The sequence below is a fragment of the Streptomyces sp. NPDC050287 genome (assembly GCF_044459385.1).
In the GTDB taxonomy this organism is placed as follows: Bacteria; Actinomycetota; Actinomycetes; order Streptomycetales; family Streptomycetaceae; genus Streptomyces.
Genome location: NZ_JBITIY010000006.1, coordinates 305761 through 421103, shown reverse-complemented (window position 1 = coordinate 421103; position 115343 = coordinate 305761). Strand labels below are relative to the sequence as shown.

Here is a 115343-nt window from a genome sequence, read left to right as displayed (position 1 = left end):
CCCCGCCGGCGGTGCACGACCCGAGGACCGCGGCGATCTGCGGGATCCCCGCCCCCGACATCCGGGCCTGGTTGTAGAAGATCCGCCCGAAGTGCTCACGGTCCGGGAAGACCTCGTCCTGCAGGGGCAGGAAGGCGCCGCCGGAGTCGACGAGGTAGACGCAGGGCAGGCGGTTCTCCAGGGCCACCTCCTGCGCGCGCAGATGCTTCTTCACCGTCATCGGGTAGTACGTCCCGCCCTTGACGGTGGCGTCATTGGCGACGATCACGCACTCGCGTCCGCTGACCCGGCCGATCCCGGCGATGACCCCGGCGGCCGGGGCCTGCCCCTCGTACATCCCGTCGGCGGCGAGAGGGGCCAGCTCCAGGAAGGGCGAGCCGGGATCGAGGAGCGTGTCGACCCGGTCGCGCGGCAGCAGCTTCCCGCGCGCGGTGTGCCGGGCCCGGGCCTTCTCGCCCCCGCCGAGCCGGGCCGCGGCGAGCTTGCCGCGCAGCTCCCCGACGAGTGCGAGATGCGCCTTCTCGTTGGCGCGCCAGGCTTCCGACGCGGGATCCGCCGCGCTCGTCAGCACTGCTGCCTCCTGCATCCTCAGGTCCCCTCGGCTTGTTAATGAGCGTTAACCATCTCCTTCAGGTTAACGACCGCTAACCGCTCTGTCTAGAATTGCTTCCATGGCCACCAGAACCGACGCTCCCACCCGCCGCGAGCAGATCCTCAAGGAGGCCGCGCGGCTCTTCGCCGAACGCGGCTTCCACGGCGTCGGTGTGGACGAGATAGGGGCCGCCGTCGGGATCAGCGGCCCCGGTCTCTACCGCCACTTCACGGGCAAGGACGCGATGCTCGCCGAACTGCTGGTGGGTATCAGCGGCCAGCTGCTGACAGGCGCCAAGCGGCGCGTCCAGGAAGCCGACGGGGTGCCCGGCGACGCGGTCCTCGACTCCCTCATCGAGGGCCACATCGACTTCGCCCTCGACGACCGCCCGCTGATCACACTGCACGATCGTGAGCTGGACCGCCTCCGGGACACGGACCGCAAGCTGGTACGACAGCTGCAGAGGCAGTACGTCGAGCTGTGGGTCGGGGTCGTGCGCGAGGTGTACCCGGGGCTCTCCGAGCCGACGGCGCGCTCCGCCGTCCACTCGGTGTTCGGGCTGCTGAACTCCACCCCACACCTGGGGAGGGCGGGGTCCTTGCCGGGGCGGGTGGCCACGGCGGAGCTGCTGCACCGGATGGCGCGGGGCGCGTTCGCGGCGGCGGAGTGACAGGCCCTGCGGCACAAGCCCAGAGGCACAAGCCTCGCGCGCGCATCGAGCGGCCGTACGTGATGAGCGTTACCTGGACGCGCCTCCCTACTCGCCGGTACCTTGAGTGAGCAAGCGCTTAGCCGTTGTGACCTCAACCATCAGTTGAGGAACCCCGACGGCGAGCGACCACATTCGCGAGAGCGGCGCCGGCTTAGGCGCAAGGAGGTGCGGCGGTGCGCCGTACGGTGTTCAACGAGGATCACGAGGCGTTCCGGGAGACCCTCCGGGACTTCATCGAGGCCGAGGTCGTCCCCGTCTACGACGAGTGGTTCGCCGCGGGCCAGGCACCGCGCGACTTCTACTACAAGCTCGCCGAACTCGGCGTCTTCGGGATCCGCGTCGACGAGGAGTACGGCGGCGCCGGCATCGACTCGTACAAGTTCGAAGCCGTGATGTACGAGGAGACCGCGCGCGCGGGTGTCCAGTTCGGCGGCTCCGGGGTGCACGTGCTGCTCGGCCTGCCGTACATCAAGATGCTCGCCACCGACGAGCAGAAGAAGCGCTTCCTGCCGAAGTTCGTCTCCGGTGAGGAGATGTGGGCCCTCGCGATGACCGAGCCGGGCACCGGCTCCGACCTCGCGGGCATGAAGACCACCGCCAAGCTCTCCGAGGACGGCACGCACTACGTCCTCAACGGCTCCAAGACCTTCATCACCGGCGGCGTCCACGCCGACCGCGTGATCGTCTGCGCCCGCACCTCGGCGCCCACCGCCGAGGACCGCCGCCACGGCATCTCCCTGTTCGCCGTGGACACCAAGTCCGAGGGCTACTCCATAGGCCGCAAGCTCGACAAGCTCGGCTTGAAGACCTCCGACACCGCCGAGCTGGCGTTCGTCGACGTCAAGGTCCCCGCCGAGGACCTCCTCGGCGAGGAGAACAAGGGCTTCTACTACCTCGGCCACAACCTGGCCTCCGAGCGCTGGGGCATCGCCTTCGGCGCCTACGCCCAGGCCAAGGCCGCCGTCCGGTTCGCCAAGGAGTACGTGCAGGACCGCACGGTCTTCGGCAAGCCCGTCGCCTCCTTCCAGAACACCAAGTTCGAACTGGCCGCCTGCCAGGCAGAGGTGGACGCCGCCGAGGCCGTCGCGGACCGCGCCCTCGAGGCCCTGGACGCCGGCGAGCTGACCCCCGCCGAGGCCGCCAGCGCCAAGCTGTTCTGCACCGAGGTCGCCCACCGCGTGATCGACCGCTGCCTCCAGCTGCACGGCGGCTACGGCTTCATGAACGAGTACCCGATCGCCCGCCTGTACGCGGACAACCGCGTCAACCGCATCTACGGCGGCACCAGCGAGATCATGAAGACGATCATCGCGAAGGACATGGGCCTGTAAGGCCCCGGAAATTACCGGCCCGTAGAAATAGCCGTATGAGTCAGGCACTGGACGATCTCCTCGATCTGCTCGACCTCGAGCAGATCGAGGAGAACATCTTCCGCGGCCGGTCCCGGTCCTCCGTCGTCCCTCGGGTCTTCGGCGGACAGGTCGCGGCCCAGGCGCTCGTCGCCGCCGGGCGGACGGTCCCCGAGGACCGCCTCGCCCATTCCCTCCACGCGTACTTCCTGCGCCCCGGTGACCCCGGCGCGCCCATCGTCTACACGGTCGACCGGATGAACGACGGCCGCTCCTTCACCGCGCGCCGGGTCCTCGCGGTCCAGCACGGACAGCCGATCTTCGCGCTGTCCGCCTCCTTCCAGCAGTACGAGGAGGGCTTCGACCACCAGGCCCCCATGCCGCCCGCCCCGGACCCCGTCACGCTGCCCACCTCCGAGGAGCGGCTGCGCGGCTACGACCACCTCGACCCCGAGATCGTCGAGAAGTTCCTGGACGCGCGCCGGGCGATCGACCTGCGCTACGCCGAGGAGCCGCCGTACGGACAGTTCGGCGAGCCCCGCGAACCGCACTCGCAGGTGTGGTTCCGCACCAACGGCAAACTCAGCGGCGCGGTCGACGTACCCCTGCTGCACGTCGTCCTCGCCACCTACGTCTCCGACATGACACTGCTGGACTCGGTCCTGCTCGCGCACGGACGCGGGGGATGGGCGGTGGGCGACCTCGTGGGAGCCTCGCTCGACCACGCCATGTGGTTCCACCGCCCCTTCCGCGCCGACGAATGGCTCCTCTACGACCAGGAGTCGCCGTCCGCCCACGGCGGCCGCGGCCTGGGCCAGGCCCGGATCTACACCCAGGACGGCCGGCTCGCCATCTCGGTCATCCAGGAGGGCGTGGTCCGCGCCCCCAGACGCTGAGGCGCTCACCGGACTCTGAGGCGCTTCCCGAACGCTGAGCGGTCAGACCAGCCCCGCCTCCGCCAGCAGATACGCCGTCATCGGGTCGTAGTGGCGCGGGCTGACCACATGGTCGTCGAGGGGGACCGTCACCTGCACGGTGCCCTCCGCCTCGGCGAGGAAGAGCGCCGGGTCGTTGCAGTCGGCGTAGCCGACGGAGTCGACGCCGTGCTGCCCGGCGTATCCCGCCCAGCCGTGGTCGGCGACGACCAGGTCGGGCAGCGGGCGGCCCTCGTTCTCCAGGGCGGTCAGGATGGCCTTCATCGGCTCGCCGGAGTGCGTGTGCCACAGCGTCGCGCCGTGCTCCAGCACCGCCACGTCCGCGAACTGCATGACGTACCCCTCGTCCGTCTGCAGCCCGTCCGGGATCACGACGATCTCGCAGCCGGCGGCCCGCAGCGCGGCGGCCGTGGCGCGGTGCACGTCGAGCAGACCGCCCGGGTGGCCGGTGGCGAACAGGACCCGCTGCCGGCCGTCGGCCGCCTTGCGCAGCCGGCCCGCCAACCGGTCCAGCGCGGCCACCGTCAGACCGGGGTCGATGGTGTCCTGGCCGTACCGGTACTCGGGGTCGTCGTTCACTCCGACCCGCTCCGCCATCACCGCGAGCACGTCCTGCTCGTCGGTCCACCGGTCGCCGAGCTCCAGGCCGAGCCAGAAGTTGCGGACACCGTTCGCCAGCTGGCGGTAGTGGGAGAGGTTGTTCTCACGAGGGGTCGCGACATCGCCCGCGATACGGGTCTTCACAAGGTGGTCGACGAGCTCGGCGCGGCTGGGTGTCCCGGGTATCGGCATGCCTCCCATTGTGAGGCAGATCGCGGAGGGATCACTCGGCATCCCGCACGCTGGGACGCGCGTCACGCGATCACAGGTGCCGCAGCGCGAACCACAGTTCCATCCGTACGTCCGGGTCGTCCAGGTCCGCCCCCAGCAGGGCCGCGCACCGGGCGATCCGCTGCCGCACGGTGTTGCGGTGCACGGCCAGCGCCACCGCCGTACGGTCCCAACTGCCGTGCAGCGACAGCCAGGTCCGCAGCGTCTCGGTGAGCGCCGGGGTGGCCGCGACCGGCGCGAGCAGCGTACGGGCGTACGCCTCGGCCTCCTGGCCGGGGACCAGGTCGGCGAGGGCCGGGCGGGCGGCGTGCCGGACCAGCGGGACACGGGTGGCCAGGGCGCGGGCCAGGGCGCGGGCCGCCTGGGTGTCGGCGGGCGCCCACTCGTGCGGGCCGGCGACCGCGCTGACACCGAGCGTCCAGCCGGACTGCGGGGCCGGTTCGTGCTCGGCCGGCACCAGGACCCGTACGACGTCCCGGTCCAGGTCGACCAGCGGGGAGCCCAGCGCCGCCCCGAGCGCGGCAGCGGCCACCCCGTCGGGAGGCTCCGGCGCCTCGGTCCGGGCGTGCACGACGACCCACCGCTCCCCGCCCAGCAGGGGTGCCACCTCGTCGGGACCGGCCCCCAGCAGCAGCCGTACGAGCGCTGAGGACCGGGCCGCTCCCGTCCTGCTCTGGTGCTCGCCGGTGAGCAGGGAGAGCAGCACGGCGGCGACGGACGCGATGGTGTGGTGGGCGGGGTCGCGCCGGGGCGCCGCGACGCCGAGCACGAAACCCTGGCCGGTGCCGAGGGCGTAGGCGGCGAGATGGGTACCGGCGGGGGTGGTGTCGGTGGCGGTCGCGGAGGAGCGGCTGGTGACGATCCGTGCGAGCCTGACCAGCGCGTCCCCCGTCTCGCCCGCCCGTTCCCGTCCTGTCGGCGTGTCCCGCGCCTCGCCCGCCTGTCGCCGTCCCGCCGGCGCGTCCCGCGCTCCGCCCGCCTGTTGCCGTCGCGTCAGCGTGTCCCGTTCCTCGCCCGCCGGGTTCCGCCCCGCCGGCCCCTCCCGCACCTGGCCCCCCGGCTCCCGCCCCGCCGCCGCGATCTCCGCCCCCTCCGGGCCGTACAGCACCGCCCGGCCGCCCACCCGCTGGGCGAGCTGTCGCAGGACCGAGGGGACCGGGTCGGGGCGGGAGGCCGCGGCGGCGAGACTCTGCTGGGCCTCCGTGACGCGGCGCAGTTCGGTGTGCCGGGCCTGGGCCATCAACTGCCAGACCGCGCGGGCCACGCCCGAGAACGTGGTCCGCGGCGGGACCTCGACCAGCGGCAGCTCGTACGCCTCGCAGGCCGCGACCAGCGCCCGCGGCACCGTGTCGTGGACCGGCGCCACCCCGAACCCGAGAGCCGCTCCGCCCGCCGCGACGATCCGGGAGACGTAGTCGTCGAAGTAGGTGCCCGACCCCGCCGCCTCCGGAATGTGCACGCCCGCCGTCAGCAGCAGCTCACCGCCGAGCAGATACGGATACGGGTCCGCCATCTCCGATGTGTGGGCCCAGTGGACGACGATGTCCGGATCGTGGGGCCCCGCGATCTGCCGCAGGGCCAGGTCCTCGCGGGCCAGGAGAGCAGCGAGAGGCACGGGCGGGGTCGGCGGAACGGCGGGATCCGACACGGTGGACGTTCCTTCCATCCTGCTCGGCTCGAATGGATGAAACGTACACTTCGCAGTCGCTTTCCGGCCACCTAGTGTCGGTGCTCGTCACCCGCCGGCGACATCGAGTGAAGGAGGGCCCTGTGGCCGTCGACTACGCAGTCATCGTCGTCTATCTGGCCGGCATGCTGGCCATGGGCTGGTGGGGGATGCGCCGCGCCAGGTCGAAGAGCGAGTTCCTGGTGGCCGGGCGCCGCCTGGGACCCGTCATGTACTCCGGCACCATGGCCGCGATCGTCCTCGGGGGCGCGTCCACCATCGGCGGCGTGGGCCTCGGCTACCAGTACGGCCTGTCCGGCGCCTGGATGGTGTTCACCATCGGCCTCGGCCTGCTCGCCCTCTCCGTCTTCTTCTCCGCACGCATCGCCCGCCTGAAGGTCTACACCGTCTCCGAGATGCTGGACCTGCGGTACGGCGGCCGGGCGGGCGTCATCTCCGGCGTGGTCATGTGGGCGTACACCCTGATGCTCGCGGTCACGTCGACCATCGCGTACGCCACCATCTTCGACGTCCTCTTCGACATGAACCGGACCGCCGCGATCGTCCTCGGCGGCTCGATCGTCGTCGCGTACTCGACCCTCGGCGGGATGTGGTCGATCACGCTGACGGACATGGTGCAGTTCGTGGTGAAGACCATCGGCGTCCTGCTCCTGCTCCTCCCGATCGCCGTCGTCAAGGCGGGCGGCTTCGGCGAGATGAGGGCGAAGCTGCCCACCGAGTACTTCGACCCGCTCGGCATCGGCGGCGAGACGATCTTCACCTACGTGCTCATCTACACCTTCGGCATGCTCATCGGCCAGGACATCTGGCAGCGGGTGTTCACCGCCCGCGGCGACCGGACCGCCAGGTGGGGCGGCACGGTCGCGGGCACCTACTGCCTCGTCTACGCCCTCGCCGGCGCCGTCATCGGCACGGCGGCCAAGGTCCTCTACCCGAAGCTGCCCAACGCGGACGACGCCTTCGCGACCATCGTGAAGGACGAACTCCCGGTCGGCGTACGGGGGTTGGTGCTGGCCGCCGCCCTGGCCGCCGTGATGTCCACCTCCTCCGGCGCGCTCATCGCCTGCGCGACCGTCGCCAACAACGACATCTGGTCGCGGCTGCGGGGCGCCACGGACACCGCGGCCGACGACCACGACGAGGTGAGGGGCAACCGCGCCTTCATCCTCGTCATGGGCGTGGTCGTGATCTGTACCGCCATCGCGCTGAACAACGTCGTCGAGGCGCTGACCGTCGCCTACAACCTGCTCGTCGGCGGCCTCCTCGTGCCGATCCTCGGCGGACTGCTGTGGAAGCGCGGCACCGTGCAGGGCGCCCTCGCCTCCGTCGTCGTCGGCGGTCTCGCCGTCATCGGCCTGATGGCGGGCTACGGCATCCTCGCCAACGAGCCCGTCTACTACGGCCTCCTGTCCTCCCTCGCCGCGTACCTCGTCGTCTCCCTGGCGACCAGGCCCACCGACGCGGCCGTCCTCACGGCCTGGCGCGAGCGGCTGGCCGGCCGCGGTGCTCCCGAACGTGTGTCCGAACCGGTTCCGGCGCCCCACTAGAGTCGTCAGAAGAAGCAGTTCATACGCGACGAAACGCAGGAAAGAAGGCATGACCCCATGAGCAGCAACGAGCCGCCCCGCGGCCCCGTCGACTCGTCGCGCATCCCGCGGTACGCCGGTCCCGCGACCTTCGCCCGGCTGCCGCGCCTCGACGAGGTCGGCCGGGCCGATGTCGCCGTGGTGGGGGTGCCGTTCGACTCGGGCGTCTCCTACCGGCCGGGCGCCCGCTTCGGCGGCAACGCCATCCGCGAGGCGTCCCGGCTGCTGCGCCCGTACAACCCGGCGCAGGAGGCGTCCCCCTTCGCCCTCGCCCAGGTGGCCGACGGCGGCGACATAGCCGTGAACCCGTTCGACATCCACGAGGCGGTCGAGACCATCGAGGCCGCGGCGGACGAGCTGCTCGGCACCGGTGCCCGCCTGATGACCCTGGGCGGCGACCACACGATCGCGCTGCCGCTGCTGCGGTCGGTCGCGAAGAAGCACGGCCCGGTGGCCTTGCTGCACTTCGACGCCCACCTCGACACCTGGGACACGTACTTCGGCGCGGAGTACACGCACGGCACGCCGTTCCGCCGGGCGGTGGAGGAGGGCATCCTCGACACCTCCGCCCTGTCCCACGTCGGCACCCGTGGCCCCCTGTACGGCAAGCAGGACCTGGACGACGACGCCAAGCTGGGCTTCGGCATCGTCACCTCGGCGGATGTGATGAGGCGCGGCGTCGACGAGGTCGCCGACCAGCTGCGGCAGCGCATCGGCGACCGTCCCCTCTACATCTCCATAGACATCGACTGCCTGGACCCGGCGCACGCCCCCGGCACCGGCACGCCCGAGGCGGGCGGCATGACCTCCCGTGAGCTGCTGGAGATCCTGCGCGGTCTGGCATCGTGCACCCTGGTGTCGGCGGACGTCGTCGAGGTGGCCCCCGCGTACGACCACGCGGAGATCACTTCGGTGGCGGCGTCCCACACGGCGTACGAACTGACCACGATCATGTCCCGTCAGATTGCGGAGGCCCGCGCGAAGTGACCCACGACCACGACCTGGTGCTCCGTCCGACGCCGTCCCAGACGAAGGCCGCGCTGAACCCTCCCCCCGGCCGCACCGGCGGAGACCTGGTCGTGGAGACGCTGGCCGGCCTCGGCGCGACCACCGTCTTCGGCCTGCCCGGCCAGCACGCGCTGGGGATGTTCGACGCCCTGCGCCGCTCGGACCTCAGGTTCATCGGCCTGCGGGTGGAGAACAACGCGGGCTTCGCGGCGGACGCGTACGGCCGGATCACCGGCGAGGCGGCCCCGCTGCTGCTGTCGACGGGCCCGGGCGCGCTGACGTCGTTGGCGGCCCTGCAGGAAGCGGCGGCCGCGTCCGCGCCCGTCCTGGCGATCAGCAGCCAGATCCCCACCTCCGGCCTGGGCGGCGGCCGGCACGGCTATCTGCACGAACTCCCGGACCAGGCGGCCTCGTTCCGGGGCGTGGTGAAGTCCGTCCACACCGTCCGCACCCAGTCCCAGATCCCGTCCGCGATCGCGGAGGCGTGGAAGTCGGCGCTGACGGTTCCGCACGGCCCGGTATGGGTGGAGATCCCGCAGGACGTCCTGCTGGCTCCGACACCCGTCCCGGTGGTGACCGGGGGCGACGCCTTCCCCGAGGAGCTGCCGCCGCGCCCCGAACTGACGGCGCTGGCGGCCGACCTGCTGTCCCACGCCTCCCGCCCGGCGATCATCGCGGGCGGGGGAGTGGTACGGGCCGACGCGTCGGGCAAGCTCCGCCGGCTCGCCGAGAAGCTGAACGCCCCTGTGGTCACCACTCCCGGCGGCAAGGGCGCGTTCCCCTGGACGCACCCGTTGTCGTTGCGGTCCTGGCTGGAGGACCGCCACACGACGGACTTCCTTCAGGACGCGGACGTACTCCTCGTCGTCGGCTCGGGCCTCGGCGAACTCTCCTCCAACTACCACACCTTCAAGCCGCGAGGCCGGGTCATCCAGATCGAGGCGGACCTCGGCAAACTGGAGTCCAACCACCCGGCCCTCGGCATCCACGCGGACGCGCGCCTGGCTTTGCAGGCGCTGCTGGAGACGGTGTCGGAGCGCTCGGACCCTTCCGCGCCGGAGCGGGTACGGGACCTCCTCGGGCAGGTGCGCGAGCGCATCGCCGCTCAGGAACTGACCCTGGAGCAGCAGCTGCTCGCCGATGTGCGGGAAGCGCTGCCGGACGACGCACCGAGCTTCTGGGACATGACCATCCTCAGCTATTGGGCATGGTCCGCGTTCGACGCCAGGCAGCCCAACACCATGCATTCGGCCCAGGGCGCCGGAGGTCTCGGCTACGGATTTCCGGCCGCCATCGGCGCGGCGGTCGCGGACCCCACCAAGCCGGTCCTGGCGGTGTCCGGAGACGGCGGTGCGATGTACTCGATCGCCGAACTGGCGACGGTGAAGCAGTACGACCTGTCGGTCACCTGGCTGATCGTGGACGACGGCGGCTACGGCATCCTGCGCGAGTACATGACGGACACCTTCGGCCAGGCCACGGCCACCGAACTCACCCGACCGGACTTCGTGGCCCTGGCCGAGTCGTTCGGCGTACCGGCGACGCGTACGACTCCGCGGACGTTCCGCGACGACTTGGCTAAGTCGCTCACCGAACCGGGCCCGTCCGTGATCGTGCTGCCCGCGACCTTGCGGATGTTCGCTCCGACGCACCTCGAATGAGACTGACGGCAGCGGCGCGCTCGCGTGTGGGGTGAGCGGTACGCACCGCAGGGCCCTCCGGAAACTGCCCGAGGACCCTGCTCCGCGCCGTGGTGCCGTTTCCTACCAGATCGCCTCGACCCACTCCGGATGGTCGATGAACGGGTTGCGGTTGTGCTGGTAGGTGTCGTAGATGACCTGGTTGCGCTTCTCCTCGAAGGCGCTCGGCGGGTCGGCCTCGTTCCATGCCTTGAGAACGGAGAGCTTGCCGATGTACGGGTTGCTGCCGTTGCCGACCTTCTCGTTGGGCTCCAGGTCCGCGAAGCCGTCGTCACCCTCGTAGCGCACGGCCATGTAGAGGATCATGCGGGCCACATCGCCCTTGTCCGCGGCGCGCGGCTGGAAGGAGTCGGAGTCGACGAGGCTGCCGCCGCCGTTCGTGACCGTGCTGCCGCCGTTGTCGAAGTCCAGGTTTCCGCGGATGGAGTTGACCTGGACGTCCGCCGGACGCAGGTGGTGCAGGTCGGTGCCGGGACCGGTCACCTCGCCGAAGTCGCCGTGGGACTTGGCCCACACGTGTTCACGGTTCCAGTCGCCGACGTCACCGCCGTTGAGGGACTTGCTGCGGGAGACCCCGCTGTACAGCAGGATCACGTTGTTGCTGTTGTTCGGGTCCTGGTCGGTGACCTTGAGGGCGTTCCAGACCGCGGAGTACGAGATCTTCGTCTGGCTGCTGATGATGGTGTGCAGGGAGGACTTGAGGCTGGTGCCCGTCTTGCCGACCGCGTTCTTGTAGTACGTCGTGTCGTACGCGGTCGTCGTCGCCGCGGCCGGGGTCGCGGTCAGGGTGGACGCGGTGAGGCCGGCCAGGACGGCGGCGGTGGCCAGCGCCACCGGCTTCCAGCGGCGTATTCGTGGTGTCGCCAGCATGTGGGGGTCCCATCTACGCGGGTTGATTGAAGGCGGCAACGGGACTGTGACATGGACATGCGGCCGTGTAAATGAATGCGGCATGTCGATCGGATGACGGAACCCGGCAAGTCGGGCAATGCGGTGCCGGTGCGTGAAGAGTCCAAGAAGATGCTCCCGATTCGTACAACCTTTCCCCTGGACGTGTGAGTCAAGTGGTGCATGACTTCTGTGACTTCACGCAGTACGAGGACTTCACGCCGTACGAGACTCCTTGCGGCCGGCCTGGCCGTCGGCGCGCTCATACCCGTCGTGGCCGCCGCCGCGCCCGCCGCCGCCGCCACCCCGACCGTCAGCTGTACGTCCGCCAGGGCGGGCCTCGCCGACAAGCTGAAGAGGGACATCACCGCCGCCCTCGCGAACCGCAGGGGCACCATCGCGGTCGGCGTCTACGACCGCCCGACGAAGACCACCTGCACCCTGCGCGCCTCCACCGCCTTCGACTCGGCCAGCGTCGTCAAGGTCACCGTCCTCGCCACGCTGCTGTGGGACGCGAAGAAGCACAACCGGTACCTGACCGACACCGAGGCCTCCCTCGCCAAGGCCATGATCACCAAGTCGGACAACACCGCGACCAGCAAGCTGTGGAAGCAGCTGGGCATGACCAAGATCAAGGGCTTCCTCACCGCGGCCGGCATGACCCAGACCAAGCCCGGCGCGAACGGCTACTGGGGCCTGACCCAGATCACCGTCACCGACGAGCAGAAGCTCCTCAAGCTGATCACCGCCAAGAACACCGTCCTGAGCGACAACTCCCGCGCGTACATCCTCAAGCTGATGAGCCAGGTCATCTCCTCGCAGCGCTGGGGAACGCCGTACGGAGTGCCGTCCGGGGTCACCGTGGCCCTCAAGAACGGCTGGCTGGAACGGGCCACCAACGGCTGGCGCGTGCACAGCATCGGCGCGTTCAAGGGCAACGGCCACGACTACATGATCACGGTGCTCACGCAGGGTAACAGCACCATGAGCTACGGCATCACGACCATCCAGGGCGTCGCCAAGGCCGTCCACCGGGACCTGGCCGCGAGCTGACCCGTCATGAGGTGGCCTCCCGTGCGTCACCGGGCCGCCCTACGGTGGCCTCCATGCGCTTGCGAACCGTACTCGCCACGACCACCGCGGCCCTGGCGGCGGCCGCCTGTCTGACCGCCGCCGGTCCCGCGAACGCCCAGGAGAACCACGCCTGTTCGCCGTCCGTCTCCATCGACCGCTTCTCCGACGCGCTCGACAAGACGACGTTCGACGGCACCTTCGTCGGCAACCTCTCCGCCCTCGCGCCGGACCCGGACGGCTCGCTCGCCGCCCTGTCCGACCGCTCCTCCCTCTTCGGCCTGGACGCGAGGACCCTTCAGCCGCGCCGAGTGGTCCCCCTCGCCGACGAGAACGGCGCCGCACTCGACTCCGAGGGTCTGGCGATCGACCGTGACGGCACCCGGCTGGTCACGTCCGAGACCGAGCCCTCGATCCGCCGCTACTCCCGCGACGGCAGGATCCTCGACCGGCTCCCCGTCCAGCCCTCCCTCCAGGTCGCCCCGGCCGGCCGTGCCGTCTCCAACGGCACCTTCGAGGGTCTGACCCTGCTCCCCGGCGGCCGTACCCTCCTCGCGTCCATGGAGTACGCCCTGACCGGCGACAGCTCGACCCTCGTGCGCTTCCAGACCTGGCAGCGGACAAAGGGCGGGCGCTTCACGCTCGGCGCCCAGTACGCCTACCCCGTCGACGCCGGCCTCGGCGTCCCCGAGGTCCAGGCCACCCCCGACGGCCGCCTCCTCGTCCTGGAACGCGGCTTCGCCTCCGGCGTCGGCAACACGGTCCGCCTCTACCTCGCCGACCCCCACCACGCCACGGACACCAGCGGCGTCGAGAACCTCACGGGACAGACGGGCGTCCGCCCGATCAAGAAGACCCTGCTCGCCGACATCGCCGACTGCCCGTCCCTCGGCGCCACGGCCAAGCAGCCCCAGCCGAACCCGCTGCTGGACAACATCGAGGGCATGGTGATCACGGGACACACCGAGGGGCGCCTGAAAGTTGTCCTGGTGAGCGACGACAACCAGAACGCGGTACAGACGACGCGGTTCTACTACCTGCGCGTACGTGTCTGACGTGCCCGCGAGCGGACGGTCGCGCCCTCGCCCGCGAGTTGTTGCGGAGGGATGAAATCCGCTTCATCCGGTGTTGGTGTCTTCCGGAAGATCAGGTCTGAAGGAGGACACCGCGTGGCAGCGCACCAGGGGGACGAACAGGGCTGGGCTCGCAGGCTGGCCGGTTACGCGTGGCGCCACCCCCAGGATGTCGTCCTGGCCCTCGGGTCGAGCCTGGCCGGGATGGCCGTGCTGGCCGTCGTCCCCCTGATCACCAAGGTGATCATCGACGACGTGATCGGCGACCACAGCCGGGACATGGCTCCCTGGGCCGGCGCGCTGATCGGCGCGGCCGTCATCGTCTATCTGCTCACCTACGTCCGCCGCTACTACGGCGGACGTCTCGCCCTGGACGTCCAGCACGACCTGCGCACGGAGATGTTCGGGACGATCACCCGCCTCGACGGCCGCCGGCAGGACGAGCTGTCCACCGGCCAGGTCGTCGGCCGGGCCACCAGCGACCTCCAGCTGATCCAGGGCCTGCTCTTCATGCTCCCGATGACCATCGGGAACTTCGCTCTCTTCCTGATCTCCCTCGTGGTCATGGCGTGGCTGTCCGTGCCGCTCACCCTGGTCGCCCTGGCCGTCGCGCCCGCCCTGTGGTGGATCGCGAAGCGCTCCCGCACCAGGCTGCACCCCGCCACCTGGTACGCCCAGGCCCAGGCCGCCGCCGTCGCGGGCGTGGTCGACGGCGCCGTCAGCGGCGTACGCGTGGTGAAGGGCTTCGGGCAGGAGGACCAGGAGACGGGCAAGCTGCGCGAGGTGGGCCGCCGTCTGTTCGCCGGCCGGCTCCGCACCATCCGCTTCAACTCCCGGTACACCCCCGCTCTGCAGGCCGTCCCCGCTCTCGGCCAGGTCGCGATGCTCGCGCTCGGCGGCTGGCTCGCGGTGCGCGGGCACATCACGCTCGGCACGTTCGTCGCCTTTTCCACCTACCTCGCCCAGCTCGTCGGCCCGGTGCGGATGCTCGCGATGGTCCTCACGGTCGGCCAGCAGGCCCGCGCGGGCACCGAGCGCGTGCTGGAGCTGATCGACACCGAGCCGTCGATCCAGGAGGGGACGAAACAGCTTCCCGCCGACGCCCCGGCCACCGTCGAGTTCGACGACGTCTCCTTCGGCTACGACGGCACCGCCGGCCCCGTCCTCGACGGGCTCAGCTTCGAGATCCACCCCGGCGAGACCCTCGCGGTCGTCGGCTCCTCAGGCTCCGGCAAGTCCACCGTCTCCCTCCTGCTCCCGCGCTTCTACGACGTCACCCACGGTGCCGTCCTCATCGGCGGGCACGACGTCCGCGAGCTCACCCTCGACTCGCTGCGGGCCGCGATCGGGCTGGTCCCCGAGGACTCCTTCCTCTTCTCCGACACGGTCCGCAACAACATCGCGTACGGCCGCCCGGACGCGACCCAGGAGGAGATCGAGGCCGCTGCCCGCGCCGCCCAGGCCGACCGTTTCATCAGGGAACTCCCCGAGGGATACGACACCACGGTCGGCGAGCACGGCCTCACCCTCTCCGGCGGCCAGCGGCAGCGCGTCGCGCTCGCCCGCGCGATCCTCACCGACCCGCGCCTGCTGGTCCTGGACGACGCCACCTCCGCCGTGGACGCCCGTGTCGAGCACGAGATCCACGAGGCTCTTCAGCAGGTCATGCGGGGCCGCACCACGCTCCTCATCGCCCACCGCCGCTCCACCCTCAACCTCGCCGACCGCATCGCCGTCCTCGACGCCGGCCGGCTCGCCGACATCGGCACCCACGACGAACTCCAGCAGCGTTCCCCCCTCTACCGCCGCCTGCTCACCGACCCGGACGAACTCGGCGGCGTCTCCCCGGGCCACGCCCTGCCCGCCGCCCCCGCCGAGGACACGTCCGTACGTGACGAACTGGACGCCGAGTTCGACGCCGAGAGCGGCATCACGCCCCGGCTCTGGGCGGGGGAGCGCGAGCGGCGGGACATCGCGATGGACGGCACTCCGGCCACCCCCGAACTCCTAGCCCAGGTCGAGGCGCTGCCCCCGGCGACGGACACCCCGGGCGTCGACGAGGCAAGGGCGGTCGCCGCCGAGGAGTCGTACGGCCTGCGCAGGCTGCTGCGGGGCTTCGGCCTGCCGCTGCTCGTGAGCCTCGCCCTGGTCGCCGTGGACGCCGGGATGGGTCTGCTGCTCCCGGTGATGATCCGGCACGGCATCGACGACGGTGTCAACGAGATGGCGCTCGGCGCGATCTGGTCCGCCTCCCTGCTCGCCCTGGTCGCCGTCGGCGTGCAGTGGGCGGCGCAGGTCGGCGAGATCCGGATGACCGGCCGTACCGGCGAACGGGTCCTGTACGCCCTGCGCCTGAAGATCTTCGCCCAGCTCCAGCGGCTCGGACTGGACTACTACGAGCGGGAGTTGACCGGCCGGATCATGACCCGGATGACGACGGACGTCGACGCGCTGTCGACGTTCCTCCAGACGGGCCTGGTCACGGCCTTCGTCTCGGTCGTCACCTTCTTCGGCATCATGGGCGCCCTGCTGGTGATCGACCTACAGCTCGCGCTCGTCGTGTTCGCGACCCTGCCGCCGCTGATCGTCGCCACGTTCTTCTTCCGCCGGGCCAGCGTGAAGGCGTACGAACTGGCCCGGGAGCGGGTGTCGGTGGTCAACGCCGACCTCCAGGAGTCGGTGTCGGGTCTCAGGATCGTGCAGGCCTTCCGGCGTGAGCGGGACGGCGGGGCACGGTTCGCCGAACGCAGCGACAGCTACCGGCAGGCGCGTATCCGGGGTCAGTGGCTGATCTCCATCTACTTCCCCTTCGTACAGCTGCTGTCGTCGGTGGCCGCGGCCGGTGTACTGATCGCGGGCGCGGGCCGGATCGACGCGGCCACCCTCACGACGGGCGCCCTGGTCGCGTACCTGCTCTACATCGACCTGTTCTTCGCCCCCGTCCAGCAGCTCTCCCAGGTCTTCGACGGCTACCAGCAGGCGACCGTCTCGCTGGGCCGCATCCAGGAGCTGCTCCAGGAACCGACGTCCACGAAGGCCGCCGACGAGCCGCTCGACGTGCTGTCCCTGCGGGGCGAGATCGCCTTCGAGGACGTCCACTTCGCCTACGGCTCCACCGACGAACCCGAGGAGGCCCTCGGCGGCGTCGACCTGCGCATCCCCGCCGGGCAGACGGTCGCCTTCGTCGGCGAGACCGGCGCCGGCAAGTCGACCCTGGTCAAGCTGGTGGCCCGGTTCTACGACCCGACCGGCGGCCGCGTCACGGTCGACGGCACGGACCTCAGGGCACTGGACCTCACCTCGTACCGCCACCGGCTCGGGGTCGTCCCGCAGGAGCCGTACCTCTTCCAGGGCACCGTCCGCGACGCCATCGCCTACGGCCGCCCCGACGCCACCGACGCCGAGGTGGAGGCGGCTGCCCGCGCGGTCGGCGCCCACGAGATGATCGCCACCCTGGAGGGCGGCTACCTCCACGAGGTCGCCGAACGCGGCCGCAACCTCTCGGCCGGCCAGCGCCAGCTGATCGCACTGGCCCGCGCGGAGCTGGTCGACCCGGACATCCTCCTCCTCGACGAGGCCACGGCCGCCCTGGACCTGGCCACCGAGGCCCAGGTCAACCAGGCCACCGACCGCATCGCGGGCCGCCGCACGACCCTCGTGGTGGCCCACCGCCTGACCACGGCGGCCCGCGCGGACCGGGTGGTCGTCATGGACCGGGGCCGGGTCGCGGAGGACGGCACGCACGAGGAACTGCTGGTCCGGGGTGGGCGGTACGCGGAGTTGTGGCGGACGTTCGTGGGGGAGGACGCGCCTGCTCCGGCCTGACCGTGTGGTCGTTGCCCGGTGTTGACGGTGTGGTGGCTGGCGCCGGTACCAGGCGCCGGGCGGAGTCCGGCCGGTCGTTCCGAAGCCCGGGAGGCCCTCCGGGGCCGAGCGGTGCGAGGGCGACATCGGGAGGTTCGGCCCGGGGCCGGGTCGCGGAGGACGGTACGCACGAGGAACTGCTGGTCCGGGGTGGGCGGTACGCGGAGTTGTGGCGGACGTTCGTGGGGGCCGCCGAACCCGAGGAGCCGGTCGGCGCGTCGCAGTGACGGTCGCGCAACCATCGGACATGTGTCGTGCGTCCGTACACCTGTACGTCCATGAGTCACGCTTACGGGAGGGACGACTGTGGACTGTGGTGCGCTATGGCGGCGCCTCGCGCTCGCTCTGGCCCTGGTGACCGCGTCCGGCCTGCTCGCGCTGCTGATGCCGGCGTCCGCGCAGGCCGCCGACGCCTCGTCCTGCGCCGGACGCAAGGTCAGAACGCTCTCCTTCACCACCGGTTCCGTGCAGATCTACAAGCGGAGCGGCTTCGTCTGTGCGGTCACTCTCGCCAAGACCCCCGGTCCGAAGCGGCACATGATGGTCAGCGTGCAGGCGCGCGGCCTCCGTCCGGTCGTCGACGACGGCCGCTACTCGCGCCGCGCCGGACCGGTCACCGTGCACGCCGGCCACCGCTGCGTGCGAGTGAAGGGGCAGGTGAGCGGCGGCTCGGTCGCTACCGGCTGGATCCTCTGCTGAACACCGGTACCCTTGCGGGGTTTTCCCCATGAAAGCCCATCTCCCCTGGTGCGCAAGGGACTTGCTCCGCTAGCTTCCGCCGGACATCTGTAAAACACAGGGGAGGGTGCATGCGCAAGGCGCTCAGATGGCTGCTGGCGCTCACGGTGCTCATAGGAACACTGAGCACGGCGGGAGCGGCCACCGCCGCCGAACCGGAGGCCACCGGCACCACCGGCACCACCGGCAGCACCAGTACGACCACGGACATCAAGGACCGGCTCCTCGCCATCCCGGGGATGAGCCTGATCGAGGAGAAGCCGTACACCGGTTACCGCTTCTTCGTCCTCAACTACACCCAGCCGGTGGACCACCGGCATCCGTCCAAGGGCACGTTCCAGCAGCGGATCACCGTGCTGCACAAGGACGTCTCCCGCCCCACCGTCTTCTACACCGGCGGCTACAACGTCTCCACGAACCCCGGACGCCGCGAGCCGACGCAGATCGTGGACGGCAACCAGGTCTCCATGGAGTACCGCTTCTTCACGCCGTCCCGGCCCGCCCCGGCCGACTGGAGCAAACTGGACATCTGGCAGGCTGCCAGTGACCAGCACCGCGTCTTCAAGGCCCTGAAGTCCGTCTACACCAAGAAGTGGATCTCCACGGGCGGCTCCAAGGGCGGCATGACCGCCACCTACTACGAGCGCTTCTACCCGCGTGACATGGACGGCGTCGTCGCCTATGTCGCCCCCAACGACGTCGTGAACGACGAGGACTCGGCCTACGACCGCTTCTTCGCCGCCGTCGGCACCAAGGAGTGCCGCGACCGCCTGAACGCGGTCCAGCGCGAGGCCTTGGTGCGCCGGGAGCCACTGGAGAGGAAGTACGCGGCGTACGCGGCCGAGAACGGCTACACCTTCGACACCATCGGCAGCCTCGACCGGGCCTACGAGGCCGTCGTCCTCGACTACGTCTGGGGCTTCTGGCAGTACAGCCTGCTGTCCGACTGCGACTCGGTCCCGGCGGACGCGCAGACCGCGACCGACGACGACATCTGGACCTCCGTCGACACGATCTCCGGGGTCTCCGCCTACACCGACCAGGGCCTGGAGACGTACACGCCGTACTACTACCAGGCCGGCACCCAGCTGGGCGCGCCCACGATCCACTTCCCGTACATCGAGAAGAAGTACATCCGCTACGGCTACCAGCCGCCCCGGAACTTCGTCCCGCGCTCCATCCCCATGAGGTTCCAGCCGTTCGCGATGCGTGACGTGGACACCTGGGTGCAGCACAACGCCCGCCGGATGCTCTTCGTGTACGGGCAGAACGACCCGTGGGGCGCGGAGCCGTTCCGTCTCGGCACGGGCGCGAAGGACTCGTACGTCTTCACCGCCCCCGGCCTCAACCACGGGGCGAACGTGGCCGGTCTGATACCCGCTCAGAAGGCCCTGGCCACCGCCCGGATCCTGGAGTGGGCCGGTGTGGCGTCCGCGTCCGTCCAGGCGGACCCGTCGGCGGCCAGGCCGCTCGCGCGGTTCGACGCCAGGCTCGACCGGCGTGACGTGGAGCGCGAGCCCGGCCTGCGGCCGTAACTCCGCTGCTGTGCCCGGCCGTCGGCCCCGCTGCGGGTCACACCGGCCGGGCGCAGCCCACCGGCCGTTCGCCGCCGAGCTGGACGTACAGGGCCGTGGACAGCGGGCACTGGGCCCGTCCGGAGACGGCCTTCTCCACCTTGTACTGCGGTTGCTTCTCACCCGTGCCGTCGCAGGCGGTCTCGCGGACCTGCCCGTCGCCCAGGCTGTAGACGCAGTCGCCGACGATGGTACGGGGCCCGCCCCCGCCGCCCGGGTCGCCGGGATGCGGGGGTTCCAGGTTGCGCATGCAGGCGTAGCCCTGCGGTACGGCCCCGTCGCCGTCCTCGTCGGAGACCGGGCGCTGCTCGCTGATGTGCAGCACGAAGTCGGTGGTCGCCGGGCAGGACGGACCGTCGGTCACCGTGCCGTCGTGCCGCGCCACCACCCGGGCCGCCGCCCGTTCGCCGGCACAGGGGACCTCGGTGAAGCCGGCCGTCCCGAAGGAACTGCACTCGTCGACCGCGAGGAACACCGCCCCGTACCCGGAGGCCCGGTCCGGTGCCACCGACGACGCCCCGCCCCCCAGCCGGCCGTCCTCCCCGCCACCTCGCGCACCAGACTGCTGACATCCCGTCAGCAGGGCGATGGACGCCGTCAATACCGCGCACACCGCCCTCACGGACCCTCGCTCGCGCATCGTCATCCCCCGGCACCCCCGTCCAGCGTGACCGCCACGACGGGCCCACGCCAGGCGTGTGGGGCGCTTTGCGCCTTTTGGCGGTGGTGCGCCGGTTGCGTGGCGTATGGGGACTACGCAGGGGGACCGGGCCCGAGGACTACGCCGGGTACGTCAGCCCGAACCCGACCGGATACAGCACCCGCGCCGGATCGTCCGCCCGCTGCACCGGCACCGGCAGCTTCCCTCGCGGCCGGACCCGCCCCGCGATCACCCGCGCCGCCGCCCGCAGTTCGACGTCGGTCCAGGAGTAGGCCGCCAGGAACGCCGATGCGGTGGGCAGCTGGGCCACGTCGTACGGGTTGCGGACCGCCACCGCCACCACCGGCTTCCCGGTCGCCACCAGCTGCTCGACCAGTGTCTTCTGGGCGCTGCTCGCGGTGACGTTGTACGTCGCGACGACCACCGCGTCCACGTCCCCGGCCGCGGCGACCGCCCTGGCGACGGTGGCGGCGGAGGGTGCCGTGCCGGTCGGCAGCGCGCCGGTGGTGAAGCCGAGTTCGGTGAGCGCGCCCGCGAGCACCCCGGTGGGCGGCCCGGTGGTCCCGGACGGCGAGGCGGGATCCGCGCCGACGACGAGCACCCTGGGCGTACGGCGGCGAGAGAGTGGCAGCACCTTCCCCTCGTTGACCAGCAGCGTCGTCGTCCGCTCGGCGACCCGGTCGGCCGCCGCCAGATGCGCCCCGGTCCCGACCCTGCGTGTGACCCCGGCCTGGCTGACGTACGGCTCCTCGAACAGCCGCAGCCTCGCCTTCAGCCGCAGGATGCGCAGGATCGATTCGTCGAGCCGTGCCTCGGTGAGCTCTCCGTCCCGTACGGCCTTCAGGACCGCGTTCCACGCCACGTCCAGGGAGGGCGGGTTGAGGAGCTGGTCCACGCCGGCCTTGAGCGCGAGCGCGGGCACGCGGTCGTCGCCGTACTTGGTGCGCACGCCCTCCATGCCGAGCGAGTCGGTCACCACGACGCCGTCGTAGCCGAGTTCGCCGCGCAGGATGCCGGTGAGGATCGGGTGCGAGAGGGTGGCCGGGTCGCCGGAGGCGTCCAGGGCCGGGAACTGGAGGTGCGCGGTCATGATCGAGTCGATGCCGGCGCGGATGGCGGCCCGGAACGGGACGGCGTCCAGCTTCTCCCACAGCTCCCGGCTGTGGGTGATGACCGGGAAGCCGTAGTGGCTGTCGACGGCCGTGTCGCCGTGCCCCGGGAAGTGCTTGGCCGTCGCGGCGACCCGCGCACCCTGGTACCCCGCGACCTCGGCGGCCACCAGGCCCGCCACCGCGTCCGGTTCGGCGCCGAAGGAGCGCACACCGATGACCGGGTTGGCCGGGTTGACGTTCACGTCGGCGACGGGGGAGTAGTTCTGCCGGATGCCGAGCGCCGCCAGCTCCTGGCCCGCGATGCGGCCGAGCGTGCGGGCGTCCGTGCGCGAGCCGCCCGCACCGATCGCCATCGCGCCCGGGAAGAGGGTCGCGGGCTCGCCGACCCGGCACACGATCCCGTGCTCCTGGTCGGTCGAGATGAGCACCGGCAGCCCGCGCGGCTGTTCCAGGGACGCCTTCTGGATCCCGTTGCACAGGCCGGCGATCTGGTGCGGATCCCGGGTGTTGTGGGCCCAGGTGAAGTAGATGATCCCGCCGACCCGGTACTTCGCGACCAGCTCGGCGGCCGTACGGACGCCGATCTCCTTGAGGTTGGCGTCGACGTCGGCCTGGTCGGGGGCGGTGGCCGAATGGCCGTACACCCGCATCACGAACAGCTGGCCGACCTTCTCCTCCAGCGACATGCGGGAGATGAGGGCGCGGAGCTTCTTGTCGTCGGTGGTGGCGGCGTGGGCGGGGCCGCCGGTCGCCAGGGTTGTGGTGACGCCCGCAGTGGCGGCTGCGCCGGCGGTGAGAAAGGTGCGTCTGGAGGGCACGTGCGCTCCTTCCGGAGTCCATTGAAGGAAACTTCCGAGGAGTCAGCAATATCCGGGAAGTTTCTGCCAGTCAAGGGAACGCACAGGGGAGCGCACGGAGCGCGGAGGGGCCGTCATCGGCGCAGTTGGAGGGGGGCGCGCCGATGACGGCATGCTGCCGGCCGCGGCACGGCGGAGAGGGTGGGTCAGCGTTCGCAGCCAGCAGCGAGGCCGACACCGCACCACGGTGACTCTCCGACAGCTTGCGGGTTGGACGCGCGGGAGGGGGGCGGGGTTCCCGACCAGAGCCCCCTTCCCGGAAGTCGGGACGCCCGGGGCCAGTGGGTTCCAGGGGGCGTGCCGGGCGCGGCCCCGCGGGCTGCCGAGCCTCCCGAGTCTGCCGACGTACAGCGTACGGTCGGCTCATGGGCCAGCTTCTGCCGCTCCTCATCATTCTCGCCGCGCTCGCCGTCGTCCTTGGCCTGTTCGTGTGGCTGGCCCGGCACATCCGCCGCCGGGGAACGGGCGGCGGGGCGCTACGCGGGGCGATGGCGGCCTACGACGAGGCGTTCCACGGCACGGCGGCGGACTCGTACTACGAGATCCAGGTCCAGCAGGACCGCAAGGCACCGCTGCCGGACGACCGGTGGCGGTGGCGGGGCTCACGTGGGCGGCGTCCGCGGGCGCTCAGGGCCGCGGACGCCATGAGGTACCGGGGGGAGCGTTCAGCTCAGTTGCACGCGGTCGCCCAGTCCCGCCGCGCTGAAGGCGTCCACCAACTCGCCCCGGCCCTCGGTGAAGTGGGCCCAGCTGTCGAAGTGGGCCGGGACGACCCGGCGGGCGCCGAGGATCCGGGCGGCTTCGGCGGCCTGAGCGCTGTCCAGGGTGAGCAGCGCGCCGTCGAGGGCGGCGGTGCGGGCGGCACCGGCGAAGAGGACGGCGGTGTCCACCGGGCCGAAGCGCTCGGCGATCCGCCCGACCAGATCAAGTGAGGCGTTGTCACCGCTGACGTAGACCGTGGGCAGGGCGTCCCCGGTCAGGACGAAACCGACGACCTCCCCGACGACCGGCTCGCAGCCCTCGGGGCCGTGCCGGGCCGGTACCCCCGTCACGGTCACGGCGCCGGCGTCGGGGCGGTCCAGGTCCACGGAGTCCCAGGGGGCGAGGCCCCGGGCGGTGCCGCCCAGGCGGTCCGCGCCGCCGGGGGTGGTGAGGGTCAGAGGTACGTCGGCGAGCAGGGCCCGTCCGGAGCGGTCCAGATTGTCCGGGTGCTGGTCGTGGGAGAGCAGGACCGCGTCGATGCGGCCGAGGTCGGCGGGGGCGGCGGAGGCGGGGGCCGTCTTGGTGAGGGCGCGGCCGTTGCCCAGGGGGTAGTCGCCGGGGTCGTCGAACGTCGGGTCGGTGAGGAAGCGCAGGCCGCCGTACTCGATGAGAGCGGTCGGGCCGCCGAAGACACGGACGGTGACTTGCTCGCTGGTCGTGCCCACACCGGTCATGACAACAAACACCTCACGGTTGAGAGATTCGGTATCCGTGAGGTTAGGTGTTTGTCACGGACAAAGGCAAGCGGTACCGTGAGAATCGTGGAACAGATCGCGACCGCCGAGCCTGAGTCCGAGTCCGAGCCCGAGTCGGTGCCGGCTCCGGCGCCGGGTGCGGAGCAGTACCCCGCCCTCGACTTCGCCAACAGCGTCATCGCCCTGCCCGGCGGCAGGGTCCTCGACCTCCTCGACAGGCCGCAGGCCGCGACGCGGTGGCTGGCCGAGCGCGGCCTCGCCCCGGCGGACGCCGGGCTGCAGGAGGTGTGCGCGGGCCGCATGAGGTCCCTGCGCGAGGAGGTCAGGACACTGCTCGCCGCCCAGGTCGCGGGGCAGCCCGCTCCCTCCGGGGCACTGGCCGCCGTCAACACGGCGCTCACCCGGGTCCCCACGGCCGCTTTGCTGCACTGGGACCCGGCCCGCGGTCTGCACCGGGTCGCCCCGCACCCCACCGACCAGATCGTCGACCACGCCCTCGCGGCCCTCGCCTCGGGCGCCGCCGACCTGCTCACCGGCCCCGACGCCGAACGCCTGGCCGCCTGCGGCTCCGCCCCGTGCAACCGCTATCTGCTCCGCGCGGGGCGCCGCCACTGGTGTTCCGTCCGCTGCGGTGACCGCGCCCGCGCGGCCCGCGCCTACGCCCGACGCACCGGCGCCACGGCCGACTGAGACACACCTCGGCGCCCGGCAGGCTCGGCCGGGCGGGGAAGCCCCCGGCCCCGGCTGCCTCGGCCGGGCGGGAAAGCCCCCGGCCCCGGCTGCCTCGGCCGGGCGGGGAACAACAATCCGCCCCCGGCGACTCGGCCGACCAGGAAAGCCTCTCGCCCCCGCACCCCGGCCGACCGAGGAGGATCTCGCCCCCGGCAGTCTCAGGCGGACTCGTTGAGCAGCCGGGCCAGGTGGTCCCGCCCGGCCCCCAGCAGGTCGGGCAGCGGTGCCGCCGCCTCGTACCACCGCTTCTCGTACTCCCAGCACAGCCAGCCGTCCCAGCCGTGCCGGGAGAGCACCTCCACGCACTCGGCGAGCGGCAGCACCCCGGTGCCGAGGGCCAGCGGGGTCTTGTCCTCGGCGGAGGCGATGTCCTTGACCTGGACGTAACCGAGATACGGGGACAGCGCCGCGTACGTCTCCGAGGGCTGCTCGCCGCCCAGCCAGGTGTGCATGACGTCCCACAGCGAGCCGACCTGACGGTGGCCGACCAGGCCCAGCACACGGATCGCGTCGGCGCCGGTGCGGTGCGAGTCGTGGGTCTCCAGCAGGATCCGTACGCCGACGTCGGCGGCGTACTCGGCGGCCGTACCCAGCCGCCGCGCGGCGGCCGCGTCGGCCTCCTCCCGGCTCTGTTCGGTGCCGCCGCCGGGGAAGACCCGCACGTAGGGCGCGCCGAGGTCGCGGGCGAGGTCGAGGAGCCGGCGGATCTCCTCGACCACCGGCTCGTCCTCCCCCGGCGCGGCCACCCGCGCGTACCCGGCGAGGCCCAGCACCTCCACCCCGGCCGCCTTGAATTCGGCTGCGGCCTCGGTCCGTCGGTCGAGGTCGAGGCCGGGATGCACCGGCTCCTCCGGATGGGCGCGCAGTTCGACGCCGTGATAGCCGTACGTGGTCGCGAGACGCAGCACGTCGGGAAGGGGGAGGCCGGGAACGCCGAGGGTGGAGAACGCCAGTTTCATGATTCCTACTGTTCCTCGCGAGTCGGCTGGGGTCCAGACGGGGGGTGGTACGTGTCGGTCCCGTCCGTCCGGTTCCCGTCCCTCCTTCACCCGTGCCCTGAAGATCGGCCGGTCACTCGTCCCCGCCCTGCGTGCGGTGCAGATCCAGCCGCCAGTCCTGTCCCGTCAGGTCCTTCCCGAACGACCGGTGAGGTTTCTCGGCGACGAGGACGAAGCCGTGACGCTGGTAGATGCGGCGGGCGGCGCCGAGGATGTCGTTGGTCCACAGGACGACCTCGCGGTATCCGGCCTCGCGGGCGAAGTCGATCACCGCCGTGACGAGCCGGTCGCCGATGCCCAGGCCCCGCGCGTCCGGTTCGACGACGAGGAGCCGCAGCCGGGCGGTGGCCGGCGCCTCGTCCCGTACGCACATGATGCATCCCACCGGCCGGCCGTCCAGCTCGGCGATCCACACCCGCTCCAGGTGCGGATCGTGGTCCACCGCGAAGTCGGCGACGATCTTCGCCACCAGCCCTTCGTAGTCGGCGTTGAAGCCGTACTCGGCCGCGTACAGCGCCGCGTTGCGCTGCACGATCCAGCCGAGGTCGCCGGGACCGGGCTCGCGCAGGACGACGTCCTCGCGGCGCGGCGGGCGGCCGTCGGAGAGGATCTCGCGCACGGTCCGCAGCGCCTCGGACAGCCGGGGCCGCTCGGTGGACGGGACGGTGGCGAGCAGGGCGCTCACGGACTCGTTCGCCCGCTCGGCGAGCAGCGCGGCGGTCTCCCGGCCGCGGTCGGTGAGCGTGACGTGCCGCCGGCGGGTGTCACGGTGCGACGCGGTGCGCTCGATCAGTCCGTCCTGCTCGAACTTGTTCAGGATGCGGCTCAAGTAGCCCGCGTCCAGGGAGAGTTCGGCGCGAAGGTCGGCCGCGTCGGTCCGCGGGGAGTGCGCGAGCTCGTACAGGACGCGGGACTCGGTGAGGGTGTACGGGGCGTACAGGTGGCGGCTGTAGTCGAGGGCGCCGATGGCGTTCGTGTAGAAGCGGTTGAAGGCGCGGATGTCGTGGACGGTCATGACCGTCGACCCCCAAGTGGTCCCGGCGGGTGAACCCCGATGGTTGACTCAGTCAGAGATATCGCTGGGTCGAGCGTAGGACGACCGGGCACCGCACGTCCATGCCCGTGCGGCGGTCACGAGGGAAGGCGGGCTGCTCGGCCTTGATCTGTATCAACGCGGCAGCCTCCGTGAAAGCACCGGCCCCGTCAGCGCACCAGCCCCCCGTCACACCACCGGCCCCCTCAATCCCGCGGCCCCCCAGAAGACCCCCGCACCATCAGCTCCCCCCGAACCGTCGCGATCCCTCCGGGCGGCGGCTCCTCCCGCCCCATGGCGATCCGGCCCGCCCGCGCCCCCGCCTCCGCGAGCGGCAGCCTCACGGTCGTCAGCGAAGGCATCGCGTCGACGCTGAACGGGAGGTCGTCGAAGCCGGCCACCGAGACGTCCTCCGGAATCCGCAGCCCCGAGTCGCGCAGCGCCGCGCACGCCCCCAGCGCGACGGAGTCGTTCGCGGCGACCACAGCCGTGAGCGACGGATCCCGCCGCAGCAGCTCCAGCGTGGCCTCGTACCCCGACTGCCGGTCGTAGCGCCCCCACACCGTCCACCGGGGGTCCTCCTTGATCCCGTGGGCGTCCAGCGCCGCCCGGTGGCCCTCCAGCCGGTGCCGGGTCGTCGTACGTTCCTCGGGTCCCGCGATGTATCCGAGCCGCCGGTGTCCCAGCCCGATCAGGTGCTCGGTCAGTTCGCGTCCGCCCCCGCGGTTGTCGAAGGTCAGGGCGATCGCCCCGGTGTCCGGCGCCGGCGGGCGTCCGCACAGCACCACCCGGGTCCCCGCTTCCCCCAGCTTCCGCAGCTTCGCCGACATCGCCGCCGTGTGCGCCGCGTTCTCGATGGCCCCGCCGGTCAGCACCACGGCCGCCGCCCGCTGCCGCTGCAACAGGGTCACGTAGGTCAGCTCCCGCTCCGGCGAGCCCCCGGTGTTGCACACGACCGCCAGCCGTTCGCCCCCCGCTCGCCCGCCCGGTCCGCCGATCTCGGACTGGATGGCGCTGGCCATGATCCCGAAGAAGGGGTCGGCGATGTCGTTGACCAGGATGCCGACCAGGTCGGAGGTGGCCGCGGCCAGTGCGCTGGCGGGTCCGTTGAGTACGTAGTCCAGCTCGTCCACGGCGCGCAGCACCCGGTCGCGGGTGGACGCCGCCACGGGGTAGTTGCCGTTCAGCACGCGCGACACCGTCGCGGGGGAGACCTGGGCGCGGGCCGCCACGTCCGCCAGGGTCACCGTCATCTCGTCGTCCTCCGGTCGAGCATTTCGTCGTACGTCGTCGTACGCCCACGTAGACAGACCACGCGCAGCCTCGGTTCCGAGCGTGTCGAGCAGACCATACGGCCCCCACTCCCCGTTGTTCGCCCCCTCGAACAACTCAACCCCGTCACGGTCTTGTCCAGACCGCTGCTCAGAGGCTAGCTTCTCATCAGATAGAAAGCGCTTGCTGTATGGGCTCTGTTCCGCACCGTTCTGCTCTTCCGCACCGCTCGGCAGCAGAGGCGTACGCGCCAGCGCACCACCGTGTAGGAAAACGCGCACGACCGCTGCGTACGAACCGCGCACGACCGCTGCGCACGAACGCCGCGTACGACGCCTGCGAAGGGAATGACGTGACACGCAAGACGGTGCGTATCGCCATGAACGGCGTGACCGGACGCATGGGTTACCGCCAGCACCTGGTCCGCTCCATCCTGGCCCTCCGTGAACAGGGCGGCCTCGACCTCGGCGACGGCACCGTGCTGTGGCCGGAGCCGATCCTGGTCGGCCGCCGCGAGCACGCGCTCCGGGCGCTCGCCGAGCAGCACGGCCTGGAGCACATCTCGACCGACGTCGACGAGGTCCTCGCCGACCCGGCCGTCGACATCTACTTCGACGCCCAGGTCACCTCCGCCCGCGAGGAGGCGATCAAGAAGGCGATCGCCGCCGGCAAGCACATCTACACCGAGAAGCCGACGGCCACCTCTCTCGAGGGCGCCCTGGAGCTCGCCCGCCTCGCGCAGGACAAGGGCATCAAGCACGGAGTCGTCCAGGACAAGCTCTTCCTCCCCGGACTCCTCAAGCTCAAGCGGCTCATCGACGGCGGCTTCTTCGGCCGGATCCTCTCCGTGCGCGGCGAGTTCGGCTACTGGGTCTTCGAGGGCGACTGGCAGACCGCGCAGCGCCCGTCGTGGAATTACCGCAGCGAGGACGGCGGCGGCATCGTTGTCGACATGTTCCCGCACTGGGAGTACGTCCTGCACGAGCTGTTCGGCCGGGTGAAGTCCGTCCAGGCCATCGCCACCACCCACATCCCCGACCGCTGGGACGAGAACGGCAAGCCCTACGACGCCACCGCCGACGACGCCGCCTACGGCATCTTCGAGCTGGACGGCGGCGCCATCGCCCAGATCAACTCCAGCTGGGCGGTGAGGGTCAACCGCGACGAGCTCGTCGAGTTCCAGGTGGACGGCACCGAGGGATCCGCCGTCGCCGGCCTGCGCAACTGCCGGGTCCAGCACCGCAGCGCCACCCCGAAGCCCGTCTGGAACCCGGACATCCCCGCCACCGAGGTCTTCCGCGACCAGTGGCAGGAGGTCCCGGACAACGCGGAGTTCGACAACGGCTTCAAGGCCCAGTGGGAGCTGTTCCTCAAGCACGTCTACGCCGACGCCCCCTACCACTGGGACCTGCTCGCCGGCGCGCGCGGTGTCCAGCTCGCCGAGCTGGGCCTCAGGTCGTCGGCGGAGGGCCGCCGTCTCGACGTACCGGAGGTGGCGCTGTGACCATCCAGCTTCCCGACCACACCGGCCGGCTGCGGACCTACGAGCCCCGCACCGACCCCCTCGCCGTCACCACCGGCGCCCCCTTCACCTCCCGTACGGTCTTCTCGGCCGCGCACGTGGTCGCCGACCCGTACGCCGACGTGACCCCCGACTCGCCCGCCGCCGTCGACTGGGACGCCACCCTCGCCTTCCGCCGCCACCTGTGGTCGCACGGGCTCGGTGTCGCCGAGGCGATGGACACCGCCCAGCGCGGCATGGGCCTGGACTGGGCGGGCGCGGCCGAGCTGATCCGCCGGTCCGCCGCCGAGGCCAAGTCGGTCGGCGGTCTCATCGCCTGCGGCGTCGGCACCGACCAGATCGCCTCGGGGACCCTGGCAGAGGTCCGCGCGGCATACGAGGAGCAGCTCGCGGTCGTCGAGGAGGCGGGCGCCCAGGCGATCCTCATGGCCTCACGCGCCCTCGCGGCGGCGGCCACCGGCCCCGAGGACTACCTGGAGATCTACGGCCACCTCCTGCGCCAGTCCGCCGAACCCGTGATCCTGCACTGGCTCGGCCCCATGTTCGACCCGGCGCTGGAGGGCTACTGGGGCTCGTCCGACCTGGACGCGGCCACCGACACCTTCCTGGAGGTGATCGCCGCCCACCCCGACAAGGTGGACGGCATCAAGGTCTCCCTGCTGGACGCCGAGCGCGAGGTCGACCTGCGCCGCCGCCTCCCGCAGGGCGTCCGCTGCTACACCGGGGACGACTTCAACTACCCCCAGCTGATCGCGGGCGACGAGCAGGGCTTCAGCCACGCCCTGCTCGGCATCTTCGACCCGCTGGGCCCGCTGGCGGCTCAGGCGGTCCGCGTCCTCGACGCGGGCGACGTGGCCGGGTTCCGCGAGCTCCTCGACCCCACCGTCGAGCTGTCCCGCCACCTCTTCCAGCCGCCGACCCGCTTCTACAAGACGGGCGTGGTGTTCCTGGCCTGGCTGGCCGGCCACCAGAGCCACTTCACCATGGTCGGCGGCCTCCAGTCGGCCCGCTCCCTGCCGCACCTGGCCCGCGCCTACGAACTCGCCGACGGCCTCGGCCTGTTCCCGGACCCCAAGCTGGCCGAGGAGCGGATGAAGACCCTGCTGTCCGTGTACGGAGTGGACCGGTGACCGACCTCGCGCGCTTCAGCATCAACCAGATGACCGTCAAGCAGCTGTCGATGCCGGAACTGGTCGACGCCTGCCTGGAGTTGGGCGTACCGGGCGTGGGCCTGTGGCGCGAGCCCGTCCAGACGTACGGCGTGGAGGCGACGGCCAAGCTGGTCCGCGACGCGGGCCTCACGGTCACCACCCTCTGCCGCGGCGGCTTCTTCACGGCGATCGACCCGGACGAACGGGCCCGCGCCCTGGACGACAACCGCCGGGCGGTCGACGAGGCGGCCACCCTCGGCACCGACGTCCTCGTGCTGGTCTCCGGCGGCCTGCCCGCCGGCTCGAAGGACCTGCACGGCGCCCGGGAGCGGATCGCCGACGCCCTCGCCGAACTGGGCCCGTACGCCGAGGACCACGGGGTGAAGCTGGCCATCGAGCCGCTCCACCCCATGTACGCCTCCGACCGCTGCGTGGTCTCCACCCTCACCCAGGCGCTGGACCTCGCGGAACGCTTCCCCGCCCACCAGGTCGGCGTCACGGTGGACACGTACCACATCTGGTGGGACGACCGGGCCCCCGACCAGATCGCCCGCGCGGGCGCGGGCGGCCGCATCCACACCTTCCAGCTCGCCGACTGGACCACCCCGCTGCCCGAGGGCGTCCTCAACGGCCGCGGCCAGATCGGCGACGGAGCGATCGACATGCGGGAGTGGCTGGGATACGTGACGGCGGCCGGGTACACCGGCCCCATCGAGGTCGAGCTTTTCAACGACGGCTTGTGGGCGCGGGACGGCAGGGAAGTGCTCGCCGAGACCGCGGAACGCTTCGTGACGCACACGGCGTAGCTCGGTGCGGCGGCCGAAGAACGGGGCGACCTGTTCTCCGGCCGCCGGCGCAGCGTCCGGACGACCGGCCGCAACGAGCCGTCGAGAACGCGTCGCGGAGAGCAGGGGAGACCGTCTGGCACGGTTGGACCCGTACCCGGCGAAAAAATCTGAAGATGCCGTACAACCCTTTGACCGCCTTCCGGGTCGTACATGGCATCAGGACATCTCGGAGGGGGATCCGGGGGGATCGCGGGGGTTCTGATGGGGAGGGAAGCCCGAGGGGGCCCGGTCGACGGACCGGACCCCCTCGAAGTTTTCCACGGCTGTTCGCTTCGCTAGGTCAGGACCAGCCAGCGGCGGCCGTCGATGAGTTCTCGGGCGGCGTCGAGGTGGCCGGCGTGGCAGGCGGTCTCGGTGATGACGTGCAGCAGGACGTCGCGCAGGGTGTGCAGATGCGGTTCGCCGAACAGGTCATGGGGCCACCAGGCCAGAACGGCGTCAGCGGGGGTGGTGGCGATGACGGCGTCGGCGAGTTCCGCCTCCTGCCGGTATCCGTCCAGCACGTCGGCGGCCGGCACGTCCGGTGCCACGTTCCACGCTTCGTCGCCGCTCGTCAGCCCATGGATGATCTCCTCGTCCCCGGCGACGACCGCACGGAACCAGAAACGCTCGACATCCAGTGCGAGGTGCTGGACCATCCCCAGGCAGTGCCACCCGGATGGCAGCACGGGCCGTCGCAGAGCCTGCGCGTCGAGCCCGTCGAGGATGCCCAGAACATGGCGCCGTTGCCCGTCCAGGACTCTGAGAAGCGCCCTTACTTCACTGTCCGACGCCGCTTCGCTCATCTTTTCGGTCACGGGCACCCAGGGTTCCTCAATTCCCGCGGCCATGGGGGGAGTTCTCTGACATCTGGACACCGCAGTCAACAGGAGGCCGACGCAACCGTGGATGCGAGCGGACCTCGACGATCCCCACGCTCAGAAGAAGACACCACATCTCAGCAGCACATTCGCGTACGGCCGTGCCTCCCCCGTGCGGACGATCAGCCGCGCGCCCACCGAGAGCTCCTTGAGCTTCTCGTGCGGGACGAGGGCCAGCTCGGGGAAGTGACCGTCCAGCAGGGTCGAGGCCGCCGGATTGGCGTCGCGGACCTCCGTCGCCGCCGTCGCGCCCTCCACCACCAGCTCGGCCAGCAGCCCGTCCAGGACCTCCGCGAAGGACGGCACCCCGGCCCGGAAGGCCAGGTCCACGACCCGCGGCCCGTCCGGTATCGGCATCCCGGCGTCGCACACCAGCACCCCGTCCCCGTGCCCCAGCTCGGCCAGCGCCCCGGACAGGTGACGGTTCAGGATTCCGGCCTTCTTCACAGAGCTTCGACCTCCTGAGCGGTCGGAAAGGAGTCCTGCGCGCCCTGCCTGGTCACAGCCACCGCCCCCACCCGGGACGCGTACGCCGCCGCCTCCGCCAAGGACGAGCCCGCTCCCAGCCGCCAGGCCAGCGCCGCCGTGAACGCGTCACCCGCGCCCGTCGTGTCCACGGCGGCCACCTTCACGGACGGCACCCGGGCCACTCCCGCCGCGGACGCGACCAGCGAGCCCTCCGCGCCCAGCGTGACGACCACCGACCGCGGCCCCTTCGCCAGGAGCAGCCGCGCCCAGTCCTCGGGGGCGTCGCTGACACGCGCCTCGCCGAGGATCACCTTCGCCTCGTGCTCGTTGACGATGAGCGGGTCACAGGCCGCCAGCACCTCCGCCGGCAACGGCCGCGGCGGTGACGGGTTCAGCACGAACCGGCTGCCCGGCGGCAGATTCCGTACGACCTCCACGACCGTCTCCAGCGGGATCTCCAGCTGCGCCGACACCACCCGGGAGGCATGCAGGAGGCACCCGGCCGCGCGCACGTCGTCCGGCGTGAGCCGCCCGTTCGCGCCCGGCGAGACCACGATGCTGTTGTCCCCGCTCGGGTCCACCGTGATCAGCGCGACCCCGGTCGGCGCCCCGCCGACCAGGACGCCCACCGTGTCGACACCTGCCGTCCGCTGCGCGTCGAGCAGCAGCCGGCCGTGGGCGTCGTCGCCGACCCGGGCCAGCAGGGCCGTACGCGCCCCGAGGCGGGCCGCCGCGACCGCCTGGTTGGCGCCCTTGCCGCCCGGATGGACGGCCAGGTCGGAACCGAGCACCGTCTCACCGGCCCCGGGCCGCCGCTCGACACCGATCACCAGGTCGGCGTTGGCCGACCCTACGACCAGGAGGTCGTAGTCGTACATGAAGTTGCTCCCTGGTAGGTGAGTTGAGGCGGGCGGCTCCCGCGAGGAGCCGCCCGCCCGTCGGTCTCAGCCGCTGAAACCGGCCACGTTCTCCTTCGTGACCACCTTCACCGGCACCTTCACCGTCTGTTCGACCTTCTTGCCCTGGACCGCCCTGAGCGCGTTGTCCACGGCGATCTTGCCCAGCTGGCTCGGCTGCTGCGCGACGGACGCGTACAGCGTGCCCGCCTTCACCGCCGCAAGGCCGTCAGGCGTGCCGTCGAAGCCGACCACGGATACCGACTTGCCGGCCTTGGAGCCCAGTGCCTTGATCGCGCCGAGGGCCATCTCGTCGTTGGCGGCGACGACACCCTGGACGTCCGGGTGGGCCTGCAGCAGGTTCGACATCACGTCGAGGCCCTTGGTGCGGTCGAAGTCGGCCGGCTGCTGGGCCAGGACCTTGATGCCGGGGTAGGCCTTGAGACCCTTGGCGAAGCCCTCGGCGCGTTCCCGGGCGGCGGAGGTGCCCGCCTGGCCCTGCAGGATCACGATCCTGCCCTGCCCGCCCAGCTTCTCGGCGATGGTCTTCGCGGCGAGTTCACCGCCGGCCACGTTGTCGGAGGCGACGAGCGCGTCCACCGTGGCCTTGTTGACACCCCGGTCCACGGCGATGACGGGGATCTTCGCCTTGTCGGCGGCCTTCACCGAGTTGCTCGCCGCATCCGAGTCGACCGGGTTGACGATGATCGCGCCCAGGCTCGAACTGGTGAAGTTCTGCAGCTGGTTGGCCTGCTGGGAGGCGTCGTTCTGGGCGTCGGTCACGGTCAGGTCGACGCCCAGCTTCTTCGCCTCGGCCTGGGCGCCCGCCCGGATCTGCACGAAGAACGGGTTGTTGAGGGTGGACAGCGACAGACCCATCTTCGGGGTCGAGGCCGAGGAGGAACCGCTGTGCAGGAACGAGGTCGCGCCGACGATCGCCACGGTGACCACGGCCGCGAGCCCGTACGTCGCCGCCTGCCTGCCCCGGTCGCCTCCCGTACCGGACGCCACCGGGGCCGCCCCCGCCTTGCGGCGCACGGTGTCCAGCAGCACCGCGAGCGCGATCACCACACCGATGACGACCTGCTGCCAGAAGGCGGAGACGTTCAGCAGGTTCAGCCCGTTGCGCAGCACTGCCAGGATCAGCGCGCCGATCAGGGTGCCGGACGCCTTGCCGGTACCGCCCGCCAGGGAGGCACCGCCGATGACGACCGCGGCGATCGCGTCCAGTTCGTAGCCGTCGGCGGCCTGCGGCTGCGCGGAGGACAGCCGGGCGGCGAGCACGACACCCGCGGCGGCGGCGAACACACCGGAGAAGGCGTAGATGGCGAGCTTCTGCCTCTTCACCCGCAGCCCGGACAGGCGGGCCGCTTCCTCGTTGCCGCCGATCGCGTACATGGAACGGCCGATGTACGTCCGGCCGAGCACGAAGGCGGCGATGAGCCCCATCACCACCATCACGAGCACCGGCACCGGCAGCCAGCCGCCGAGCGTGTCCCCGAGGTGCGAGACCGAGTCGGGGAAGGCGATCGGGGAGCCCTCGGAGATCACCAGCGACAGCCCGCGGGCCACCGACAGCATGGCCAGCGTCGCGATGAACGGGGGCAGTTTGCCGTACGCGACGAGGAAGCCGTTGACCAGACCGGCGGCGATGCCGGTGGCGACGGCGAGTACGACCGCTATCACGACCGGCACCCCGTGTGACGTGGCGCTCCAGGCCAGCACGGTGGCCGACAGGGCCGCCACCGAGCCGACCGACAGGTCGATGCCGGCCGAGACGATCACGAAGGTGACGCCGAAGGCGAGGATGGCGGTCACGGCCGCCTGCACGCCGACGTTCAGCAGGTTGTCGGTGGTCAGGAAGTCCCCGGACAGCGCCGACATGGCGACGACGAGGACGATCAGCGCGGTCAGCGCGCCGTTGTCGAGGAGCAGACGGCGGACCGCCGCGGCGCCACCGGCGCCCGCCCCGCTCTTGAGCGTGTCAGCGGCCACGGCCGGCCTCCAGTTCAGTAGTAGCAGTGGTGCTTACGGCGAGCGCCATCACGGCATCCTGCGTGGCCTCCTCGGCGGAGAGTTCGCCCGCGATCCGGCCCTGGGCCATCACCAGCACCCGGTCGCTCATGCCGAGCACCTCGGGCAGATCGCTGGAGATCATCAGGACCGCGGCTCCGGCGGCCGTCAGTTCGTTGATCAGCTGGTAGATCTCGACCTTGGCGCCGACGTCGATGCCGCGCGTCGGCTCGTCGAGGATGAGGACCTTGGTGTCGGCCAGCAGCCACTTGCCGATGACGACCTTCTGCTGGTTGCCGCCGGACAACGTCCGTACGTGCTGGCCCAGTCCGGCCATCCGCACGCCGAGCTGCGCGGCGATCCGCTCGGCGGCCGCGTGCTGCCCCTTGAGGTCGACGAGCCCGGCCCGGGTCGTGGCCCGCAGGGTCACCAGGCCGAGGTTGTCCTCCACGGACGCGTCCAGCACCAGCCCCTGGCCCTTGCGGTCCTCGGGGACCAGACCGATACCGGCCGCCATCGCCGCGTTGACGTCGTGCCCGCGCAGCGCGGAGCCCGCCACCTTCACGGCCCCCTTGTCGTACCGATCGGCCCCGAACACGGCCCGTACGACCTCCGTACGCCCGGCCCCGACCAGCCCCGCGATGCCGACGACCTCACCGGCGTGCACCTCGAAGCCGACGTCGTGGAACACACCGTCGCGCGTGAGCCCTTCGACGGAGAGCAACGCGGCGCCCCTCTCGGCCCGTTCCCGCGGATACTGCTGCTCGATGGACCGCCCCACCATGAGGCGTACGAGCTCGTCCTCGGGCGTGGTCGCGGGCACCTGGCCGACGCTCCTGCCGTCCCGGACGACCGTCACGCGGTCGCCCAGCGCGGCGATCTCCTCCAGGTGGTGCGTGATGAAGACGATCCCCACGCCGTCCTCGCGCAGCGTCCGCACGATCGCGAAGAGCTTCTCGACCTCTTCGGAGGTGAGCACGGCGGTCGGCTCGTCCATGATCAGCACGCGCGCGTCCAGGCTGAGCGCCTTGGCGATCTCGACCATCTGAAGGCGCGCGATACCGAGTTCACGCACCCGCGCGCGGGGCGACACGTTCACCCCGACGCCCTCCAGCAGGACGGCGGCGTCGGCCTCCATCCTCTTCCGGTCGATCATCCCGAGGCGGCGCGGCTGCCGTCCCAGGAAGATGTTCTCGGCGACCGTCAGATCGGGAACGAGGTTGAACTCCTGGTAGATGGTGGCGATCCCGAGCCGTTCGGAGTCCTGCGCACCATGGATGCGCACCTCCTCGCCGCCGACCAGGATCCGCCCGCCATCGGGCGTGTAGGCACCGGAGAGCATCTTGATGAGGGTGCTCTTGCCCGCTCCGTTCTCACCGAGGAGTACGTGCACCTCGCCCCGGCGCAGGTCGAAGTCGACGCCGTCGAGCGCGACCACGCCGGGGAAGCTCTTCCGTATGCCCTCGATGCGCAGCAACTCGTCCGCGTTGCTCACGACTGGCTCCTTCTTACGGGGGACCGCACAGCGGGGGACTGCGCGGGGGACTGCGCGGGGGGTGGCTCTTCGGAAGCCGATGGCTCCGGGGATGCCGATGGGCCTGGGGAAGCCGATGGCTCCGGGGAAGTCGATGGCTCCGCGGATGCCGATGGGCCTGGGGAAGCCGACGGTTCCTGGGAAGCCGGTTCGCCGCACGAGCGGCGTACCACGAGACGGGCGGGGAGGGTGACCGACTTGGCGGGCCGTCCCTCGATGCGGTCGACCAGCGCGCGTACGGCCGCCCGCCCCAACTCGCCCGTGGGCTGGGCGATAGCGGTGATCGGCGGATCGGTGTGGACGAACCAGCGGATGTCGTCGAACGCGGCCAGCGCGATGTCGTCCGGGACGCGCAGCCCGCGCGCGCGGATCGCGTCCAGCGCGCCGAGGGCCATCAGGTTGTCCGCCGCGAAGACGACCTCGGGCGGCTCGGGCAGCGAGAGGAAGCCCTCCGTGACCCGGCGTCCGCTGTCGGCCTGGAAGTCGCCCTGGCCGATGTAGACGTCCGGAAGACCGAGACCGTGGGCCCGGAGCGCCTCCCTGAAGACCGCCACACGTTCCTGACCGGTCGTGGTCGCCGCCGGCCCGGCGATGATGGCGAGCCGCCGGTGACCGAGGCGGTGCAGATGGGCCACGAGATCCCGGACCGCCTCCCGCCCGTCCGCCCGCACGACCGGCACGTCCACGCCCGGGATCCACCGGTCCACGAAGACCATCGGCGTCCCCGCGCACGCGGCGTCCAGCATCAGCGGCGAGCCGCCGTCGGTGGGGGAGACCAGCAGTCCGTCGATCCGGCGGTCCAGCAGGTTCCGTACGTGATGGTCCTGGAGGTCGGGCCGCTCGTCGGCGTTGCCGATGATGACGCTGTAGCCGAGCGCGCGGGCCTCCTCCTCGACGGAGCGGGCCAGTTCGGTGAAGTAGGGGTTCAGCACGTCGCTGATGACCAGCCCGAGGGTGTGGGTCTGGTCGGTGCGCAGCGAGCGGGCCACGGCGTTCGGGCGGTAGCCCAGCGCCTCGACGGCGGCCAGCACGCGCGTGCGTGCGTCCTCGCTGACCGACGGATGACCGTTCAGGGCGCGCGACACCGTGGCGACGGAGACTCCCGCCTCGGCAGCGACGTCCTTGATGCTCGCCATCGCCGCTCCACCTCCTCGTGAACTCGTGGAATCGATTACATCGACCCGTAAAGAGGATTGGAATCGATTACACGGCGGTAAACAAGACCCTGAGACCGGATCGTGATGTCAGACGCCGGCGGTAGCGTCGGATCATGTCCAATCAGACGGGGAACTCCCCACAGGCGGGGGAACGGCGACTGGCAGAGCTCGAAGGCGTGCTGGAGCGCATCACGTACGCCAATGACGAGACCGGCTACACGGTCGCCCGCGTCGACACGGGAAGGGGCGGCGGCGACCTCCTCACGGTCGTCGGCGCGCTGCTCGGCGCCCAGGTCGGCGAATCCCTGCGCATGGAGGGCCGTTGGGGCTCACATCCGCAGTACGGCAAGCAGTTCACCGTTGAGAACTACACGACACTCCTTCCCGCCACCGTGCAGGGCATCCGCCGCTATCTCGGCTCCGGCCTGGTCAAGGGCATCGGCCCGGTCTTCGCCGACCGCATCACCCAGCACTTCGGCCTGGACACCCTGAAGATCATCGAGGAGGAGCCGGGGCGCCTCATCGAGGTTCCCGGGCTCGGCCCCAAGCGCACCAAGAAGATCGCCGACGCCTGGGAGGAACAGAAGGCGATCAAGGAGGTCATGCTCTTCCTCCAGACCGTCGAGGTGTCCACGTCGATCGCCGTGCGCATCTACAAGAAGTACGGCGACGCCTCCATCTCTGTCGTGAAGAACCAGCCCTACCGCCTGGCGTCCGACGTCTGGGGCATCGGCTTCCTCACCGCCGACAAGATCGCCCAGTCCGTCGGCATCCCGCACGACAGCCCGGAGCGCGTCAAGGCGGGCCTGCAGTACGCGCTGTCGCAGGCCACCGACCAGGGCAACTGCTATCTGCCCGAGGAGCGGTTGATCGCGGACGCGGTGAAGCTGCTGCAGGTCGACACCGGCCTGGTCATCGAGTGCCTCGCCGAACTCGCGGCGCCCCCCGAGGAGGGCGAGGACCCCGGTGTCGTACGGGAGAAGGTGCCGGGACCCGATGGCGGCGAGCCCGTCACCGCCGTCTACCTCGTCCCCTTCCACCGTGCCGAACTCTCCCTCTCCGCCCAGCTGTTGCGCCTCCTGCGCACCGACCAGGACCGCATGCCGGGCTTCTCGGACGTGGCCTGGGACAAGGCGCTGGGCTGGCTCGCCTCGCGCACCGGGACCGAGCTCGCCCCCGAACAGGAGGCCGCCGTCAAGCTGGCGCTGACCAAGAAGGTCGCCGTCCTCACCGGCGGCCCCGGCTGCGGCAAGTCCTTCACGGTCCGCTCGATCGTGGAGCTGGCCCGCGCCAAGAAGGCGAAGGTCGTGCTCGCCGCCCCCACCGGCCGGGCCGCCAAGCGCCTGTCAGAGCTCACCGGCGCCGACGCCTCCACCGTCCACCGCCTGCTGGAGCTCAAGCCCGGCGGCGACGCGGCCTACGACAAGGACCGCCCGCTGGACGCGGACCTGGTGGTGGTCGACGAGGCCTCCATGCTGGACCTGCTGCTCGCGAACAAGCTGGTCAAGGCCGTGCCCCCGGGCGCACACCTGCTCTTCGTCGGGGACGTCGACCAGCTCCCCAGCGTCGGCGCGGGCGAGGTGCTGCGCGATCTGCTCGCCGACGGCGGCCCGATCCCGGCCGTGCGCCTCACCCGCGTGTTCCGTCAGGCCCAGCAGTCCGGCGTGGTGACCAACGCGCACCGCATCAACTCCGGGCAGCATCCGGTCACCGACGGCATGAAGGACTTCTTCCTCTTCGTCGAGGACGACACGGAGGAGGTCGGCCGGCTCACCGTCGACGTGGCGGCGCGGCGGATTCCGGCCAAGTTCGGCCTCGACCCGCGCCGGGACGTGCAGGTGCTCGCGCCCATGCACCGGGGCCCCGCCGGCGCCGGCAACCTCAATGGCCTGCTCCAGCAGGCCATCACCCCGGGCCGCCCGGAGGTGCCGGAGAAGCGGTTCGGCGGCCGGGTCTTCCGGGTGGGCGACAAGGTCACCCAGATTCGCAACAATTACGAGAAGGGCACCAATGGTGTCTTCAACGGCACCGTGGGCGTGGTCACCTCGCTCGACCCGGTCGACCAGCGCCTCACCGTGCTGACGGACGAGGACGAGGAGGTTCCGTACGAATTCGACGAACTGGACGAGCTGGCGCACGCGTACGCGGTGACCATCCACCGTTCACAGGGAAGTGAATATCCGGCCGTGGTGATCCCGGTCACCACCAGCGCCTGGATGATGCTTCAGCGGAACCTGCTGTACACGGCGGTCACGCGGGCGAAGAAACTGGTCGTCCTCGTCGGTTCACGCAAGGCGATCGGCCAGGCGGTGCGCACGGTGTCGGCAGGACGGCGCTGCACGGCACTCGACTTCCGGCTCTCGGGTTCCGGGCCCTCGGGACACTGACCACGAACACCACGAACACCACGAAGGCCACGAACGCCAGGAACACCACGAACTCGGGACACTGACCGCGAACTCTGGACAGCGACCACAGAAAATGATCGATCAAATGAGTCAGGTGGGTCACAGAGCTCTTCCGGAAGCGGGTGGGGGAGGGGCAGGATGGGCAAGTTGGCGGCACTCAGTGCCGCCGATACGCCCAACGGCCGACCCCGAGTGCACTCTTCTGCGCCAAATGGGGGATGGTAGAGACAGTCAGGGCAACCTCGAAGAAGAGGCACAACGTCGGTGAGGGATGACGTGAGCGAGCACACCAACAACGCTGTAGTACTGCAGTACGGCGACGGCGAGTACACCTACCCGGTGATCGACAGCACCGTCGGCGACAAGGGCTTCGACATCGGCAAGCTCCGCGCCCAGACCGGTCTGGTGACTCTGGACAGCGGCTACGGGAACACCGCCGCCTACAAATCCGCCATCACCTACCTCGACGGTGAGGCGGGCATCCTCCGGTACCGCGGCTACCCGATCGAGCAGCTGGCCGAGCGCTCCACCTTCCTGGAGGTGGCCTACCTCCTGATCAACGGTGAGCTGCCGACCGTCGACGAGCTCTCCTCCTTCAAGAACGACATCACGCAGCACACCCTGCTGCATGAGGACGTCAAGAACTTCTACCGGGGCTTCCCGCGCGACGCCCACCCGATGGCCATGCTGTCGTCGGTCGTCTCGGCGCTGTCGACGTTCTACCAGGACAGCCACAACCCGTTCGACGAGAAGCAGCGCAACCTCTCCACGATCCGGCTGCTCGCCAAGCTTCCGACGATCGCGGCGTACGCGTACAAGAAGTCCATCGGCCACCCGTTCGTCTACCCGCGCAACGACCTCGGTTACGTCGAGAACTTCCTCCGCATGACCTTCTCGGTCCCGGCGCAGGAGTACGAGCCCGACCCCACCGTCGTCGCCGCGCTGGACAAGCTGCTCATCCTGCACGCGGACCACGAGCAGAACTGTTCGACCTCCACGGTCCGCCTGGTCGGCTCCTCGCAGGCGAACATGTTCGCCTCGATCTCGGCCGGCATCAACGCGCTGTGGGGGCCGCTGCACGGCGGTGCCAACCAGTCCGTGCTGGAGATGCTCGAGGGCATCCAGGCCTCCGGCGGCGACGTCGACTCCTTCATCCGCAAGGTGAAGAACAAGGAGGACGGCGTCCGGCTGATGGGCTTCGGCCACCGGGTCTACAAGAACTTCGACCCGCGCGCGAAGATCATCAAGGCGGCGGCGCACGACGTCCTCTCGGCCCTGGGCAAGTCCGACGAGCTGCTGGACATCGCGCTCAAGCTGGAGGAGCACGCGCTCTCCGACGACTACTTCGTCTCGCGCAGCCTCTACCCGAACGTCGACTTCTACACCGGCCTGATCTACCGCGCCATGGGCTTCCCGACCGAGATGTTCACGGTCCTGTTCGCTCTCGGCCGCCTGCCGGGCTGGATCGCCCAGTGGCACGAGATGATCAAGGAGCCGGGCTCCCGCATCGGCCGCCCGCGCCAGATCTACACGGGTGTCGTCGAGCGCGACTTCGTGCCCGTCGAGCAGCGGTGAACAGCTTCCAGGAGTGCTGAGCCGCTTCCAGGAGCGGTGAGCGGTTACGTCAGGGCCCCGTGCACGGCTTCGGCCGGGTGCGGGGCCTTCTCGCGTGCCGGCGGAAGCCGGAGGTCGCGTGCCGCTTGGCCGCTGAAATACGGAAGGCGCCCCAGCGCCGGTCCCCCCACGGGCCGACGACCAGGGCGCCTTCCCAGTCCCGGTGCGGATTCCCCCCACGGGATCCGGCCGGGCGTCTGTGGGAACCAGCGCCTGAATCGCTGTCTTGCGGTAAAGCCTTGCGGTAAAGCTTGGTACTGCCGTTGAGCAGAACGAGCAAAACTCCTCGTACTACTCCTGTGTGCGGTCTGCCGGGACAGCGCACCCTGGGAGGGCCGCTCAAAGCTTCCCGGTGTACGTGTCCCGGCAACGCACCTCTGAGGAAGTCCCCCAAGACATCCTCAGATGCCAGGAAACGCCCCCCAAGACGCAGCCTGACATCGTCAACTTAGACCTTCGAGCCCCTTCGGTGGTTACGTTCGCATCACTGTGATCCGCGTCTCTCGCATATGTCCGATAGATGCGCAAGAGCCCGGATACGGCGACCGGGGCCCAGGCGTAAGGATGATGCGCGAGCCTTGTGAAGAGCTTATGTGAGGCTGGCGCCGGACTCCAGAGGGGTCCGGGTATCGGAATGCCCATAATTGCCGCCCGCCGCGGGCGGGACGGGGCCGGAGCGGGCGGGACGGCTCGGGTCAGGCCTTGCCGGCGAGCTCGTAGCCGAAGGCTTCCAGGTTATACCCCAGGGGGTACTCGCCGAGGAGATCCTCGGCGGACCGGTGGCGAGGTCCGTGGGCCCGGATAGCGTGCCGCCGTAAGACGTGATCGGCGAAGGGGTGAGAGCGCTCATGCGGGCTGTGGTGTTCGAGCGGTACGGGGAGCCGGCCGAGGTCCGGGAGGTGGCGGACCCGGAGCCCGCGGAACACGGGGTCGTGGTGCGGGTGGAGGCCACGGGGCTGTGCCGCAGCGACTGGCACGGCTGGCAGGGCCACGACCCGGACATCACACTGCCGCACGTGCCGGGGCACGAGCTCGCCGGAGTCGTCGAGGCGGTCGGCGCCCGGGTGGCCAGGTGGCGTCCCGGTGACCGGGTGACCGCGCCCTTCGTGTGCGCCTGCGGCACCTGCCCGTCCTGCATGGCGGGCGACCAGCAGGTGTGCGAGCGGCAGACCCAGCCCGGCTTCACCCACTGGGGCTCCTTCGCCCAGTACGTGGCGCTGGACCACGCGGACGTGAACCTGGTCGCCGTCCCCGAGGACCTGTCCTTCGCGACGGCCGCCTCCCTCGGCTGCCGGTTCGCCACGGCGTTCCGCGCGGTGGTGGGGCAGGGCCGGGTCGCGGCGGGAGAGTGGGTCGCGGTGCACGGCTGCGGAGGTGTGGGCCTGTCGGCGGTGATGATCGCGGCGGCGTCAGGCGCGCGGGTGGTGGCCGTGGACGTCTCCCCGAAAGCCCTCGACCTGGCGCGGAAGTTCGGCGCGGCGGAGTGCGTGGACGCGTCCGGTACGCGGGACACGGCGGCGGCGGTCCTGGAGCTGACCGGCGGGGGCGCCCACCTCTCCCTCGACGCCCTCGGCTCGCCCGCCACCTGCGCCGCCTCCGTGAACGGCCTGCGCCGCCGGGGCCGCCACGTCCAGGTCGGCCTGCTGCCTTCCCCGACCGGCACGACCCCGGTCCCCATGGCCCGCGCGACCGCCCTGGAACTCGAACTCCTCGGCAGCCACGGCATGGCCGCCCACGCCTACCCCCAGCTGCTGGAACTGATCCGGGCGGGCGTCCTGCGACCCGACCTGCTGGTCACGTCCACGATCACCCTGGACGCCACCCCGGCCGCGCTGGCCGCGATGGGGACGGCGTCCGGGGCAGGGGTGACGGTCATCGCCCCGTGGAGCTGACCGCCTCGGGGGGTCCGCGACGGGCGGCACACTCGCGGTCGAGGAACGCCATATGACCGTGCCCCACGCGAAGGTGGGGCACAGGTGGGTTTCCGGGCCGGGCCGCCCCGCGCCTGTGGAGACGGCCCGCCTCGATCAGCCCTTCTCAGCTCTCTCCACGGCCCCGGTTGCCCGGACGGGAGGCCACCCACGCGCGGACGGTGTCCGCGTACCAGTAGGGCTTGCCGCCCTCGACATGGTCGGGCGGAGGCAGCAGACCGTGCTTGCGGTACGACCGCACGGTGTCCGGCTGCACCCGGATGTGCGCCGCGATCTCCTTGTACGACCAAAGCCTTCGGTCGGTCATGAGGTGCACCTCCCTGCGTGTGCCGCGGCGGCGGCCGGGGGCGGCCGTCGGGGGTACCGGGCACTGCGCTGGCGATCACAAAACCTGCGTGGGGTGAACGACGGCGAGTGAGGGCAGGGCAGCGCCTGTGCCCCGGGTGTGACGCAAGGCGCGCGTACCCGGGACATCTGTGACACGAAGGGGGCTTTTGTGACACGAGCGCCACAAAGGTGTACGCCGGTCCATGGGTGCGGCGCATCGACACGAGGGATCAGGCCCGACAGTCACGGCACCGCGCAAGACGGGCCGGACCCGCTGCGCCGGGCCCGGCCCGTCGGCTCCCCGCATCCCCCCGGGTGCGATCCCCCGTCAACCGGCCGACGGTCAGCCTGCATTCAGCGAGCCCGGCCGGTCTTGGAGAAAACCGCACTACCGTCCACCCGATGCCAGGACGAGACTCGTCGCCTCGCCGGTCATCCGGTCGCTCACCGGCCCCCCGGCCCCGGCCGGCCCCCGCCGCGCCACCGTGAACTCCCGTGGCGTGCACCCCGTCATCGCCTTGAACTCGCCGCTGAGATGCGCCTGGTCGTAGAACCCGCAGACCGCCGCCGTCTCCGCCTGCCCGTGTCCCGCCGCCAGCAGCCGCCGCGCCCGCTGCAACCGCAGCACCCGTGCCGCCGCCTTGGGGCCCAGCCCGATCTGCTCCCGGAAACGGTTCTCCAGGTGCCGTACGCTCCAGCCGACCTCGTCGGCGAGCCGTCGTACCGGCATCGCGCCGCCCGTGCGCGCGAGCTCCGACCAGGCCCGCACCACCTGGGCGGAACTCGGTGTCCCGGCCTCCCGCCAGCGGGCGAACACGTCGTCGAGCAGCCCGAAACGGTCCTCCCAGGTCGGTGACGCGGCCAGCGCCGCGGAGAGTTCACGGACACTGCGCCGACGGTCACCGGCCTGGCGCGAGGCCAGGGCGTGCGGCAGGTCGTCGGGGTCGACGGTGCGGTCGACGAGCTCGTACTGCGGTGTTCCGAACAAGGTGAACGCGGCCCACGGCGTGAGCAGCACCTCGATCCCCGAAACCCGCCCGCCGTGCTCGCCGACGGCCGGGGTGGTCGCCGGCCCGCTGTACACCGACACCAGGGTCGACGTTTGCCGACCCGTACGCGAGATCCGTACCGGCTGCTCGAACCCCAGCAGCAACGTCGCCGCCCCGATCGGCGCCTCCAGCCGCCGCCGCGGCCGGTCCATCGCGATCCGCACCCCGCGATAACTCAACACCCCGGGCCGCAGCCGGGGATGCGGCGCCGCGAGCACGTACTCCCAGGAGCCCCAAGGACCGTGCCCGGACCGAAAACTCGCGGCTCTCGTCATCGCCCCATGGTGCGACGACCTCAGGGCGCGGGGCACCCATAGGCGTCGCTACACGCCGCACGACCGAAGAAACGCCCGAGTCCGCTCCGCGATGGGCAACGGACGATCCGGCTCACAGGGGTACATGTCCTGCTCGACAATCGCGAACAGGTCGACATCCAGCTTCGCCGCGGCCTCCAGCACAGGGCCCAGGGCAGGCACCCCCGCGGGCGGCTCGCACATCACACCCCGCGCGACGGCCGGCCCGAACGGCACCTGGTTGGCCCGGACGTCCGCCAGGATCTCCGGGTCCACCTGCTTGAGGTGGAGGTACCCGATGCGCTCCCCGTACGTCTCGATCAGCTTGACGCTGTCGCCGCCGCAGTACGCGTAGTGCCCGGTGTCCAGGCACAGGGACACCTGGTCGGAGTCCGTGCCGTCGAGGAAGCGGACCACGTTCTCCTCGCTGTCGATGTGGGTGTCGGCGTGCGGGTGGACGACGATCTGCAGGCCGTACCGCTCCCGCACCTCCTTGCCCAGGCGTTCGGTCAGCGAGGTGAGATTGCGCCACTGTTCGGGCGTGAGGGTGTCCGATTCCAGCACCTGACCGGTCTTGTCGTCCCGCCAGAAGGACGGGATGACCACCAGGTGGGACGCGCCCATCGCCTGGGCCAGCACCGCGTTGTCCGCGACGTGCGCCCAGGTCTTCTCCCAGACGGCCTCGCCGTGGTGCAGGCCGGTGAACACGGTGCCGGCTGAGACCTTCAGGCCGCGGCGCGCGGTCTCCTCGGTGAGGACCGCCGGATCGGTCGGGAGGTACCCGTACGGGCCCAGCTCGATCCACTCGTAGCCGGAGGAGGCGACCTCGTCGAGGAAGCGCTGCCAGGGGACCTGCTGGGGGTCGTCCGGGAACCAGACGCCCCAGGAGTCGGGTGCCGAGCCGACGCGGATGCGGGAGACACCGGAAGATGGGGACTGAGGTGACAACGACGTCATGACGGTCAGCTTCCGGGTGCTCGGTAAGCGCTGTCAAGGTCTGGTCCGAATGTCTGGACAAAACATTGACAGGGCGGCGTGCACCGGGCTAGAAACCGGAGAGAGCCGACACGAGCCGACGCGGCGCGGGAGCCCACGCGGCCACCGGCCGAGGCGGCGCACGAGCCGTCCGGCGCATGAGCCGTCATGGCGCACGAAGGGAACTCGATGGCGTACGACCTGATCACCATGGGGCGGATCGGAGTGGATCTCTACCCGCTGCAGACGGGCGTCCCCCTGCCGCAGGTGGAGTCCTTCGGCAAGTTCCTGGGCGGTTCGGCCACGAACGTCGCCGTCGCCGCGGCCCGCCTGGGACGGCGGGCGGCGGTGATCACGCGTACCGGCGACGACCCGTTCGGCACCTACCTGCACGAGGAGCTACGCGGCTTCGGCGTCGACGACCGCTGGGTCACCCCGGTCCCGGGCCTGCCCACCCCTGTCACCTTCTGCGAGGTCTTCCCGCCGGACGACTTCCCGCTCTACTTCTACCGCCTGCCCAAGGCGCCCGACCTGGAGATCGACGCCCACGAGCTGGATCTGGACGCCATCCGCGAGGCCCGGATCTTCTGGGTCACCGGTACCGGTCTGAGCGAGGAGCCCAGCCGTACGGCGACCCTGGCGGCCCTCGCCCACCGCGCGAAGGCCGGCACGACCGTCTTCGACCTCGACTGGCGTCCGATGTTCTGGTCCGACCCGGACGCGGCCCGCCCCTTCTACGCCGAGGCGTTGAAGCACACCACGGTCGCCGTCGGCAACCTCGACGAGGTCGAAGTGGCGACCGGGGTGCGCGAGCCGCACGACGCCGCCCGCGCGCTGCTGGACGCCGGTGTCGAACTCGCCGTCGTCAAGCAGGGCCCCAAGGGCGTCCTCGCCGTCAACAGCGAGGGCGAGTCGGCCGAGGTGCCCCCGCTCCCGGTGAACGTCCTCAACGGGCTCGGCGCAGGTGACGCGTTCGGCGGTTCCCTCTGCCACGGCCTGCTCGAAGGCTGGGACCTGGAGAAGATCATGCGGCACGCCAACGCGGCCGGCGCCATCGTCGCCTCCCGCCTGGAGTGCTCGTCCGCGATGCCCACCCCGGACGAGATCGAGACCGCCATCGCCGCGGGAGCCGTCAAGTGAGCGTCGACATCGCGGACCTCGTCCGCACCCGCACCCTCCACCCGGAGGCCGTGGCCGAGGCCGCCGAGCGGCGCACCCGCAGGCCCTTGCTCAACGCGAGCGGCCGTCTGATGATCGTCGCCGCCGACCACCCGGCCCGCGGCGCCCTCGGCGTCGGCGACCGCAAGTTCGCCATGGCCAACCGCGTCGACCTGCTCGAACGCCTCTGCCTGGCGCTCAGCCGCCCCGGTGTGGACGGCGTCCTCGCCACCGCCGACATCCTTGACGACCTGCTGCTGCTCGGCGCCCTCGACGGCAAGGTCGTCCTGGGCTCGATGAACCGCGGCGGCCTCCAGGGCGCCAGCTTCGAACTCGACGACCGCTTCACCGGCCACCGCCCCGAGGACATCGAGCGCCTCGGCTTCGACGCCGGCAAGCTGCTGCTGCGTATCTGCTACGACGACCCGGGCTCCCTGACCACCCTGGAGTCCACGGCCCGCGCCATCGACGACATGGCCGCACGCCGGCTCCCCGTCTTCGTCGAACCGTTCATCAGCCGCCGCAACGGCGAGGGCAAGCTCGGCAACGACCTGTCGGCCGAGGCCGTCACCAAGTCGATCGCCATCGCCTCCGGCCTCGGCGGCACCTCGGCCTACACCTGGCTGAAGGTCCCGGTCACCGAGAACCCCGACGACATGGCCGAGGTCATGGCGACCTCCACGCTGCCCGCGGTGCTGCTGGGCGGCGAGGTCGGCGACGATCAGGACGGCGCGTACGAGAAGTGGCGCGGCGCCCTGCAACTGCCCACCGTGCGCGGCCTGGTCGTCGGCCGTTCACTGCTGTACCCGGCGGACGGCGACGTGGCCGCCGCCGTGGACACCGCCGTAGGACTGCTGTGAGGGCCGCATGACCAGCAACGAGCTGTACGTCGCCAAGGGGACGACCGCGGACGGGAACCACGTCCTCGACATCGACCCCAAGCGGGCCGGCTGGACCCACAGCAGCCTGCGCATCGTCGAGCTGGAACCGGGCGGCACGCACACCTTCGCCGCCGGGGACAGCGAGTGGATCGTCCTCCCGCTGCACGGTGGATGTACCGTGCGGACGGAGGGCGAAGAGTTCCAACTCTCGGGCCGGGAAAACGTGTTCGCGTCAGTCTCCGACTTCGCGTACGTGCCCCGTGACGCCCGGGCACAGATCGCCTCCGGCGCGGGTGGCCGCTTTGCTTTGGCAGGAGCGAAGTGCGAGCGACAACTCCCCGCCCGCTACGGCCCCGCGCCGGAGGTCCCCGTGGAGGAGCGCGGCAGCGGCACCCAGCTGCGCCACGTCCGCAACTTCGCCTCCGCCGACGCCTTCGACTGCGACAAGCTGATCGCGGTCGAGGTGATCACTCCCGGCGGCAACTGGTCCTCGTACCCGCCGCACAAGCACGACGAGCACCGGCCGGGCGAGGAGGCCGAGCTGGAGGAGATCTACTACTTCGAGATCGACGGCCCGAACGGTTTCGGCTATCAGCGCGTATCCCCTTCACGCGTGGGCGGAGCAGACGTCCTCGCGGAGGTCCGCTCCGGCGACGCCGTCCTCGTACCCGACGGATGGCACGGCCCGTCGATCGCCCAGCCCGGCCACGACATGTACTACCTGAACGTCATGGCGGGCCCGGGCGAGACGCGGGAGTGGCGGATCTGCTTCCACCCGGACCACACGGAGGGTTACCGATGACCTCGACGACGAGGCTGACGGTCGCACAGGCGCTGGTGCGCTTCCTGGCAGCCCAGTACACCGAGCGCGACGGCACACGCCGGCGGCTGATCGGCGCGACCTGGGGCATCTTCGGCCACGGGAACGTCGCCGGGCTCGGCCAGGCGCTCGTGGAGTACGCCGACGACATGCCGTTCCACCAGGGCCGCAACGAGCAGTCCATGGTGCACGCGGCCGTCGGGTACGCCCGCCACTCCAACCGCCTGTCCACGCACGCGGTGACCACCTCCATCGGCCCCGGCGCGACCAACCTCGTCACCGGCGCCGCCCTCGCGACCATCAACCACATCCCGGTCCTGCTCCTCCCCGGTGACATCTTCGCCACCCGGGTCGCCGACCCGGTCCTCCAGCAGCTGGAAGTCCCGTACGCGGGCGATGTGTCGGTCAACGACTGCCTGCGCCCGGTGTCGAGGTACTTCGACCGGATCACCCGCCCCGAGGCGCTGATCCCGGCCGCGCTCCAGGCGATGCGCGTGCTCACGGACCCCGTGGAGACGGGAGCGGTCACCCTCGCCCTCCCGCAGGACGTCCAGGCCGAGGCGTACGACTGGCCGGACGAGTTCTTCGCCGACCGCACCTGGGTGGTCCGCCGCCCGGGCGCCGACCCGACCGAACAGGCCGAGGCCGTACAGGCGATCATGTCCGCGGAGAAGCCGCTCCTCATCGCGGGCGGCGGTGTCCACCACAGCCGCGCCGAGGAGGCCCTCGCCGAGTTCGCGCGGGCCACCGGCATCCCGGTCGCCTCCACCCAGGCCGGCAAGGGCTCCCTGCGCCACGACCACCCCCAGGACGTCGGCGGCGTCGGCCACACCGGCACCGCCACCGCCAACGAACTCGCCCGCCAGGCCGACCTGGTGATCGGTGTCGGCACCCGCTACACCGACTTCACCACCGCCTCGAACACCCTGTTCACCGGCGACGGCGTCCGCTTCCTCAACCTCAACATCGCCCCGTTCGACGGCCACAAGCTCGCCGGAATGCCGCTCGTCGCGGACGCCCGCAGCGGCCTCCAGGAGCTGACCCAGGCCCTCCAGATGCACGGCCACCGGGTCACGGACACCTACGTCGGCGAGTACACCCTCGACAAGGAGCGCTGGGAGCAGCGCGTCGACGCCTGCTACGAGGCCGAGGAGATCGACGTACGCCCGACGCAGCCGCAGGTGCTCGGCGCCCTGGACGCCCTCGTCGACGAGTCCGACGTGATCATCAACGCGGCCGGCTCCCTCCCCGGCGACCTGCACAAACTGTGGCGGGCGCGGTCGAAGGACCAGTACCACCTGGAGTACGGCTACTCCTGCATGGGCTACGAGATCCCGGCCGCGATCGGTGTGAAGCTGGCCGCTCCCGAGCGCAACGTCTGGGCACTGGTCGGCGACGGCACGTACCTGATGATGCCGACGGAGATCGTCACGGCCGTGCAGGAGGGGATCGCGATCAAGATCCTCCTCGTGCAGAACCACGGCTACGCCTCCATCGGCGGCCTGTCCGAGTCGGTGGGCGGCGAGCGGTTCGGCACCGCCTACCGCTACCCGTCCGACGACGGCACCTACACGGGGGCGCCGCTCCCCGTGGACCTCGCCGCCAACGCGGCGAGCCTCGGTATGCGCGTGCTGCGCGCGAAGACCGTACGAGACCTCCGCACCGCCCTCGCCGAGGCGCGGGCCGCGGACACTCCCACATGTGTCTACGTGGAGACCCAAACGGCAGACACAGTGTCGGGCCCGCCTCCGGCGCAGGCCTGGTGGGATGTACCTGTGGCCGAGACCGCGACGCGACCGTCCGCGGTGAAGGCCCGTGAGCTGTACGAACGGCACGTCTCCAGCCGACGCCGCCATCTGTGAAGGAGTACTCGGTCATGACGAAGATCGTCAACCACTGGATCGGCGGCAAAACCGTCGAAGGCGCGTCGGGTACGTACGGGCCGGTCACCGACCCTGCCACCGGCGCGGTCCCCACGAAGGTCGCCTTCGCCACCGTCGACGAGGTCGACGCGGCGGTCGCCGCCGCCAAGGACGCGTACGCCACCTGGGGCCAGTCCTCGCTGGCCAAGCGCACGGAGATCCTCTTCCGCTTCCGCGCGCTGCTCGACGCCAACCGGGACGCCATCGCCGAGCTGATCACCGCCGAGCACGGCAAGGTGCACAGCGACGCGCTCGGCGAGGTCGCCCGCGGCCTGGAGATCGTCGACCTGGCCTGCGGCATCAACGTGCAGCTGAAGGGCGAGCTGTCCACGCAGGTCGCCAGCCGCGTGGACGTCTCGTCCATCCGCCAGCCGCTGGGCGTGGTCGCCGGCATCACGCCGTTCAACTTCCCGGCGATGGTCCCGATGTGGATGTTCCCGATGGCCATCGCGTGCGGCAACACGTTCGTGCTGAAGCCGTCCGAGAAGGACCCGTCGGCATCCCTCAAGATCGCCGAGCTGCTGGCCGAGGCCGGTCTGCCGGACGGTGTCTTCAACGTCGTCCACGGCGACAAGGTGGCCGTCGACCGCCTCCTGGAGCACCCGGACGTCAAGGCGGTCTCCTTCGTCGGCTCGACCCCGATCGCCCGCTACATCCACACCACGGCCTCCGCGAACCACAAGCGCGTCCAGGCCCTGGGCGGCGCCAAGAACCACATGCTGGTCCTCCCGGACGCCGACCTGGACGCGGCGGCGGACGCCGCGGTGAGCGCGGCCTACGGCTCGGCGGGCGAGCGCTGCATGGCGATCTCCGCCGTGGTCGCGGTCGGAGCGATCGGCGACGAGCTGGTCGACAAGATCCGCGAACGCGCCGAGAAGATCAAGATCGGCCCCGGCAACGACCCGACCTCCGAGATGGGCCCGCTCATCACGAAGGTCCACCGCGACAAGGTGGCCTCGTACGTCGAGGGCGCGGCGGCCGAGGGCGCTGAGGTGGTCCTCGACGGCACCGGCTACACGGTCGACGGCTTCGAGGACGGCCACTGGATCGGCATCTCGCTCCTCGACAAGGTGCCCACGTCGGCGAAGGCCTACCAGGACGAGATCTTCGGCCCGGTCCTGTGCGTGCTGCGCGTCGACACGTACGACGAGGGCGTGGCCCTGATCAACGAGTCCCCCTTCGGCAACGGCACCGCGATCTTCACCCGGGACGGCGGCGCGGCCCGCCGCTTCCAGATGGAGATCGAGGCCGGCATGGTCGGCGTGAACGTCCCGATCCCGGTCCCCGTCGGCTACCACAGCTTCGGCGGCTGGAAGGACTCGCTCTTCGGCGACCACCACATCTACGGCAACGACGGCACCCACTTCTACACCCGCGGCAAGGTCGTCACGACCCGCTGGCCCGACCCGGCGGACGCCCCGGCGGGCGTGGACCTCGGGTTCCCGCGCAACCACTGACACCGGCCGTCAGCACCCCCTGCCGCGTACCGCACTCGTGGTACGCCGCAGGGGGCTTGTACGTCCGGGGGAGGGGCGGCGGTTCAGCCCGGGGGCTGCATCGGTTGTCGGTGGCGCCCCGTACGGTTGACGCATGGATCTTCGACTGACCCGATGGCGAGAGCTGCTCCGGGGGCCGCGACGGTGGATCGCCGCCGCGGCCGCCGTGGTCGTGCTCGCCGGTGCCGGTACCTGGACGGCCGTCGCCTCCGACGACGCGCCACCGGTGCACCGCACCGACCGGGTCATGGACATGGGCGCCGGCGTGCGCATCGACACCTCGTACTTCACGTCGTCGGAAGCAGGCCGCCGCCCCGCAGTCCTCCTCGCGCACGGCTTCGGCGGCAGCAAGAACGACGTACGGCAGCAGGCCGAGAACCTCGCCCGGGACGGCTACGCGGTACTGACCTGGTCGTCGCGGAGTTTCGGCAAGTCCACCGGAAAGATCGGGCTGAACGACCCGAAGGGCGAGGTCGCCGACGCCCGCAAGCTGATCGACTGGCTCGCCCAGCAGCCGCAGGTCCAGCTCGACAAGCCCGGCGACCCGCGCGTGGGCATGGCGGGAGCCTCGTACGGCGGAGCGATCTCCCTGCTGACCGCCGGATACGACAAACGGGTCGACGCCATCGCCCCGGCGATCACCTACTGGAACCTCGCCGACGCCCTCTTCCCGAACGGCGTGTTCAAGAAGCTGTGGGCCGGCATCTTCGTCAACTCCGGCGGCGGCTGCGACAAGTTCGAGCCGCAGCTGTGCCGGATGTACGAGCGGGTCGCCGAGTCCGGCACCCCCGACGCCCAGGCCGTGAAGCTCCTCGACGAACGCTCGCCGTCCGCCGTCGGCAACCGCATCAAGGTGCCCACCCTCCTCCTGCAGGGCCAGACCGACTCCCTCTTCCCGCTCGGCCAGGCCGACGCCGCCGCGAAGGCGATCCGCGCCAACGGCGCCCCCGTCGACGTCGACTGGATCTCGGGCGGTCACGACGGCGGCAACATGGAGGCCGACCGCGTCCGGTCCCGGACCGCCTCCTGGTTCGACCGGTACCTCGAGGACGACAAGAGCGCCGACACCGGCCCCGCCTTCCGCGTCACCCGCACCCTCGGCACCGGCACCGGCGACGGCGAGACCCGGCTGAGCGGTGTGGACGCGAGCACCTACCCCGGTCTGCGGGGCGACCCGCGCCCGATCGCCCTCGCCGGACGCGAGCAGCGCTTCAAGAACCCGGCCGGCGCCAGCCCGCCCGCCGTCTCCGCCCTGCCCGGCATCGGCGGCGCCGGCGGCCTCGCACAGCTGTCCTCGCTCGGCGTCGGGATCTCCCTCGACTTCCCGGGCCAGTTCGCCGCGTTCGAGTCGGCCCCCTTGAAGAAGGACCTGCAGATCACCGGGTCCCCGACAGCGACCGTCCACGTCAAGTCGACCAGCGACGACGCCGTCCTGTTCGCCAAGGTGTACGACGTCGGCCCCGGCGGCGGACAGCAGCAGGTTCTGCCCTCCCAACTGGTCGAACCCCTCCGCGTCGAGAACGCCAAGGCCGGCAAGGACGTCACGATCACCCTCCCGGCCGTCGACCACGAGGTCTCCGACGGCCACCGGCTGCGCCTGGTCCTCGCCTCCACCGACCTCGGCTACGCCTCCCCGGCCACCCCGGCGACGTACACCGTCTCCCTCAAGGGCGACCTGAAGGTGCCGACCGCCCTCAGCCACAGCAACGCCACGGCACCCCTGCCCGCCTGGGTGTGGTGGCTCCCCCTGGCCGGCGCGGCGACCGCCCTGGCCCTGCTGCTGACGGCCCGTCGCCGCACGACGGCCCCCGCACCCGACCCCGCGCTGGCCGAAGTGCCGCTCCAGATCACGGACCTGAGCAAGCGCTACGCGAAGTCCGCCGACCGGTACGCGGTCCGGGACCTGACCTTCCGAGTGGAGAAGGGCCAGGTCCTCGGCCTCCTCGGCCCCAACGGCGCGGGCAAGACGACCACCCTGCGCATGCTGATGGGCCTGATCAAGCCGGACGCCGGCGAGATCCGCGTCTTCGGCCACGCCATCGCGCCCGGCGCCACGGTGCTGTCCCGGGTCGGCGCCTTCGTCGAGGGCGCGGGCTTCCTCCCGCACCTGTCCGGCCGCGAGAACCTGGAGCTGTACTGGCGGGCCACCGGCCGCCCGCCGGAGGACGCCCACCTGGACGACGCTCTGGAGATCGCCGGCCTCGGCAGCGCACTGGAGCGCGCGGTGCGCACGTACTCCCAGGGCATGCGCCAACGCCTCGCCATCGCCCAGGCCATGCTCGGCCTCCCGGACCTGCTCATCCTCGACGAGCCGACCAACGGCCTCGACCCGCCGCAGATCCGCGAGATGCGCGAAGTGATGATCCGCTACGCGGCGGCCGGCCGCACGGTGATCGTCTCCAGCCACCTGCTGTCCGAGGTCGAGCAGTCCTGCACCCACCTGGTGGTGATGGACCACGGCCGGCTCGTCCAGGCGGGCCCGGTCCAGGAGATCATCGGCTCCGGCGACATGCTGCTGGTGGGCACGGCAACACCGGTCGAGGAGCCCGTCGTCGAAAAGGTCGCCGCGCTGCCGGGCGTAGCCTCGGCGGTCCGCACCGACGAGGGCCTGCTGGTCCGGCTCGGCGGCGGCGGCAGCGCCCGGCGCCTGGTCACCGAACTCGTCCGGCTCGAAGTCCCCGTGGAGTCGGTGGGCCCCCACCGCCGCCTCGAGGACGCCTTCCTCACCCTGATCGGAGAGTCAGCATGAGCGGCAGCACGCTGATCGACCGCGCGGAGGTCGCCGACGGCTACCGCGCGGGCCGCACGCTGCCCATCCGGGTCGAGCTGGTCCGGCAGCTGAAGCGGCGCCGCACCCTCGTCATGGGCGGGATCCTGTTCGCCCTGCCGTTCGTGCTGCTCATCGCCTTCCAGGTGGGCGGCGACCCGGGCGGCGGCAACGCCGGAGTCACCCTGATGGACACGGCCACCGTGTCCGGGGCCAACTTCGCCGCGGTCAACCTGTTCGCCTCCGCGGGCTTCCTTCTCGTCGTCCCCGTCGCCCTGTTCTGCGGGGACACGGTCGCCTCGGAGGCCAGCTGGTCCTCCCTGCGCTATCTGCTGGCGGCGCCCGTGCCCCGGGCCCGGCTGCTGTGGTCCAAGCTCGTCGTCGGCCTCAGCCTCAGCCTCGCCGCGATGGTGCTGCTGCCGGTCGTCGCGCTCGCCGTCGGCACGGCGGCGTACGGCTGGGGCCCGCTGGAGCTCCCCACCGGCGGTTCGCTGTCCGCCGGCCTGGCCGCCCAGCGCCTCGCGATCACGGTGGCGTACATCTTCGTCTCCCAACTCGTCACCGCGGCCCTGGCGTTCTGGCTGTCCACCAAGACGGACGCGCCGCTCGGCGCGGTCGGCGGCGCGGTCGGCCTGACCATCGTCGGCAACGTCCTCGACCAGGTGACGGCCCTCGGCGACTGGCGGGACTTCCTGCCCGCACACTGGCAGTACGCCTGGCTCGACACCGTACGGCCCCGGCTGGAGTGGTCCGACATGATCCAGGGCACCTCCATCTCGATAACGTACGCCCTCGTGCTGTTCGCCCTGGCCTTCCGCGGTTTCGCCCGCAAGGACGTGGTGTCGTAGGTCACCGGAGCATCACCCCCCGGTCTCGACGGCCGTCGTCCGTGCCCTGTTCGAGATCCAGCCGCAACTCCCCGTAGCGCACGTTCCGGCCCCCCGGCCCGTCACAGTCACAGAAACGGCGTCAACTGGCCAAGGGGGCAAGGACGATGGACCGGTACCGGACACGACGGCTGCGCACCGCCCTGCTCGCCCTCACCGCGGCGGGCGGCTTGCTGCTCACGGGGTGCGGGACGAGCGACACGGGAGACCACAGCAGCACAGACCGCGCGAACGGGGCGACCGGCTTTCCGGCCCCCGCGTACACCCAGGGCAGCGGCGAACAGAACGACGAGTCCCGCGCCACGGCCCCCGACCACCTGTCCACCTTCGCCCTCGACGTCGACACCGCCTCCTACGGCTACGCCCGCCGCGCCCTCGCCGACGGACAGCGCCCGGACCCCTCGACGATCCGCCCCGAGGAGTTCGTCAACAGCTTCCGCCAGGACTACCGGCGTCCCGACGGCAACGGCTTCACGGTCACCGTCGACGGCGCCCGCACCGACGAGAAGGACTGGTCCCTGGTGCGCGTGGGCCTGGCCACCCGGAACGCGCGGGACCAGCACGGCGAACGCCCGCCGGCCGCTCTCACCTTCGTCATCGACATCTCCGGCTCCATGGGCGAACCCGGTCGCCTCGACCTCGCCCAGAAATCCCTCGACGTGATGACGGACCGGCTGCGCGACGACGACTCGGTCGCGCTGGTCACCTTCAGCGACCAGGCCGAGACCGTCCTGCCGATGACCCGTCTCGGCGGCCACCGGGGCGAGATCCACGACGCCGTCGACAGCCTGGAACCCACCTACTCCACCAACCTCGCAGCGGGCGTGGAGACCGGCTACGCCACCGCAGTCGACGGCCTGCGCAAGGGCGCCACCAACCGCGTCGTCCTGGTCTCCGACGCCCTCGCCAACGACGGCGACACCGACCCCGACTCCATCCTCGAACGCATCGACGGCGCCCGCCGCGAACACGGCATCACCCTCTTCGGCGTCGGCGTCGGCAGCGACTACGGCGACGCCCTGATGGAACGCCTCGCCGACAGGGGCGACGGCCACACGACGTACGTGTCCACCGCCGACGACGCCCGCAAGGTGTTCTGCGAGGAGCTCCCGAAGAACATCGACCTCACCGCCCGCGACGCCAAGGCCCAGGTCGCCTTCGACCCGGAGACGGTCACCGCGTTCCACCTCGTCGGCTACGACGACCGCCGCGTCGCCGACGACGACTTCCGCGACGACCGCGTCGACGGCGGCGAGGTCGGCCCCGGCCACACGGTCACCGCGCTGTACGCCGTGCGCACCAGGCCGGGCCACTCCGGCCACCTAGCCACGGCGACCGTCCGCTGGCTCGACCCCGACACCCGCACTCCGCACGAGAAGTCGGGTCAGATGGAGGCCGCCGGCCTTCAGGACGACCTGTGGACCTCGCCGTACGGGCTCCAGGTCGCCGCCGTGGCCGCGTACTTCGCCGATGACCTCCGCACGGGCGACGACCGCTGGAACGCCCTCCCCGCTGCCCCGTCGCTCGGCGAACTCGCCGACCACGCCCGCGATGCGGCAGCCGCGCGGGGAGACAAGGCGGTACGAGACCTCGCCGAGGCGATCGACCAGGCGAGTGAACTGACCGAGCCGACCGGCTGACCGCCACGCAGGAGCATCAGCCGGGCGGCGCACACGCGTTGCGGGGTCGGTACGCCCGTGATCGCATCTTCCTGGAATGGCGCTTAAAGGACATTTAGGCGCCGTGATCGAACCGGCCGGCCGCCCGTGGCGGTCGACCCATCGGCAGATGGAGGATCGATGTCGCATCGCGTTCACCGTTCGGCGGCCGTCGTGCTGCTGGCTTCCGCGCCGCTGGTCGCCGCCGCACCTGCGCAGGCCGCCCCGCAGCGCGCCTTCCCCTGCGCCGTCGGCGTCCAGCAGGTCAGCATCGGCGCGACCAGCACGGTCAGCGTCAGTGTCACCTGCGCTGTGGCGCGGACCGTAGAGGTGAGCCTTACGGCGAACGGTGTCCAGATCGTGGACCTGCGGGAAGCCGTTCAGGCCGGCGTCCAACAGAGCGTCAGCGTCACCGTGCCGAAGGTTCCGCAGGTCTGCGCCACGCTGCAGACCGGCGGCCAGAGCACCGTGGTCTGTACGCCCTGAGTGCGGTTCGGTAATTCTGATGTCTCTGAAACGTATATCGGGTAATTAGCACGGCTCGACCTAGTGTGTCGCAAATTGTGCGGTAAGAGAGGTGCGTGTTAGCGTCTGTGACGAGCCGGACACGGTCCGTAAGGAGGGTCGTGTGCGTGAAGAAATCGGAGACGTGATGAACAAGCTCAAGAAGGTCGCGGCCGTAGCGGCGATGGTCGGCGGCCTCGGTCTCATCGGCGGCGGGGTTGCCAGCGCCCACGGCGGCTACGACGGCCCGTTCGACAACTTGCAGCCCGTGGACTGCAAGCAGTCGTTCAAGGACGGCGACCTCGACGTCGAACCCGACGATGAAGTCGGCGGCGACATTAACACCAACCAGGGCAACTTCTGCACGGTGATCGGCACCATCGGCTGATTGCAGGACGCCGCTCATCGGTTTCTTGCCGGGCGCCTCCGACCGTTGTGAACGAGGACCTTCAAGGTCCTTATTCACAACGGTCGGAGGCGCTTTGGGTTTTGATGCCGTTCCCAAAAGGCGCATAACTCGATTACCATCACCCAATTGGGCGTGTCGGGAATGTGGACTTAAGGGCGGCGCGTGTTATCGTCTGTGATGAGTCGGGCACGGTCCGTAAGGAGGGTCGTGTGCGTGAAGAATCGGAGATGCAATGCACAAGCTCAAGAAGGCCGCGGCCGTAGCCGCGATGGTCGGCGGCCTCGGCCTCGTCGGCACCGGGGTGGCCAGTGCCAACGGCGGCCACGACTACGACGACCCGTTCGAGGTCGGCAACCTGCAGGTCGTGAAATGCCACCAGGACTTTGATGGCGGCGACCTCGACGTCGAACCCGACGATGACGTCGCCGGCGACATTAACACCAACCAGGGCAACTTCTGCACGGTGATCGGCTCCATCGACTGATTTCCGTACGTAGGACGGTCGGGTCTCGCGCCTCCCGTGCGAGACCCGTTCCTCAGCCCTTGCCGCGTCGGACGCCCTGATCAATCTGTCGGCTCGGGGCCGCAGGGAAGAGGGCCGACATTGCGCGGTACAGGGGATGTCGATGCGACAAGCTCGACGTCCCCTTTGCCGTGTTGACTGAGGCTGCGATGTTTCATGGCGGCCGCGAGCAATACATGGAGATACGCGTGCGCAGATTCAAGAGGGTCATGATGATGACCACCGCCATCGGCAGCATCGGCCTGACGGGTGCCGGAATCGCCCAGGCCGCGGAATGCGATGGTGAGCCGCCCCACGCCACCGTCGACAATGCGCAGTACCTCGACTGCGACCAGAATTTCAAGTCCGGCCTGATCACGATCAACGCGCCGGTCACCGTGCTGGGTGAAAGTGTCACCAACGTCGGCAACTTCTGCACGCTGGTCGGTCCGAACCGCTGATCGGGTGGCCGTCGCCGGGGCGTCGACGGCCACCTGTGTGGCTCGGTAGAACTTAACAGCAGCGGATCGACAGCGGCCATCTTCACGGTGGCCGCTGAATATTTTTAACCCTATGAATATCGTCCGACAGGTGAAATTCACATCAGTCCCATTTTGTGGGCTGTGCGGATGAACTTCGCCGGATCTTCATTCGTAAGGGTGTCGCCTGCTTGATGCAGGTTTTCCTCCTGGTGCAACATCGATTCCGTCCTTCTGCTGAAGAGGAATGTGAACGGAATCGCCTCGGAGGGAAATATGGGCGATATGATCGTCTTTCCGCGTTGTCCGGAGACAGGGAAAGCATCTTTTCGGACTGAATCCGAGGCGAGGGCCTGGCTGATCAAGCAGCCACTGTTGGAGAAAATTCCGGACCGGATCTACCGGTGCTCGGATTGCCGGTATTGGCACTTCACCGGATCCCATCACTGGACCAGCCAGACAATCAGGTGGCAACGAAACTACGGCAGGCGGCAATCCGTTTCCCGGCGCAACGGCAGGAAGAGGGGACGGAGCTGACGAAACCGGGGTCGGCTTTTCCCACTGCTTCGATCAGGAAGACGAATAGAGTGCGACAGAACCTGAGCAAGGGAATGGTCGTGGCTGCCGCCGCGACCAGCATCCTGTCCCTGTGCGGTATCCCGGCGTTCGCGGACGCATCCTCCGAGGGGACCCTGGAGGGATCGCTCGGTGCCCTGGCGGGCGCGCCCGACATCCAGTCCGACGGCAGCGCGCCTCGCGAGAGCGCCGACCACAGCTCCGTCAGCGGACGCGTCGACGCCAACGCCAACGCCGACGCTTACGGTGACGACAGCGACGAGGGCGGCGACGGCGGTCCCGGCAAGGACGTTGTCGGTAAGGGCGACGGCGGTCCCGGCAAGGACGTCGTCGGTAAGGGCGACGGCGGTCCCGGCAAGGACGTCGTCGGTAAGGGCGACGGCGTCGGTAGCGATAAGGACGTGGTCGGCAACGGCGACGGCGTCGGTAGTGGTAAGGACGTCGTCGGCAAGGGCGACGGCGATGGCGGCCACGCCGTCGACGAGGGCGGCTACGGCGACGACTGGGACACGCCGCCCACCGCTCCTCCCTCCGCGCCTCCCTCGCCCCCCGTCACCACACCGCCGACGAGGACGCCGCCTTCGCACACCCCGCCCTCGGAGAAGCCGCCGGCCGCGCCGCCGACCACGCCTTCGGCGCAGCCTCCCACCCTCCCCGAGACCGGCGCCGGAGCGGGGACCGTCGTGGGCACGGGCGCTGCCGCGCTGCTCATCGGGAGCGGCGTGACCCTGTACCGGCGAGGGCGGACCACTTCCCGTCGGTAGCGCTTCCTGCCGGGTGCCTGACGCGATGCGTCCGGCACCCGGCGTCTGTCGTCAGCCGCCTGCCCGCGACGGTGCCTCCGCGGGTTCCCGGACCGCCGGGACCGGGATCGTTCCGGTGGGCGGGGTGGTGCGCAGCCGGTGGTGCACCCCTCGTACGAGCGTTTTCGCCGTGAAGCCCGCGCCCTGGACGAAGCGCATGGCCGGACCGAACGCGGAAGCGGTCACCAGGCCCGCGAGGAACAGTCCCGGGTGCGACGACTCGAAGTCCCGCCCGACCGCCGGAGAGCCGTCGGCCGCCGTCGCCAGGCTCGCGCGCAGTTCGTCGGAGAGCAGGGTGAGCCGGTCAGGGGTCGCACGGAACCCGGTGGCCGCGATCACGTGTTCAGTCTCCAGGGAGAGCGGCTCCCCGTTCCGGCTTGACGTCTCCAGCCGTACGCCGCCCGGTACCGGACGGGCCGCGGCGACCTCGTGGCCGAGCAGTACCTGCACCGCCGGCTCGACCCGGTCGCGTACCCACCAGGCGCCGGCCGGGCCCAGCGCGGTGGCCGCGATGCGGGCTCGGGTGGGCTCGGGCAGGCGGCGGAAGAGGCCCGGGCGTTCGGCGTAGAACCAGTTGCGCCAGCCGCAGCCCAGGCCGCTGTGCGGGGCGCGGGCCGACTGCCACAAGGGGCGCTGCAAGGGGGGTGGCACATCGTTCCAGCACAGCCGGCCGGCCCGGGCCAGCACGCGTACGCGGGTGCCCTGTTCGGCGAGGAGTGCCGCGGTCTCCAGGGCCGCCTGGCCGCCGCCGATCACCGTGACGTCCCTGCCCCGGAAGCGGCCGAGGTCACTGTGGTGACTGCTGTGCGAGACGAGCGCGGGGTGCAGGCCGTGCAGGGGGGACGGCACCTCCACGAAGGGGATGACGCCGACCGCCAGTGCCACCGTCCGGGCGCGCAGCACCTCTCCGTCCTCCGTGACCGCCTCGAACCCGGGCGGGCGGGCCGTCACCCGGCTCACCATCCGCTCGTCCACCCGGGGCAGGGCATGCCGCGCGAACCACAGGCCGTACGCGGCGAACTCCTCCACCGGGATCGGCTGCGCGTGACGCGCGGTCAGTCCGCGGGCCGCGCAGTACGCGTCCAGCCCCCAACGCCCCTCGGGATCAGCGAGGTTGGATGCCCAGGGTTCCGATTTCAGGAACATGCCACGGGGCATGTGGTCCCGCCAGGACGCCATGGGCCGCCCGAGGACGCGCAGGTTCAGCCCGGCGGCCGCGGCATGGGACGCGATGGACAGGCCGTACGGGCCGGCGCCCACCACCAGCAGGTCGTACATCAGCTTCTACTCGCTCTCTCGTCGTCGGTCGGGTTCGGCGTGGCCGCCTGGCGGACCACGCGCGTCGGTGCCGGTGCCGTCGTGGCCGCACTCAGCCGCTCGCGCAGCCGGTGGGACACATGGCGGCACCACAGGGTCCACATCGCCCGGCCGGGAGCCGGGTCGTCCGAGGCGTACCAGGCCAGCTCACGGCCGCGGGGTGCCGACCGCAGCGCGGCGAGCGGCGCGTAGTTCTCCACCACGAACACCCGCCCCGGCCGCGGTGAGCTTTCCGGCACGGGACGGTGCGTCAGGTCGAGGTGCAGGGCGCGTACGACGTCCAGGCCGGCGGTGTCGGTGAAGAGCCGGAACTGGGCGCCGGGACGCGGGTTGAAGTCGAGCAGGTGGTAGCGGCCCGACGTGCCGCAGCGGCGGAAGTCGAGGTCGAAGATCCCGCGGTAGCCCAGCTCCCCGGTCAGCCGCTCGGCGAGCGCCCGCACCTGCGGGTTGGGCGTCCAGCAGCCGACCGCGGTCAGGCCCGCCCCGCGTGGCCAGGCCCGCTGTTTGCGGCCCGGGCCGCCCGCGCGCACGGCGCACGAGCGGTCCGCGTATCCGTGGAAGAACCAGTCGCGGTCGGGGCCCGGCGGCAGATGCGCCTGCAGCAGCAGCGGGCTGCCGGCCTCCTCGGTGCGCAGATACAGCTGCCGCGCCTGGCGCGCCGAGTTCACCAGTACCGTGCTGCGCAGCCCGCTGCCGTCCGGCACCAGCCAGGGCCTGCTCCACTTCGCCACCACCGGCAGTCCCAGGTGCCCGGCGGCGTCGGCGGCCTGTGCCGGACTGTCCGGGACCACCGTCACCGGGTGCGGGATGCCGGCGGACGCGCAGAGGGCGGCCAGTTCGGCCTTGTCGGCGACACGTTCGGGCAGTGCGCCGGGTCCGGCGGGCAGCAGATAGGAGGGCGCGAGTTCCTCACGCATGCGGCTCACGGCGATGGCGCTCACGTCGTCCATCGGGACCAGGACGGCGGGACGGGCGATCTTGGTGGCCACCCGGCGCAGTACCGCGGCGATCTCCCGGGGAGAAGCCCCGGGCGGCGGCGGGGGATGCATCTGGTGCGCGAAACGCGACCGGGCGACGGGACTTCCCGTCGAGTCGGCGACCACATGCACCTCCACTCCCGCTCTGCCCAGTGAGCGCACGGCTCCGAGCGTCCCGTGGTGAAAGGGATTCCGGTCGATCCGCAGCAGAACAGCGGGGACGCGGGTGTCGAGCAGTGACATGGACGGTCTTTCCTTGGGTCGGCTCACCCGTGCGGGCGAGCGAGTCACTCGAAGGCCGTAGGGCCGGTGGCGCCATGTCATTTCATGTGACTGACTTCGTGTGACAGGGCGTCAGCAAAAGGTGACAGGACGTCAGCGTGCGTGCGTAGAGCGACCAAGAGCGGAGAGAGGAGCAGGCATGGCCCCCCAGCAATGTCGTGCCCGGATCGGACGGCCGGCGGTCATCGCGGTGGCGGTCGCCGTCTTCGTCACGCTGGTGTCCGGCCCCGGGTTCGTGGCGGGGGCGGTGAGCTTCCCCGACCCTCCCGATCCGACGCCGGCCGCCCCTGTGCCGTCCGCCCCGGCGCCGACGGCTTCCGCGCCGACCCCGGTCACGCCCTTCGCGGAAACGGAATCGGCACAGCCGCAGGAAGCCACGCTCACTCCCGTCCCCACGGCCCCGTCCGACTCGGTAGCGCCGACCCCGTCCGACTCGGTACCGCCGACCCCGTCCGGCTCCGTGCCGTTGACGCCGTCCGCCCCCGGGCCGTCGACCGCGCCGCTCGCGAAGGACGGGCCCGCCTTCGGGGCCTTCCTCGGCTCCGGGGCACTCGGTGTGGCCCGCATGGAGGAGTTCAGCAACTGGCTGGGCGGGGCCGACCTGCGCGTCGGCCACACCTACCTGCCCGGTGACAGCTGGAGCAACATCGAAGGCGCTCCCGACGTTCTCGACCCGTGGGCGCGCTGGCGCAGGGACCGGGACGACCGGATGCTCGTCCTCAACGTGCCCATGCAGGAGCGCAACGAGTACCCCGTCTCCGACGCCCAGGTCCGGCTGTTGCTGCGGCAGGGCGCGGCCGGCCAGTTCGACCACCACTTCCGTGCCCTCGCCGAGCGGCTGGTGGCCCTGAAGGTGCCGGACACGATCCTGGTGCTCGGCTGGGAGATGAACGGCACGACGTACGCCCATCGCTGCGGGCCGGATCCGGAGGCCTGGAAGGAGTACTGGAACAGGATCGTCACCACGATGCGCTCGGTGCCGGGCCAGAAGTTCCGGTTCGACTTCACTCCGAACCGCGGCCGGGACGCCGTTCCGTGGACGACGTGTTATCCGGGAGACGACACGGTCGACATCATCGGCATGGACACCTACGACCAGCCGGAGGGCCTCTCGTTCGCCGAGCAGGTCACGGAGCCTTACGGGCTTCAGGCACACGTCGACTTCGCGAAATCCCACAACAAGCCCATCTCCTACGCCGAGTGGGGGCTCTTCCGCAACGGTGACAACGCCGTCTACACGCTGGGCATGCTCGCCTGGATCGCCATGCACAAGCCGCTGTACAACACGGTGACCGACTACTGCCCGCACGGTGTCTGGCAGTGCGCGGCCAACACCATGTCGTCCCGGATCTACCAGTTCATCCTGTTCGGCCGCACCGAGGAACCGGCCGTCCCGGAAGACCCGGTCTCGACCGAGGTCCCGGCCACCCCGGAAGACCCGGTCCCGACGGAAGTGCCGGTCACGCAGCCCACGTCGAACCCGTCCGCCGAGGCCGACCTGTCGCAGCTCCCCGCACGCTGTTCGTCGCTGCACCTCGGCGACTGGATCGAGCACTGGTTCGGGGGCAAGCTGTGCCTGCTCCTCGAATGGTGGTCGCGCATCCGATGACGGCCGTCGGCGGCGGCTCATGAGACGGGGCCGCGGTCACCGGTAGGGCGCAGCGGGAGGCGGCGCAGTACATCCTTGCCGCTCCCGCGTGCGACCGTGCCCCAGAGCACCGCCGACATCAGCGGGGCCGTGCGCCGGCGGGCCAGCAGCAGACGCTGGTTGACGACCGGTCGGGGCCGCCAGTGGTGCTTGTACGGCTCGTTGCCCCGCAGCAGGCTCAGCGCGCCCGGGCCGGCGGTACCGATGTGCTGGGCGCACGCGTCGAGGAGCATCACCGCCACGTCCGCCTTGCGTTCCCGCAGGCTCGGGTGGGCCCCGTACAGATAGCCGCCCATGATCCGCCGGGACAGCAGGGTCACGTCCACGGCCACCACGTCACCGCCGAGCCGGAACTCGGTGACCACCGCGTCTCCGGAGCGCACCATCGGCACCACGGAGCGCACCAGATGCTCACAGAAACGGGTGCGCAGATGCTCCGGCGTCACCTTCCGCCCCTGCCACTGCAGGCGGTGCAGCTCGACCAGCCGCCGCAGCGCCGCGCTCACCTCGTCCGGCCGTACGACATGCCGCTCCACACCGAGCGACTTCAGCTTGCGCAACTTGGCGCGCACCCGCTGGGCTCCGCGGGACGGCAGCCGGGACACCAGCGCGTCCATGGGCGCGGCCGGCAACTCCAGGCACAGCGAGTCCCGCACCCGTCGGCGTGGACCGCTCCAGCGGTCGTAGACGCGCTCGACCGCCCCGCCCGGGCGCACCTCGCGGAAGTCGATCAGCGCGGTGCGGGCGGCGGCCGAGAGCGCCTCGGTGAGCGCGGCTGCCGCCCGGTCCGCCCGCTCGTCGTCGATGAGCACATCCCCGTAGTCGGAGATCACCCCGCCCAGGGGTACCAGCGTCGGCACCGGGCCGCGCCGGAGCATCAGGGGCGCGGCGGCGACGAGTTCGCTGCCCTCGCGCACCAGCACCAGCCGCAGCCGGCCGGGCCTGCCGTAGGACAGCCACCACGAGTGCAGCCAGGCGTGGTTCTGGAACGGCGTCGCCGCGCCGCACCGCTCGTACAGCCGCCCCCATTGCGGGGCCAGCTCGGCGAAGACGCGCGCTTCGGTGACGATTTCCGTCGTGTACGCCGCTGTCACAGCTGTCCGTGCACGTCTGCGGCAGGGGCCTGAACGGGCACCGGGGAGGGCCGGAAGGCGTCGTGGACCCCGGGTGTGGTCCGCCTCGGCCGGACGAGCAGCAGCAGTCCGCCGAGCAGGCCGCCCGCACTGGCGCCGACCAGAGCGGTCACCTTCGGCGACGGGGACGACGGCTCGGTCGGCCGCACCGCCTGTGAGAACTGGAGGAGTTGGACATGGGTGCTGACCATGGTGGCGTTCGCGTGCACGGTCAGCGCGCGGGCGACGGCGTTGGCCATCCGGGCGGCGGCACCGGGGCGCCGCGAGGTGGCCGAGACGGAGATCATCGGGGCGTCCGGAGAGGTCGCCGTCCGCACGCTCCGCTGCAACGTCCGCACCGGCACGTCCGCCGACACCTGCGCGTCCCCGAGCACAGCGAGCTGCGTGGCGGCCCGGCCGTACGCCTGCGCGAAGCCGAGCGCGGAGGCCGGGTCGGACTGCTCGGTGGGTACCGCGACGACGTAGCTGGTGGCCGTGTACACCGGGGGCCTCCACTGGCTGTAGGCGACGCCGGCCAGGCAGCCGGCGGCCGTGCAGAACGTGAGCAGCGCCCAGGGCAGCAGCGCGGCCGCGAAGCGGGCCAGGCGCCCGGACCGCCGGGGGCGTGGGGTGGGGTGGTCGGTCATGAGGAACGGGCTCCCTGGAGTGAGGGGGACGACGAACTGGACACCGCCGCCGCGTACACGTCCATGAGCCGGGCGGCGCTGCGGGTGATGCTGTAGTGGTGGGCGGCTTCCGGGACCGCACGAGGCCGTGGACCGGCCGCGCGGACCTCGGCGACGGCGCGGGCGTACGCCTGCGGACCGCCGTGCACCCGCCGGGCCGCGGCGGCGGCCCGCGGGGGCAGGTCCTCGACCGCCGGGCAGGAGGCGTAGAGCACGGGCAGCCCGGAAGCCAGGGCCTCCACGACCGCCAGTCCGAAGGTCTCCTGCGGGGACGGCGAGACGAGCAGGTCCATGGCGGCGGTGAGAGAGGGCAGGTCGGGGCCCAGGGAGCCGTCGGGGACACTGGGGCGTTCGCCGGTGAACAGGACACGTTCGGCCACGCCGGCCTCATGGGCCGTGCGGCGCAGGACGCTCGACTCCGGGCCCGCTCCGACCAGCAGCAGCCAGTGGTCGTCGGGAAGCCGGGCGATCGTCCGGATCAGGACGTCGAAGCGTTTGCCGGGGGCGAGCCGGCCGATCCCGCCGACGACGTAGGCGTCCTCCGGCAGGCCGAGGCGCCGACGGGTGTGGTGGCGCCGCGACCGGTCGAAGCGGAACCGGGCCAGGTCGACGCCGTTGGGGACGACCTCGATGCGCGGGGCGGGTACCCCCCAGCGTCTGAGACGGTCGGCGACCGTGGCGGAGACGGCGACCGTGGCGGAGCCGAGGCGCTCGCTGGCGAGATACAGCGCCCTGACGCCCGCGGTCAGCGGCCGGCCCTCCATCTGGGAGTCACCGAGGGAGTGTTCGGTGGCGACCACGGCCCTGACGCCCGCCAGACGGGCGGCGGGACGGCCGTAGACACAGGCGCGGTAGAGGTGGGTGTGCACCAGGTCGTAGCCGCCCGCGCGGATCAGGCGGACCAGGCGGGGAAGCGCGGACAGGTCGCGGTTGCCGCCCATGCCGAGGTGGTGCACGCGGACGCCGTCGGCGACCAGCCCGTCGGCGACGGCACCCGGGTTGGTCAGGGCGACCACGTCGCATTCCACGGGGAGGTGGCGAAGCAGCAGGCGCAGTTGCTGTTCGGCGCCGCCGACGCCCAGACCGGTGATGATGTGCAGTGCCCTCATGTCACACACCCGCCACGGGGCGCCGCCGCAGCCGGTGCAGCTTGTGCTTGAGGTGGAGCCGCCAGGCCGTGTCGTTGTCGCCGATGTGCAGCCGGGGGACGGCGTGCGGGCCCGTCAGGTCGCCGGGAGCGATGGCGCAGGCGTAGGTGTATCCGGCGTCCCGTGCGGCGGCGACGACGCGCCGGTCGACCCTGCCGTAGGGGTAGCAGAAACCGTCGACCGGAGCGCCGGTCAGCTCCGTCAGCAGCGCCCTGCTGTCGCCGACCTCGGCCTTCAGCGTGACGTCGTCGGCCCGGGTGAGATCGACATGGGTCAGCCCGTGCGAGCCGATCTCCACGCCCTCGGCGGCCGCGTGCCGGATGTCGTCGGCGGTCAGCAGCGGCTTGCGCGGGCCGAGCGGGTCCCAGGAGTTGACGCCGCCGAGGCGTCCGGGCAGGACGAAGACGGTGGCGCCGCAGTTCCAGCGCAGCAGCACCGGAAGGGCGTGGGTGAGGAAGTCGGCGTATCCGTCGTCGAAGGTGAGACCGACCAGGCTCCTTCCCCGCCCCTGGGCGCGGGCGGCGAACAGCTCGCGCAGGGACACACCGCGCAGCCCGCGCCGGCGCAGCCAGGCCAGCTGCCCCTCCAGCCGCTCGGGGGTGACGGTGATGCGGTACGGGTCGTCCGAGCGGTCGCCCACGGAGTGGTACATCGCCACCCAGGGGGCCGGGCGGGAACGCGCCGCGAGGACGGTGCCGGTGACGGGGGAATCAACGGGAACGGCCATGCGTCAGCCTCCGCGTGACGGTACGTACGGAATGGAAAGCGGATGCGCAGCCCTCGGCGCCCAGCGCCCGGCTGAGCGGGAGGAACACCGCGGTCACGGTCAGGCAGCCGGTCAGGAGCCCCGCCACCGGGGACTCGGGCCAGCTCGCGGCCAGCGCCCCCGCCACCGTCGCGACCACCGCGGCCCGCAGCGGCTTGCTCAGCTCGGCCAGCACCGGCCGGACACGGATCGGGACCCCGCGCGGTTCGCGGTGCCCGGGCTTGCTCGCGAGACCGGCGAGCAGCAGTGCGGCCGTGACGGTGATGCCGGCGGCGTTGGCGGCGGCGATCCCGGGCACACCCCACGGACCCACGGTCGCCACCCCGATCCAGGAGGTCGCGATGATGCCCGCCGCCATGGCGCCGACCGGATACCAGGTGGGCCGCCCCGCCGAGAAGTACGAGCGGATCAGGACGCCCACCAGGGTCTGGCCGAGCAGCCCGAGTGCGTACACGCGCAGGACGCTCGCCGTCGCCGCCGTGTCCTGTGCCGTGAACGCGCCCCGCTGGAAGAGGAGTTCGGTGATCTGGGGGGCACAGGCGATCACCGCGGACGCGCCGAGGAGCAGCAGCAGGGAAGCCAGGGCCAGGTCCCGCTCCACACGGGCCCGGGCCCGTTCCGTGTCGCCGTCCGCGAGCGCCCGTGCGATCACCGGGAACGTGACGGTGCACAGCATCAGCGACAGCGTCATGGGGATCTGGGCCACCTTCTGCGCGTAGTTGAGGTGCGAGATGGCCCCGGCGGGAAGGGTGGAGGCGAGGAAGCGTTCGATCAGGACCTGGGACTGGCGGCACAGGGCGAAGCCCAGAACGGCGCCCAGCAGGGACAGACCCATCGGGCGTGCCTCGACCCCGGAAGCACCTGAAGCGGACGTACGATTCCTCAACTGTCGCCACAGAGACGGAAGTTGAACCGCCACCATCAGGCAGCCGCCGGCCGCGACCCCGGCCGCCGCCGATCGCACGCCCCAGCCTTCGCCGAGCAGGGACATCGTGGCGATGATGCCGGTGTTGTAGGCGACGTAGATCGCCGCGGGGGCCAGGAAACGCCGATGTGCCCGCAGGGCCGCGCTGCAGTACCCGGCGAGCCCGAAGGTCAGCACGCAGGTCGCCGTCAGCCGGGTGCAGTCGACGGCGAGACGGGGATCGGGCAGGCCGGGTGCCAGCGCCTCGACCAGGTACGGGGCCCCGCCGGCGACCAGCGTGGACACGGCGACGAAACCGAAGGACAGGCGAGGCAGCGTGCCGGCCACCAGGGAGCGGACCGGGTCGCCGGCGGAGCCCTGGGCGCGTCGGGCCAGGGCCATGCTGAACGCCGGGATCAGCACGAAGGCCAGGCCGTCCTCGATCAGCAGCGTGGCGGCGAACTCCGGCACGGTCCACGCGATCAGGAAGGCGTCCGTCTCGCTGCCCGCCCCGAACATCCGGGCCAGTGCCTGGTCGCGCACCAGGCCCAGCAGCGCTCCGGCGACCGACAGCGACGCCGTGATCAAGGTGGCCTTGGCGAGGAAGCCCCGGGAGACCCCGGTGAGGTCGGTGCTGTCCGCGGCCCGCGCCGCGGGCAGGGCCACCCGTTCGGTCCCGGAAGCGGAAGCAGGCTCGGTCCGCGGAATCCCGGGCGGTGTCAGCGTCATCGCGCCACGGCCTCCTCGACCCTGCGCGGCAACGGAACCGACACCGCGCCCTGCCGCTCGCCGTGCCCGGCCAGCGCCCACCAGGCCGCCAGCCCGAAGCACACCCCGGTCAGCACGGTGGAGGGGCCGCCGATGTCGGCGTACAGGAAGTCGGTGAGCTGCCGGACCAGCAGTGCGCAGGCGATGAGCGCGCAGTCGAGGCCGGGGCCCCGTGTCGCGCGGGTCCGCGACAGGCCCCACAGCGCGCACACCAGCAGCGCCAGCCAACTCCCGCCCAGCGCCACCAGCCCGGTCAGGCCCTGCTCGCTCAACACCAGCAGGTACATGTTGTGCGGCGACAACAGCGGCTGCCTGCGGTACGCGGACCCCGCGCCCTCCGTGTCGCTGGCCGCCGACAGCGCCGGCGAGGCGTACCCGTCCCGGTACTCGGGGAAGCCCTTCAGGCCGACGCCGGTGACCGGGTGGTCACGCCACATGCCGGTCGCGGCCGCCCACAGGCTGTACCGGTCGATGACGGACTGGTCGGGAGCGTCGGTGACCCGCGTGATGCTGTCGATCCGCTCCTGCAGCATCGCCGTGCCGACGCCGAGGCCGCCCACCAGGACCACGGCCGCGGCGGCCACGGCCGCGGCGGCCACCAGCGCGCGCCGCGCCCCGGCCAGCACCAGCTGCGCCGCACAGGTCACGGCCGTGGCGATCCACGCGCCCCGGCTGAAGGACAGCGCGAGCGGCGCCAGCAGGACGAGCGCGCACCCGACGGCGACCGACCGCTGTCGGGGGGAGGTACGGCCGAGCGCGAGACCGAGCGCGCACACCAGGCCGACGGAGACCACCGAGGCCATGCCCATCACGTCCTGCGGGCCGAACGTGCCGACGGCACGGATGTCCTCGCCCTGGTACGAGGCGCCGGTCCGGGTGACGTACTGGTGCGCTCCGACGGCCCCCTGCCACAGGGCGAGCCCCACCAACGACCAGGCCAGCAGCCGGAAGTCGCCCCGGTCGCGGATCAGCAGCAGGACCGCCGCCGGGACCAGCACGAAGACCTGCAGAAAGCGGCCCATGCCGGTGACACCGTCCCACGGTGAGGGCGCCCCCACGGCGGCGACGGCGAGCCCGACGACCGGCAGCCCCAGCACCACGGCGGCCGTACGGGACAAGGGCCGCCGCCGGTCCCGTACGAGACGGATCGCGCAGTACAGCACCGCCAGAGCGGACATCGCGTCGGCGGGACCCGCGCCGTCCGGGGGGCGCGGCAGCGCCAGCAGGGCGAGCACGGCCACCACGGGCAGGACCGGTGACCGGAAGGTGCCGCGGCGAGGGAGCAGTGTCAGCGCGAGGCCCACGGCTCTCAGCTCCCCGTCGGACGCACGAGCGTGGCCGCGGTACGCAGCAGGATGCAGACGTCCTGCCACAGCGACCAGTTGTCGATGTAGGCGTTGTCGAACCGGCAGCGGTCCTCGATCGAGGTGTCGCCGCGCAGTCCGTGGACCTGGGCGAGCCCGGTGACGCCGACGCGCATGCGGTGGCGGGCCGCGTAACCGGGGTAGGCCTGTCTGAACTGCGCGACGAAGTAAGGCCGTTCGGGACGCGGGCCGACCAGGCTCATGTCGCCCCGCAGCACGTTCCACAACTGGAGCAGCTCGTCGAACGACGTGCGCCGCAGCATGCGGCAGAACCCGCGCATCTCGTCCTCGTTCGCCACGCTCCACCGGGTCGCCGCCTCGTGCGCGTCGACCGGGCGGTGCGTGCGGAACTTCAGCAGCGTGAACGGACGGCCGTCCTTGCCGATGCGCTGCTGCCGGAACACCACGCCCGGCCCGTCGCCGATCCGCAGCGCCACCGCGCACGCCAGCAGCAGGGGGCCGGCCAGCAGCAGCAGGGTCCCGGACACGAGGATGTCCAGCGTCCGCTTGCCCGCGCTGCCGCGGCGCGCGGCGGACATCTCCAGACGCCGGCAGGGAAACCCGGCCAGCCGTTCCTGCCTCGTGTACGACGGAGAGCCCGCGTCGACCTCCCACACCTCGCAGCCCGCCTCGGCCAGCGTGCGCAGCAGTGGTCCCTGCCGGGCCCGTACGGACGGGTGGACGGCCAGCACCGCCCGCACCCCGTTCTGGATGACCGCCCGCTCGACCTCCTCCCCGGTCGTCAGCACCGGTAGGCCTTTGGTGCCGTCCGGGCGGTCCGCCACGATCCCCACGGGCCGCACCCCGCACGACGGATGCCGCAGCACGGCGGCGGCCACGCGCTGCGCGGTCTCCGCCGGGCCGATGACGAGAGCGGTGCACGGGTGGCGCAACAACGCGGCACGCCACCTCGCGTACACGGCGGCGCGCAGCGCGCAGCTCGCCGCCGCCTGCACGGCGAAGCCCGCCAGCAGGGTGCGGGCGGACAGCGCGTCGTCGGGCCGGTACGCCGCCATCAGTGCCGCGAGCGCGAGCCAGGCCACCGCGGTCCGGCCGCAGACGGTGGGCAGCTCGGGCAGGACGCCCGGCACCGGGGGGCGCGCTCGGGGCGGCCCCAGCAGCAGCGACGCGGCGAGCAGCAGGGTGACGGGGAGCGGTTGCAGCCGCGTTCCGGTCAGCGTCAGGGCGCCCAGCGCGGCGGCGGCGCCGTCCACGACGATCAGCGGCACCGGCGAGGCGGGCCGTGGCGGCGGCCTGTGGGCGGGGAACCGGCCGCGCGGGGCGGTGCCCTGCGCCGGCACGACCGAGACGGACGAGAATCCGTGTTCCCGGGGCTGTGCGCCGGGGGAAGGGACGGTGCTTTCCGCGGTCACGAGTGGATGGACTCCCTGTGCTCGATGGGCGCGACGCGCCCTGCGGGCCATGCGCCGATCAGGTGGCGGTAGACCTCCGCGACCGCCTCGGCGGTGTGCCGCACGTCGTGTGTGGACAGCACGTGTCGGCGTCCCCGGTGGCCGAGCGACTCGCGCAGCAGCGGGTCGAGCAGCAGTTCTGCCACAGCCCCGGCCAGCACCACCGGGTTCTCGGGCGGCACCAGGCACCGCGCGGCGACGGAGGACGGAAGGCTTTCGCGGGCACCGTCGACGTCCGTGACCACCACCGGCCGCCCGCAGGCCATCGCCTCCAGCGGGGCCAGCGCCATGCCCTCCCAGCGGGACGGCAGTACGACGAGATCGGCGGCCCGGTACCAGGGGGCGGTGTCGGCGACGGCTCCCACGAACAGCACGGACTTCGGCGCCCGCGCCCGCAGCCGGTCGCGGTCCGGCCCGTCGCCGACCAGGACCAGACGCGCCCCGGGCACCCTGCGGGCCACGGCATTCCACGCCGTCAGCAGGACGTCCTGTCCCTTCTGCCGGCACAGCCGCCCCACGCAGACGACGAGCGGTGCGGCGGGATCGACCCCGCGCAACGGCTCCAGGCCGGCCCGTACGGGGCCGGCCGGGGCGGGATGGAAGCGCCGGGTGTCCACACCGTTGGGGATGACGCTCCACCGTCCGTCGATCCCGGCGCGCACACCGGTGGTCCGCTCCGCCTCACTCACGCACACCACCCGCGAGGCCCAACGCGCCCCCCGCCGCTCCCACGTCTGCGCGAGTGCCGAGGCGACCCCGCCGACCGCCTCGAAGGACCAGGCGTGCGGCTGGAACACGGTCGGGATCCGCCCCCGCACGGCGAGCCGCCCGGCGAGCCCGGCCTTCGCGCTGTGGACGTGCACGATGTCGGGGCGCACCTCGTCGATCACACGGGCGAGGTGCCGCACCTCCCGGACGAGCGACGGACCCGGCGACCGCGTGGCGTGCCAGTGCCGTACGTCGGCGCCGAGCGCCCTGAGTCCGGTGGCGAGCGATCCGTCGGGGCAGGCCGTCGTCACCGCCAGACCGCCCGCGAGCTGCGCCCGTACCAGGTCCGTCACGACGCGGACGACGCCGCCCTCCACGGGCTGGGCAAGGTGGAGGACCCGCGGCCGGGAAGGAGTTGGTGACCGATGCATGCGCGATGTCCTCGCTCGGGGTGGTGCTCGGGACGGCGGGGAACGCGCCTCACCGCTGCGCGTCGACGGCGGCGAAGAGCGCGCCGGCCCACACCACGTCCCCCTGCGACTTCAGACGGAAGGCCAACTGGTCGCCGCCGCCCCGCAGGCCGGGACCGAGATCGAGGACGTCGGAGTCGTAGCCGAGGGTGTTGGCGTACGCCGGGACACGCTTCGGCGCGGACGTCCCGGGCTCGCTGATCGTGGAGTTGAAAACGTCGCCGACGGGGTTCTTCGGGTCGGCGAGGGGGGTGACCGTGGCGCGAGAGCGCTGACCGTGCGTACCCGTCCGGGTGGTCCGGAGGGTGAGTGTGTCGCCGGGGATGCCGCGGTCACCGTCGTACGTGACCAGACCCACCCGGCCGCCGGCGCCGGCGGGGAAGCGTAGTCCCGTCAGCCGGATCTCCCGTTCCGCCCCGTCCTTCAGTGCGTCGAAGCCGTCCCAGAGGGCGAGGTGCCGCAGGGGCGCCGCCGGGCTCTCGTACGCCACCACCAGCGTCCAGCCGCCCCACGCGCCGGCCCCCGACCTGCCCCTCGCCACGTTGACCTGCGCCACGGTGTACAGACCGGGCCCGCTCGCCCGCACCAGCTTCGTGACATTCGCCGAGGCATGGAAGGCGTCCGCGCCGTTCGCGACGCGGTGGCCGACGACCGTGTCCGCGAGGACCTCCTTGTACGCCCCGCCGGGTTCGGCGATCAGCACCCGCCCGTTGTCCTTGCGTGGCTTCTGCTCGCCGACGCGCAGATTGCCGCCCCAGTACAGCCGTGCGTAGCTGATCCGGGAGCCCTTGGGCAGACGGACCTCCGCCTGGGACGAGTTGTAGGTGTTCGGGTCCCGGTCGATGTCGATGTAGTCCGTGTCGAAGCGGCCGTTCACAGCGGCCTGGCCCGCGCGGGCGGCCGGGCAGCCGGGTGCCGTCGACTGCCGGGATCCTCCCACCGCCCCTGTCGTACGGCAGCTGATGGAGGAGTTGGCCGCGCGCACGATGCCGCCGTGCTGCAGTGCGTGGTACCGCTCGGCGAACGCAACCCGGCTCGCCTCCCGTGAGGGCGGGGCGGTGGACGCGTTCGCCGGGGCGCCGACGGATGCCCAGCTCCCGGCGAGGACCAGAGCGCCTGCCGTCACGCGGTGCAGTAGTGGGACAAGAGGATTGCGCATGACCGGCGTTTCCCTTTCGGAAAAGGATGCGGTGTCAGGGGGCGCACGAAGGCAAATATGTGTGCCATGGGGGCGCGTGGAGAGGTGCGCAACTGTAGCCGTTCAAGGATGTGAGCCGACGAAACCGGAGATGCGTGTCGGGATGGTGAAAATGAGGCGGATCCCCGGTGGGAAACACGCCCCTGTAAATCTCATATGAGGACTCGGCCATCCTTGTGCGCGGAGTTACCGGACCGGGCGGGGATCGTTGGACACGGCGTCAGAAAATTCCTCCGGCTGCCCACGCGGCCGAAGAAAGGAACACGATGAAGTCTCTGAAGGCTGCCGCCGTCGTCGCCGGGTCCCTGGTCCTTGCCGGTGCTGCCGCGCCCGCGTTCGCCCAGAACGCCGGTGACGTGACGGGCAGCGTCGTCGGCACCGCGACGAGCGCCCTCACCAACGGACCGGTCAAGGCGGGGCCCGTGCAGCAGCTGGGCGCGCTCGACACCAAGAAGAAGGACTCGCCGCTGAACGCGGCGCAGGGCGCGGCCGGGAAGCTGACCGGCGGCAAACTGCTGGGCGGCCTTTCGCACTGAGGTTTCCCGGTCGCGATGCCCGTCGCTTCCCGGCGCTGCAAGGTGTCGCTCCGAACAGGCCGATTCCGCGCCCAGCGGAGTCGGCCTTCGGTGTCGTCGGGGGGGAAATCCGGTGCTGCATGTCTTTTCAGATTCGCCGGGTACGGTGCCGAAAAATCCCTCTGGTGGCTCAACGGCGCTGAAAAGGGAAATCCCTCATCTGTGTGATCGTGTGGACACGATTGCTCCGCTCGGGTGAGGAACGCGCAGCCGCGTTCCGGCCCGTCGGTAGAGTGCCGCGGTGAACTCGACCACAAACGAAATGTGCTCTTCGCGAGCCGACGACCCGGGCACCCAGGGTGGCCTCGCGTCCGGCCGCGGCTCCGTCGGCCGCAGGTGGGTCCTGCTGGGACTGCTGGCGTCGGGGACCGGGGCGGCGCTCGCACCGGTCCTGACGGTGTCGGAGCCGGCCGGGCCGGCGGAGGCGGGGTTCGAGGAGACATATCGACGGCGTCGTCTCGTCGGCGTCAGGGACCGCGTCGGACGGTCCGGGAACGAGGGCTCCGGCGGGTGGCGGGTCACCGTGGACGGACGGCCGCTGCATCTGATGCGCCGGGCGGACGGCAGCTGGATGACCATGGTCGACCACTACCAGTCCTACCCGACACCGCTCGCCGCGGCGCGCGCGGCCGTAGACGAACTCGGCCCCACCGAGCGGCTCGGTATGCCGGACGAGAGGGACGGACGCATGCCCGGCAGCGGTACGGCGAGCCGCCGCACAGGAGTCGAGGGGGATCATCACAGTGGTGTACACGCGTAAGGACGTCAGCACGCTCACCCAGTCCGAGCGGCGCCGGCTCGTCACCGCCTTGCTCGAGGTCAAACGGCGTGGCGAGTACGACGAGTTCGTACGCGCGCACATCGAGTACTTCAAGCCCGACGGTGAACGCGGCCTGCGCACCGCCCACATGGCACCTTCTTTCCTGCCCTGGCACCGCAGGTTCCTGCTGGATCTGGAGCAGGCACTGCGCCGCGTGGACGATGCGGTCACCGTTCCGTACTGGAACTGGACGCGCGATCGCACCCCGACGGCCGTACCGTGGACCGATGACCTGCTCGGCGGCACCGGACGGAGTTCCGACCGCCAGGTCATGACCGGCCCGTTCGCGTACAGCAAGGGCGGGTGGACCATCAAGGTGGGAGTCACCGACACCCCGTTCCTCCAGCGTGATCTGGGCCGCCCCGGAAATCCCATCGCACTGCCGACGGCCAGGAACGTGGAGGGGGCCCTCGCCGACCCCGTCTACGACACGGCGCCGTGGAACTCCACGTCCACCAAGGGGTTCCGCAACAGGCTGGAGGGGTGGGGGCCGGGGAGGGGCGCCGCCTCGTGGCGCAACCACAACCGGGTCCACCGCTGGGTCGGCGGCCAGATGGTGGGCGGCGCCTCCGCCAACGACCCCGTCTTCTGGATGCACCACGCCTTCGTCGACCTCCTGTGGACCCGCTGGCAGCAGCGGCACCCGAACGCCCGCTATCTCCCCGCGAGACCGCTCGCCGCGGGCAACGCCCAGCACGGCCAGGTCGTCGCACGGCAGGAGAAGATGCCGCCGTGGGACGTGACACCGGAGGAACTGCAGGACCACAGCGGCATCTACCGGTACGCGTAGCGATCACTGGACCGCTGGACCGCTGCGAGTGCCGTGACGGCCGTGTCCATCGCGACCGGCGTGGCTGTCGTGACTGTCGTGACCGCTGGGATCGCTTGACCGCCCTGACCGGCCGTGCGGTCGTCAGGGCAGCTGTCGTATCGGGCTGCCCGACAGGTAGGCCCGGATGTTCTCCACCGCCTGGCCGTAGTACGTCGTGTAGTTGGCCCGGGAGACGTATCCGAGGTGGGGGGTGGCCAGCAGGCGAGGGGCGGTGCGCAGGGGGTGGTCGGCCGGGAGGGGCTCGGTGTCGAAGACGTCGACGGCGGCGCCTGCGATCAGGCCCTCATGGAGCGCGGACAGCAGGGCGTCCTGGTCGACGATGGCCGCCCGGGAGGTGTTGATCAGGTAGGCGGTCGGTTTCAGCAGGGCGAGTTCGGCGGGGCCGAGCAGGCCGCGGGTGCGGTCACCGAGGGCCAGGTGGACGGAGACGAAATCGCTCGACTCCAGCAGGGCTTCCTTGGAGGGGGCGAGATCGACGCCCACCTCGTCGGCGCGCTCCTTGGTCAGGTTCTGGCTCCAGGCGCTGACGTGCATGCCGAACGCGAGGCCGACCCGCGCGACCCGGCTGCCGATCTTCCCGAGGCCTAGCAGTCCGAGCCGGCTGCCGTGCAGGTCCGCGCCGACCGTCTGCTGCCAGGGGCCGTTCCCGCGCAGGGCGGTGCTCTCCTCGACGATCCCGCGGGCGAGGCCGAGCAGCAGGGCCCAGGTCAGTTCGACGGGCGGGGTGGAGGAGCTCGCCGTACCGCACACGGTGACGCCGTGCTCCTCGGCGGCGGCGTAGTCGATGACACTGTTGCGCATGCCGGAGGCGATCAGCAGCCGCAACCGGGGCAGGCGGGCGAGCAGCGAGGCGGGGAACGGAACGCGCTCCCGCAGCGTGACCACGATGTCGAAGCCGGCGAGTGCCGCGGCCAGGGCGTCCTCGCCGGCGAGGTGCTCCCGCAGCGCGACGACCTCCACCTCGTCCTCGATCACCGACCAGTCGGCGAACCGGGCCGCCACCCCCTGGAAGTCGTCCAGCACCGCACAGCGAAGTCGCACGTCGTCGCTCCCTCCTCGTCGGCGACTGTACCGGTGGCGGTGCCGACGAGGCGACGTACGGTCCGTGGCCCGTGGTGGCGGGCGGGCCGCTGCTATGCCTCGGCGGCAGGTGACGTGCGGGTCGGCTTGCCCAGCACCCAGAAGAGCACGCCGAGGAGCATGAAGACGGCGAGCGGGACGGCCTCCGTCAGCAGGTACTTCCAGCGCTCGCCGTGACTCCAGCCGTCCGGTTGGTAGTCGCCGCGGAACCAGTGGTCGCCGAGCCCCGGGGCGACCAGCTGCACGCTGGCGAACAGGATGAGCACGGTGAGCACCACGCTGATGGTGCGGGGGAAGGGCGCCTTGTAGGGGCGGGGGACGTCCGGGGCCTTGCGGCGCAGTACCGCGAGTGCCGGGAAGATGCCCAGGTAGCTGATCAGGGTGGTGGAGATGGCCAGGCCGAGGACGGCGCCGAAGAGCTTGGCGGCGCTTCCGTCGGTCAGTTCGTGGGCCAGGACGAGTACGAGGGTGGAGACCAGGCCGCTGAGGATGTTGACCCGCACCGGGGTGCCGAAGCGGCTGGAGATGACGCCGAGGAAGCGGGGCGCGGCGCCGTCGTAGCCGGAGACGGCGAGGGCGCGGTCGGAGCCCATGACCCACGTGACGCCGGAGGACAGCACCGTGAGGATGAACATGATCGCGGCGAGGTCCCCGAGCAGGCTGCCGGCGCCGCTGAGCGTGGCGGTGCCGTCGGAGGCGACGTGGCCGCCGTAGACGGTGAAGACCTGGCGCATCGCGTCGATGAATCCGCCGAGGCCGGTGACGGCCGTGACCGGCAGGACGAGCAGGATGCCGAGGATCGGCAGCGCGTAGAGCAGAACGGCGAGGCCGGCGCTGCGGAAGATGGCGAAGGGCACGTCCTTCTGGGCGTCGGTCATCTCGTCGCCGGCGGTGTTGGGCAGCTCGAAACCGACGAAGTTGAACATCAGGACGGGCACCAGGAGGACGAATCCCGCGTACGTCGGGGAGAAGTCGCCGATCCCGAATCCGTGCAGGCCGTGCTTGACGCCGTACACGACGACCGTGACGGTGAACAGGCCGAGGAGGACGAAACGGCTCCAGGCGCCGACGGTGGGGATCCACTTGCCGACGTCGAAGGAGAGGATCGCGGCGAGCACGCCCACCCAGACGAAGAGGAGGGTGAAGACGTAGAAGGCGGGAGTGCTCAGGTCCTTCCCGTCGTTGAAGAAGGTGGTGTAGGCCGTGACGGCGGAGACGGAGAGCGTGCCGCCGAGCCACACCGGGTTGGTGATCCAGTACAGGAAGTTGTTGACGGCACCGGCCAGGCGTCCGAAGGCGCGGCTGGTCCAGATGTAGGGGCCGCCCTCATCCGGGAACGCGGCCCCGAGCTCGGCGGTCAGCAGTGCGGAGGGCACGAAGAACACGACGGCCAGAACGATGAGCCAGGTGAACGCCTCGGCGCCGTTCGAGGCCACGCTGCCGATGGTGTCGACGCCGACGATGGTGCACAGCAGGAAGAACAGGATGTCGAAGCGGCCGAAGTGCTTGCGCAGCTTCCGCCGCTCCGCCTGGGCTGCCGCCGGCGCGTCGGCCGGCTCGGATGCTATCTGGCCAACGGTCACCGAAAGCTCCTGCGTGTTCCTGGTAGGGGCGGGATCCGGCCAATGATCTGCCGCCGCCGCGAAACACCACAAGCGTTCGTGTACAAGTCTTGACCATCACTTCTCCGCCCGAACGCGACGGAAACCGCACCGAAACACCGAGGCCGGTGCGGGTGGTCCGCGGCACGGAAAGCCCTTCGCGAGCAGCGAAACCCTCCACAACTGATCTCGTGGAGGGCTGAAAGTCGCCGATGACCTGCGGAAACGCGGCGCCCCCGGCAGGACTCGAACCTGCGGCCAAGCGCTTAGAAGGCGCCTGCTCTATCCACTGAGCTACGGGGGCCGGGTGTGGTGGCCTCTGTCGTGGGTGCCCGGGTGTGGGCCGATCCGTGACGTTGCCGGGGACAAGGATAGGGCTCCCGCGTCCTTGCCCCTGTTGCTTCGCCTCCGTGGCTCGATGTGGAGGTTCGGTGAAGCGGTCCCGATAATCGCAGGCAGGTGCGAATCGTGCATCGCTTTTGGCGCCTCGCGCCCCGGGTGTTGTGCACTCGTTATGCCTGGACTGTGTCCGTGCCCCAGTCGCCCCTTCCGTCCGTTGTGTCCCGTCGGCGCGCAGACATGCTCATATGCTTCAGAATTCCCCTAAAATTGGGCATTCTTCGCATGTGGTGACCTTGGACGTACGGCCTCAGCTGCTCGACGCACTTTCCGCCCTGCGCGACCGTGTCGCCGCCGCACGCTTTCCGCTACCCCTCGCGGGGGCTCCACGCGCGCGTGCCAACCGCGACGAACTGCTCGCCCAGCTCGACGACTATCTGGTGCCCCGGCTGAGACAGCCCGAAGCGCCCTTGCTGGCCGTCATCGGGGGGTCCACGGGAGCCGGGAAGTCGACGCTCGTCAACTCCCTTGTGGGGCGCCGGGTCAGCGAGGCGGGCGTCCTGCGGCCGACGACACGCACTCCGGTGCTGGTCTGCCATCCGGAGGACCATCACTGGTTCAGCGGGATGCGCGTGCTGCCCGACCTCACGCGCGTGTGGGTGCCCCAGCCGCAGCCGGGGGAGGACCTGCTGCTGCCCGGCGAGAATCCCGCGCGCGTCCTGCGCATCGAGACCGTCGACACCGTGCCGCCCGGTCTGGCCCTCCTGGACGCGCCCGACGTCGACTCCCTCGTCGCCGACAACCGGTCCCTCGCCGCCGAACTGATCTGCGCGGCCGACATCTGGGTCATGGTCACCACGGCCGCCCGGTACGCCGACGCCGTGCCCTGGCACATGCTGCGCGCCGCGAAGGAGTACGACGTCACTCTCGTCACCGTCCTCGACCGGGTACCCCACCAGGTCGTGTCCGAGGTCTCCCGGCAGTACGGCGCGCTGCTCACCAAGGCCGGCCTCGGCGAGGTACCCCGCTTCACCGTGCCGGAACTGCCCGAGTCCGCCTGGGGCGGCGGCCTGCTGCCGGCCACCGCTGTGGCATCGCTGCGGACCTGGCTCATCCAGCAGGCGCAGGATCCGGCGGCCCGTCAGTACTCCCTGGCCCGTACGGCGCACGGCGTCCTCGACTCCCTCAAGTCCCGGATGCCCGAGCTCGCCAGCGCCGCCGCGGCCCAGTACGCGGCCGCGTTGCGGCTCACCTCCGCCGTCGACTCGGCGTACGACAGCGAGCACGCGCGCGTGCGCGGGCGGCTGCAGGCCGGGGCCGTACTCGCCGGTGACGCCCTGAAGCGGTGGCGGGCCTTCCCGCTCGACTGCACCGCCGGTGAGCTCCTCGACGCGCTCGTGGAGAGCCTCGGAGCCCTCCTGCTGTGTGCCGTCACCGCCGCCGACGAGCGCGTCGACGACGCCTGGCGACGCGAACCGGCCGCCGCCGCGCCGGAACTGAACGGCCGTGACCCGGCCCTGGAGAGAGCCGAACACCGCATCGGGCTGGCCGTACGGCGCTGGCGGCGGGAGTTGGAGGAGTACGCCGAGGACGAGATCCGCCACCTCGACCGCAGCGTCGCCCCGGATTCCGAGGTGATCGCCGCCCTTGTCGCCACGGCCCTGCTGGGCGGCCGCAGGGGCCGGACGGCCGGTGAGGGCCTCGCCGAGCGGATCGGCGTACACGGGGCGCTGCGGCTGCGCGACCGAGGCGGGCGGCTGCTCGCCGACCACCTGAACCGGGTCATGTACACCGAACGCGAGCGCCGCCTGGCCCCGCTCGACGCCCTCGACGTCCATCCCGAACCACAGGCCGAACTCATCGCCGCGCTGTCCGTACTGCAGAAGGAGAGGTGACCGGTGACCGCCGTCACAGACCACGACCAGGACCACACCGAGCAGGCGTACGACGCCGGTGACTCGGACCGCGGGAACGAGCGTCCTGAGAACGTCACCTCCGAAGCGGAGGCCGGAGACGGTGACGGCAGCGAACCGGCCGAGCAGCGATGCCGGACCGAGGAGGCCGTGGAGTTCGACGCGCGGGACGAGCCGGAGCCCGGGAAGACCGCGCTGTCCGGCGAAGGGCGCGCAGATGAACGCCACGCGCGCGTGCGGGACGCGGACGAGGAACGGCAGGCGCGCGTGCGGGACGCGGACGAGGAACGGCAGGCGCGCGTGAAGGACGGGGGGGATGAACGGCAGGCGCGCGTGAAGGACGAGGGGGATGAACGGTACGTCCGCCTGAAGGATGAGGGTGATGAACGGCACGCGCGCGGGAAGGACGACGCCCCCTCCTGCCGTGGCGATTCGGGCGACGCCTCCGGTCCTACCGATGCCGCGGACGCCTGGGACGACGGTCTGATCGCACGGAGGGTCACCGAGGAGACCACGGCTCAATCGGCCCTGCTGGAAACCAGGATCCCCAGCGCCCAGCCGCCGGTGACCGCGCTGGCGTACGACGGGCCGCTGCGGTCGCGGCTCGACGCCCTGCACGAACTGGTCGGGCTCTCCCGGGCCCGGCTCGACAGCCGGACCCTCGCCGAGGCCGGCCGGGTCCTCGACGAGGCGACCGCGCGGCGCCGGCTGTCCGGGCAGCACACCGTCGTAGCCATCGCGGGCGCGACCGGCAGCGGCAAGTCCCAGCTGTTCAACGCGCTCGCCGGAGTGACCATTTCGGAGACGGGCGTACGACGGCCCACCACCGCCGCGCCCATCGTGTGCAGCTGGAGTGACGGCGCCTCCAGCCTCATCGACCGGCTCGGGATTCCGGGACGGCTGCGGCGGCGCCCGGTGCAGAGCGCCCAGGCGGAGGCACAGCTGCGGGGTCTCGTCCTGGTCGACCTGCCCGACCACGACTCGGCCGCCGTACAGCACCGCGAACAGGTCGACCGCGTCCTGGCGCTCGTCGACGCGGTGATCTGGGTCGTCGACCCCGAGAAGTACGCCGACGCGATCCTGCACGAGCGCTATCTGCGCCCCATGGCGGGTCACGCGGAGGTCATGTTCGTCGTCCTCAACCAGATCGACCGGCTGCCCGGCGAGGCCGCCGAACAGGTCCTCGACGACCTGCGGCGGCTGCTCGACGAGGACGGCATCGCGCTGGGCGAGTACGGCGAACCGGGCGCGACCGTACTCGCCCTGTCCGCGCTCACCGGGGACGGCGTCGGCGAACTCCGGGAAGCACTCGGGCAGTTCGTGGCCGAACGCGGGGCACCGGCCCGGCGGATCGCGGCCGATGTGGACGCCGCCGCGTGGCGGTTGCGGCCCGTCTACGCCAACGGGCGGCGCATCGGGCTCAGCGAGGAGGCGCGGGACGAGTTCGCAGCGCGGCTCGCCGACGCGGTGGGCGCCACGGCGGCGGGTGAGGCCGCCGAACGCGCGTGGCAGCGCAACGCCAACCGCGCCTGCGGGACGCCCTGGCTGCGGCTGTGGCGCTGGGCGCAGGACCGGCGCGAACCTCCCACGGGACGGTTGCCGTTGCGCGCCCAGGCGGACGAGGAGGCCACGGCGCGTCAGCGCGTCGAACACGCGGTACGCACGCTGGCCGACCGGGCCTCGACCGGACTGCCCGCGCCCTGGGCGCAGGCGGTGCGCGAGGCGGCCGTACGCGGCTCCCAGGGGCTGCCTGAGGCGCTGGACGAACTGGCGGCACGGGCCGGACTGCCACCGGGGCGGCCACCGCGGCCGGGCTGGTGGCCGGCGGCGGTGCTGGCGCAGGCGTCCATGACCATCTTGCAGGTCGTCGGCGGGCTGTGGCTGTTGGGGCAGATCATCGGGTTCATGGCGCCGAACCTCGGCGTGCCGGTGCTGCTGATGGTCGCCGGGATCGTCGGCGGCCCGCTCGTCGAGTGGGGCTGCCGGATCGCGGCGCGGGGGCCGGCCCGGCGGTACGGCGTGGAGGCCGAGCGGCGACTGCGGGAGACGGCGGCCGGGTGCGGGCGGGCGCGGGTGCTGGATCCGGTGGCGGCGGAGCTGCTGCGGTATCGGGAGGTGCGGGAGCAGTACGGGCGGGTTGTGGGGGTGAGGTGAGCGGGCCGAGGGGAGTGCGGTGTGCGTGCCGGGCAGACGGGTCCTGGCCGAGGGGAGTGCGGTGTGCGTCCGGGGAGACGGGTTCCTGGCCGAGGGCGACGTGGGCCGTGACCAGGTGACGATGTGGCCAGGTGGCCAGGTGACGACGTGACCGGGTGACGACGTGACCGGGTGACTTGGTCACTCGGTGGCCGCGTGGCTTGGTGATATCGGGGCGGGGTCCCTCGTTCGGGTGGCGGGGTTTTCCACAGGTGTGCGCGGGTCCACAGGGCCCGGCGGGCTCGGGCCGGCGGAGGCAGTCTGGATGCGCGATCGCGGCCGACGCGGTCGTGGCGAAGACGCAAGCAGCCGTACGGGCCGGGCTCGTACGCGTGTCAGCCCGGCGTGCGCGGCGGGCGAGGGAGGGTGTTCGAGATGAACGAGACGATCATCAGCGTGGTGGGCAACGTGGCGACGCAGCCGGTGTACCGCGAGCTCGCGACGGGACCGTCGGCGCGTTTCCGGATGGCGGTGACCTCACGCTACCTGGACCGCGAGAAGAACGTCTGGACGGACGGGCACACCAACTTCTTCACGGTGTGGGCCAACCGCCAACTCGCCACGAACACGGCGGCGTCACTCAACGTGGGCGACCCCGTCGTCGTGCAGGGCCGGCTGAAGGTGCGTACGGAAGTGCGCGAGGGGCAGCAGAGCTGGACCTCCGCGGACATCGACGCGGTGGCGATCGGCCACGACCTGGCCCGCGGCACGTCCGCGTTCCGGCGCACCAAGCAGGGAGAGGCGCTGACGCCCGGTACCGGTGCGCCGTCGCAGCCGGAGCCCAACTGGGAGACACCGGCCGCCGAGCCGGCCGCCCAACAGCAGCGTGAGCCCGTGGCGGTGACGTGACGTCACCTGCCGGCGGCGCCTGACCGAACTGCGGCTTATCGGCGAATGCACTCCGGACGACCCGGGTGGATTTGTCGATAAGCCCTGCTCGCAAGCCATCCCGGCGATAACGATTCCGAGTCGGATCACTGGTCCGACGGCCTCACCGGGAAGCGTGATGCGCCAGGTCCTTAGGATGCCGAACATAGCTCTCGGGGCTTCTGATTCTGCTGGTGGGACCGTAACCCCCCACGTCAACGGGTCCTGCTCGAAGGGGAATTCTGTGTTTGCTTCGTTCTCCGCGCGCTCGCCGCGCAGGCGAGGGGCGGCCCGCCTCGTCGCCGCGACATGGGTGTCCGGTCTGGTCGCCGTCGGCGTGCTCGCCGGTACCGGTACGGCGTCCGCCGACGAGGCGGCGCAGAAGCAGGGCGGGGCGACCGCGACCATAGGCGGCCTCAAGACGTACGGCGAGGCCGTCATACACGAGGAGACCGGGGACCTTACGGTGTCTGCGGGCCTGTTCGAGATGTCCGTCGAGGGCGGCGGGACGCTGCAGACGTACTGTGTCGACTTGCACAACCCCACCCAGCGTGACGCCAGATACCACGAGACCCCCTGGAGTGGCACCTCGCTCGGCGCCAACAAGGACGCCGGCAGGATCCGTTGGATCCTGCAGAACTCCTATCCGCAGGTCAACGACCTCGCGGCGCTTGCCGCCAAGGCGGGAGCGGGGAACGGACTGACCGAGCAGGACGCGGCGGCCGGCACCCAGGTGGCCATCTGGCGCTACTCGGACGGCGCGGACGTGGACGCCGTCGACCCGCAGGCCGAGAAGCTCGCGGACTATCTGGAGAAGAGCGCGCGGAACCTGGCGGAACCGGCGCCGTCGCTGACCCTCGACCCGCCCGCGGTCTCCGGTCACCCCGGTGAGCTGCTGGGCCCGGTCACGGTGCACACCAACGCCGCCACCGTGACGGTGACGCCGCCTGCGGACGCCGCCACCAGCAGGGTGCGGATCATCGGCAAGGACGGCAAGGACGTCACGTCGGCGGCCGACGGCAGCCAGTTGTTCTTCGAGGTGCCCGAGAACGCGGCGGCCGGCTCTGCCGACCTGAGCGTGCAGGCCTCCACGACCGTGCCGGTCGGCCGTGCCTTCGCCTCCGAGGGCCGCAGCCAGACGCAGGTCCTGGCCGGCTCCAGCGAGTCGACGGTCTCGGCGACGGCGAGCGCGACGTGGGCCGCGCAGGGCGCGATACCCGCCCTGTCCGCGGCGAAGAACTGCGCCGAGGGCGGCCTGGACATCACCGCGGCCAACCAGGGCGACGAGGCGTTCACCTTCGCACTGCTGGGCACCCGGCACACCATCCCGGCGGGCGTGACCAACACGGTGACGGTGCCCCTCCAGGAGGACCAGGCCTACGACTTCACGATCAAGGGCGCGGACGGCTCCGAGAGCCGCTTCGCCGGCGTCCTGGACTGCCGGACACAGGGCAGCGCGGCCGGCGACGCGACCCGGACCCTCAGCGAACCGAGCCCCGCGACGGTGGGCGGCACCGCCTCGGATGTCAACCTCGCCGACACCGGCGGGTCCACCGCCACTCCGGTGATCGTGGGCACGGCCATCGCCCTCGTCGTGGTCGGCGGCGCGGCACTGGTGCTCATCCGCGAGAAGGAGACGCCGACGCGGGACTGAGCGGCACGGACATCGGGGCACGGCGGCCACGCGGTGCCCCGGGGCGAGGACTCCTGGCCGACGAACTGGTCAGGAGCCTTCTCACCGTGCGGAGGCAGGGGGATCCGGCCCCACGGCGACTTGCGCCATGAGGGGTTGCAGGATCGACGGAGCGGACTCGTGCAGACAGCGGACTCGCGCAGACAAGCAGACAGCGGACTCGTGCGGACAAGCAGACAGCGGACTCGTGCAGACAAAGGGGCCGGGAAGGCGGCCGGGGCAGATCAAGCAAGAGGCGTTTTCGATGGGGCCGAATCGCTCTTGGCTTCACGGGGCTCCGGAGACATGGGGACAGCGCGCTGCCGGTGGCGGGACGTGCTCTGGCGCGGTGGTCGGGTCAGAGTGATCTGCCGGACCAGTTGCTGGAAGCAGGCCAGGGACGCGACGGCCGGTAAGGCCGCTGCGGCGATGCCGGTGAAGGTCCTGTCGGCCTGCGCCACACAGAGCATGGTCGCGACGGAGGAGAACAGCAGGACGACGAACCACGAGTGCACCGCCCGACGTTGGTGCAGGGCAGTGCGCAGGATGGAGAGCGAGGACACCATCCAGGGGCCGTAGACCAGCAGAGGCCACCAGCCGGCCGTGCCGTTCTGCGCGCCGGGCGCGATACGCCGCAAAGGCTCGTAGGCCGCCATGCCGCCGAAGACGCTCACCATCGCCACGATGACCGCGGCGAACGCGACGAGCACGAAACTGACAGTCTGCAACCACGTGAAACGGAGTTTGCGGACTCGCACCTTCCGGTGTCCGGCGGCAGGACGTCGGATGGGCGGCAACTCGGCCGTGATCTCGACCAGGTTGTCCATCGGGTCGCCGGCGACGGCGGCGCCGGCGCCGGAGGTCGGCTCACCGCGAGGCGGCGGCACGTGAGCCTCCGGCTCCGCCGCCACGGCATCCTGCAGGAGGTAGGTGAGTTCCTCCACCGGGTCCCAGCCCTGGTCCAGGGGGCCAGGGTGCAGGGCGTCGACGGAGCCCCTGTGCCGACCGGTGGCCGACCCGGCGGAATACGCACCGGGATACCGTTCACGTCGGGTGAAGGAGAGATCCGGGTATTCGTCATTCACGGAAATCGGCCTCCGTCACCTGCGGGCGGAGTGATAGCCGGAGCGTCCCTGGTCGTTCCACCGCCGGCTGAGTTCCGCCTGGGCCGCGTCCAGCAGCGTCAGGAACTCACCGAGCAGCGACTCGGTGGCCCACAGTTCGACCGGCGCACCCTCTCCGTGCAGGGTGCCGCGGGCATCGGGCGATGAGTACGCCGCGGCAGGGGTGTAGGTGTACCGCCCCACTGCCACGGAACGGGACACGGGCAGATCCTCCGCCGACGCTCCGGAGCCGAGAGAGTCAAGGAACCTTACGTTCGTCATATCCCGCTAACGCTGCTCCCCTCCTCCGGATGCGCGGCAAATGAGTGAGCGTAATGCGGCCGATACGTTGACGGAGGCGTTTGTCATTAAGAATTCTCCGCGCTCCGCTCAACAGGTGGAAAGCCAAGTGGTTTGTCTTTTGAATTGTTCTCGGACAGGACGGTGTGCCGCTGACGGCTCCTCGTGCTGCTCCGTCGTCGGGAGAGGATCCGGCGACGTGGCGGGGGGCGGGGGAGGCGGCGCGAGCGTCCCGGTGGTGGGCGGCGTGGATGCGGTTCCGCCGGCCGGCCCTCCCAGGCGGGGCGATGACGACTGAACGTGACAACGCAACTACCGATCCGAACCGGCGAAGCCTCAGGTCACAGCCCCTCGGCCATACGGGTTTCCCCCCAGGGGTGGCGGTGCGGCAAGATGGGGTGTATCTGCCCACTCCAGATTTCAAGCTGCCGGACGGTTTCTCTTGGCTGAGTTCATTTACACCATGCGCAAGGCGCGCAAGGCGCACGGCGACAAGGTGATTCTCGACGACGTCACCCTGAGCTTCCTCCCGGGTGCCAAGATCGGCGTCGTCGGCCCGAACGGCGCCGGTAAGTCCACCGTCCTCAAGATCATGGCCGGGCTGGAGCAGCCGTCCAACGGTGACGCCTTCCTCTCTCCCGGCTACACCGTCGGCATCCTGCTGCAGGAGCCGCCGCTGAGCGAGGACAAGACCGTCCTGGAGAACGTCCAGGAGGGTGTCGCCGAGATCAAGGGCAAGCTCGACCGGTTCAACGAGATCGCCGAGCTGATGGCCACCGACTACTCGGACGCGCTCCTGGAGGAGATGGGCAAGCTCCAGGAGGAGCTCGACCACGCCGAGGCGTGGGACCTGGACGCCCAGCTGGAGCAGGCCATGGACGCGCTGGGCTGCCCGCCCGGCGACTGGCCCGTCACCACCCTCTCCGGCGGTGAGCGCCGCCGCGTCGCGCTGTGCAAGCTCCTCCTCGAGCAGCCCGACCTGCTGCTCCTCGACGAGCCCACCAACCACCTCGACGCCGAGTCCGTGAACTGGCTGGAGCAGCACCTCGCCAAGTACCCGGGCACCGTCGTCGCCGTCACCCACGACCGGTACTTCCTCGACAACGTCGCCGGATGGATCTGCGAGGTCGACCGCGGCCGTCTGCACGGCTACGAGGGCAACTACTCCAAGTACCTGGAGACCAAGCAGACCCGTCTCAAGGTCGAGGGGCAGAAGGACGCCAAGCGCGCCAAGCGCCTCAAGGAGGAGCTCGAGTGGGTGCGCTCCAACGCCAAGGGGCGGCAGGCAAAGTCCAAGGCGCGGCTGGCCCGCTACGAGGAGATGGCCGCCGAGGCCGACAAGATGCGGAAGCTGGACTTCGAGGAGATCCAGATCCCGCCGGGGCCGCGGCTCGGCAGCGTCGTCGTCGAGGTCAACAAGCTCAGCAAGGCCTTCGGGGACAAGGTCCTCATCGACGACCTCTCCTTCACGCTGCCGCGTAACGGGATCGTCGGGGTCATCGGGCCCAATGGCGCCGGCAAGACCACGCTCTTCAAGATGATCCAGGGCTTCGAGGAGCCCGACTCCGGCAGCATCAAGGTCGGCGAGACCGTCAAGATCTCCTACGTCGACCAGAGCCGCGAGAACATCGACCCGAAGAAGACGCTGTGGGCCGTCGTCTCCGACGAGCTCGACTACATCAACGTGGGGCAGGTGGAGATGCCCTCGCGTGCCTACGTCTCCGCCTTCGGGTTCAAGGGCCCCGACCAGCAGAAGCCGGCCGGCGTGCTCTCCGGCGGTGAGCGCAACCGCCTCAACCTGGCGCTCACCCTCAAGCAGGGCGGCAACCTGCTGCTCCTCGACGAGCCGACGAACGACCTGGACGTCGAGACCCTGTCGAGCCTGGAGAACGCGCTGCTCGAGTTCCCCGGCTGCGCCGTGGTCGTCTCCCACGACCGGTGGTTCCTGGACCGGGTCGCCACGCACATCCTCGCCTACGAGGGCGAGTCCAAGTGGTTCTGGTTCGAGGGCAACTTCGAGTCGTACGAGAAGAACAAGGTCGAGCGGCTCGGTCCCGACGCCGCGCGTCCGCACCGCGCCACCTACAAGAAGCTGACCCGGGGCTGATCGATCTTGCGGCACATCTACCGCTGCCCGCTGCGCTGGGCGGACATGGACGCGTACGGCCACGTCAACAACGTGGTCTTCCTCCGCTACCTGGAGGAAGCCCGTATCGACTTCCTGTTCCGCCCGGACAAGGACTTCCAGCAGGGGTCCGTGGTGGCGCGCCATGAGATCGACTACAAGCGGCAGCTCGTCCACCGGCACGCGCCCGTGGACATCGAACTGTGGATCACACAGATCAGGGCGGCCTCCTTCACCATCGCCTACGAGGTCAAGGACCCGGACCAGGTCTACGTCCAGGCCTCCACGGTGATCGTGCCGTTCGACTTCGAGGCACAGCGGCCGCGCCGGATCACCCCGGCGGAACGCGAGTTCCTGGAGGAGTACCGGGACGACGACGAGGAGGAGGCCGTCGCCGCATGACGGTGCTCCACCTCGCCGACGAGGGAGAGGCGGCGGATCTCGCGGCCTTCCTCTCCCGGCTGCTCCACTACGACCGTTCGGCCGCGGTGCGTCTGCAGGCGGCCGGCACCGCGCTGGCCGTCTTCGGGCGGCCGGCGTCCTTCGAGGTGCTGGCGATCCGGGCGGTACGACTCGCCAAGCCGTACGAGAACGGGCTCGACGTCACGCTGGACGTGACCGTGTCCGCGGGGGAACTGCTGGAGTCCGTCGACGAGCCGGCGGCCACGGCGGTGGTCCCGGCCGCGGTCACCGGTCCGCCGTGGGCCGGGGTGCTGCCGCCGCGGGGCGGCTGGCGGCCGGAGTCCGGGCTGCCGGAGCCGGACGCTCTGCGGGCGATGGTCGCGGCGGGCATCGGCGAATTCCGGTCCCGTACCGAGGAGTTGGCGGCCGAGCGGCGGACCCGGAGCGAGTTCGACCGGATCGGGCGGGAGATCTGGTCCCGCACGGTCGGGGAGACCGGGCTGCCGGTCCGGGCCGTGCACGCCGCACGGTCGCTGGGGTTCCTGCGGGCGGCGGTGGGGGCGGGGGATCTGGCGCTGTTCTCGTCGGGCGCGTGGCTGAGATTGCGTACGCCCTACGGCTCGATCGCCGTACGCAGGGCGGGGCTTGGGGCACTGGGCGTCACCGTGCGGTGATCACGTGCGTTACGCGGTCACCGTCCCCGGGCGAGGTGGCCGGCGGGGACGGACCACGGGGAAGCGGTCGCGGACCGGGCCTGACCGGACGGTGATCGGATTCCAGCGGCGGGCACCGGAATCCGGGACTCGACCGGCAGGACTAGTCAGGTGTGTTCACCATCGACGCCGCGGCATACGTCAGGTACTTCCACAGCGTCTCCTCGTGCTCCTCGGACAGGCCGAGGGAGTCGACGGCGTCCCGCATGTGCTTCAGCCAGGCGTCGTGCGCCTCGCGGTTCACGGCGAAGGGGGCGTGGCGCATGCGCAGCCGCGGGTGGCCGCGGTTGTCGCTGTACGTCGTCGGGCCGCCCCAGTACTGGATCAGGAAGAGCGTGAGGCGCTCCTCGGCCGGGCCCAGGTCCTCCTCGGGATACATCGGCCGCAGGCTCGGGTCCTCGGCGACTCCCTGGTAGAAACGGTGGACGAGGCGGCGGAAGGTCTCCTCCCCGCCGACCTGCTCGTAGAAGGTCTGCGTCTCAAGCGTGCCGCGCCGGATCTCTTTCACGCCCTCCATGCTCTCAGACCGCGGGACCCAGGACTCAAGCCCTAGGACTTACGCGCGCACCGGGGAGCGTGGACGGGACCGTTCGCTTCTCGGCGGCTCGCGCAGCACAGTGGACGTATGGGTGCGCACGTTCTCGACAAGGACCTGGACGACCTCGCCGCCTCGGCGCGGGCGGCGCTGGTGCGGGAGATCGACGCGAGCGGGGCCTGGGCCGCCGACCCGGTGTGGCGGGAGGCGTTCGAGGCGGTGCCGCGGCATCTGTTCGTGCCGTACTACTACGTCGGCGTCGTCGGCGGCTACGAACGCCGATGGGGTGAGAGCCCTGACGCACGCACCCGCGAGCGCTGGCTGCGCGGGGCGTACGCCGACACCCCGCTGGCCACCCGGCTGCGCGACGGCGAACTGGTCTCCTCCAGCAGCCAGCCCTCGCTGATGGCGATGATGCTGGCCGAACTGCGGGTGACGGACGGCGACCGAGTGCTGGAGATCGGCGCGGGCACCGGCTACAACGCGGCCCTGCTCGCGCACCGTCTCGGCGACGACGACCTCGTCACCACCGTCGACCTGGAACCGGAGATCACCGAGGCGGCCCGGCAGCATCTGGCCGCCGCCGGATACCACCCGGTCGTCGTCACCGCCGACGGAGCGCGCGGGGTGCCCGAACGCGCCCCCTTCGACCGGGTCATAGCGACCTGCGCCCTGCCGTCGATCCCGCGCGCCTGGCTCGCCCAGTGCCGCCCCGGCGCCCGGATCCTGACCCCGCTCGGCACCGGTCTTGTGGCTCTCACCGTGCGCGACGCCGGGCACGCCGAGGGACGGTTCCTGCACACGCCCGCCTACTTCGTACCGCTGCGCGGCGGCGGACCCGAGCCGGAGCCGGCCCCGCTGGGCGGGCTGCCGCGCCGGGCCCGGGACGACGAACTGTTCCGGTTCCTGCTCGCCCTGACTCGCGGCAGCCTCGATCCGCAGGCGGCGTACCTGCTGTGGGAGCGCGAGGGGCAGCCGCAGCGCGAGCGGTACGGCATCACGGTCCGCGGCGAGCGCGAGTGGGCCTGGCTGGACGACCCGGACGGGCCGTACACCTGGCCCCTCCCGGCCTGATCCGAACGACGGCCTTGGCCCCGCCGGGGCGTGACGGCAGCCTTGGCCCCGCCGGGGCGTGACGAAAGCCTTGGCCCCGCCGGATCGTTGACGGCAGCCTCAGCCCCGTCGGATCGTGATCGTCGTCCACGCGCCCACGTGCACCCGGTCCCCGTCCTGCAGTGGCACCGGCACGAACGGCTGGATCGGCTCCTCGCCGCCGTTGACCGTCGTACCGTTCGTCGAGTTCTGGTCGACGACCGCCCAGGAACCGTCCGGCTGCTGCACCAGCACCGCGTGCTGGTGCGAGACGCCCGGGTCCTCCGGCGGCACCGACAGGTCGATGTCGGGGGTGTCTCCGGTGGAGTGGCGACGGCGGCCGATGGTGACCTGGTTGCCGGAGAGCGCGCGCTGCTGCTCGGGCGAGTACGCGGGCAGGTTGAGGCCGGCGGCCTCGGGGCCGGAGCGCTGCATCATCGCCATGAAGTAGTCGCGGTCCGGGCCGATGGTCGCCGTCCACGTCATCGGCTGCTGCGGGTAGCCGGGGCCGGGAGGCGCCTGCGTCGTGCCGGGCTGCGGGTAGCCGTAGCCGCCGCCGGGACTCTGGCCGGGGCCTCCGGGGCCGCCGGACGGCGGTGAGATCATCCAGTCGTCGTTGCCGCCGCCGAAGGACTGACCGCCCTGCTGCTGATGGAACGCCTGGGGCGCCTGGGGCCTCTGAGGACCGCCACCGGGCCCGCCAGGGCCGCCGTGCGGGGTCGGCCCGGGCGGCGGTGGAACCGGCCGCGACGGATCGGCGCCGAAGGGCCCGGGCGCACCCGGACCACCGGGGCCGCCGAAGCCCTGCCGGCCGCCGGGGCCACCAGGACCAGGACCGGGAGGACCGCCGTAACCACCCTGCCCACCGGGACCGCCCTGACCGGAGGGATCGCCGTAACCACCCTGGCCACCGGAACCGCCGGGACCGGAGGGATCGCCGTAACCACCCTGGCCACCGGGACCGGACGGACCGCCGTAACCACCCTGACCACCCTGCCCACCGGGACCGCCAGGACCTCCCTGGCCGCCCGGTCCGCCCGGACCCGGTCCCTGCTGGCCGCCGAACGGCGGGTTCGGCGGGATCGGTTCCGCGGGGCGGTTCACCTGGGAGGGACGGGAGCTCTGGTAGTCGTACCCGTCACCGCCGCCGTACGACGGACCCGGCTGCTGCTGGAAGCGGGCGGCCGGGTTGGGGCCGGGCGCCGGCGGGGCGGCCGGGGTGTACGAGGTCGCCGTGTTCGTCAGGAAGTTCCACCGGCACTCCTCGCAGAACGGCGCACCGCCCTCACGGGGCGTGCGGCACTGCGGGCAGAGCTCCGGCTCGGGGTCCGGGACCGCGGACAGGTGCGGCGGGCGACCCCCGGGCTGGCCGGGATGACCGGGCTGGGTGCCCTGGGGCGGCGGGAAGCCGTAACCGCCACCGGGCGGCGGGGGCGGAGGGGGCGGGGGCACGGCACCGGCCATGCGGTGACCGCAGACCTCGCACCAGTCGTCGGAACCCGACTGGTGTCCGTTCGGGCAGGTCGGCATGTCGGCGCTTCCCCCTCTCCTTTTCCGGCCGTTGTGACCGGGTGTCTCCAACCCCGAGGGGCCGGGCTCGCAACTCGTTCAGTTCACTTCTTTACACGAACAGTCTTGGTCGACCGGGTTTCGAGAGTCATCTCGTCGGCGTCCTCGACCTTCGCCTTCAGTCGCACAGTACCTGTCGCGGCATCGACCACGTCCACCACCTTCGCAAGCAGTTTCGCAGTATCCGCGTTTCCGGAGGCGCTGGCGAGCTGAACGGCCCGGCCCAGTTTGGCCGTTGCTCCATCCATATCGCCCGCTTTACGTAGATCCAGCCCTTGTTGGATAGCCTGTGCCAGTTCGGCCTGGCCGGTGTAGTGGGCGACTTGGGGGTTGATCGACGTCGAGGCGACCATGTCGTCGGTCCACACCGCCTTGATCAGACCCTGCGCGCCGAGGTTCTGGACCCCCCCGTCGGGCTGTGGGACCACCAGGGAGACCCGGGCGGCGAGCATCTCCTGGCCGATGTGGGCGGCCGGAACCTCGACGCAGACGTGGTAGTCACGGGACTCGTCTCCCCAGGACCCGGTGGGGTAGTCGCCGGCGCGCGGCCCGGCTTCCGTACGACGGTCGGTGAGTTCCTCGACGGTCGGAGCGACCTGCTTGACGAACTTCACGGTGGTGCCGACCGGGGTCCAGAGCCTGAGGGTGACGTCCGCGACCTCCTTGCCCATGGCCGTCTCCATCATGTGCGTGAAGTCGGCGGCGAGGGCGGCCGGGTCGCTGACGATGTCGGCGGTGCCGAGCAGCGCGGAGGCGATGCCTGTGACTTCTTTCACTTCCCAGTCGGTGCCCACTCCGCGCGCGTCACAGGTGAAGCGGCCGGCGCAGGCGTCCAGGGAGGCCTTCAGGTCCTGAGGCGACTCGTGTTCGTTGCGGCCGTCGGTGAGCACGATGCCGTGCCGGATGGCGACGTCCGCGGAGGACAGCAGCCGGTCGGCGAGGCGCAGCCAGGTGCCGATGGCGGTGCCGCCGCCCGCGCTGAGCTTGCGCAGGGCCTGCTTGGCCTGGTCGCGGGTGGAGGCGTCGGCTACCGCGAGGCGGCCGCTTCCGGGGTACACCTCCTTGGCCACGTGGGTGCCGTCGATCACCGCGAAGTGCACTCCGTCGCGCAGGGTGTCGATCGCGGCGGCGGTGGCTTCCCGGGCGTTGCGCATCTTGGTCGGCGGGTAGTCCATCGAGCCCGAGCAGTCGACCATGATCGCCACGGCGGCGGACGGGCCCTGTCCCGGTGCGTAGAGGTGGGGCGCCGCGACCGAGCTGCCGACGGTGCCGCCGCCGGTGGCGGTCACCGTGACGATGGCGTTGACCTCGCGGCCACCCTCGGGCAGGTACTCGTTCTGGTACACGTCCATCGAGAACTGCGGCACGTTCGACTTCGAGAAATTGGCCATACCTGCTCAAATCCCCCTCATGCTGCCCACCGAAGCGGGCGATGACTGTGGACGGACCGGTCCCCTCCGGTCCGTCGAGACTTCCCCGTGTGCGACCCTCAGGCCGATCCTGCCCCCTGAGGCGGGGCCGGGAACGGCAGGACGGCCACTGTTACGTTGTCGTGGCCCCCGCCGTCGAGGGCGTGACCCACCAGGACACGGGCGCTGTGCAGGGGGCGCACGGCGGCGTCCAGCGGCAGGATCTCGGCCATCTCCTCGGCCGCCTCCGCGTAGTTCCACAGCCCGTCCGTGCACACCACCACCACACCGGGCCGGTCCGGCTTGAAGGACGCGGTGTGCGGCTCCAGTTCGTAGGCGTCCGCGCCGAGCCAGCCGGTGATCGCGTGGGCGCGCTCGTCGGCGTACGCCTCCGCCTCGTTCATCAGGCCCGCGGCGACCATCTGCGCCGCCCAGGAGTCGTCCTCGGTGAGCCGGGCCGGGGGAGCGCCGCGGTCCACCGGGACCCAGTAGGCGCGGCTGTCGCCGACCCAGCCGACGACCAGCAGGCCGGAGGTGACGACCGCGCCGACGAGGGTGCAGGCGGGCGCGTTCTGGTGCGGGGCGTGCTCGCGGGCGGTGGCGGGTTCGTCGGCCAGCGAGTTGACCGCGCGGGAGGCGGCGACGATCGCGTCGTGCATGGCCTGCTGCGGGTGGGTGCCCAGCGGCAGGGCGGCCAGCAGGGTCTCGCTCGCGGCCCGGGACGCGGCCAGGGAGGCGTCGTCGGGGCGGGTCGCGGAGGACACGCCGTCGCAGACGATCGCCAGCACCGCGGACGAGCCGTCGGGCAGCGCGGCGCAGCCGAGGCCGAAGGCGTCCTCGTTGCGGTGATGGCGCAGCCCGCGGTCGCTGACGGCGGCGACCGGGCCGGCGTCCTGCTCCATGTGATCGCGCTCGCGCGGCTGGGCGTGCCCGCAGTTCTCGCAGTAGCCGTCGCTGTCCACCCGGCCCGCCCGGCAGGCCACGCACACCTGGGTGCCCTCGGCCGGGGTAGGAGTGCCGGGGGTCATGCGCGGGTCCGGCGCCTGGAGCGGGTACTCGTCGGGCTCCGGCGCGCGGTCGAAGCGGACGCCGGTGGCCGGGGGGACCGGGGAACCGGTGAGCGGCGGCTGTGGTGCGCCCGGGTGCGGCGGCTGCGCCGGCATCGGCGGCAGCGCGTTGCCGCCCGGGTCGGTGCCGGACCGGTCCGCCGGCGGGTGCGCCGGTCGGGCGGCGGCGCCCGGTTCGGGGACCACCGGCCAGGGCACACCGCCGGCGCCGTCCGGCGGGGGCGGCGCGCTGCCGTTCATCGCGATGGTCGGGTTGTCGTCCGGCCGTGCGGGCACGGCGGACAGGTCGTATCCGCACGCACCGCAGAAACGGTCACCCGACTCGAGCGGTTCCTCGCAGCTCGGACACCTGGACAGGGCGGTCTGCTGGGGCATCTGCGACATCAACTACACCCATGTCCGGGGGCGGTAACGGTTGGCACGTTCCACCAGGTCGATCCTCTCCTCGCCGCCCGACGCCAGCCGGGCCAGCGTGCGGTACGAACGTTCCAGGCCGAAGCGCAGGCCCCGCTCGTCCAGGCCACTGCCGAGCAGTACCCGTCCCCCGGCGGCGGGGGACGGGACGGAACCCTGGCCACCGGAGAGTATCCAGTCCAGCGCACAGCCGAGGACTTCCGCCGACAACTGCTCACGCCTGGCCGGATCCAGACCGTACGCCTCCAGGGCCTCGACCTGACCGGCGGCCGCGGTCAGATCGTCCAGGAAGGGTACGTCGGAAGCGACCGCGACGCGCTGTCGAAGCCTTGCCCGTACGGCGGCCACCCGGGCGGCCGTGTAGTGGATGGACGACTCCGGAACCGACTCCAGCGTGCGTACGGCGCCACGGCGGTCCCCGGCCGCGAGCTGGACGCGGGCCAGGCCGAAGGCGGCGCTCACATAGCTCGGGTCGGTCGACCAGACCAGGCGGTAGTACTCGGCGGCGTTGTCCAGCTGGCCGAGCATCTCCGCGCACAGGCCCAGGGCCAGCTTGGGGGCCATCTCGCCGGGGAAGGCGTCGTAGATCGCGTCGAAGGCGAGCGCGGCCGCCTCCTCGTCGCCGGTCACCAGGGCGGCCACGCCCCGGTACCAGACGACCCGCCAGTCGTCGGGCCGTTCCTCCTCCAGCCGGAGCAGGACCTCGTGCGCGGTGTGGGTGTCGCCGCTCTCCAGCCAGGCGCGGATCTGCCGGAGCCGGGTCTCGGTGGACGGGGCCGGTGCGGCGGCGAGCGCGCCGAGCAGTTCGGCCGCGGCGGTGGTCATCAGGCCCGCCAGGAAACCGGCGTTCGGATCGGCGGCGTCCACGTGCGGTACGGGCAACGCGAGGGCCGCGGCGGGGGAGTTGACGGGCTTGACCAGGCCGGGAACGCCCGCGGCCGCACCGCCCGGCCCGGCGGCACCCCCGAAGCCCTGGGAGCCCTGGGAGCCCGCGGAAAGGGGAGCGGCGGGACGGGCAGGCGTACGCAGCGGTGGAGGCGGCGCCAGGGGGCCGACCGGCGAGCCGGCGGCGCCCTTGCGGCCTCGGCGCCCCACCGGTGCGGTCCGCGCCCCGAGCCGGGACACCTCACCGTCCAGCTTCGGGAACAACTCCGTGTCCACGACGCGGACTTCGGGGCCGAAAAGGGTGGAGAGCGCGGGCCGGGCCCGGCCGGTCTGCAGCGACACGACCTCCCGGAGCACGCCCGTCAGCTGTTCCGCCATCTCCTGGGCGGAGGCGAAGCGGCGGGCCGGGTCGGGGTCGGTGGCGCGGACCAGGAGGCGGTAGAAGGACTCGTACTGGCGGAAGACCTCGATGTTGTCGGGGTCGGGCAGGGAGTCCACGAAGACGTTCGTGTATCCCTGGAAGTCGAAGGTGAGGACGGCGAGGGTACGCGCGACCGTGTACAGGTCGGACGCCACCGAGGGGCCGACCTCGGCGACCTCCGGGGCCTGGTAGCCGACCGTGCCGTAGATGGCCGACTCGTCGTCGTCCATCCTGCGCACCGCGCCCATGTCGATCAGCTTGAGCTGGTCCTCGCTCTGGATGGCGTTGTCGACCTTGAAGTCGCAGTACAGCAGGTTGCGGCTGTGCAGATGGCCGAGCGCCTCCAGCGCCTCGATGCCGTACGCGCACGCCTGTTCCACCGGCAGCGGGTCGCGCTTGCCCTCGGGGGTGCGGCGGGAGTTGGCGATCTCCTTGAGGGACTTTCCGCCGACGTACTCCATGACGATGTACCCGTCCAGCGAACCCGTGCGCTGGTCGAGGTGTTCGACGAAGTTGTAGATCCGCACGATGTTGGAGTGCTCGATCTCGGCGAGGAAGCGCCGCTCGGAGATCGCCGCCGCCATCGCGTCCTGGTCGCCGGTGTCGAGGAGGCCCTTGAGAACCACCCAGCGGCTGGAGACCGCGCGGTCCACGGCGAGGTAGACCCAGCCGAGTCCGCCGTGCGCCAGACAGCCCACGACCTCGTACTGGCCGTGCACCACGTCGAAGGGCTTCAGCTTCGGGACGAAGGAGTACGGGTGGCCGCACTTGGTGCAGAAGCCCTCGGTGCGCCCGGGCCTCTCACCCCGCGCGCGGCCCACCGGCGCCCCGCAGTCGGAGCGTGAGCAGAACCGCTTGCGCTCGGGCACCTCGGGGTTGTCGAGGACCATCGCGCCCGGGTCGGGCCGGGGCACCCCCGGCACCTCGACCAGCCCCACGCCGAGCCGGCCCCGGCTGGACGAGGCGGCACCGGAGCCGGAGCTGCGCACCGACACCGAGGGGCCCGAGACCTTGCCCGACAGGGACCGCGACAGCCGCCCTGACACCGAGCGCCGTGACTTGGACGAGTGCGAGGACGTACGCGTACTGCGGCTGCTGGAGCGGGAGCTGCTGCCGGACGAACCCCGCGAGCCGCGGCCGCCGGCGGTGATTCCGGTGGGCGGGGAGCCGACCGTGCCGGTCGACGAGACGACCGGGGCGAGACCGCAGGTGTCGCAGTACAGCTCGCCGCCGCCCACGTCCTCGTACGTCCCCTCGCAGCCGGGCCGCTGACAGGGCCGCTGGGCCTGGCTCTGCTCGGCCCGACTCGGCTCCGGCCGGCTCTCCTGCACCTGACTCCGCTGCCCCTGGCTCGGCACTGCCTCGTTCTGCGCCGGCCGGCTCTGCGCGGCCTGGTTCTGCTCCGCTCGGTTCTGCTCCGCTTGGTTCTGCTCCGCCTGGCTCTCGTTCGCCTGGCTCTCGCTCGCCTGGTTCTTCTCCGCCTGGCTCATGACGACTCCCCCCTACGGTCCTCGGGCCCGCCCTGCCCGGACACCCGCGGGGCGCCGAGCAGTTCGGCGACCGCCCGCTGGTAGCGCAGGACGGCCTGTTCGGCGACGCGCAGGTCGCAGGGCGCGCTCCACAGCATGCGGCGGGCCGCGTCGTACCGCTCGATGAGGAACGGGTCCTCCGCGAGGCCGTGCCGGGCGACCTTCGCCTTGTACGCGTCGAGGCGGCCGCGCAACTCCGCGCGGACCGCCAGGGGCGCGGTGACCGCGGTCAACGACTCGCGGGCGCGCAGCAGTTCGTCCTCCGCCCGCTGCTCCAGAGAGTCCAGGAGCGGGGACAGGCGGTGCCACTGGGCGTGTCTGCGGTAGTCGGCGGCCGTCGCCAGCTGCTCCTGCAGGGCGGTCGGCGGGCCGCTGACCACCGGCACCTCCGTGGCTGCGATCTTCGCGAGGACCTCGCCGCGCGCGCTGCGCGCCTCGGCGAGGGTGCGGTCCGCGCGGGAGAGCACGTCCCGCAGTTTCACCAGCCGGGCCTCGGCGTCCTGCCGGACGGTGAGCACGGCGTCGATCTCCCGGCGTACGTCCTCCAGGGCGCGCGCCTCACGGTCGTACACCGTGGTGTCCGGCTTGCCGCCGCCCGGGGCCGAACTGCCCGGCGCGGGCACCCAGTACGCCAGCGGGTCGGAGATCACCTGCTCGCGCAGTTGCGTCAGCGTCCGCGTGATGCGCTCCAGGTCGTCACCGGCCGGGTGTTCGCCGGGGCGCACGCCGACCGAGTGCGCGAGGCGCCGGGTGCGCTGGAGCTCGGCGGCCAGTAGATCGATCCGGGCGGGCAGCGCCGACCACACCGCGTCGGCGGCGACGACCATGTCGAGCGAGGTCGCGTACAGCTCGTTCATCCGGTCCACCAGGGTGACCAGGGAGAACCGTTCGCTCAGCTTGCTCGAACCGCCGTGCAGGGTGGGTGCGTTGGCGGTCGCGGTGGCAGAGCCGGCGACCGTGACGGACTCGCCGCGCAGCAGCTCGGTCAGCTCCACCAGGTCCTCGCGGCTGGACCAGCGGCGCCGGGAGCGGATCTCGCGGGCGGAGTGCAACGCGTCCGTGTACGCGTCGAAGTACGCCCACAGCAGGGTGATCGAGGCCTCCGCGGCCTGCCAGCGCTCCTTGGTGACGCCGGTGAGCTCGGCGCCTTCGAGGAGCCTGCGGCCCGCGTGGTCCTGCAGGGCGAGGAGCGAGGTCTCGATCGCCTCGTGCTCCGCGCCGAGCCGCGCCAGCGCACGGTCCACCTCGTCCCGGTCCATCACCGGCCCGGCGGGGTCCGTGACGCCCATCGATCACCTCTCGCTGCGTTGTGTGCCGTCAGTCGGTTCGTGTGAAGGGTCCGTGCCGGTCGGTTGCCGGTCGGTCCTGGTGATCCGTCAGCTCTTGCGGTCGTACTCCGGCGGTGAGGGCGGCTCCGACGTCGAGGAATCCTTGCCCAGTGTCGCCGAAAGCCACCTCTGGTACGACGCCTGCCAGCCGTTCGCCGTGTCCGCGCGGTAGTCCACGAGAACCTGGTTGACCCGGCGTACCAGATCGCCGGCGTCCTTCTTCATCGCCACGCCGTAGTACTCGGTGGTGAAGGGCTCGCCCTTCAGCTCGACCGTCGGGTCCTGCGCGGCCTGGCTCGCGGCCAGCGCGCCGTCGGTGACCACCGCGTCGACCTCGCCCAGCTGGAGCCTTACGAGACAGTCGAGTTGGTTGGGGACGGTGGTGCTGAGGTCGGCGGTGGAGACGAGTGTCCTCGCCTTACGGTCGTCGACCAGCTTGGTGTTGGCGGTGGAGCCCTTCGCCGTGCAGATCTTCTTCTTCGCGAGCGAGCCGTCGTAGCCCGTGATCGTCGAGGACTTGGGGGCGAGGACCTGCTGACCGGTCTTGAAGTAGGGGGCGGAGAAGGCGACGTCGCCGAGGCGGCTGCAGTTGATCGTCATCGTGCGCACCACCATGTCGACGCGGCCGCTCTTGATGGCCGTGATGCGCTGGTCCGTGGGGATGGCCTTGAACTGGACGGCGTTCTCGTCGCCGAGAATGTCCTTGGCGATCCGGTGGACCAGGTCGATGTCGAAGCCCTCCAGGTCGCCCTTGCCGCCGCTGTTGGGGTCGCGGTACCCCCAGCGGTAGCTGTTCTGGTCGACGCCGACGACCAGCTTGCGCCGCTCGGCCGGGCGGTTCTTGATCGCCTGGATGGTCTTGCCGTCCGCGCTCGACGGAGACAGGGTCTGCTTCTCCGGGGCCTTCTGCATCGCCGGTGTCGGACAGTTCTTGTCCGCACTGGCCTGGGTGGCCAGGGTGACGCCGCCACCGGCGGCGTCGGCGGTGCCGTCGCCGCGCGACTGGGTGAGCGGCAGCAGCAGCGCCCAGGCCAGCGCGAGGGCGCACACGGCGGCCATCGCTCCCACCCCGCCCCAGCCCTTCAGGCGGTCCCGCAGTCGTCGTCCGCGCATCGTCAGGCCCCCTTTCACCGGTACTCCGACAGCCTGCGCCCGATGCCCAGCACCGCACCCGCGGCTCCCAGGACCGCGAGGACGGCCGCGCCCGCCGACAACCCGGTCATCGCGCCCAGCCCGTCACCGGCCGCCTGTTCGAACTCGGCCGTCTCATGGTCGATGGCGTCGGCGAGGTGGGCGTCGACACTGTCGAAGCACTCGCCGGTCGCGCCCTTGGGGCCGATCACCTTGGCCAGCGCGTTCGCGTAGTTGCCGTTCTCGTCCTCCGCGCGGGCCGCGCCGTGACGGTCCTTCCACACCTTCATGTTGCCGACGGCCGCGGTGACCGGCTGCTTCCCGGTGGCGTCGTCGGCCAGCTTCTGCGCCTCGGCGAGCCCCTTGCCGAGGGTGTCCATGTTGGCCCTGAAGTCGTAGTCGTAAACGTCCACGGTCTCGTCGCCCACCAGCTTGGTCTCGGCGCCGCGGGACACCAGCGTCAGGTTCTCGTTGCCGCGGGCCTTCAGGGAGGCGATCCGGGCGTCGTGCAGCACGTTCAGCGACAGGACGCCGTGGTCGTACGAGCCCTTGAGGTCCGAGCGCGCGACGCTGTGCCCGACGACCAGCCAGAGCAACACCACCGTGGCGGTGGCCGTGGCGGCGACCAGCCCCTGGTTCAGCACCCGGTTGGTGCGCCGGTAGCTGCGGTGCTGGGCCCAGCCGAGACCGGCGAGCGCCAGGACGCCGAGGCCGATCGCCGCCCATGGGTAGGGCGTGGCGTCCGCGTAGTCGTCGCGCAGCCGCTGGTTCTCGCTGGTGTAGAGGACCTCCGCCTGCGGGAGCATCTGCTTCTGCATCTTCTCGTTGGCGTACCGCAGATACGCGCCGCCGACCGGGAAGCCCTGCCGGTTGTACGTCCGCGCCCGCTCGACCAGGCCCTTGTACTCGGGCAGCAGCCGGTTGAGCCGGGCCACCGTGGCCGCCGCCGGGGAGCCGGGGTCGGAGTTGGTGGCGGCCTTGACCAGCCCCTCGGCGGCGTTGTCGATGTCCGTCTCGTACCGTTTGCGGGTGCCGGCCGTCTCCTGTCCGCCGGCCAGGAAGCCGCTGGAGGCGGTGGTGTTGGCGTCGGCGAGCGAGCGGTAGATGTCGGCCGCGGCGGAGCTGAGCGGCTGGCTGTTGTTCAGCACGTCGTCGGCGGCGGCCGACCGGTCCGCCATCTGCCAGGCGGTGACGGCACCGAAGGCGACGACGAGGAGGGCGAGGAGGGCGCCGATGATGCGCAGCCGGCCGGGTTCGGTGGTGGCCGCCGCGCGCAGCCGGTCGACACCCTCGGCGAAGGCGGTACGCCGAGCCTGCGGCGGGACGGGAGGAGCGGGACGGCCGGAACCGCCGGGCGGCCCCTGCCGGCCGTACGGGCCGGACCGGTTCCGCTCTTCCGGCGGGCCCGGCTGCGGTGGCATCGCCGGCACCGTGGGCACGCCCGGTACCGGCGGCGGTGGTGCCGCACTGCTCTTCGGCGGGTGTGTCACTGCTGACCTCCCCCATGGTCATCCGTCGCCGCAAGTATCGCCGCCGGGACTGACATTCCGCACCGGCCTTCGCTGGATCTTGATCGGATCGCAGTGAACACCGCCGGCGGCCTGACCGCGCCCCCTGCGCACAACCTCCCGCGCACAACCCCCTGCCCATCAATACGCTGTCGGAATCGGTTCGGTTCCATGCATCCCGTGGGGAAGCGCGCTGTTACGCGAAGTACGCCCGCACCCGCTCGTGCGCCTCCTCCCGCGCCCCCGTCCGGTCCAGCCCCAGCAGCGCCGCCCCCAGGACCGGAGGCGCGGTCACCACCCGCGGGACCGCCTTGGGGGCCCGGGCCGCCAGCAGATCCCGTACACCGTCGTCGAGTTGGGGGTGCCGGGCGGCCAGCACGCCCCCGCCCAGCACCACCGGCGTCTCCTCCTCCAGCAGGTCGAGCCGCGTCAGGGCCACCGTCGCCATGGTCACCACCTCGTCGGCGAGACGGTCGACGACCGACCGGGCGACCGGGTCGCCGTCGGCGGCGGTGGCGAACAGCACGGGGGCCAGCTCGTGCCGCCGGGCGGACTCGACGCGTTCCAGGTGCAGGGCCTCGACGAGCGCGTACATGGAGGGGAGCCCGAAGTGGGCGGGAAGTGTCCGCGCCAGTGCCGTGGGCGCCCCGCGGCCGTCCTCCGCACGGGACGCGTGCCACAGGGCCTCCTCCGCCAGTCCCCAGCCGCCGCCCCAGTCGCCGGAGATCCGGCCGAGCGCGGGGAAGCGGGCGGTGCGGCCGTCGGGCCGCATGCCGACGCAGTTGATGCCCGCGCCGCAGACCACCGCGACGCCGCGCGGCTCGGTGACGCCGGCCCGCAGCACCGCGAAGGTGTCGTTGCGGACCTGCGTACCGGCCCCCCACGCGCGCGCGTGCAGCGCGGCCGCCAACTGCTCCTCCTCCACGGGGAAGTCGGCGTTGGCCAGACAGGCGGAGACATGGTCGACGGAGGTGACGCCGGCCGCGGTGAACGCCCGCGTCACCGCGTCCGCGACCTCGTCCACCGCCGCCCGGACGCCTACCGCCGGAGGCCGGAACCCGCCGCCGCGGGCCGTGGCGAGGACGGCCCCGTCGGCCGCCACGACCGCGACGTCGGTCTTGCTGTTGCCCGCGTCGACGGCGAGGACACTTGCGGTCAGGCCCACGCGAGATGCTCCCGGTTGTGTGCGATCAGCTGGTCGGTGAGGGACTCGGCGTACGCGTACTGACCGACCAGGGGATGGGCCAGCAGGGCCCGGAAGACCCGGTCACGGCCGCCGTGCAGGGCGGCCTTCAGGGCCAGGTCCTCGTACGCCGTCACGCTCGCCATCAGGCCCGCGTACAGCGGGTCCACGGCCGGCACCGGCAGCGGGGTGGCGCCCTTGTGGCCGACCGCCGCCTGCACCTCGATCACGGCGTCGTCCGGGAGGAAGGGGAGCGTGCCCCGGTTGTACGTGTTCACCACCTGGTACGGGCTGCCGCCCCCGCCCAGCAGACCCGCGGCCAGGTCCACGGCCGCCTCCGAGTAGAAGGCGCCGCCCCGCTTCGCCAGCAGCTCCGGCTTCTCGTCGAGGGCCGGATCGCCGTACATCTTGAGCAACTGGCGTTCCATCTCGGCCACTTCGGATGCCCGGGAGGGCTTGGTGCGCTGCTCTCGTACGACCTCGTCGTGCGCGTAGAAGTAGCGCAGGTAGTAGGACGGGACCACGCCCAGGCGGTCCAGGAGCGGGCGCGGCAGGCGCAGGTCGGCGGCGATCGCCTCGCCGTACTCGGACAGCAGCTTGGGCAGGACGTCCTCGCCCTCGGGGCCGCCCAGGCGTGCGCCCGTCTCCCAGGTGAGGTGGTTGAGGCCCACGTGGTCGAGGTGGACGTCGGCGGGGGTGACGCCGAGCATGCCCGCGAACTTGCGCTGGAAGCCGATCGCCACGTTGCACAGGCCGACCGCCTTGTGACCGGCCTCGAGCAGGGCGCGGGTGACGATGCCGACCGGGTTGGTGAAGTCGATGATCCAGGCGTCCGGGTTCGTACGGCGGACCCGTTCGGCGATGTCGAGCACCACCGGAACCGTCCGCAGCGCCTTGGCCAGGCCGCCCGCTCCGGTGGTCTCCTGGCCGACGCAGCCGCACTCCAGGGGCCAGGTCTCGTCCTGCTCGCGGGCGGCCTGGCCGCCGACGCGGAGCTGGAGCAGCACGGCGTCGGCGCCCTCGACGCCCGCGTCCAGGTCGGAGGTGGTGACGATCCGGCCGCCGTGCCCCTGCTTGGCGAAGATCCGCCGGGCCAGTCCGCCCACCAGGTCCAGGCGTTCGGCGGCCGGGTCGACCAGGACCAGTTCCTCGACGGGCAGGGTGTCGCGCAGACGGGCGAAGCCGTCGACGAGTTCGGGGGTGTAGGTCGAGCCTCCGCCGACCACGGTGAGTTTCACTGAGTACCTCGCTTCCAGATGCCCGGGACGACGGCCATCGGCCCGGGGTCCGGGGGGTGCCCCCCGGGGAGATGCTGCATCACTGCCTAACCCTTCACTCCGGTGAGCGTGACGCCCTCGACGAACGCCTTCTGGGCGAAGAAGAAGACGAGGATCACGGGGGCCATGACCAGCACGGTCGCGGCCATGGTGAGGTTCCAGTCGGTGTGGTGGGCGCCCTTGAACGACTCCAGGCCATAACTCAGGGTCCAGGCACCCGGGTTCTCCGAGGCGTAGATCTGCGGGCCGAAGTAGTCGTTCCAGGCGTAGAAGAACTGGAAGAGCGCGACGGCGGCGATGCCCGGCTTGGCCATCGGGACGACGACCTTCAGCAGGGTCCGCAGATCGCCGCAGCCGTCCACCTTCGCCGCGTCCAGGTACTCGTTCGGGATCGTCGTCAGGAACTGGCGCAGCAGGAAGATGGAGAACGCGTCGCCGAAGGCCATCGGGATGATCAGCGGCCACAGGGTGCCCGACAGGTCCAGCTGCTTCGCCCAGAAAAGGTACATCGGGATGATGACCACCTGCGGCGGCAGCATCATCATCGAGATCACCAGCATCAGGGACAGGTTGCGGCCCCGGAAGCGGAACTTGGCGAGCGCGTACGCCACGGGAATCGACGACACCACCGTCAGCGCGGTGCCCGCACCCGCGTACAGCAGCGTGTTCTTCCACCAGGTCAAAAAGCCCGGGGTGTCGAACACCTTCCGGTAGTTGCCCCACTCCCAGGTGTGCGGGATCAGGTCGCGGCTGAGGGCCTGGGTGTCGCTCATCAGCGAGGTCAGCAGGACGAACACGAAGGGGAGCGTGAAGAACAGGGCCGCGGCGACGCCCAGGGAGTGGATCGCGATCCACTCCAGCAGGCCGCGGCGGCGGGCCGTCCGCTCGGCGGGGGACACCGGTTCCTTCAACCGCACCGGCTTGTCCAGTACTTGAGCCATCAGTCACCTGCCTGGATGAGACCGCCGCGGCGCCGCATCAAGAACGCGGTGAACACCATCGACAGGGCGAAGAGCACCAGGGCGACCACGCACGCCGAGCCGTAGTCGAAACGCTGGAAGCCGAGGTTGTAGACGAGCTGGGGGAGGGTCAGGGTCGACTTCTCCGGGTATCCGGGCTCGAACTGCGTGCCCGCGCCCTGGATCACGCCCGAGGCGACCTTCCCGGCGATCAGCGGTTGCGCGTAGTACTGCATGGTCTGGATCACGCCGGTGACCACGGCGAACATGACGATCGGCGAGATGTTCGGCAGCGTGACGTAACGGAACCGCTGCCACGCCGACGCCCCGTCCAGCTCCGCGGCCTCGTACTGCTCCTGCGGTACGTCGAGCAGCGCGGCCATGAAGATGACCATCAGGTCGCCGATGCCCCACAGGGCGAGCAGGGTGAGGGCCGGCTTCGACCAGGAGGGGTCGTTGAACCAGCCGGGACCGGGTATGCCGACCTTCTCGAGGATCGAGTTGACCGGGCCCGTGCCGGGGTTGAGCAGGAACGCGAACGCCATCGTGGCCGCCACGGGAGGGGCCAGGTAGGGCAGGTAGAACAGGGTGCGGAAGACACCCGTGCCCGTCTTGATCTTCGTGATCAGGAGGCCGATCCCGAGGCCGAAGAGGACCCGGAGCGTGACCATGACCAGCACCAGCCACAGGGTGTTGCGCAGGGCCGGCCAGAAGAAGGGGTAGTGCTCGAAGACGTACGTCCAGTTCTTCGTCCCGCTCCACGTCGGCGGTTTGAAGCCGTCGTAGTGCATGAACGAGAAATAGACCGTCGAGATCAGCGGGTACGCGAAGAAGACCGCGAAGCCGATCAGCCAGGGCGACATGAAGGCGAGGGTGCGCAGTGCCTGTTTCCGCTGTTTCGCGGCCAGGCCGGGCGGGCGGCGCTTCGACGCCAGGGTGATCGCGCTCATCACTTGGCCTGCGCGATGTCCGTGTCGATCTGCTTGGCGGTGCTCGCCAGGCCCGCCTTGAGGTCCTTGACCTTGCCGCTCTCGTAGTCGTACCCGAAGTTCTCAATCGTCGCGAGGTACACACCACCGTTGACGGAGGCCGGGGACGTCGTGGAGTTCGGGTTGGCGGCGATGTCGAGGAACGTCTTGAAGCGCGGGTCGTACTTCAGCTTCGGCGACTTCAGGGCGGCCAGCGTGGAGGGCACGTTGTGGATGGCGTTGGAGAAGTTCACCACCGCGTCCGTGTCGGTCGTCATGTACTTCACGAATTCCCAGGCCGCGTTCTGCTTCTTGCTGGTGGCGGCGATTCCGGCGATGGTGCCGGTGATGTAGCCCTTGCCGTACTGGTCGGCCTGGTCGTCCGGGACGGGCAGCGGGGCCACGCCGATCTCGAAGCCCGGCTTGGCCTCCATCGCCATGCCCAGCCGCCACTCGCCGTCCAGCTGCATGGCGACCTGGCCGGTCTGGAAGGGGTGCTTGGGGCCCCACTCGTCACCGAGCGTGGAGCGGAAGTTCTCCAGTCGCTTGAATCCGCCGAGTTCGTCGACGAGCTTCTTCTGGAGCGTGAACGCGGCCTGGAACGCGGGGTCCTTGGCGACGTTCGACTTGCCGCTGGAGTCGAAATACGTGGGGGAGAACTGCCCGAGGTAGTGCTCGGTGGTCGTCTCCCAGCCGTGGTAGTCCGGCATGAAGCCGAGCTGCTTGTAGCCGGCGCCGTCCGAGATCGTCAGCTTCTTGGCGTCGGCCTCGAATGCGGACCACGTCTTCGGCGGGGTCTTGATACCGGCCTTCTGGAAGGCGGTCTTGTTGTAGTAGAGGCCGTACGCGTCGCCGAGCAGCGGCACGCTGCACCGGTTGCCGTCGAACTGCGTGTACTGGTTCATCGCCTTCGGGAAGGTCTCCTCCGGGTCGATGTCCGCCGTCTTGAAGAAGGGGTTGAGGTCGACGAGCGCCCCCGACGAACAGAACTTGCCGACATTGTTCGTGGTGAAGGACGAGATCACGTCCGGCGCCTTGGTACCGCCGGTGCGCAGCGCCTGGTTGATCTTGTCGTCGGTCATGTTGCCGACGACGTTCACGTGGATGTTGGGGTGCGCCTTCTCGAAGCCGGCGACCAGGGCCTTGACGCCCGCCACCTCGTTCGGCGCGCTCCAGGCGTGCCAGAAGTTGATGGTCGTGTCCTTGGACGCGTCGTCGCTCGCGTCGGAGCCGGACTGGCCGGTACAGGCGGTGGCGAGAAGGGCGAGGGAGGCGGAGGCGGCCAGTGCGAGAGCCGTTTTACGGGGCATTCCGGGCATGACGGGGTCTCCCTAGGGCAGGGCGGGGTTGGGATGAGGGTGGGTGGTGAGGTTCCGGTGGTGCTGGTGGTGCTGCCTGGTGCCGGTGGTCTGGCGGTACTGGTGGTGCCGGTGATGCAGTGGTGCGGTGCGGGTGCCGAGGCGAGGGTGGTCGGATGACCGAGGTCAGGTGACCGTGGGGATGTGGGGCTGGTGGGGCCACTTGGGCCGGTGGTGGAGCCTGGGTGGGGCTCAGCGCGAGGTGTCGAAGACCTCGTCGCGGGTGGCCGAGAGCGCGCTCTCCAACGCGCCGCGCAGCACGGGGTGTTCACGGACGTCGCCGACGACGAGCCGGGGCCGGGACGCGGCCAGCTCCTCCAGTTCGGCCTGGACCAGGGCGCGCAGCGGTTCGCCGCCCGAGGTGAGCGAGGCGCCGCTGAGGACGACGAGTTCGGGGTCGAGGACGGAGACGAGCGAGGCGAGACCGGTGGCGAGGTGGGTCGCGTACGCCTCCAGCAGGCGCCGGTGGGGGCCGTCGTCCGCCTCCGCGGCCCGTGCGACGAGGGCGGCGGCGACCTCGGCGTACGGGCCCGACGGAATGTCCTGGACGCCGAGTTCACGGGCCAGCTTGGGGATCGCCTGCGAACCGGCCAGTTCCTGGTAGCCGCCGCTGCCGGCCTTGCTCACCTGCCGGACCAGAGGGGTGCCCGGCACCGGCAGGAAGCCGACCTCGCCGGCGCCGCCGGTCCAGCCGCGGTGCAGCCGCCCGCCGAGGACCAGGGCGGCGCCGAGGCCGCCCTCGTTCCACAGCAGCACGAAGTCGCCGTGTCCGCGGGCCGCGCCGAGCCGCTGCTCGGCCACGGCGACGAGGTTGACGTCGTTCTCGTACCCGACCGGCATCGGCAGGGCGGCGGCGAGATCGTCGAGCAGCGTGGGGGAGTGCCAGCCGGGCAGGTGGGAGGCGTACCGCAGCCGGCCGGTGTTCGGGTCGAAGGCGCCGGGGGTGCCGATGACGAGTCGGTGGACGTCGTCACGGGCGAGCCCCGCTGCCTTCACCGCCCCGTCCAGAGCGGCGGTGACCTGCTGGACGACGGGCTGAGCGGGACGCCTGCCCGGGGTCGGGAACTCGTACGAGCCCACCGTGCGGCCGGTGATGTCGGCGACGGCGGCCCGGACCCGCTCGGGCGTGACATCGAGCCCGGCGGCGTACGCGGCGGCCGGGTTGACCTCGTACAGCTGGGCGTTGGGGCCTGGGCGGCCCTCGCTGGTGCCGGTCGCCAGGACCAGCCCGGACGCCTCCAGGCGGGCCAGCAGCTGGGACGCGGTCGGCTTCGAGAGGCCGGTGAGCTTGCCGATCCGCGTGCGGGACAGCGGCCCGTGCTCGAGGAGGAGGTCCAGGGCGGCGCGGTCGTTCATGGCGCGCAGCACGCTCGGGGTGCCCGGCGTACCGGCGGTTCCTGCCATGGGGTCGACACCTGCCTTTCGGCTGTCCAGGTTCCCAGTGACCGGGCCGGGAAGTCCACCCGGCGGTAACTGTTAGGAAGGTTTCCTGTCTTCTGGCCTGGACCATAAGGGCGAGGTGGCGGGGGCGTCAATGGGCTCTGGAGGAGGCAACAGAGTCGTTACCTGGCCACTGACGCGGTGAGGGTGCGGGTGCGGGTGCATGTGCGCGCGGCGACCCCGGCGCCGACTCGGACGGGTTAACCCGACGCGCTCGACTCCCCGGACCCGCCGAGGCTGGAGACCAGGTGTCCGCGTGCGAGTCCGTGCGAGATCGGAGATGTCCATGAGCGGCTGCGCTGAGGCGATGGTCACGGTCATGGCCGGACTGGACAACGGACGTGCTCGGCTTTCCACTTCGCCGGGCATCGGCAGTGACCTGTGAGTACCGGATTCACGGGCATCGCGGTCATCGGGGACTGTCCCCTCTTCCGGCACGGCGTCTCGCAGCTGGTCAGCACCGCTCCTGACCTCCGCCTGATCGTCGCGGCGTCGTCGCTCCAGGCCGCGGACGGCAGTCTGCGTGGCGCCGACGTGGTCCTGGTGGACCTGCAGCAGTCGCCCCCGAGGCTCGCGGCGGCCGTGACGAAACTGCGGAAGCGGGGGCACGCCGTCATCATCACGTCGTCCGGTGCGCAGATCGACGCGGCTCAGGTGATCCGGGCGGGTGCCAGTGGATATCTGAGCCGACAGGCCGAGGTGGAAGAACTGCTGACGGCGATTCGGGTCGTGGGCTCGGGCCGTAGCTACGTGTCCGCGGCCACCGACTGTTTGCTGGAAAAATCGCCGCACTTCACGAGCCGGGAGCAGGACATTCTGAGACTTGTCGTCAACGGCGCGACGGACAACGAAATCGCCGACAAGCTGTGCATCAGCAAGCACACCGTGCAGTCGCACCTCGACCGAATCCGCGAGAAAACGGGTTACCGGCGCCGCCCCGACCTCACCCGGCTCGCGATCGAACACGGGCTCACCGACCGGGGATAGAGCCGCCGCGGGAACCTGCTGTGGGTAGTCCTGCCCCGTAATTCAGGGGTAGTTGCTCCCCTTGACCCTCACGGGCCCAGGTCAGACCTTGGTAGAGGCAATTCATGTCTCACGCGCAGCCGTTCGCGGTGTGAGCCGAAAAGCTAGGAGAAGCAATGCGCAATCGCGTCGCAATTCTCGCCGTCACATCGGTACTCCCGCTGACAGCCGTGGCCTCGCTCGCGGCCGCGAGCCAGGCAGCAGCCGATCCGCAAAGTGGAGAGGTTGTGGTCACCGGGTCGGTCGGAGACTGCAACAACGGAGAATCCCCGAAGGAAGTGCAGATAACCGCGGGCACTGAAAACCCCACCGACAAGAATCCCGGTGTCGAGAACGCGGGCGCGTACGCGGTCACCTTTCAGAAAATCCCCACCAAAGGTGTAACCGGTGCGGCCCTCGTGACCTGCGCAAGCGACACGTACACGGTGAAAGTCAAGATCACTCGGCCGACCGCGGCGGGTGACCTGGTTCTGCGGAAGGAACTCAAGGAGTAAGGCGAGCGGGCGCCGGGCGCCGGGCGTCGCGGTGCGGCCTGGGCCGACCGCGACGTTCGTGGCTAGTCCGTGAGGAACGGGGCCGTGTCCACAGTGGGGTACGGCCCCGGAAGCGGCAGCGGCTCGCCGAGGTTCACCTTGACGTCGGTGGCGTAGTAGGCCTCAGTGGGGTCGTCGCCGGGGAGAACGGGGTCCGTGTAGCAGTGGGCCGTCTCGCTGTGCCGGTCGACGAGGACGTAGACGGGGATGCCGGCGGCGGCGTAGGTGCGGAGTTTCGGGCCGGTGTCCGTCTCGTGGTTGGTGGAGGTGACCTCGCCGACGAGGGCGATCATGTCGATGGGGTACCAACCTCTGTGGGCCTTGCGGTACGACTCGTCGAGTTCGCTCGGCTTGCGGCGGCGAATGTAGAAGTCCGGGATGACGAGGGCCATCGTCCTGCCGTCCTTGTGGGCCGCACGGTAGCCGTTGCCCATCCCCGCAAGTTCGAATCCCGTGTTGAAGAACTGAACCGCGAGCTTGAAAGCACCGTCGTTGTGGTTATCGTTCGGCTGCGGCGGCACGATGGCCATCCCCTCGACGTACTCGGGTCGAGTCGGCGCCACGGACGCCTCCTCGATCGCGATCAACAGATCGATGGGGTCCTGCTGCGTCATGACCGGCTCCGTGATGGGTTCGGCGCTCATCCCTGGTTCTCCTCGTCACGCTGCTGCCAGGCTAAGCCCGCGTCGGGCTCCCCGGCAGAACGATGGGGCACCCCGAGCGCTCTCCGCGCCGGGATGCCCCGACCGTTCACTCGAACGAGCGTGCTGAATCGATA

At 71.2% G+C, this 115343-nt stretch carries 96 protein-coding genes and 1 tRNA gene (1 of these 97 running past the window's edge); 46 read left to right on the top strand and 51 right to left on the bottom strand.

Annotated features, from left to right (window positions below; all coding sequences use genetic code 11):
* Positions 1 to 586, bottom strand: partial view of a carboxyl transferase domain-containing protein gene (locus ACIBK3_RS23850; RefSeq protein ID WP_399368480.1) — the 5' end (the start) only. The gene continues 1031 nt to the left of window position 1, outside the view; the window shows 586 of its 1617 coding nt (coding positions 1–586); the start codon lies at positions 584 to 586; its stop codon lies beyond the left edge, outside the window.
* Between the two features lie 85 nt (positions 587 to 671).
* Here ACIBK3_RS23850 and ACIBK3_RS23845 point away from each other — a divergent pair, with 85 nt between their 5' ends.
* The 3 genes from ACIBK3_RS23845 (at position 672) to ACIBK3_RS23835 (ending at position 3549) form a co-directional block, all read left to right on the top strand.
* Entirely contained in the window at positions 672 to 1262 is a 591-nt protein-coding gene (locus tag ACIBK3_RS23845) for a TetR/AcrR family transcriptional regulator (protein ID WP_399368478.1), read from the top strand.
* A gap of 215 nt (positions 1263 to 1477) precedes the next feature.
* On the top strand, positions 1478 to 2635 hold the full coding sequence (locus tag ACIBK3_RS23840; RefSeq protein ID WP_399368477.1) for an acyl-CoA dehydrogenase family protein: 1158 nt from the start codon (positions 1478 to 1480) through the stop codon (positions 2633 to 2635).
* Positions 2636 to 2670: 35 nt separating this feature from the next.
* On the top strand, positions 2671 to 3549 hold the full coding sequence (locus ACIBK3_RS23835) for an acyl-CoA thioesterase (protein WP_399368475.1): 879 nt from the start codon (positions 2671 to 2673) through the stop codon (positions 3547 to 3549).
* Between the two features lie 42 nt (positions 3550 to 3591).
* On the opposite strand, the gene ACIBK3_RS23830 is transcribed toward ACIBK3_RS23835, so the two are convergent.
* Together ACIBK3_RS23830 and ACIBK3_RS23825 are read right to left on the bottom strand one after the other, a co-directional pair.
* Complete coding sequence (locus ACIBK3_RS23830) at positions 3592 to 4380, bottom strand: phosphatase (protein WP_399368473.1); 789 nt, start codon at positions 4378 to 4380, stop codon at positions 3592 to 3594.
* Positions 4381 to 4450: 70 nt separating this feature from the next.
* Positions 4451 to 6085: a helix-turn-helix domain-containing protein gene (locus ACIBK3_RS23825; protein ID WP_399368471.1), complete on the bottom strand. Its 1635-nt coding sequence runs from the start codon at positions 6083 to 6085 to the stop codon at positions 4451 to 4453.
* 104 nt (positions 6086 to 6189) lie between these two features.
* Between ACIBK3_RS23825 and ACIBK3_RS23820 the strand changes: the two genes are divergently transcribed.
* From ACIBK3_RS23820 to ACIBK3_RS23810, 3 genes are read left to right on the top strand one after another with little or no spacing between them, the layout of a single operon-like run.
* Complete coding sequence (locus ACIBK3_RS23820; RefSeq protein ID WP_399368469.1) at positions 6190 to 7653, top strand: sodium:solute symporter; 1464 nt, start codon at positions 6190 to 6192, stop codon at positions 7651 to 7653.
* Positions 7654 to 7710: 57 nt separating this feature from the next.
* Complete coding sequence (speB, locus tag ACIBK3_RS23815) at positions 7711 to 8679, top strand: agmatinase (RefSeq protein ID WP_399368468.1); 969 nt, start codon at positions 7711 to 7713, stop codon at positions 8677 to 8679.
* Positions 8676 to 10361, top strand: a complete 1686-nt coding sequence (locus ACIBK3_RS23810; RefSeq protein WP_399368466.1) for a thiamine pyrophosphate-binding protein — start codon at positions 8676 to 8678, stop codon at positions 10359 to 10361. The genes speB and ACIBK3_RS23810 overlap by 4 nt, the downstream gene beginning before the upstream one ends.
* 102 nt (positions 10362 to 10463) lie before the next feature.
* Here ACIBK3_RS23810 and ACIBK3_RS23805 read toward each other — a convergent pair whose 3' ends face one another.
* On the bottom strand, positions 10464 to 11270 hold the full coding sequence (locus ACIBK3_RS23805) for an endonuclease I family protein (protein ID WP_399368464.1): 807 nt from the start codon (positions 11268 to 11270) through the stop codon (positions 10464 to 10466).
* 210 nt (positions 11271 to 11480) lie between these two features.
* Between ACIBK3_RS23805 and ACIBK3_RS23800 the strand changes: the two genes are divergently transcribed.
* The 5 genes from ACIBK3_RS23800 to ACIBK3_RS23780 all read left to right on the top strand — a co-directional run bounded on the left by ACIBK3_RS23800 (position 11481) and on the right by ACIBK3_RS23780 (position 19569).
* Positions 11481 to 12341 (top strand): serine hydrolase, encoded by an 861-nt coding sequence (locus ACIBK3_RS23800; protein ID WP_399368462.1) that lies wholly within the window; start codon positions 11481 to 11483, stop codon positions 12339 to 12341.
* A 53-nt stretch (positions 12342 to 12394) separates the two neighbouring features.
* On the top strand, positions 12395 to 13414 hold the full coding sequence (locus ACIBK3_RS23795; RefSeq protein ID WP_399368460.1) for an esterase-like activity of phytase family protein: 1020 nt from the start codon (positions 12395 to 12397) through the stop codon (positions 13412 to 13414).
* A gap of 114 nt (positions 13415 to 13528) precedes the next feature.
* On the top strand, positions 13529 to 17257 hold the full coding sequence (locus ACIBK3_RS23790; RefSeq protein WP_399368459.1) for an ABC transporter ATP-binding protein: 3729 nt from the start codon (positions 13529 to 13531) through the stop codon (positions 17255 to 17257).
* 345 nt (positions 17258 to 17602) lie between these two features.
* Complete coding sequence (locus tag ACIBK3_RS23785; RefSeq protein ID WP_399368457.1) at positions 17603 to 17995, top strand: hypothetical protein; 393 nt, start codon at positions 17603 to 17605, stop codon at positions 17993 to 17995.
* 110 nt (positions 17996 to 18105) lie between these two features.
* A complete protein-coding gene (locus ACIBK3_RS23780; RefSeq protein ID WP_399368455.1) occupies positions 18106 to 19569 on the top strand; it encodes a S28 family serine protease in 1464 nt (487 codons plus the stop codon).
* A gap of 37 nt (positions 19570 to 19606) precedes the next feature.
* On the opposite strand, the gene ACIBK3_RS23775 is transcribed toward ACIBK3_RS23780, so the two are convergent.
* From ACIBK3_RS23775 to ACIBK3_RS23765, 3 genes are all read right to left on the bottom strand, one after another.
* Positions 19607 to 20248, bottom strand: a complete 642-nt coding sequence (locus tag ACIBK3_RS23775; protein WP_399368918.1) for a hypothetical protein — start codon at positions 20246 to 20248, stop codon at positions 19607 to 19609.
* Positions 20249 to 20387: 139 nt separating this feature from the next.
* Complete coding sequence (locus tag ACIBK3_RS23770; RefSeq protein WP_399368453.1) at positions 20388 to 22199, bottom strand: glycoside hydrolase family 3 protein; 1812 nt, start codon at positions 22197 to 22199, stop codon at positions 20388 to 20390.
* 704 nt (positions 22200 to 22903) lie between these two features.
* On the bottom strand, positions 22904 to 23674 hold the full coding sequence (locus ACIBK3_RS23765) for an MBL fold metallo-hydrolase (protein ID WP_399368451.1): 771 nt from the start codon (positions 23672 to 23674) through the stop codon (positions 22904 to 22906).
* Between the two features lie 78 nt (positions 23675 to 23752).
* Here ACIBK3_RS23765 and ACIBK3_RS23760 point away from each other — a divergent pair, with 78 nt between their 5' ends.
* Positions 23753 to 24385, top strand: coding sequence for an ABATE domain-containing protein (locus tag ACIBK3_RS23760; protein ID WP_399368449.1), 633 nt, complete (start codon positions 23753 to 23755; stop codon positions 24383 to 24385).
* A gap of 200 nt (positions 24386 to 24585) precedes the next feature.
* Here the strand turns inward: ACIBK3_RS23760 and ACIBK3_RS23755 are convergent, their stop codons facing one another.
* From ACIBK3_RS23755 to ACIBK3_RS23745, 3 genes are all read right to left on the bottom strand, one after another.
* Positions 24586 to 25386, bottom strand: coding sequence for a sugar phosphate isomerase/epimerase family protein (locus ACIBK3_RS23755; RefSeq protein WP_399368447.1), 801 nt, complete (start codon positions 25384 to 25386; stop codon positions 24586 to 24588).
* A gap of 112 nt (positions 25387 to 25498) precedes the next feature.
* Entirely contained in the window at positions 25499 to 26440 is a 942-nt protein-coding gene (locus ACIBK3_RS23750; protein WP_399368445.1) for a GNAT family N-acetyltransferase, read from the bottom strand.
* A 224-nt stretch (positions 26441 to 26664) separates the two neighbouring features.
* Complete coding sequence (locus ACIBK3_RS23745; protein WP_399368444.1) at positions 26665 to 27711, bottom strand: LacI family DNA-binding transcriptional regulator; 1047 nt, start codon at positions 27709 to 27711, stop codon at positions 26665 to 26667.
* Between the two features lie 371 nt (positions 27712 to 28082).
* Here ACIBK3_RS23745 and ACIBK3_RS23740 point away from each other — a divergent pair, with 371 nt between their 5' ends.
* From ACIBK3_RS23740 to ACIBK3_RS23730, 3 genes are read left to right on the top strand one after another with little or no spacing between them, the layout of a single operon-like run.
* Positions 28083 to 29234 carry a Gfo/Idh/MocA family protein gene (locus ACIBK3_RS23740; protein ID WP_399368442.1) on the top strand — a complete coding sequence of 384 codons (1152 nt, stop codon included), beginning with the start codon at positions 28083 to 28085 and terminating at the stop codon, positions 29232 to 29234.
* Positions 29231 to 30382 (top strand): dihydrodipicolinate synthase family protein, encoded by a 1152-nt coding sequence (locus tag ACIBK3_RS23735; RefSeq protein WP_399368440.1) that lies wholly within the window; start codon positions 29231 to 29233, stop codon positions 30380 to 30382. Before ACIBK3_RS23740 ends, ACIBK3_RS23735 begins: the two co-directional genes overlap by 4 nt.
* Positions 30379 to 31209 carry a sugar phosphate isomerase/epimerase family protein gene (locus ACIBK3_RS23730; RefSeq protein ID WP_399368439.1) on the top strand — a complete coding sequence of 277 codons (831 nt, stop codon included), beginning with the start codon at positions 30379 to 30381 and terminating at the stop codon, positions 31207 to 31209. The genes ACIBK3_RS23735 and ACIBK3_RS23730 overlap by 4 nt, the downstream gene beginning before the upstream one ends.
* A gap of 317 nt (positions 31210 to 31526) precedes the next feature.
* On the opposite strand, the gene ACIBK3_RS23725 is transcribed toward ACIBK3_RS23730, so the two are convergent.
* From ACIBK3_RS23725 to ACIBK3_RS23700, 6 genes are all read right to left on the bottom strand, one after another.
* Positions 31527 to 32036, bottom strand: coding sequence for a DinB family protein (locus tag ACIBK3_RS23725; RefSeq protein WP_399368916.1), 510 nt, complete (start codon positions 32034 to 32036; stop codon positions 31527 to 31529).
* A 132-nt stretch (positions 32037 to 32168) separates the two neighbouring features.
* Positions 32169 to 32558: a D-ribose pyranase gene (gene rbsD / locus ACIBK3_RS23720; RefSeq protein ID WP_399368437.1), complete on the bottom strand. Its 390-nt coding sequence runs from the start codon at positions 32556 to 32558 to the stop codon at positions 32169 to 32171.
* Entirely contained in the window at positions 32555 to 33457 is a 903-nt protein-coding gene (locus tag ACIBK3_RS23715) for a ribokinase (protein WP_399368435.1), read from the bottom strand. The genes rbsD and ACIBK3_RS23715 overlap by 4 nt, the downstream gene beginning before the upstream one ends.
* A gap of 66 nt (positions 33458 to 33523) precedes the next feature.
* Positions 33524 to 35470, bottom strand: coding sequence for a substrate-binding domain-containing protein (locus tag ACIBK3_RS23710; RefSeq protein WP_399368433.1), 1947 nt, complete (start codon positions 35468 to 35470; stop codon positions 33524 to 33526).
* Entirely contained in the window at positions 35460 to 36983 is a 1524-nt protein-coding gene (locus tag ACIBK3_RS23705; protein ID WP_399368431.1) for a sugar ABC transporter ATP-binding protein, read from the bottom strand. Before ACIBK3_RS23705 ends, ACIBK3_RS23710 begins: the two co-directional genes overlap by 11 nt.
* Positions 36980 to 38158 carry a substrate-binding domain-containing protein gene (locus tag ACIBK3_RS23700; RefSeq protein ID WP_399368429.1) on the bottom strand — a complete coding sequence of 393 codons (1179 nt, stop codon included), beginning with the start codon at positions 38156 to 38158 and terminating at the stop codon, positions 36980 to 36982. Before ACIBK3_RS23700 ends, ACIBK3_RS23705 begins: the two co-directional genes overlap by 4 nt.
* A 134-nt stretch (positions 38159 to 38292) precedes the next feature.
* Here ACIBK3_RS23700 and ACIBK3_RS23695 point away from each other — a divergent pair, with 134 nt between their 5' ends.
* From ACIBK3_RS23695 to ACIBK3_RS23685, 3 genes are all read left to right on the top strand, one after another.
* On the top strand, positions 38293 to 40566 hold the full coding sequence (locus ACIBK3_RS23695; protein WP_399368427.1) for an ATP-dependent RecD-like DNA helicase: 2274 nt from the start codon (positions 38293 to 38295) through the stop codon (positions 40564 to 40566).
* Between the two features lie 297 nt (positions 40567 to 40863).
* Positions 40864 to 42162, top strand: a complete 1299-nt coding sequence (locus tag ACIBK3_RS23690; RefSeq protein WP_399368425.1) for a citrate synthase — start codon at positions 40864 to 40866, stop codon at positions 42160 to 42162.
* An 887-nt stretch (positions 42163 to 43049) separates the two neighbouring features.
* Positions 43050 to 44093: a zinc-dependent alcohol dehydrogenase family protein gene (locus tag ACIBK3_RS23685; protein WP_399368423.1), complete on the top strand. Its 1044-nt coding sequence runs from the start codon at positions 43050 to 43052 to the stop codon at positions 44091 to 44093.
* Positions 44094 to 44238: 145 nt separating this feature from the next.
* Here the strand turns inward: ACIBK3_RS23685 and ACIBK3_RS23680 are convergent, their stop codons facing one another.
* The 3 genes from ACIBK3_RS23680 to ACIBK3_RS23670 all read right to left on the bottom strand — a co-directional run bounded on the left by ACIBK3_RS23680 (position 44239) and on the right by ACIBK3_RS23670 (position 46758).
* Complete coding sequence (locus tag ACIBK3_RS23680) at positions 44239 to 44439, bottom strand: helix-turn-helix transcriptional regulator (RefSeq protein ID WP_399368421.1); 201 nt, start codon at positions 44437 to 44439, stop codon at positions 44239 to 44241.
* A 408-nt stretch (positions 44440 to 44847) separates the two neighbouring features.
* Positions 44848 to 45783 (bottom strand): helix-turn-helix domain-containing protein, encoded by a 936-nt coding sequence (locus ACIBK3_RS23675; protein ID WP_399368419.1) that lies wholly within the window; start codon positions 45781 to 45783, stop codon positions 44848 to 44850.
* A 48-nt stretch (positions 45784 to 45831) separates the two neighbouring features.
* Positions 45832 to 46758 (bottom strand): sugar phosphate isomerase/epimerase family protein, encoded by a 927-nt coding sequence (locus ACIBK3_RS23670; protein ID WP_399368418.1) that lies wholly within the window; start codon positions 46756 to 46758, stop codon positions 45832 to 45834.
* Between the two features lie 207 nt (positions 46759 to 46965).
* On the opposite strand from ACIBK3_RS23670, the gene iolC reads away from it, so the two are divergent.
* From iolC to ACIBK3_RS23610, 12 genes are all read left to right on the top strand, one after another.
* Positions 46966 to 47916: a 5-dehydro-2-deoxygluconokinase gene (iolC, locus tag ACIBK3_RS23665; RefSeq protein WP_399368914.1), complete on the top strand. Its 951-nt coding sequence runs from the start codon at positions 46966 to 46968 to the stop codon at positions 47914 to 47916.
* Positions 47913 to 48794 carry a deoxyribose-phosphate aldolase gene (locus tag ACIBK3_RS23660; RefSeq protein WP_399368416.1) on the top strand — a complete coding sequence of 294 codons (882 nt, stop codon included), beginning with the start codon at positions 47913 to 47915 and terminating at the stop codon, positions 48792 to 48794. Before iolC ends, ACIBK3_RS23660 begins: the two co-directional genes overlap by 4 nt.
* Before the next feature lie 7 nt (positions 48795 to 48801).
* Positions 48802 to 49617 carry a 5-deoxy-glucuronate isomerase gene (gene iolB / locus ACIBK3_RS23655; RefSeq protein ID WP_399368414.1) on the top strand — a complete coding sequence of 272 codons (816 nt, stop codon included), beginning with the start codon at positions 48802 to 48804 and terminating at the stop codon, positions 49615 to 49617.
* Positions 49614 to 51497 carry a 3D-(3,5/4)-trihydroxycyclohexane-1,2-dione acylhydrolase (decyclizing) gene (gene iolD, locus ACIBK3_RS23650; protein ID WP_399368412.1) on the top strand — a complete coding sequence of 628 codons (1884 nt, stop codon included), beginning with the start codon at positions 49614 to 49616 and terminating at the stop codon, positions 51495 to 51497. Before iolB ends, iolD begins: the two co-directional genes overlap by 4 nt.
* Before the next feature lie 14 nt (positions 51498 to 51511).
* Positions 51512 to 53014 carry a CoA-acylating methylmalonate-semialdehyde dehydrogenase gene (gene mmsA / locus ACIBK3_RS23645; protein WP_399368410.1) on the top strand — a complete coding sequence of 501 codons (1503 nt, stop codon included), beginning with the start codon at positions 51512 to 51514 and terminating at the stop codon, positions 53012 to 53014.
* A 133-nt stretch (positions 53015 to 53147) separates the two neighbouring features.
* Positions 53148 to 55802 (top strand): alpha/beta fold hydrolase, encoded by a 2655-nt coding sequence (locus ACIBK3_RS23640; RefSeq protein ID WP_399368408.1) that lies wholly within the window; start codon positions 53148 to 53150, stop codon positions 55800 to 55802.
* Entirely contained in the window at positions 55799 to 56668 is an 870-nt protein-coding gene (locus ACIBK3_RS23635; protein WP_399368406.1) for an ABC transporter permease, read from the top strand. The genes ACIBK3_RS23640 and ACIBK3_RS23635 overlap by 4 nt, the downstream gene beginning before the upstream one ends.
* Positions 56669 to 56814: 146 nt before the next feature.
* Positions 56815 to 58347 carry a von Willebrand factor type A domain-containing protein gene (locus ACIBK3_RS23630; RefSeq protein ID WP_399368404.1) on the top strand — a complete coding sequence of 511 codons (1533 nt, stop codon included), beginning with the start codon at positions 56815 to 56817 and terminating at the stop codon, positions 58345 to 58347.
* Between the two features lie 159 nt (positions 58348 to 58506).
* Entirely contained in the window at positions 58507 to 58851 is a 345-nt protein-coding gene (locus ACIBK3_RS23625) for a hypothetical protein (protein ID WP_399368402.1), read from the top strand.
* 142 nt (positions 58852 to 58993) lie between these two features.
* A complete protein-coding gene (locus ACIBK3_RS23620; RefSeq protein WP_399368400.1) occupies positions 58994 to 59257 on the top strand; it encodes a hypothetical protein in 264 nt (87 codons plus the stop codon).
* A 253-nt stretch (positions 59258 to 59510) separates the two neighbouring features.
* Complete coding sequence (locus ACIBK3_RS23615; protein WP_399368398.1) at positions 59511 to 59762, top strand: hypothetical protein; 252 nt, start codon at positions 59511 to 59513, stop codon at positions 59760 to 59762.
* A 227-nt stretch (positions 59763 to 59989) separates the two neighbouring features.
* Complete coding sequence (locus ACIBK3_RS23610; protein WP_399368396.1) at positions 59990 to 60241, top strand: hypothetical protein; 252 nt, start codon at positions 59990 to 59992, stop codon at positions 60239 to 60241.
* Between the two features lie 137 nt (positions 60242 to 60378).
* Here ACIBK3_RS23610 and ACIBK3_RS23605 read toward each other — a convergent pair whose 3' ends face one another.
* Positions 60379 to 60624 (bottom strand): hypothetical protein, encoded by a 246-nt coding sequence (locus ACIBK3_RS23605; protein WP_399368394.1) that lies wholly within the window; start codon positions 60622 to 60624, stop codon positions 60379 to 60381.
* Between the two features lie 222 nt (positions 60625 to 60846).
* On the opposite strand from ACIBK3_RS23605, the gene ACIBK3_RS23600 reads away from it, so the two are divergent.
* A complete protein-coding gene (locus ACIBK3_RS23600; protein WP_399368392.1) occupies positions 60847 to 61599 on the top strand; it encodes an LPXTG cell wall anchor domain-containing protein in 753 nt (250 codons plus the stop codon).
* A 51-nt stretch (positions 61600 to 61650) separates the two neighbouring features.
* On the opposite strand, the gene ACIBK3_RS23595 is transcribed toward ACIBK3_RS23600, so the two are convergent.
* Both ACIBK3_RS23595 and ACIBK3_RS23590 read right to left on the bottom strand, forming a co-directional pair.
* Complete coding sequence (locus tag ACIBK3_RS23595; protein WP_399368390.1) at positions 61651 to 62916, bottom strand: NAD(P)-binding domain-containing protein; 1266 nt, start codon at positions 62914 to 62916, stop codon at positions 61651 to 61653.
* Positions 62916 to 64175 (bottom strand): ATP-grasp domain-containing protein, encoded by a 1260-nt coding sequence (locus ACIBK3_RS23590; RefSeq protein WP_399368389.1) that lies wholly within the window; start codon positions 64173 to 64175, stop codon positions 62916 to 62918. The genes ACIBK3_RS23595 and ACIBK3_RS23590 overlap by 1 nt, the downstream gene beginning before the upstream one ends.
* Positions 64176 to 64353: 178 nt before the next feature.
* Between ACIBK3_RS23590 and ACIBK3_RS23585 the strand changes: the two genes are divergently transcribed.
* Positions 64354 to 65823 (top strand): glycoside hydrolase family 26 protein, encoded by a 1470-nt coding sequence (locus ACIBK3_RS23585; protein WP_399368387.1) that lies wholly within the window; start codon positions 64354 to 64356, stop codon positions 65821 to 65823.
* Between the two features lie 17 nt (positions 65824 to 65840).
* On the opposite strand, the gene ACIBK3_RS23580 is transcribed toward ACIBK3_RS23585, so the two are convergent.
* From ACIBK3_RS23580 to ACIBK3_RS23540, 9 genes are read right to left on the bottom strand one after another with little or no spacing between them, the layout of a single operon-like run.
* Entirely contained in the window at positions 65841 to 66956 is a 1116-nt protein-coding gene (locus ACIBK3_RS23580) for a GNAT family N-acetyltransferase (protein ID WP_399368385.1), read from the bottom strand.
* On the bottom strand, positions 66953 to 67621 hold the full coding sequence (locus ACIBK3_RS23575) for a lipopolysaccharide biosynthesis protein (protein ID WP_399368383.1): 669 nt from the start codon (positions 67619 to 67621) through the stop codon (positions 66953 to 66955). The genes ACIBK3_RS23580 and ACIBK3_RS23575 overlap by 4 nt, the downstream gene beginning before the upstream one ends.
* Positions 67618 to 68769, bottom strand: coding sequence for a glycosyltransferase (locus ACIBK3_RS23570; RefSeq protein WP_399368381.1), 1152 nt, complete (start codon positions 68767 to 68769; stop codon positions 67618 to 67620). Before ACIBK3_RS23570 ends, ACIBK3_RS23575 begins: the two co-directional genes overlap by 4 nt.
* Position 68770: 1 nt before the next feature.
* The gene (locus ACIBK3_RS23565; protein ID WP_399368379.1) at positions 68771 to 69535 is read right to left on the bottom strand and encodes a polysaccharide deacetylase family protein; all 765 of its coding nucleotides are present in this window, start codon (positions 69533 to 69535) and stop codon (positions 68771 to 68773) included.
* Positions 69519 to 71207, bottom strand: a complete 1689-nt coding sequence (locus ACIBK3_RS23560) for a lipid II flippase MurJ (RefSeq protein ID WP_399368377.1) — start codon at positions 71205 to 71207, stop codon at positions 69519 to 69521. The genes ACIBK3_RS23565 and ACIBK3_RS23560 overlap by 17 nt, the downstream gene beginning before the upstream one ends.
* Positions 71204 to 72550, bottom strand: a complete 1347-nt coding sequence (locus ACIBK3_RS23555; protein WP_399368375.1) for an O-antigen ligase family protein — start codon at positions 72548 to 72550, stop codon at positions 71204 to 71206. Before ACIBK3_RS23555 ends, ACIBK3_RS23560 begins: the two co-directional genes overlap by 4 nt.
* Positions 72551 to 72555: 5 nt before the next feature.
* Positions 72556 to 73983 (bottom strand): exopolysaccharide biosynthesis polyprenyl glycosylphosphotransferase, encoded by a 1428-nt coding sequence (locus ACIBK3_RS23550; RefSeq protein ID WP_399368373.1) that lies wholly within the window; start codon positions 73981 to 73983, stop codon positions 72556 to 72558.
* Positions 73980 to 75161, bottom strand: coding sequence for a glycosyltransferase (locus tag ACIBK3_RS23545; protein WP_399368371.1), 1182 nt, complete (start codon positions 75159 to 75161; stop codon positions 73980 to 73982). Before ACIBK3_RS23545 ends, ACIBK3_RS23550 begins: the two co-directional genes overlap by 4 nt.
* Before the next feature lie 49 nt (positions 75162 to 75210).
* Entirely contained in the window at positions 75211 to 76359 is a 1149-nt protein-coding gene (locus tag ACIBK3_RS23540) for a DUF3344 domain-containing protein (protein ID WP_399368369.1), read from the bottom strand.
* 305 nt (positions 76360 to 76664) lie between these two features.
* Between ACIBK3_RS23540 and ACIBK3_RS23535 the strand changes: the two genes are divergently transcribed.
* The 3 genes from ACIBK3_RS23535 to ACIBK3_RS23525 all read left to right on the top strand — a co-directional run bounded on the left by ACIBK3_RS23535 (position 76665) and on the right by ACIBK3_RS23525 (position 78583).
* On the top strand, positions 76665 to 76934 hold the full coding sequence (locus ACIBK3_RS23535) for a hypothetical protein (protein ID WP_399368368.1): 270 nt from the start codon (positions 76665 to 76667) through the stop codon (positions 76932 to 76934).
* 301 nt (positions 76935 to 77235) lie between these two features.
* Entirely contained in the window at positions 77236 to 77733 is a 498-nt protein-coding gene (locus tag ACIBK3_RS23530; RefSeq protein ID WP_399368912.1) for a tyrosinase cofactor, read from the top strand.
* Positions 77717 to 78583, top strand: coding sequence for a tyrosinase family protein (locus ACIBK3_RS23525; protein WP_399368366.1), 867 nt, complete (start codon positions 77717 to 77719; stop codon positions 78581 to 78583). The genes ACIBK3_RS23530 and ACIBK3_RS23525 overlap by 17 nt, the downstream gene beginning before the upstream one ends.
* Positions 78584 to 78706: 123 nt before the next feature.
* On the opposite strand, the gene ACIBK3_RS23520 is transcribed toward ACIBK3_RS23525, so the two are convergent.
* The 3 genes from ACIBK3_RS23520 to ACIBK3_RS23510 form a co-directional block, all read right to left on the bottom strand.
* Positions 78707 to 79666 carry a D-2-hydroxyacid dehydrogenase family protein gene (locus ACIBK3_RS23520; RefSeq protein ID WP_399368364.1) on the bottom strand — a complete coding sequence of 320 codons (960 nt, stop codon included), beginning with the start codon at positions 79664 to 79666 and terminating at the stop codon, positions 78707 to 78709.
* 92 nt (positions 79667 to 79758) lie between these two features.
* A complete protein-coding gene (locus ACIBK3_RS23515) occupies positions 79759 to 81288 on the bottom strand; it encodes an APC family permease (protein ID WP_399368362.1) in 1530 nt (509 codons plus the stop codon).
* Between the two features lie 249 nt (positions 81289 to 81537).
* Positions 81538 to 81610: transfer RNA gene (locus ACIBK3_RS23510), tRNA-Arg, on the bottom strand.
* Positions 81611 to 81932: 322 nt separating this feature from the next.
* Here ACIBK3_RS23510 and ACIBK3_RS23505 point away from each other — a divergent pair.
* The 4 genes from ACIBK3_RS23505 to ACIBK3_RS23490 all read left to right on the top strand — a co-directional run bounded on the left by ACIBK3_RS23505 (position 81933) and on the right by ACIBK3_RS23490 (position 88272).
* On the top strand, positions 81933 to 83540 hold the full coding sequence (locus ACIBK3_RS23505; RefSeq protein ID WP_399368360.1) for a dynamin family protein: 1608 nt from the start codon (positions 81933 to 81935) through the stop codon (positions 83538 to 83540).
* A 3-nt stretch (positions 83541 to 83543) separates the two neighbouring features.
* Positions 83544 to 85712, top strand: a complete 2169-nt coding sequence (locus tag ACIBK3_RS23500; RefSeq protein WP_399368358.1) for a GTP-binding protein — start codon at positions 83544 to 83546, stop codon at positions 85710 to 85712.
* A 414-nt stretch (positions 85713 to 86126) separates the two neighbouring features.
* Positions 86127 to 86600, top strand: a complete 474-nt coding sequence (locus ACIBK3_RS23495; RefSeq protein WP_399368356.1) for a single-stranded DNA-binding protein — start codon at positions 86127 to 86129, stop codon at positions 86598 to 86600.
* A 262-nt stretch (positions 86601 to 86862) separates the two neighbouring features.
* Positions 86863 to 88272 carry a Cys-Gln thioester bond-forming surface protein gene (locus ACIBK3_RS23490; RefSeq protein ID WP_399368354.1) on the top strand — a complete coding sequence of 470 codons (1410 nt, stop codon included), beginning with the start codon at positions 86863 to 86865 and terminating at the stop codon, positions 88270 to 88272.
* A gap of 263 nt (positions 88273 to 88535) precedes the next feature.
* On the opposite strand, the gene ACIBK3_RS23485 is transcribed toward ACIBK3_RS23490, so the two are convergent.
* Together ACIBK3_RS23485 and ACIBK3_RS23480 are read right to left on the bottom strand one after the other, a co-directional pair.
* Positions 88536 to 89375: a DUF2637 domain-containing protein gene (locus ACIBK3_RS23485; RefSeq protein ID WP_399368352.1), complete on the bottom strand. Its 840-nt coding sequence runs from the start codon at positions 89373 to 89375 to the stop codon at positions 88536 to 88538.
* Between the two features lie 15 nt (positions 89376 to 89390).
* The gene (locus ACIBK3_RS23480) at positions 89391 to 89615 is read right to left on the bottom strand and encodes a hypothetical protein (RefSeq protein WP_399368351.1); all 225 of its coding nucleotides are present in this window, start codon (positions 89613 to 89615) and stop codon (positions 89391 to 89393) included.
* Positions 89616 to 90135: 520 nt separating this feature from the next.
* Between ACIBK3_RS23480 and ettA the strand changes: the two genes are divergently transcribed.
* The 3 genes from ettA to ACIBK3_RS23465 are packed head-to-tail and all read left to right on the top strand — an operon-like array spanning position 90136 to position 92894.
* Positions 90136 to 91800 (top strand): energy-dependent translational throttle protein EttA, encoded by a 1665-nt coding sequence (ettA, locus tag ACIBK3_RS23475; protein ID WP_399368349.1) that lies wholly within the window; start codon positions 90136 to 90138, stop codon positions 91798 to 91800.
* A gap of 6 nt (positions 91801 to 91806) precedes the next feature.
* On the top strand, positions 91807 to 92220 hold the full coding sequence (locus ACIBK3_RS23470; protein ID WP_399368347.1) for an acyl-CoA thioesterase: 414 nt from the start codon (positions 91807 to 91809) through the stop codon (positions 92218 to 92220).
* Positions 92217 to 92894 (top strand): hypothetical protein, encoded by a 678-nt coding sequence (locus tag ACIBK3_RS23465; RefSeq protein ID WP_399368345.1) that lies wholly within the window; start codon positions 92217 to 92219, stop codon positions 92892 to 92894. The genes ACIBK3_RS23470 and ACIBK3_RS23465 overlap by 4 nt, the downstream gene beginning before the upstream one ends.
* A gap of 142 nt (positions 92895 to 93036) precedes the next feature.
* On the opposite strand, the gene ACIBK3_RS23460 is transcribed toward ACIBK3_RS23465, so the two are convergent.
* Positions 93037 to 93450 carry a globin gene (locus tag ACIBK3_RS23460; protein WP_399368343.1) on the bottom strand — a complete coding sequence of 138 codons (414 nt, stop codon included), beginning with the start codon at positions 93448 to 93450 and terminating at the stop codon, positions 93037 to 93039.
* A gap of 108 nt (positions 93451 to 93558) precedes the next feature.
* Here ACIBK3_RS23460 and ACIBK3_RS23455 point away from each other — a divergent pair, with 108 nt between their 5' ends.
* Positions 93559 to 94542, top strand: coding sequence for a methyltransferase domain-containing protein (locus ACIBK3_RS23455; RefSeq protein ID WP_399368341.1), 984 nt, complete (start codon positions 93559 to 93561; stop codon positions 94540 to 94542).
* A gap of 99 nt (positions 94543 to 94641) precedes the next feature.
* Here the strand turns inward: ACIBK3_RS23455 and ACIBK3_RS23450 are convergent, their stop codons facing one another.
* From ACIBK3_RS23450 to ACIBK3_RS23395, 12 genes are all read right to left on the bottom strand, one after another.
* Complete coding sequence (locus ACIBK3_RS23450) at positions 94642 to 96090, bottom strand: FHA domain-containing protein (RefSeq protein WP_399368339.1); 1449 nt, start codon at positions 96088 to 96090, stop codon at positions 94642 to 94644.
* An 83-nt stretch (positions 96091 to 96173) separates the two neighbouring features.
* Positions 96174 to 97520 carry a VWA domain-containing protein gene (locus ACIBK3_RS23445; RefSeq protein ID WP_399368337.1) on the bottom strand — a complete coding sequence of 449 codons (1347 nt, stop codon included), beginning with the start codon at positions 97518 to 97520 and terminating at the stop codon, positions 96174 to 96176.
* A gap of 98 nt (positions 97521 to 97618) precedes the next feature.
* Positions 97619 to 98992 carry a PP2C family serine/threonine-protein phosphatase gene (locus ACIBK3_RS23440; protein WP_399368335.1) on the bottom strand — a complete coding sequence of 458 codons (1374 nt, stop codon included), beginning with the start codon at positions 98990 to 98992 and terminating at the stop codon, positions 97619 to 97621.
* Positions 98993 to 101815, bottom strand: a complete 2823-nt coding sequence (locus ACIBK3_RS23435) for a tetratricopeptide repeat protein (RefSeq protein ID WP_399368333.1) — start codon at positions 101813 to 101815, stop codon at positions 98993 to 98995.
* Complete coding sequence (locus ACIBK3_RS23430; protein WP_399368331.1) at positions 101812 to 103143, bottom strand: hypothetical protein; 1332 nt, start codon at positions 103141 to 103143, stop codon at positions 101812 to 101814. The genes ACIBK3_RS23435 and ACIBK3_RS23430 overlap by 4 nt, the downstream gene beginning before the upstream one ends.
* A gap of 87 nt (positions 103144 to 103230) precedes the next feature.
* Positions 103231 to 104295, bottom strand: coding sequence for a glutamate ABC transporter substrate-binding protein (locus ACIBK3_RS23425; protein WP_399368329.1), 1065 nt, complete (start codon positions 104293 to 104295; stop codon positions 103231 to 103233).
* A 14-nt stretch (positions 104296 to 104309) separates the two neighbouring features.
* Positions 104310 to 105803, bottom strand: coding sequence for a hypothetical protein (locus ACIBK3_RS23420; protein WP_399368327.1), 1494 nt, complete (start codon positions 105801 to 105803; stop codon positions 104310 to 104312).
* 214 nt (positions 105804 to 106017) lie between these two features.
* Positions 106018 to 106986, bottom strand: coding sequence for an N-acetylglucosamine kinase (locus ACIBK3_RS23415; protein ID WP_399368325.1), 969 nt, complete (start codon positions 106984 to 106986; stop codon positions 106018 to 106020).
* Positions 106977 to 108242, bottom strand: coding sequence for a 6-phospho-beta-glucosidase (locus ACIBK3_RS23410; protein WP_399368323.1), 1266 nt, complete (start codon positions 108240 to 108242; stop codon positions 106977 to 106979). Before ACIBK3_RS23410 ends, ACIBK3_RS23415 begins: the two co-directional genes overlap by 10 nt.
* A gap of 86 nt (positions 108243 to 108328) precedes the next feature.
* Positions 108329 to 109222 (bottom strand): carbohydrate ABC transporter permease, encoded by an 894-nt coding sequence (locus tag ACIBK3_RS23405; RefSeq protein ID WP_399368321.1) that lies wholly within the window; start codon positions 109220 to 109222, stop codon positions 108329 to 108331.
* On the bottom strand, positions 109222 to 110190 hold the full coding sequence (locus ACIBK3_RS23400; protein WP_399368319.1) for a carbohydrate ABC transporter permease: 969 nt from the start codon (positions 110188 to 110190) through the stop codon (positions 109222 to 109224). The genes ACIBK3_RS23405 and ACIBK3_RS23400 overlap by 1 nt, the downstream gene beginning before the upstream one ends.
* Entirely contained in the window at positions 110190 to 111527 is a 1338-nt protein-coding gene (locus tag ACIBK3_RS23395) for an ABC transporter substrate-binding protein (RefSeq protein ID WP_399368317.1), read from the bottom strand. The genes ACIBK3_RS23400 and ACIBK3_RS23395 overlap by 1 nt, the downstream gene beginning before the upstream one ends.
* A gap of 33 nt (positions 111528 to 111560) precedes the next feature.
* Between ACIBK3_RS23395 and ACIBK3_RS23390 the strand changes: the two genes are divergently transcribed.
* Positions 111561 to 111686 (top strand): hypothetical protein, encoded by a 126-nt coding sequence (locus ACIBK3_RS23390; protein WP_399368315.1) that lies wholly within the window; start codon positions 111561 to 111563, stop codon positions 111684 to 111686.
* Positions 111687 to 111758: 72 nt separating this feature from the next.
* On the opposite strand, the gene ACIBK3_RS23385 is transcribed toward ACIBK3_RS23390, so the two are convergent.
* Positions 111759 to 112970, bottom strand: coding sequence for an ROK family protein (locus ACIBK3_RS23385; protein WP_399368313.1), 1212 nt, complete (start codon positions 112968 to 112970; stop codon positions 111759 to 111761).
* Between the two features lie 417 nt (positions 112971 to 113387).
* Between ACIBK3_RS23385 and ACIBK3_RS23380 the strand changes: the two genes are divergently transcribed.
* Both ACIBK3_RS23380 and ACIBK3_RS23375 read left to right on the top strand, forming a co-directional pair.
* Positions 113388 to 113993 (top strand): LuxR C-terminal-related transcriptional regulator, encoded by a 606-nt coding sequence (locus ACIBK3_RS23380; protein ID WP_399368311.1) that lies wholly within the window; start codon positions 113388 to 113390, stop codon positions 113991 to 113993.
* A 155-nt stretch (positions 113994 to 114148) separates the two neighbouring features.
* Positions 114149 to 114526 carry a hypothetical protein gene (locus ACIBK3_RS23375; protein ID WP_399368309.1) on the top strand — a complete coding sequence of 126 codons (378 nt, stop codon included), beginning with the start codon at positions 114149 to 114151 and terminating at the stop codon, positions 114524 to 114526.
* A gap of 62 nt (positions 114527 to 114588) precedes the next feature.
* Here the strand turns inward: ACIBK3_RS23375 and ACIBK3_RS23370 are convergent, their stop codons facing one another.
* Positions 114589 to 115209: a Uma2 family endonuclease gene (locus ACIBK3_RS23370; protein WP_399368307.1), complete on the bottom strand. Its 621-nt coding sequence runs from the start codon at positions 115207 to 115209 to the stop codon at positions 114589 to 114591.
* Positions 115210 to 115343 lie beyond the last annotated feature (134 nt).

Excerpts from the sequence above, each read along its gene's own strand:
- ACIBK3_RS23450 (WP_399368339.1), bottom strand. The coding sequence starts at position 96,090 with ATGCCGACCTGCCCGAACGGACACCAGTCGGGTTCCGACGACTGGTGC.
- ACIBK3_RS23755 (WP_399368447.1), bottom strand. The coding sequence starts at position 25,386 with ATGAAACTGGCGTTCTCCACCCTCGGCGTTCCCGGCCTCCCCCTTCCC.
- ACIBK3_RS23675 (WP_399368419.1), bottom strand. The coding sequence starts at position 45,783 with ATGACGAGAGCCGCGAGTTTTCGGTCCGGGCACGGTCCTTGGGGCTCC.
- ACIBK3_RS23635 (WP_399368406.1), top strand. The coding sequence starts at position 55,799 with ATGAGCGGCAGCACGCTGATCGACCGCGCGGAGGTCGCCGACGGCTAC.
- ACIBK3_RS23465 (WP_399368345.1), top strand. The coding sequence starts at position 92,217 with ATGACGGTGCTCCACCTCGCCGACGAGGGAGAGGCGGCGGATCTCGCG.
- ACIBK3_RS23390 (WP_399368315.1), top strand. The coding sequence starts at position 111,561 with ATGAGGGTGGGTGGTGAGGTTCCGGTGGTGCTGGTGGTGCTGCCTGGT.
- mmsA (WP_399368410.1), top strand. The coding sequence starts at position 51,512 with ATGACGAAGATCGTCAACCACTGGATCGGCGGCAAAACCGTCGAAGGC.
- ACIBK3_RS23845 (WP_399368478.1), top strand. The coding sequence starts at position 672 with ATGGCCACCAGAACCGACGCTCCCACCCGCCGCGAGCAGATCCTCAAG.
- ACIBK3_RS23375 (WP_399368309.1), top strand. The coding sequence starts at position 114,149 with ATGCGCAATCGCGTCGCAATTCTCGCCGTCACATCGGTACTCCCGCTG.
- iolB (WP_399368414.1), top strand. The coding sequence starts at position 48,802 with ATGACCAGCAACGAGCTGTACGTCGCCAAGGGGACGACCGCGGACGGG.
- ACIBK3_RS23395 (WP_399368317.1), bottom strand. The coding sequence starts at position 111,527 with ATGCCCGGAATGCCCCGTAAAACGGCTCTCGCACTGGCCGCCTCCGCC.
- ACIBK3_RS23795 (WP_399368460.1), top strand. The coding sequence starts at position 12,395 with ATGCGCTTGCGAACCGTACTCGCCACGACCACCGCGGCCCTGGCGGCG.
- ACIBK3_RS23825 (WP_399368471.1), bottom strand. The coding sequence starts at position 6,085 with ATGGAAGGAACGTCCACCGTGTCGGATCCCGCCGTTCCGCCGACCCCG.
- ACIBK3_RS23585 (WP_399368387.1), top strand. The coding sequence starts at position 64,354 with ATGGCCCCCCAGCAATGTCGTGCCCGGATCGGACGGCCGGCGGTCATC.
- ACIBK3_RS23435 (WP_399368333.1), bottom strand. The coding sequence starts at position 101,815 with ATGAGCCAGGCGGAGAAGAACCAGGCGAGCGAGAGCCAGGCGAACGAG.
- ACIBK3_RS23425 (WP_399368329.1), bottom strand. The coding sequence starts at position 104,295 with ATGCGCGGACGACGACTGCGGGACCGCCTGAAGGGCTGGGGCGGGGTG.
- ACIBK3_RS23385 (WP_399368313.1), bottom strand. The coding sequence starts at position 112,970 with ATGGCAGGAACCGCCGGTACGCCGGGCACCCCGAGCGTGCTGCGCGCC.
- ACIBK3_RS23680 (WP_399368421.1), bottom strand. The coding sequence starts at position 44,439 with ATGACCGACCGAAGGCTTTGGTCGTACAAGGAGATCGCGGCGCACATC.
- ACIBK3_RS23445 (WP_399368337.1), bottom strand. The coding sequence starts at position 97,520 with ATGGCCAATTTCTCGAAGTCGAACGTGCCGCAGTTCTCGATGGACGTG.
- ACIBK3_RS23590 (WP_399368389.1), bottom strand. The coding sequence starts at position 64,175 with ATGTCACTGCTCGACACCCGCGTCCCCGCTGTTCTGCTGCGGATCGAC.
- speB (WP_399368468.1), top strand. The coding sequence starts at position 7,711 with ATGAGCAGCAACGAGCCGCCCCGCGGCCCCGTCGACTCGTCGCGCATC.
- ACIBK3_RS23570 (WP_399368381.1), bottom strand. The coding sequence starts at position 68,769 with ATGAGGGCACTGCACATCATCACCGGTCTGGGCGTCGGCGGCGCCGAA.
- ACIBK3_RS23715 (WP_399368435.1), bottom strand. The coding sequence starts at position 33,457 with ATGTACGACTACGACCTCCTGGTCGTAGGGTCGGCCAACGCCGACCTG.
- iolD (WP_399368412.1), top strand. The coding sequence starts at position 49,614 with ATGACCTCGACGACGAGGCTGACGGTCGCACAGGCGCTGGTGCGCTTC.
- ACIBK3_RS23530 (WP_399368912.1), top strand. The coding sequence starts at position 77,236 with ATGTGCTCTTCGCGAGCCGACGACCCGGGCACCCAGGGTGGCCTCGCG.
- ACIBK3_RS23540 (WP_399368369.1), bottom strand. The coding sequence starts at position 76,359 with ATGCGCAATCCTCTTGTCCCACTACTGCACCGCGTGACGGCAGGCGCT.
- ACIBK3_RS23685 (WP_399368423.1), top strand. The coding sequence starts at position 43,050 with ATGCGGGCTGTGGTGTTCGAGCGGTACGGGGAGCCGGCCGAGGTCCGG.
- ACIBK3_RS23430 (WP_399368331.1), bottom strand. The coding sequence starts at position 103,143 with ATGGGCGTCACGGACCCCGCCGGGCCGGTGATGGACCGGGACGAGGTG.
- ACIBK3_RS23460 (WP_399368343.1), bottom strand. The coding sequence starts at position 93,450 with ATGGAGGGCGTGAAAGAGATCCGGCGCGGCACGCTTGAGACGCAGACC.
- ACIBK3_RS23830 (WP_399368473.1), bottom strand. The coding sequence starts at position 4,380 with ATGCCGATACCCGGGACACCCAGCCGCGCCGAGCTCGTCGACCACCTT.
- ACIBK3_RS23725 (WP_399368916.1), bottom strand. The coding sequence starts at position 32,036 with ATGAGCGAAGCGGCGTCGGACAGTGAAGTAAGGGCGCTTCTCAGAGTC.
- ACIBK3_RS23495 (WP_399368356.1), top strand. The coding sequence starts at position 86,127 with ATGAACGAGACGATCATCAGCGTGGTGGGCAACGTGGCGACGCAGCCG.
- ACIBK3_RS23560 (WP_399368377.1), bottom strand. The coding sequence starts at position 71,207 with ATGACGCTGACACCGCCCGGGATTCCGCGGACCGAGCCTGCTTCCGCT.
- ACIBK3_RS23615 (WP_399368398.1), top strand. The coding sequence starts at position 59,511 with ATGCACAAGCTCAAGAAGGCCGCGGCCGTAGCCGCGATGGTCGGCGGC.
- ACIBK3_RS23775 (WP_399368918.1), bottom strand. The coding sequence starts at position 20,248 with ATGCGCGAGCGAGGGTCCGTGAGGGCGGTGTGCGCGGTATTGACGGCG.
- ACIBK3_RS23405 (WP_399368321.1), bottom strand. The coding sequence starts at position 109,222 with ATGGCTCAAGTACTGGACAAGCCGGTGCGGTTGAAGGAACCGGTGTCC.
- ACIBK3_RS23575 (WP_399368383.1), bottom strand. The coding sequence starts at position 67,621 with ATGACCGACCACCCCACCCCACGCCCCCGGCGGTCCGGGCGCCTGGCC.
- ACIBK3_RS23670 (WP_399368418.1), bottom strand. The coding sequence starts at position 46,758 with ATGACGTCGTTGTCACCTCAGTCCCCATCTTCCGGTGTCTCCCGCATC.
- ACIBK3_RS23640 (WP_399368408.1), top strand. The coding sequence starts at position 53,148 with ATGGATCTTCGACTGACCCGATGGCGAGAGCTGCTCCGGGGGCCGCGA.
- ACIBK3_RS23805 (WP_399368464.1), bottom strand. The coding sequence starts at position 11,270 with ATGCTGGCGACACCACGAATACGCCGCTGGAAGCCGGTGGCGCTGGCC.
- ACIBK3_RS23695 (WP_399368427.1), top strand. The coding sequence starts at position 38,293 with ATGTCCAATCAGACGGGGAACTCCCCACAGGCGGGGGAACGGCGACTG.
- ACIBK3_RS23370 (WP_399368307.1), bottom strand. The coding sequence starts at position 115,209 with ATGAGCGCCGAACCCATCACGGAGCCGGTCATGACGCAGCAGGACCCC.
- ACIBK3_RS23630 (WP_399368404.1), top strand. The coding sequence starts at position 56,815 with ATGGACCGGTACCGGACACGACGGCTGCGCACCGCCCTGCTCGCCCTC.
- ACIBK3_RS23625 (WP_399368402.1), top strand. The coding sequence starts at position 58,507 with ATGTCGCATCGCGTTCACCGTTCGGCGGCCGTCGTGCTGCTGGCTTCC.
- ACIBK3_RS23455 (WP_399368341.1), top strand. The coding sequence starts at position 93,559 with ATGGGTGCGCACGTTCTCGACAAGGACCTGGACGACCTCGCCGCCTCG.
- ACIBK3_RS23565 (WP_399368379.1), bottom strand. The coding sequence starts at position 69,535 with ATGGCCGTTCCCGTTGATTCCCCCGTCACCGGCACCGTCCTCGCGGCG.
- ACIBK3_RS23750 (WP_399368445.1), bottom strand. The coding sequence starts at position 26,440 with ATGACCGTCCACGACATCCGCGCCTTCAACCGCTTCTACACGAACGCC.
- ACIBK3_RS23545 (WP_399368371.1), bottom strand. The coding sequence starts at position 75,161 with ATGCATCGGTCACCAACTCCTTCCCGGCCGCGGGTCCTCCACCTTGCC.
- ACIBK3_RS23835 (WP_399368475.1), top strand. The coding sequence starts at position 2,671 with ATGAGTCAGGCACTGGACGATCTCCTCGATCTGCTCGACCTCGAGCAG.
- ACIBK3_RS23535 (WP_399368368.1), top strand. The coding sequence starts at position 76,665 with ATGAAGTCTCTGAAGGCTGCCGCCGTCGTCGCCGGGTCCCTGGTCCTT.
- ACIBK3_RS23595 (WP_399368390.1), bottom strand. The coding sequence starts at position 62,916 with ATGTACGACCTGCTGGTGGTGGGCGCCGGCCCGTACGGCCTGTCCATC.
- ACIBK3_RS23700 (WP_399368429.1), bottom strand. The coding sequence starts at position 38,158 with ATGGCGAGCATCAAGGACGTCGCTGCCGAGGCGGGAGTCTCCGTCGCC.
- ACIBK3_RS23745 (WP_399368444.1), bottom strand. The coding sequence starts at position 27,711 with ATGACGGTGACCCTGGCGGACGTGGCGGCCCGCGCCCAGGTCTCCCCC.
- ACIBK3_RS23780 (WP_399368455.1), top strand. The coding sequence starts at position 18,106 with ATGCGCAAGGCGCTCAGATGGCTGCTGGCGCTCACGGTGCTCATAGGA.
- iolC (WP_399368914.1), top strand. The coding sequence starts at position 46,966 with ATGGCGTACGACCTGATCACCATGGGGCGGATCGGAGTGGATCTCTAC.
- ACIBK3_RS23400 (WP_399368319.1), bottom strand. The coding sequence starts at position 110,190 with ATGAGCGCGATCACCCTGGCGTCGAAGCGCCGCCCGCCCGGCCTGGCC.
- ACIBK3_RS23765 (WP_399368451.1), bottom strand. The coding sequence starts at position 23,674 with ATGACCGGTGTGGGCACGACCAGCGAGCAAGTCACCGTCCGTGTCTTC.